Raw genomic sequence first — 115343 nt, 5'->3', positions numbered from 1 at the left:
GCAGCTTGAAACTGCTTCATCATTTCTTCAATAGCATTAGCTTGTCCTACACGCGTTGCATTGGCTAACTGTTGAAACCCCTCAGCAATTTCAATAGCTCCAACACCATAAACATCTTTTAAAACATCATCATGTGGTACAAGAACATATTGATAAAACTCACCTTCTAACACCTGATAGCGATTTCCTCTGAGCATAAGCCAAGATGATTTGGCATGAAATTCAATATCCGCTGTATTAGAACCGAAGTCTTTATTCTGAGTATTTATAGAGGAAACCATCGCAAAACACATGGATTTTTCTCGTAAATTTCGACTAAGTGCAAATAATTCACCGCATTTTCTTTCATCAAACACCACATCTTCTTGGGCTACATCAGAAGCAAGAACCGCATGCACGTACTCTAATAAGAATTGAATTTCATTTTTTTCTTTATTTTGAGTATTGGAGCTTAGTTCTGGCGAAGTGGTATTACTGCTCATCATCATAAGTTGGCCATAAATGTACCCAAGCAGTTCTTCTGGTGGGATCCCATTTATTAAAATACGTATTTTTGTAGCAACCTGCTCCATCTCCTTTAACAGGTTAGCAATTACTTTTTCTTGTTCGATATTCATCACTTTCAATCCTTTATAGGAAAAGTAGAAATTCAGCGCGATACAACGTTGATGAGGATTTGTAAAGATAAGCTCACAAATATCAGTTTAATGATCGACAAAAGCATTTGCTAAATACTAACAGTTAGTTATAACCAATATAATTCCGGCATTATCAATCTTAATATTAAAATATAAGAAATTAGTATTACTGGTTACTCTCTAATATCATTCTATTTATATTCAATAAAACGTGGAGGGTTATAACTAAGATATATTATAAAACCATTACCCACCAGATTTGCACAGAACTCGTTACCATTCAACCCATCGTATTTAATCACAGTTTATATAGACGTTATCAAGAAAATCTTGCCATAAAGACGCTAAAATCGAATACCAAGAGCTATAAATTAACATTACTCCTAAACCTGTAGTTGCATCTGACGTTTATTACGCCTAGTATTTCGCTCCTTTAAATAACTCTATTTTTAACAATAACACCTCTACAGGTTTGTCTACTCACAATAAAGAAGGATTCGTTATGCCAATAAATACAACCACAATTATTGATGGTGGCATGGGACGAGAATTAGCAAAGCGGACAAATAACCACATAATGAAAAAATCAGTGCAAAACACCTTAAATCGGGTCGGACTTACCATTTTAGTTGCAGCCTCATTAATGTCTGGAGCAGCACAAGCAGCAAGCAATAATGAGACTTTGAAAATTGAGGTTGATAAGCAAGCCAAATTATTAATGGAAGAGTATGATATCCCCGGTATATCCTTTGGCATTATTATCGATGGCGAGTCTTATCTCTATAATTATGGCCTAGCGGACAAACAAGCCCGCATACCTGTCTCAGACAACACGATTTTTGAATTAGGCTCTATCAGTAAGACATTTGCCATTACTCTAGCCAGTTATTCTGAACTTAATGGCACACTATCATTAGAAGATACCGCTGATAAATATATCCCTTATCTAAAAAACAGCGCTATTGGTGATACCAAACTGGTTAATCTAGCCACCTATTCGGCAGGTGGTCTACCGCTTCAAGTACCTGATGATGTCACCGATAATCAAGCATTGTTCCGCTATTATAAGTCTTGGCAGCCTGTATTCCCTGTCAACTCAAAACGTCTATACTCGAATGCCAGCATCGGGCTATTTGGCTACATATCTGCCCTAAGTATGGGCTCTGACTACACACAGCTAATGGAAGATGAAATCCTGCCAGCACTCAACATGCCGAATACCTTTGTCAATGTGCCTAGTGACAGAATGGATGATTATGCGTTTGGTTATAATGCTGCTGGCGATGCCATTAGAGTCAATCCCGGTATGTTAGACGCAGAAGCCTACGGGATCAAATCAACCAGTGCAGATATGACTCGATATATGGCTGCGAATATGGGATTAGTATCTCTTGATAAAGATATTCAGCAATCATTGGAGAATAATAGAAAGGGTTACTATCAGGTGAGCACCTTTACACAAGGATTAGCGTGGGAGATGTATCCATTCCCTGCTTCACTGGATACCTTGCTTGAAGGTAATTCAATGGAAGTAGTACTGAACGCCCAAACCATTACCGCAGACAACCGCCCTACACCCGTTTTAAACAACGTATGGGCCAATAAGACAGGTGCTACCAATGGGTTTGGTGGGTATATCGCTTATATCCCTTCCAAAAAATCAGGCATCGTCATTTTAGCGAATAAAAACTATCCTAATGCGGATAGAGTCAAAGCAGCCTATACGATTTTGGAAAGTGCAATGACTCACTGATTTTTTCATTCATTTAATATGAGCCACAAAATGATTGGATGAGATGAAAGCTCGCGTTATGAGTAGCTAGAGCTTGTCATTAATTAGCACATTTATATATTTAGTCATCAAGCTAAGGAAATCTTACTGTATAAAAAACTGAGTAATAGTAGATAATTAAGTCTCAAGTGTTTAACGACTCTCTAAGGGTATCTATGCATCACTCTATTCATGACGAGCCTCATCTTAGTAACCGCAATCATTGGTTAAGAGCAGCCGTATTAGGTGCGAATGATGGGTTGATTTCAACTGCCAGTTTACTGGTCGGCGTGGCAGCGGCAAATCCTAGTAGTCAGACAATGCTATTGACCGGACTGGCAGCATTGACAGCAGGTGCATTATCAATGGCGGCTGGCGAGTATATTTCGGTGTCTTCGCAAGCAGATACCGAAAAGGCTGATTTGACCAAAGAGCAGTATGAGCTGACACATAATGCTGATCGTGAGCTTTTTGAATTAACGAAAATTTATGAGACGCGCGGACTTGATCACACATTGGCTCATCAAGTCGCGGTGGCTTTAACGGAACATGATGCCCTTGAAGCCCATGCTCGTGACGAGATTGGTTTGACCGATCTTAGCCAAGCAAAGCCAATTCATGCATCCGTTGCTTCGGGATTATCGTTCATTGCTGGAGCGATATTACCCGTGATTGGTGTCATGGTATTACCAGCGCAGACATTGGTCTGGTCACTGGCATCCATTACCTTACTTGGTCTCATTCTGTTGGGTGTAATATCTGCCCGTTTAGGCGGCGCGCCCGTCATTCCTGCTATCGTTCGGATCATTTCGTGGGGAGCGATTGCAATGCTAGCCACATCGATGATTGGACGTTTATTCGGTGTGGTAGTGTAGAGGGGATTCCATTGAAAACAGTACCATCTTAATGGTAAGTGCATTAGATAGAGCGATGAACACCTGACTAATAATACAAAGCATATGGTAGGTAAAACCTAGTCATTGGTCTCACGATACACTGTATTTTGTGATTCTTGTCTAAATACCTCATAACTGATAGCAGTATCAGCTTGCGACTCATTAGAGGCAGCTTCTGATAATGGTGCCTCAGTTGCCTTTGCTCCATTAGGTGTAATGCCTTGACTCTCGCTAGTAGCCTCACCTTGTTTCGCAGCTGCTACTGGCGTCTCTATAGCGCTTGGTTCCACCTCAGGTTTACTATCATCTATGATTGTTTCTGATTCAATCTCTTCAGCCGGTATATTGTTTGTCGTTACTGCTGTCTCAACTGCCTCAATATTGCTATTGAGAGTTGAGTTTTCACTATCAGGCATAGTGGTATTTGTTGAAGTGGATAGAAAACCAGTGAAAATAAGCACTGCGACGATAACAGCAATTAATAATGAGCCAAAAACGATACCAATAATAAGCGGTTTTTTGCTACTTGCCAGCTTGTTCTGTGCTGTTGCTGCTGGCTCATTAACGACTTCCTGTATCTGCGCCTCTTGAGTGGCCCAGTCATCATTATAGGTAGTCGCTTTGGCGTCAGATTGCATCTCAGCTTCTGAATCCATGACTTTGTTATGGTCACTATTCAATTGAGTATGAGTATCATCAGATTCTATCTTTAATGATTCATCGATATTGAACGTTTCTTCTTCTACAAGTGAGTTTGAATTTGAGAAATCAAAAACAGTATCTGTGTCGGTCGCGGTTATATCTAATGCTTTCTCTCGTGTCTTTATATTGCCAGTAGCACGGCTGTCATCTTCAGTGCTTTGAACACGACTGATGAAGCGATCATAGATATCGTTGTTGGTACGGGTACGCGATTTTTTGTTGGCAATTTTCGCCAACCTCTCTTCAAAATCTGTCTCGATATCCGTTTTTTTGTCGCTCATAGAATAATACCAAACCAGTTTATTCTACTGGTATTAAATGACTGCTAGAATGAGTTGTGATATTTATCACCAAATTGTAACTATAGCGTAAGCAAACAATATAGTTGCTCACCATATTATCTTCAAGCACAATTTATTTGATATTAATAATATTTGTAAAATATATCCAGCATAATATCGTCAATATGCTAATGAATATAAAGACAATATATAAAAACAGGTTTAAGGGTATGGACTTAAAACAGCTTAATGCATTTATCGCTATCGCAGATTTGCGCAGCTTTAGTGCAGCCGCAACCAAAACAGGATTGTCACAACCAAGCCTGAGTCGTCTACTTAAACAGCTCGAAACAGATATGGGCGTAGAGTTGATCGATCGCTATCATCGGCCGCTAGATTTGACTGAAGCAGGCGCGTTCTTTTACGATAAAATCAGTACCATACTGACAGAGATTGATACGGTTACCAGTATGACTCAACGACTGTCTGCACCAAGTAGTATTTTAAACATTGGCTTTGTGCCTTCTGTGCTTTATGGCTTGCTTCCTGAAATAATCGCGATGCTCAAGCAATCCAGCCCCGACATCGAAGTCAATCTAAAAGACATCAGTTCATATCAGCAGATAGAAGCACTCAAATCTGGTGAAATCGATATCGGCTTTGGTCGCTTTGCTCACAAAGACCCTTGGATTCAACAGATATTACTACGGCATGAGCGTTACGTCGTCGCGCTACCAAAAGCACACGCCTTAGCGCATATCCGTGAACAGCGCTTGATAGATTTGGCAAACAACCGCTTGATCCTATACCATCAAACGCATTTACCAATAGCTACAACCGTATCGACATCAAACGCACAGAGCGTAAAGTTGACCGCTCATACAAAAAACAACCGTACAACCAACAAGCAGTCCACACTTAATACACCTATTACCGAGCCATTACTACATTTGTTTGCACAATACGGTATTTCACCATTTATGACCACAACAGTAAGTGACTTACAGGTAGCGCTGGGTTTGGTGGCTGCTGGCGAAGGTATTACCCTCGTACCTGCCAGCCTAAAAACGGTGCGCACCGAGCAAATTAGTTATCAAAGCTTGGTGCATGAGAATGTTACCTCCCCTATCTATCTACATACGCTCAAAGACTTCGTTCACCCTAGTATTCCTGACTTACTCAGTGCGATTTATCACGTTTATGAGCAGCGCGGTATTACTTATCGTCAGCAGAAATTTATGTGAGTATTGTCAACCTTGACTGTTAAGTGCTAATCTCGCTATCACGCCCAGTAAAAAACGGTCAATCGTTAACTATCTATTGGTATTGACCGTAAAAATAATCATTATTACGAGCCGTACAAGGTGTGATACAGTCACCGCTTATTTTTTTGTACACATTGCTGTAATGGTTGCTGGCAGTACATCACAGGACGTGATGGCTAGCTATTTAACTATTTCGAGGGACTCATGACCACACAACAACTCAACAATTCCGACATGGCCAGCACTGCCCAAGAAGGCTTTAGCTGGCGCATTTTTGGTCCTGGTATTTTAATGGCGACTGCTGCTATTGGTGGCTCGCATCTTATCTCCTCTACGCAGGCTGGTGCTATCTATGGCTGGCAGTTGGCTATCATGATTATCTTAGCTAATGTGTTTAAGTATCCTTTCTTTCGTTTCGGCACTGATTATGTCTACGATACGGGCGAAAGCTTGATCGCAGGTTATGCCAAACGCTCAAAAGCATATTTGTGGATTTACTTTATCTTGTCTATCCTATCTGCGGTGATTAGTACAGGAGCGGTGACTCTGCTTGCTGCGGTGATACTAGGCTTTATGCTACCCGCGTCTCTTGGTCTATCAACGATGGTGCTGTCATTGATCATAGTGGGAGTGTCTTGGTTCTTTCTACTTGCTGGACATTATAAACTACTGGATGGTGTGACTAAGTGGATTATGATTGCTTTGGTCTCCGCCACAGTATTGGCGGTACTGATTGCTGCTGGCAAGCCGACGGTGATGACGCCTGATTTTATTCCTACCTCTCCTTGGAATTTAGCAACGCTAGGCTTTATCGTGGCGCTCATGGGTTGGATGCCAGCGCCGCTTGAGTTTGCTGCCATTACCTCAATGTGGACATCTGCGAAGCGAAAAGCTGACAACACCACTCTCAAACAAGGTTTGCTTGATTTTAATGTGGGATTTTTGGTTTCTGCTATTTTAGCGTTGTTCTTTTTATCATTAGGTGTATTCGTTCAGTATGGTTCTGGTCAGGAAATTCAAACCGCAGGCGTCGCTTATATTGATCAGCTCATCAACATGTATACGGCGACCATCGGTGAATGGTCAAGGCTTCTGGTCGCCTTTATCGCCTTTATGTGTATGTTCGGCACGACGATTACCTGTGCTGACGGCTATGGCCGTGCAAATGCTGAGTGCTGGCGTCTACTGAAAGGTGAAAGCGAGATTAATAAAAAACAAGTCGCCTTTTGGACGACTTATGCCATCGGTGGTGGTCTAGTGATTATCACTTTCTTCACTGGACAGTTGGGTGCCATGCTGAAATTTGCCATGATATCAGCGTTTGTGTCTGCGCCTATCTTTGGTTGGTTAAATTATTCATTGGTCAAAAAGCATAAAAAACTATCAGCAGGTATGAATGTTTATTCAATTATAAGCTTACTGTTCCTAGGTGGCGTTGCCTTGTTATTCTTAGCCAATCTTGCTGGTCTCTTTGGTTAGACGCCTATCTATAGTACCTCTAATCATTTATAAAGCTCTTCTAGCCTCGCTATTAGGGTTTTTTTCTTGCGTGATATTTATAAAATCAGATAAGTATTTAACTTATCTTTGTAAGTAAATGTAAATATTAAAGGTCAGTCAATGAAGTCGTTTTACTAAAATGAATAGTAATGCATATGAACCATTGATTTATGGATACCATTATTTGTAATACAAATATTATTAATTTTATTTAATACATAATTTAAATTTTGTAATCAATAACAGTAAAAACTCCCTTCTCAGTGACTGATAATTGGGTATAATCGATAACAATAAAGAGATTATCATCCCTCCAAGTAAGGATTAAAACATGACTTTATCATCTGCTGGCGCGCGCTTCCGTAGTGCCTTAAAACAAAAAAACGATAACAACCAACCACTACAGATTGCTGGCGCTATTAATGCTTATACCGCGATGATGGCAACCCAAGTGGGTCACCAAGCGTTGTATCTATCTGGTGCCGGCGTGGCCAATGCGTCATTTGGTTTGCCTGATCTGGGTATGACCAGTCTTGATAACGTCCTAGAAGATGCCCGCCGTATTACCGATGCCGTTGATACACCGCTATTGGTTGATATCGATACTGGCTTCGGTGGTGCCTTTAACATTGCCCAGACCATCAGAAAAATGGAAAAGGCCGGCGTGGCAGCGGTACATATCGAAGATCAAGTGGCGCAAAAGCGCTGTGGTCATCGCCCTAACAAAGAAATCGTTAGTATCTCAGAGATGGTTGATCGTCTAAAAGCGGCACTAGATGCCAAAACCGATCCTGACTTTGTGGTGATGGCACGTACAGATGCCTTGTCTGTAGAAGGTTTAGATGCTGCTGTTGAACGTGCTGTTGCCTTCCAAGAAGCTGGCGCAGATATGATTTTTGCTGAAGCGCTAACCGATATCGAGATGTATCGTAAGTTTACCGATGTATTGGATATTCCTGTGCTAGCGAATATGACAGAGTTTGGTCAGACTGATTTGTACACCACTGATCAGCTGCATGGCGTTGGAGTTGATATGGTGCTGTATCCGCTATCAGCCTTCCGTGCGATGAACAAAGCTGCATTGAATGTCTATCAGCATTTACTGAACGACGGTACGCAAGACAAAGTTGTCGATACCATGCAGACTCGTATGGAATTGTATGATTTCTTGAATTATCATGAATTTGAGCAGACACTAGACAAACTGTTTGCTGGTAATAAGTAGTTAATAGTTAATAGTTACTTAGCAACGCCGAACGGATAAATCACCTTTGAGTGTTTTATCTTCTCGAAATTCATCTTCACTTACCTTTAGGTTATTTATGTCATTTTTCACCCCTAACTCTATCGTTAAATCTTCAATTTTTAGCTGCACGCTCGCTGCGTTGTTGCTTACGACGGGTTGTGATAAAACACCAGAAACCGCTGACGACACAACCAGTGATGCAAGCACTGCTGAAGTTGTTGCCACAGATAAGGCTGCTGCACCCGCTACTCAAAACGATTTAGTAATGACAACGATTACGCTAGATACTGTCAATAATTTATTGTTTGCACCGATTATCAATAGCGGTACGCTCAGTGCAGAGCAAGTCAGCTGCCTTGAGTCGCGCGATGAAGACTTAGGCAAAGCAGAAGTTGATAGCTTCTATCAGAGTCAGTTTACTGAGGCAGAGCTTCAAGAGCTGGATGACTTTTATACGTCAGATGTGGGAGAGAAGTTGATTGCTTTTGGCAATGAGCAATTGCGCGTCATGAATGGCGAAGAAATTGCAACGCCAATGGCTGAGCCGACCCCAGAAGAAATGACTGAAATCCAAACCTTCATGGAATCACCGCTTGGTGTTAAGTATATGAAGATTAATAATGCAGAAGGCGAAGGCAGCGCAATGGAAGTGCTTAACGTGCCTATTGAAGCTGAATTTAAGCGTTGTAATGTCGATTTAGGTGGCCCACAGCCTGAACAACCTGCGTAACGCTCAACTGGCGCTATAGTCAGTCATTAACCAATAAAAGTATTATCAGAAACACCGTTTTCACCCAAAAAAGCTACCCACAAAAGGAATTTAATCATGGCAGCACAGAAAGAACTTTCAGGCGCAGGTCTACGCGGTCAAGTCGCTGGCAAGACGGCACTATCTACCGTTGGAAAATCAGGCTCAGGTCTGACGTATCGCGGTTACGACGTGTCAGAACTGGCAGACAAATGCATTTTTGAAGAAGTGGCCTACTTGCTACTTTATGGCAACTTGCCAAACCAAACTGAGCTTGATGCTTACCAGACCAAGCTAAAAGGATTGCGCGGTCTACCACAAGCACTAAAAGACGTATTAGAGCGTATTCCAGCGACCGCACATCCAATGGATGTATTGCGTACTGGTTGCTCTATGCTTGGCAACCTTGAGACAGAAATGGACTTTGCAGAAGAAAACGATCAAACCGATCGCATGCTTGCTGTTTTCCCATCGATTATCAACTATTGGTATCGCTTTACGCATGACAACGTGCGTATCGAAACCGAAACGGATGATGAGACCATTGGTGGTCACTTCTTGCATCTGCTAAAAGGTGAGAAACCAAACGAGCTACATACAAAAGTGATGAACGTGTCTCTTATCTTGTACGCAGAGCATGAGTTTAACGCTTCAACCTTTACCGCTCGCGTTTGTGCTTCTACTTTATCTGACATTCATTCTTGTATTACAGGCGCGATTGGCTCATTACGTGGTCACTTGCATGGCGGTGCGAACGAAGCCGCGATGGATATGATTGAAGGCTTTAGCTCACCTGATGAAGCCGAGACAGAAATGATGGGCATGCTAGCACGCAAAGACAAAATCATGGGCTTTGGTCATGCGATCTATAGCGAGTCAGATCCACGCAATGTCGTGATCAAAGGTTGGGCTGAGAAACTGGCAGCGGATGTCGGTGATGAAGTGTTATATCCAGTATCAGTACGCTGTGAAGAAGTCATGTGGCGTGAGAAGAAACTGTTCTGTAATGCTGATTTCTTCCATGCATCGGCCTATCACTTTATGGGCATCCCTACCAAACTGTTCACACCAATCTTTGTTTGCTCTCGCTTAACAGGCTGGGCATCTCATGTGTTTGAGCAACGTGCTAACAACCGTATCATTCGCCCAAGTGCAGAGTACACTGGTGAAGAGTTACGTCCAGTACCAGATATGAGTGCGCGTTAATATCTCTTTTGGTTATCTGGCATGATATGTCATGACCGACAACCTGTTTAGCTGCTAAATATATTTTTATATTTGGCAGCTAAAACTTCTTTTTCCTAATGACCCCAATATCATTTTTTTAGCAAAGTCTTTTTATCACTAAAAATGAGAAACCCAACGATTTTGCTAAGAGAATATCTTTTATTAATTTTAATCTAAACCAGCCAACCGCCAAAGGTGACTTATGGACAATGCACTAGTACAACCAATGAATGAACCCTTTAAAAAGCCACTGCCTGACACCGATTTATATTATTTTGATACACGTGAGGCTGTCGAAAACATCGAAGCTGGCGCGTATGACAAGCTATCATTCTGCTCAAAGGTATTGTGTGAAAACTTGGTTCGCCGTTGCCCACCAGAAGAGTTAACCAATGCGCTAAAGCAACATATCGAAGGCAAACAAGACCTCGACTTTCCTTGGTACCCTGCCCGCGTGGTATGTCATGACATCTTGGGTCAGACCGCTTTTGTTGATTTGGCTGGTCTACGTGATGCCATCGCTGAACAAGGTGGTGACCCATCCAAAGTAAACCCAATCGTTCCGACTCAGCTCATCGTTGACCACTCACTGGCTGTTGAACACGCAGGCTTTGAAGTAGATGCATTTGAGAAAAACCGTGCTATCGAAGAGCGCCGTAATGATGACCGTTTTCACTTCATCAACTGGTGCCAGTACGCTTTTGATAATGTGAATGTCGTACCACCAGGTAACGGCATCATGCATCAGATTAACCTAGAGAAAATGTCACCTGTCGTACAAGTGGTAAAAAACAAAGCGGGTGAAGAAGTCGCTTTTGCCGATACCTTGGTTGGTACGGATAGCCACACGCCAATGGTTGATGCGTTGGGTGTTATCTCCATCGGTGTTGGCGGATTAGAAGCTGAAAGCGTCATGCTCGGCAATCCATCATATATGCGCCTACCTGATTACGTTGGCGTCAAACTAACGGGCAAACTGCAAAAAGGCATTACTGGTACGGATCTAGTACTGGCAATGACTGAGTTTTTGCGTGATGCTGGTGTCGTCTCTACCTATATCGAATTCTTCGGTGACGGCGCGCGCCAATTAACCGTAGGCGACCGTGCGTCTATCTCCAACATGACACCAGAATATGGTGCCACCGCAGCGATGTTCTATATCGATGAGCAAACCATCGACTATCTACGCCTAACTGGTCGTTCCGAGGCTCAGATTAAATTGGTCGAACAGTATGCCAAGCAAACAGGTCTTTGGGCTGACGGTATGGAAAAAGCCGAGTACGCCCGCGTGCTTGAGTTTGATCTATCAGCCGTGGTACGTAATATGGCAGGCCCTTCGCGTCCGCATGCACGTGTGTCCACCACTGATTTGGTTGCCAAAGGTATTGCGCATGGTGCTGATGAAAAGCTACCTGAACCAAAAGATGGCATGATGCCAGATGGTGCCGTGATTATCGCCGCAATTACCAGCTGTACCAATACCTCTAACCCACGAAATATGGTAGCAGCAGGCCTCGTCGCCCGTAACGCCAATGCCAAAGGCTTATTACGTAAACCTTGGGTGAAATCATCATTAGCACCCGGCTCAAAAACGGTAAAAATGTATTTAGAAGAAGCTGGGTTGATGCCTGAGCTACAAGAGATTGGCTTTGACGTGGTTGGTTTTGCTTGTACCACTTGTAATGGTATGAGTGGTGCACTGGACCCTGATATCGAAAAAGAAATCATTGATAATGATTTGTTCACCACAGCAGTGCTATCTGGTAACCGTAACTTTGACGGTCGTATCCATCCATATGCCAAGCAAGCATTCTTGGCATCGCCGCCACTGGTTATCGCTTACGCCATCGCTGGTAACATTCGCTTTGATATCGAAAAAGACTCATTGGGCAAAGATCAACAAGGCAATGATGTCTATCTAAAAGACATTTGGTTTGATGATGATGAGGTTGACGCCATTGTAGCCAAAGCAGTTAAGCCTGAGCAATTCAATGCTGTCTATATCCCTATGTTTGATGAAGCCAAAAAAGACACAGGCAAAGCGTTAAGCCCATTATATGACTGGCGTGAAATGACGACCTATATTCGCCGCCCACCGTACTGGGAAGGCAAAATGGCGAAAAAGAATACGCTAACAGGTTTGCGTCCGTTGGCAGTGTTGGGTGATAACATCACGACCGACCATATGTCGCCATCAAATGCGATCTTGGGTGCATCAGCTGCTGGCGAGTATTTAGATACCATGGGCTTGCCTGCCGAGGATTACAACTCATACGCCACCCATCGCGGTGACCATTTAACCGCACAACGTGCCACCTTTGCCAACCCTAAGCTATTGAATGAAATGGTGCGTGATGAAGATGGTGAGGTTATCCAAGGCTCACTGGCGCGTGTTGAGCCAGAAGGTCAAGTCATGCGTATGTGGGAAGCGATTGAGACCTACATGAACCGTGAGCAGCCGCTCATCATCATCGCAGGTGATGGTTATGGTCAAGGCTCAAGCCGTGATTGGGCAGCCAAAGGTGTTCGTCTCGCTGGTGTAGAAGTGGTCGTCGCTGAGGACTTTGAGCGTATTCATCGTCAAAACTTAGTGGGTATGGGTGCATTACCATTACAGTTCGAGCAAGGTGTCACCCGTGAGACCTTAAGCATTAACGGTACCGAAGTCTTTGATGTGACAGGCGATGTCTCTGCTGGCGGGTTGATGAATTTGGTGATTCATCGTACTGATGGTAGTACTACTGAGACGCCAATTATCTGCCGACTTGATACTGCTGATGAGGTCAAAATGTACAATGCAGGCGGTATGCTACAACGTTTTGCTAAAGAGTTTATCGAAGGTACGCTAGATATTGTCTAAGTATTATATGTTTTGAGTAATCAAAGAGCCGATGTTATATGGAGATATGGCATCGGTTTTTATTTGCTTTTGTACGCTATACACTGAGTTTTGTTACTTACTCCTAAGTATTAGATAGTAGCTAAATATTGAGTTTACTTAACTAATGGCGTAATATGTACTGTATATTGTACAAGTTATAAAGTACATCATGAAAGGAGTAAGCCATGAGAGTCGTTAGTTTTTCAGAAGCCAGAAAGCACCTAAAGTCCGTCCTAGATACGGTAAATGATGATGCCAACGCCACTATCGTGACCCGCCGTGACGCTGATGATGCAGTCGTAATGTCGCTTGATTATTACAATAGCCTGATGGAAACCGTTTATCTACTAAAATCTCCTGCCAATGCAGCACACTTAGCGGAATCTATTGCCCAATATAAAGCTGGCAAGACTGTTACACGTGAGCTAATTGACACGGCAGAAGGCAGTGATAAAAGTGACGGTAGCAGCGATGACAGTGAGTATACGGATAGCGACATTGAGAACGCTTGAACTCAAAGGCTTTAATCAATCTAAAGGGTCTAATAATGAGTGAGCAACTAGCATGGACAGATGCTGCGTGGAAAGACTATCTATACTGGCAAACACAAGACAAAAAAACACTCAAACGTATCAATAAGCTCATCACCGAATGTAAGCGTAATCCGTTTGAAGGTATTGGTAAACCTGAACCTCTAAAAGAAAACCTATCTGGATTTTGGTCAAGACGCATCGATGATGCCAATCGGTTGGTATATGCCGTCGATGATAATTATCTGACGATTATCTCTTGTCGCTATCATTATTAACGAGCGCTCTTAATCATACATGTTTACTTGCTGATGGCACCATACCTAATCTTATAACAATTAACAATATAAAAAGGACTTAATACAGTGGCCCAAACTAATTCTCAATCAAAACCCTCTTTCGCCCCGCAAATACCCGTTCCTGCCACCTATATGCGTGGTGGCACCTCAAAAGGCACATTCTTTAAACTGTCTGACTTACCTGAGCGTTGCCAAGTCGCTGGCGAGTCACGTGATAAGTTTCTGCTACGTGTCATAGGCAGCCCCGACCCTTACGGCAAACAAATTGACGGCTTGGGTAATGGTAGCTCTAGCACTTCAAAGACGGTTATTTTATCGGCCTCTGACAAATCAGATCACGATGTGAATTATTTGTTTGGGCAAGTCAATATTGCCAAACCTATGATTGATTGGGCAGGAAACTGTGGCAATTTAACTGCAGCGGTTGGTGCCTGTGCCATTAATATGGGACTGGTTGATGCTGATAAGATCAATAACAGCATCAATGACAATGCAGATAGCGGTATTTGTGAAGTACGCATTTGGCAAGAAAACATCGGTAAGACGATTATTGCGCATGTGCCTGTCTATTTAGATGAGAAAAATAAGGTACAAGTTCAAGAGACGGGCGACTTTGAATTAGACGGCGTAACTTTCCCTGCTGCTGAAGTCAAAATTGAATTTATCGACCCTGTGGATGCCACTAGCGATATGTTCCCTACTGGTAACTTGGTCGATGACTTCGATGTATCTGGTTGTGGCTTAACTACCGACAGCGTCAAAGCCACTTTTATCAGCGCTGGTATTCCGACTATTTTTATAAAGGCAGAAGACTTAGGCTTTAATGGCACTGAATTACAAGGTGACGTTAATAGCGACAGCGAGACACTTGCCAAACTTGAGATGATTCGCGCCAAAGGCGGTGTGGCGATGGGATTGTTTAAAGATGTGAGCGAGGCGCAGACCAGCCAGCATATTCCTAAAATCGCTTGGGTGGGTGCAGCACAGAGCTATACGGCCTCTAGTGGCAAATCGGTCGATGCTGGCGAGGTTGATTTGGTGGTACGTGCTATGAGTATGGGTCAATTGCATCATGCTATGATGGGGACAGCAGCAGTCGCTATTGCCGCCGCGGCAACCACACAAGGCACACTGGTTAACGAAGCAGCAGGTGGTCAGAAGTTTAATGAAGTGCGTTTTGGTCACCCATCAGGTACGTTGCTAGTCGGTGGGAAAACAGAACAAGTCAACGGTCGCTGGCAAGCAAAAAAAGTATCAATGAGTCGCTCAGCACGTCGTATTATGGTTGGTGGAGTCTTTGTACCAGCAGATGCTTTTTAAGCATCTACTATCTGCATAGTTGTTATTCACCATAGCTTTTTAAGACCGTTTACTTTAACCTAATAAAATGTCGACCACTCCTAAACTTAGCAAAACCCCATTGAACAACCAGCCGCCGCTCAAGAAAACTGAGCGGCGAGCTTTGTTGTGGGATATTCTCAAAAAGCTTGCTATATTTGCAGCGCCTTACAAAACATTAATTATACTAACGTTGGTGTTGACGGTACTCGGCTCGTTCACCGCGCAAGTGAATGCCTTTGTACTGCGTTATGCTGTCGATACATTGACTGAAATCGCAACGCTTACCGAGCCTTGGGAAGCAGGCCTGCGCATGCTTGGCATTATTAGTGCGGTGCTCTTAACCAAAGAGATACTCTCAATATTTATATCGTTTGGACAGCGATTTTTTGGCGAAAAGATTCGTATCAATCTATCACGTGATTTGTCTCAGCGCATCATCGAGCGCATCCTTACCTATCGCATGGCGTTTTATACCAGTAGCGAAAACGATAGTGGTAAATTGCAAACCCGTATTGACTATGGCGTAAACAGTCTCACAAGCTTGGTGCAAAACTTTTTTATCGATATGCTACCGCTGTTTGCCAGTGCTGCCGTATCGCTTATTATTATGTTTTCGACCAACTTTTGGATCGGTCTGGTCGGTCTGATTATCATACCGATTTACTTTTTCATCAGTCAAAAACAAGCACAACGTTTGCGTGGCTTTCGTCGACAGATGCGAGATTTCAGAGAGGCCAAAAGCGGTCTCGTTATCTCACTGATTAACTCTATCAGTGTGGTCAAGTCCTTTGTCCGTGAGTCGATTGAGGCTGACAAACATTTCACCATTCAAAAAGACATGACTGACAACCAACTGCGTATCCGTAGTATTGGTTTCATTTATGACGCGATAAAGACTTTCATTGAGCAGATCGGTGTAGTGGTCATTATTCTACTGACCTCCTACTTTGTCTTAAAAGGCGAGATGACCATCGGTATGATTTTGTTTCATGTCATGCTGTTTCAGAATGTCGCCGCTCCTATTCGTCAGCTGCACCGTATCTATGATCAGATTAATAATGCATTGACCTATGCCGAAGGGTTCTTCGATATACTAGAAGACGATGAGCAAGTCGAAAATATCGATGGTATCAAGAGCACTGATTTAAAAGGTCATATCGAACTCAAAAACGTTGATTTCACCTACCCCAATGGCACGCAGGCTTTAAAAGATGTGAGCTTTACCATCAGGCCCAATCGTATTACGGCTTTGGTCGGCCTCTCTGGCGCTGGCAAAAGCACAATTATTAGCTTGCTAGTGAAGTTTTATGAGCCGGACGCTGGAAAGATTTATTTGGATGGGCATGATTTAGCAGAGTGCAACACTCATGAGCTACGCCAAAACATTGGCCTGGTGCTACAAAGTAATCATATTTTTTCTGGCACTATTAGCGAAAATATTCGCTACGGCAATATGAATGCTAGTGAAGAAGACATCGTGATTGCGGCAAAAAAAGCCTCTATACATGATCAAGTTGTCGCTTTGGCCAAAGGCTATGAGAGCACGGCAAAATCGCTGTCCGGTGGTCAACAGCAGCGTATTGCACTGGCACGTATGTTTTTAAAAGATCCGCCCATTGTGTTTTTGGATGAACCTACCGCTAGCCTAGATGCGATAGCTAGTCAACAGGTCAAAAAGAGCTTAGATCTGATCAAAAAAGACCGAACCGTGATTATGGTCTCACATAATATTGCTCAAATCATCGATGCCGATGACTTAGTCGTGATAGAAAACGGCCAAGTGGTAGAAACGGGCACGCATGAAGCGCTATATGATAAAGGCGGCAAGTATTTTGAAATCTTTAGTGCGATGTCAGACAGCTTAAACTTGGACAAAATCAGTCAAACCCTAAATGGTTAGGAATGGTTAATACGTGCTTAAATCGTTATAATGCGCATTACTTGAAATGTTCCAATATTTAACCACCATTTAATATTGTACTTAACCTCAATGATCAATTCGTTAAAAGCTGCTTAATTATGACCTGTACCTTTTCTATTAAAACGTTCGATGAGTTAACCTCTGTTGATCTGTATCATATTTTAAAAGCCCGCTCACAAGTGTTTGTGGTCGAACAAAACTGTGCTTATCAAGATATGGATGAGCTGGATTTTGATTGTCTGCATTTGATTGCGCATCAGAACGAGGCATTGGTGGCGTATTGTCGCATTATCCCGCCTGAGTTTAATAAGTTACGGTCTAACTTATCATCATCTGATGCTACGACCAAAGTAAGCGATGCATCTATGTCCTCTATTGGCAGAGTGCTGGTGTTAGCCGCGCATCGAGGGGACGGTTTAGCACGAGATATGATGAATCATGCCATTGCGCATTGCCGTAAAAAATATGGTAAAAAGCGCCCTATTATCATCTCTGCACAAGCTTACTTAATTAGCTTCTACGAATCTCTAGGGTTTGTACCAGAGGGTGAGCATTATCTCGAAGACAATATCGAGCATGTAAAAATGGTTCTGCACGTTGTCAAAAAATTTAAAGTAAAAAAAGAAAGTACAGGTGCGTCCTCTACGACGAGTAAAGTACTAAGTTTTTTACTGTTGATTATGGCGGCTTTGTTTGTTTTAGGATTGTTGTATTTGATGACCTAAATCAATATTGATGCTCTTAACTCTCAACTCTTAATATATAGAGCATCAATACTGTGAAAACATTGTTAAGACTACCAAGGTATGGACTCTCCTGCCCAATCTACAAAGCTGCCTGATTGAGTAGCGGTCATATTACTCAATACTTCTAACAAGCACTCTGCACTATAAGCTGTCGAGAATAAATGTCCGTCAGCCACATTACTCTGAAAAGGGGCTGAGAGTTGCGTGTTGACCGTTCCTGGCTGCATGACAACCACGCATACATCCTTGAGTGATCTTCCCCACTCGATGCTCAGATTTTTCATCCCCATATTGAGTGCCGCTTTACTCATCCGATAGCTGTACCAACCACCCAGCTGATTGTCACTGATGCTACCCACGCGCGCTGATATCGTCGCAAAAATTGCGGGCGTGTCATTGCTACGTTTAGATTTTACTAGTAGCGGTTTGAAGTGCTTGGCAATCAGCAAGCTCGCTAAGGCATTCACTTGCATATTCTGTAAGAAAAAATCAGTCTCCATCTGACGTAGGGCTTTTTCCGGTTGCTGCGTGTCAGTATGCAATAATCCCGCACAATTAATGACCCAATCGATATGAGTGGTCTGTTGCTTAATGACTTCGGCTGCTTGTTGGATGCTGTGTTCATCGCAGATATCCATCGATATCCACTGTAAATTGGGTGCTTCAAAATCAGGTATGTTCTTATGGTGAGTGGCAAAGACAAGCGTGTCATGTGTCGTGCTGGTGGTTAACTGCTCTATCATAGCTTTACCAATGCCACCTGTACCACCGATTATTAGATAAGTTTTATTACTCATGATGATTCCTTTTTTAGATTATTTTTGACCGATTTTTTATTAGTTTATCGTTCTTTTTGTCATGTATCTGGTTCATTTTGGCGCACTTTTATAGTCTTTACCATGATGGAAATGTTTAAAGATTCGGCATTTATGAATATAATTTATCAATTATAAGACCGCTATGGCATCAGCCTCGCTAAAAATAAAATCGTTGATATAAAGGCTATCGTTAGGGTCTGTTGAACATTCAAATGTGGTGCTGGCAGTCACTATTTTTTAGACAATATGCAGTGAAATTTTTGATGCCTAGTCATTCTAGGTTAAACCATTTCGCCATATATTGGCAAAAAAGAGTACTGCCCTAAAAGGCTAATGCTAAAATCACCCCAAACGTTGTTGCAAACCTAGCTAAGGTCTCGACATTATTGTCGGCTTGCGCCTAGTTTGGTGCAATTTTAGCAATCAGCAGCCCTAACATTTGAATGTTCAACAGACCCTATATATACGCTACAATAATCAATTACGACCATTCTAAATCAACGCTTTTATACGGATGTTATCGCATTATGCTATCACCCCAAGATCAGTTGACTGAGTTGGTACGCACGCTTGAGACGCAGCAGCATGTGTTTGCCACTGACCCGCTACTCATCACAGAAAAACTGCAAGGCGAAGATGGCAAACCCATCCAAAAGCTGCATCGCCGAGCCTCACGTATCGACAGTAACGGTGCGTTGGCACAAGTTTTGGGTAAAATTGACGGCCGTATCAAAGGCATCATGATCGTGATGAGCGTGGTGTGGTGTGTTTCAGGATTTTTGGGGCTGTTTACGCTATTACAGGCCAATGTGGTTAACTTCTTTTACGTGTTGGTTTGTTTATTAGGGTTTCATACTATTATGCTATTGGGCTGGGTGGCCATGACGCTGGTTAATCAAGGCAAGCAATCGTCCAATTGGTTCGCCAGTTTTGTCAGTCCCAGCTACTTAATACGTGGTAAAGATGATGTGACTAAGGCAGCGATTAACTTGTACGAACGTCAATTGCAGCATAGCGGTATGCGCTGGTATCTCGGTCGATTTAGCCATCAATTGTGGCTAGCGACATTGACGGGCATGCTACTGGCGATTGTTTTTTTGTTGATTGTGCGCCAGTACAGCTTTAGCTGGGAGTCCACTTTACTATCTGATCAGGCGCTTATTATTTTGACTCAGGTATTAGGCTGGCTACCTAGCATGGTGGGATTTGGGGTGCCGGACAGCATGGCTATCGCACAGAGCAGATTGGTGACTGACGCCATGCCGCTATCTGTTGCACGGCAATGGGCGGGGTTATTGGTTGGTAGCTTACTGATGTACGGCATCGTACCGCGAGCGATTGCTTGGGCATTTTGTGCCTTGATGTTTCGCCGTAAAAAAATGCGTTTGGATATCAAACTGCCTTATTATCAAAAGATTTTGAATTTTTGGCAACGTCATGTGGTGGACGCCGATGATTTTAATGAAGCACCAGCACCTATCGCGCCAAAAGCAACGGTCAGTGTTGGCAAAAAATTGGTTGCTCTACTTGAGTACCCATCAGATCAGGAAAAGTGGTGGCAGTTGGGTTTAGACAACAGCCATCATGATTTTGAACAATCAAGCGAGATTGAGGATTTTGGTATCGTTGATGACCGTGATGATATGGCACGGTTGAAGACTTATTTAGACAGTCATCCTGTACAAGTTTTGCTTGGCATTCATAGCAACGCATTGCCTGACCGCGGTACGCTACGTAAGCTCGATCAAATCGCTGCTCACGCCAAAGACGGGCTTATCGTACAGCTGCTTGGTGATAATAGCGCTTCTACAAGATTGACTGATACGCGTACGGATGATGAGCCACTAGACAAACAAACCGTTCGCTATCAGCAGTGGCAAACGGCGCTCTCTGCACGAAAAATTGGCTTGGTTGACTCAAGCGCTCAATAAATTCTAATGATTAATATGGCACTACCCTCTAAACTTATTGTGACAAGGATGTTTTATAGTGGCTAGGAGCCCAATATGGCAGCAGATATCTCCTTAGATAATTCCCTTATGACCTTGGGTCAGTATGGTCAATTATTGGATGGTTACAGAGAGGCATTAAACCAAAGTATATTAACGGCTGCGCCAGAGTCGTGGCAGCCAATGCTGGCAAGTATTCTACCTGCGTATTGGCAGGAGTGGCTGCTACCGCTGGCTGGCGGCCCATTTTTCTTATTATTTTTAGCAGAATGGCTGTATCAGTCCAAGCGTGGCAATGCTAAAAGCTTTAGCTGGCGACGTGCGATGACCAATTTTAGCTTGGGCGGCTCTTATCTAGGGTTTGAATTGATTGTCCAAGCGCTTATCGTCATACCTATCTGCTTATGGTTATATCAATATCGCTTATTTACTATTGAGGTGACATGGCTCACCGCCATACCCATATTCGTCGCGGTTGAATTTAGCTACTACTGGTTCCATCGTGCGTCACACCGTATGAACTGGTTTTGGTCAGCGCATGTCGTGCACCATTCAGATGACCATATGAATCTGTCCACCGCCATGCGCCAAAGCCTGCTGTACTCGGTGACGGGCTGGTGGTTGTTCTTTGTGCCGCTGATGCTGCTTGGTGTACATCCAGTGTGGGTGTTTTTCTTTTACGCGCTTGATCTTATTTATCAATTCTTTATTCATACTGAAACCGTGGGCAAATTTCCCAAATGGGTTGAGTATGTCTTTGATACCCCATCCAATCACCGTGCCCATCATGGCACCAACGACGAATACATTGACCAAAACTATGGCGGCGTGCTTATTATCTTTGATCGCTGGTTTGGGACTTACGTAGAAGAAGATACCGTCAACAACCCTGTCAAATATGGTGCCATTGGTGAAACCAGCCATGACAATATCATCAGCCTGATATTTGGCGTCTTTTACCGTATGTGGCAGCGGTTTTTTCGTGCCAAAGGATTTAAGAAAAAATTGAAAGTATTGTTCAGACCACCCAGTGCGGCATAACGATTTTGCATATCCATCATTAATATAAGATTCTATTATGAACAATTATGATAATAATAAAAACAATGACAAACCAGCTGGTCTCTTTGCGGACAAGGCTTATGAAAAAACTCTTGATTCCCCCAATCAAGACACTCAACCTTTATCAACTGAGCCATCAACACCAGCACCAAGAATGACAAAGAAAACCATCGCCAGTGGCGAACCGCTCAAATTGGCGGTCGTCGGTCATACCAACACGGGTAAAACCTCTATTTTGCGCACCTTATTACGTGACGTTTATTTTGGTGAGGTCAAAAATGAGGCTGCGACCACACGGCATGTCGAGCAGGCGCAACTGACAGATAACCAAACTGGCGAAGTCTTAGTGGCACTATATGACACGCCTGGTCTAGAAGATGCCTCAGGATTGATGGACTGGTTGGAGGATAATACGGCCAGTCGGCGTGATGGTATTGAACGCTTGCAGCAATTTTTGGCGTCGGATATCGCTCAAGGTGTAGACCATTCAGACAACTATGACTATAGCCAAGAAGCCAAAGTGATTCGGCAACTACTGGCAAGTGATATGGCCATCTACGTCGTTGATGCGCGTGAGCCAGTGTTAGGTAAGTATAAGGATGAGCTGGCTATTTTGTCTTGGGCGGCGATACCAGTGATGCCAGTCTTTAACTTTACTGACAGTCAAGATGCCAATATCGACGAATGGCAGACGATGCTGGCAAGACGAAACTTGCATATATCCACGCGTTTTGATTCGGTTGCTTTTGAGTTCGAAGATGAAATGCGGCTGTGGAAAAATCTATCGACTATGCTCACCCACTCTGAAATGCTTGAGCAATTGATGCAACGTCGGACAGAAAACTGGGCACAACTGAGTGATGAAGCAAATATTATCATTGCTGACTTTCTGATCAATGTCGCTGCTTTCGTTCGTGAGATTAATGACAGCGACGATCCTATGCCAGTGTTGGCACAAATGCAGGAAGCTGTTCGCCAAAGCGAGCGTGCTATGCAGCATAATTTGCTTAATTTATATAAGTTTTATGACAATGCAGTTGCTGCAACGCCACTTGAATTACAAGCGTATCAGCAAGATCCATTTGACCCTGAACTGCTAAAAAGCTATGGCATACGCACAACTTCTGGAGCAGCAGCTGGTGCATTGCTAGGCTTAGGTGTTGACGCAGCGGCTTTAGGCACTACATTGGGATTGGGTGCAGCGATTGGTGGTATTGCAGGAGGGTTATTATCTAACACCAGTAGCATTGCTGATAGGATCACAGGGATAAAACGCTTATATATCGATCCTGCTACGTTGACACTACTGGCCACTCGCTCGATAGATTTACTCACGGCTCTACGTCATCGTGGTCATGCTGCAACAGATGCGACCCAGCTAATATATAAAGGCGCAAAAAATAACAGTGAATCAGACGAGAATGAAGACGATAACTCAGTGACACCATGGCCGACGCACAAACTACCAAGTGAGTTAAAAAAAGCACGTGGTAAGCCGCAATGGTCGTCACTTAGTAGTGGCAAATCCGAACAAGCTCAGTTGTTACGGGCAGATATGGCGTGGTCGCTTTCAGCTAAATTGCAGTCGTATAATCACGACTAGCCAAACTGAATTACACACACAGAAAATAAAGTAACTGCTAGCGTTATTCTCGAATATTTATAGTACTGGTCGCAATAAAGCACTGAGTGCATCAGTACCACGTACATCCGTTTGCTGCAGATAAATTGGATATAGTGGATACTTGGTAAAGCTTTGTTCTATACCTTGCATAATTTGCTGTTGTCTATCTGCACGCTGCTGCCAAAAATCATCAGACTGAGTAGGCGCTATCAGCTGATTGATAACTATCGCTGCTGGTGTGAGCTTACTTTCTTCCAACTGTTTGATCGCACGTCTGGTCTCAGCCAATGGCAATACGTCGGCAGTCATAACCAATACAATCGCTGTTTGGGTACGGTCATGCAGTAGTACTCCTGCCTGACGAAACAGCTGTTTGCGTTTTTCTAACACGGATACGGCTTGCTCCCAGCGATCTGATTTTTTTGCTGCAAATGGATTTGCCACATCGTTTTTATCATTTTTTTGATTATGACTGTCCAAGTGATTTGCCACCGAGCGCAATTTAGACTGTCGGCGTTGCTGTGCGAGTAGCCCATCCGTCCACGCACCCATCATCTCTGGTAATACCAGTAACCGTAGAGTATGCCCTGTTGGTGCCGTATCAAAAATAATGTGATCATAATCTGCATCTGCAGCGTTGACCAAATGCTGACACATAGACTCAAGCATCGCTGCTTCTTGTGCGCCTGGTGCCGATTTTGATAGCTGCAAATGCTCTCGAATCTTAGGCATCATATCTGGATTGGCATAGGCTCTAATCGTGCGTTCAACTTGTGAAAAATGCTCATCGACGATAGTGTCAGGATTTAACTCAATCGCATCTAGATAAGGTGATATCACTGTTTTCTCGTTATTGAGTCGAATATTTAATACATCGCCCAAACTGTGTGCTGGATCGGTTGAGACAATTAAGGTTTTTTGCTGCTGGCTTGCATAATAGCTGGCAAGTGCAGCGGCAGTCGTGGTCTTTCCCACACCGCCTTTTCCACCGATAAATATAATCGGTTGTGTCGCCAGCTGCTCTACCAATGCCTGTAAGGAATGTAATGCCATACTTATCTCTCTTTTTTAATCAATATAGCTACCATTAGCAGCAACCAACGTGGTCAAAGGGACATCTATCCATACCCATTCTAGTGTGCCACTCGTGGAAGTTTTCCAAAAATAAAGGCTGTAGCTCTAGCGTATAAAAGCTGGCAGGATTATCAATGCCTAGGCTCTCAGCGAACATGAGTAGCATAAAAAAATCTTCTTCATCACGTGCAGCACGTGCCATCGTCTGACGGTATGGCGCATGATAAAACTCATTTAGCCCAGCGGTAAACCGTTGCCACCATGGTTTAATGTCTGGCATGTCGTTCGATATGGTATCGCTTGGCTTGGCATTATCTGACATATTGGTATCGTCCATAACTTTTTCATCTCCTACGTCTTGTTATCTATCATGCCTATTTGATACAAAAAACGCCAGCAATGGCTGCTAGCGTTTTTTGTTTCTTTACAATATATGTACTGGCCTATTAATGAAATACTCGATGGCACTTAAATAATTGACACTTATTAGGTATCAGATATTAGGCATCATCTTCGATTTTGCCTTTACCTCTGTGTAGCGACCATTCTTTGCGCAACACCGATAGACTTTCAAACGTGACTAGAATAGTCGCTATCAAAATGATGATGTCCATAATGATAAGCAGCCAATTTCCGTCCGTGAAAAAAGTTTTAAGCTGAATCAATAGTGCTAATACAGTCATAACTAATAAAAACGACAACGGCGCTAAGGTAAACCAGACGGGCTTGCCTTTGCGTAACAAGATAACCGTTACGATCATTAAGGTCAAAGCAGCCATTAACTGATTGGTTGTACCAAACAGTGGCCAGATAACCATACCACCAGCACCATCAATACCACCAGCACCAAATGCTAATAATAGACAAGTTCCGACTGCTAATAACGTTGCAACGACACTTTTATTAAGTATGGGTAATTTGTAAATCTCACCAAACTCTTGGAAAATGTAACGCTGCAAGCGCACACCAGTATCCATCGTAGTACCTGCAAACAATGCAGCCATTACTGTAAGCATGGTCTGCGATAGCACCATATCAATGCCAACACCAGCATTCAAGATGGTTGCACCACCATCAATAAAGGCACCAATCGAACCGTCACCAAATTTTTGGTAAACCGCTTCCCAATCACCAAGCGTAGCAAAACCTGCTGTTGCGGCCAGAACGGCACCCAATGCGAGCATACCTTCACCCAGTGCACCAAAGTAACCAACGAAACGTACGTCTCCTTCTTTGTCAATCTGCTTAGAAGTCGTACCTGTTGCAACCAAACCATGGAACCCTGAAATAGCACCACAAGCAATCGTGACAAACAACAACGGCATCAGTGAAGGTGTGTCCATTGGTAATGATGTATTAATAGCTGGCGCGACAATATCAGGCGTCGCGATAAAAATCGCGGCGTATAATAAAATCAAACCGACGAATAGCTGTAAACCATTAATATAGTCACGTGGTTGTAATAGCATCCATACAGGCAATAGCGAAGCAACCGCTGCATAGGCAAACAAGATAATAATCCATACGGCATTATCAGGTAACCCGAAAATAGTCTCAGGCAATACAATAGGGAACATAGGACCAAGATAGATAAGTCCGTATAACGCCGTTACCCCGATAATTGATACCCAAACCAAATTCATATTGTAGCGATAAATACACTGACCAATGATAAAGGCAACGACTAGCGCGCCCCAAACTGGTAATACAGAAGACGGCGTTTTTATCATCATGTTAGCGATAGCAACGCCAAATACAGCATTGACCATCAGCAATAACAAGAAGATAACGATCATCATCAGACTGCGCACACGGGTACCCATAACGGTACCAGCAATAGAACCAATTGACTGGCCTCTATTACGCATACTTGCCCAAATAGCAGACATATCATGTACGCCCGCCATAAAGATTGTGCCGAACACAATCCAAATGATGGCAGGCAACCAACCCCATATCACGGCAATTGCAGGACCGATAATCGGTGCGGCCCCTGCGACTGATGTAAAATGATGTCCCCACAATACATATTTATTGGTGGGGACATAATCTATACCGTCTTTCATGGTATGAGCTGGCGTGGGACGACTATCGTCCAGTGCTAGAATTTTTGTGGCGATAAACTTTGAATAAAACACGTAACCGCAGAGCATGGCGGCGACGCCAAATAGTAGTACAATAGCACTATTCATCTTATCTCTCCCTAGACAAGTGGCATATAGCCTTATGAGTTCAAGCTTTTTAAATCAAAATATTTAAAATATGATAAATTAGTGTGCCGCGAGCAGCCCACTCCGTTGTAGCAGAATAATAGCGATATTTTAATATGATTACTAGCTAAAAAACCTAGACTGTACAATTATAAAAAGTCACTAAATGAGACGTATTGTGATAAATTTTGAGTAAATACTCGGTACAGGTTTGGACAAGTATCCTGTAAAAGTAGTACTTATTTAATGATAAAGAAAAAGATAACATTAGCCAATCATCAAAACAGCGAACAAAGGAAGTATCATGGCGCACTATTTTGGATTCGTACCCTCAGATAAGTTAAAAGTATTGGTGAAGGAAGCCGAACAAGTCGTTGCTTCAAATGAGACCGTAGACTACTACCCTTATCGCGATGCACTCACCCATCAAACGGCACGTGATTTGATCGACAATCTACTGGTTGGACTGGTTGAGATTACACCAAATCCTGAACGCAAAGCCTCTATGCAGAAGATAGTGATTACCGTTGAAAAAACAGCAGATACACTGCTCAATATTTTACTCGGTAAAGAAAACAATGAAGAAGTACTCCCTAGCTTTCACTTTTTGAGAGATCATGCGACTTTTATTGATAATGACGGGGTAACACGAGTAGGCTTCAAACTATCTGAGGCAGATGGTCAACTGATCGATAAAGGGTTTTCCGCTATTACGCCTGATCACGTAGATGTAAAAGCGTTTAAAACAGCACTCGAAACGATGAATGACCAAACATTAACGCATTTTATTAGTCGTTATGCCGAAACGTTGAAGCTGGGTATGATTAAACGAAAATCAGTGCCAGTTGCTAAAGCCGCCATTGATAAAGGTATGAGTATGGCGCTGAATAAGCTACTGCCAGACTTACCTGATAGTTCATTAAACCGTTTAGCCAACTACTACCGCCCTTTTATCGTAGAAAAATCAGAATAAGCCCAAGTATTAGATTAAATTTGCCCCAAAAGTCATATGCTATTGGGAAATTTCACTAAAATTTGCTAAAATAAGCGGCACTTTTTACCGAAGGCGCATCCGATGACCCAAATCAGTAACCAAGAAATCGAAAAAACACTACGCAACTCAGAGTGCCTTATCAGCAGTATCGAAGTTGCTGCTGCTTACGAACGTCTTGCTGCTCAACTTAACCTGCATTATGCTGGTCTAAACCCAATCGTCATGGTCGTTATGAATGGCGGACTTATCCCAGCGGGTCAATTATTGACTCACCTAACCTTTTACCATCGCATGCATTACATCCATGCGACACGTTATCGCGATAACGAAGGTACCAATGAGTTAGATTGGAAATACAAACCTGATGTTAGCATCGAGGGTGAGCACGTATTACTGATTGATGATATTTTTGACGAAGGTATTACCTTAAAAACAGTCGTCGAAGAATTAAGCAAAGAAAAGCCTTTATCACTTGAATCTTGCGTTTTGCTCAACAAAGAGCACGATCGTAAAGTTGAAGGGTTTGACGTTGATTTTGTTGGTATCAATGTCGCTGACCGTTACGTCTATGGCTGTGGTATGGATTTTCATGGTTACTTACGTCACTTACCAGGTATCTATGCTATCAAAGAAGAGAAAGTTTAACTCTTAGTCTTAATTGCTTAAAAACATTTAAGTCCTAAAAAAGCATCCAAATTGGATGCTTTTTTTATTGCTTAGATTTTATAACTCATATAGTCAAAGCACTCTAAAATGGGTACAAGGCAGCCGACTGCAGATTGTACAAGTAGTACATCTAAGGATGGGTAACGCCGTAGCGGTTTAGTCGTTCACCGACTATACAATATACAATGCCCGTATTTTTTCTATTGGTAGTACGCCTGTATCCGTAACCGTGAAGAAATAATCGAGTTGCCAAGTCTGAGTCTTTACAGCAGTATTACTGGTTGGCTTCTCCCAGCTAGGATAGACCCTTATGCCCATCTTACCTTTTGTAGAATGAGATTGAAGGATATTATGTCTCAGTAAGATATACTTCGGAAAAACAAACTGCCCAAATGTATGATTGTCTTTAAATGTCGTGATTACTAACAAGTCTGGTGACTGATCATATTGGAAAGGTTGATTAATGCCTTTGGCGTCCTTTTCCCAAAAAGTAACGAACTGCCCTACTTTATTCGGTGTTTGCTTAGCCACTCTACCTCTAGCTGTTTTAATAGCCGATCGAGATGATAAGGTAAATAATCCTGCTGCGTATTCAGAGTTTTGTGCCTCCTGTTTAATTGAGGATACAATGAATTGGTGAGGCTCATAAATGATTTTATTGATATGATCTAGCACACTATCAAAGGTATGCAACTTTAACCCCCTTTTTTATATCCTGTACTTTCATGTCCTGTAATACTTATCTATTAAAGCTTAGAAAACTGTAATGCCAAACCTGTATGGCGTTCAGTCGGTGTTTTGACAGCACGTTCGAAAGCCTGCTTGGTACTATAAATGGTCACTTGTGTCTTAGCACGGGTCACTGCTGTATAGATAAGCTCTTTACTCAGTAATCTTGCATGACTATTATCGAAAGTAATCGCTACATGATCAAACTCAGACCCTTGTGATTTATGAATGGTCATCGCATATGCGGTGGCAATCACCTCTTCATTTAGTAAATTGACCGCAATACCTTGTGCCTTATTTTCAAAGAACACTTCTAGTCGGCTTCTATCATTGCTGGTCTGCAAGCAAAAACCAATATCACCATTAAATAGCCCAAGCTCATAGTTATTTTGTAAAACCATAACAGGTCGACCATGGAACCATGTATTTTGACCCAATGGTAGTTTTAGTTCAGCAAGATGCCACTGGGTGAGATAGTTATTAATATAATGATCGCCCCACTCACCGTTATGGCCAGCACTTAAAACTCTAAATTTATTAAATGTTTCCATTAATGAAGAAATAGTACTTTTTACTGATTCTGGCATGGACTTTGCTATTGGATTTTCTAGTAGATTTTTAATCTTATTTGCATATGATTGGTAATTTTGGGATATTTTTGAAATAATTTCTTCTTTGCTTAGGCTATTTTTTATCTGATTATCTAATATAAATTCCGCTTGCAACGTGTTTACATACTGAAATTTCAGTGCGTCATCCTGTCTTAATAATTGCCAAATGGCTTGCGTATCTACCTCTACTTTATTAATTTGCGAGGCCAGCTTGCCGATACCTGAATCAGCGCTAAATCGCCGGCTTTCGGTTAGCTCTGCATGAATGGATTTCAGTAGTGGAATACGACATAGATCAGCCAGTACAGCTCCTGCATCTACCGCTGCTAACTGGTTCGCATCGCCTAATAGTATCAGCCTTGCACCTGGTTTTACCGCACTCACAAGATAATTGGCCAACTCAACCCCGAGCATCGACGCTTCATCAACGATGATAATATCTTCACCTAATGGATTATCCGCATTGTAACGAGGTCTACCTGTTCGGCCGATACCTAGCAGACGATGAATGGTTTTTGCCTCTTGCAACTGTAATTCTACATTCGCCGCGTCTAGAGCCGCCTGCAGAGACTCTTGCATTCGCTGGGCGGCTTTACCAGTCGGTGCTGCCAATGCCAAACTGGCACTGTCCGTACTGAATCGAATATGCTCAGCCCCATCCCCCCCACTCTCTGTCGCTTGCTGCAGCGCAATGACCAATTGAGCCACGGTGTAGGTTTTACCTGTCCCTGGGCCACCAGTAATAATACTAAACGCATTATTATTAGCGACATTGATTGCCTTCACTTGGTGCTCATGAAGGTTTTCAGGTATTGCTATCTGTAAAGGACTTACTTGCTGATTTAAGATATTGTTGATATTTTTTGCTAAATTAAACTCTGCTTGCCAAGCACGGTGTAACCAAAAGGTGAGCGATATTTTTGTCTCATTATCTGTTTCGACTTTTTGCATTTGGTATATGATAGGTTTATTTTTACTTAGGCTATTTTTATTATTACTATCAGTATTCGCATCAACATTAGCAAATAAAGCATGCTCATGAATTGACTGAACAAAAGCAACTGAGTCACTATTTTTCAAACGCTGATATAACGTAGCTATTGCATCAAACCGTTTGACTAGCATCTCTTTTTCATGATTGCTGAGTGCTAGCTGCGCCCATAGCTGAGCTCGCTGACCAAACAAAGTATTTAGCAATACAAATAGCGATGTCTCCGTTGTAGCGTCGTCGTTTGGTTGGGTGTCTATCTGAGTATCAATCAGCGCAAGGATAGGTGTTGCCAGTATCTCTAGTAGGTTCTGCTGCCATGCATATAGTGCGACCAACTCACCATTAATTTGCCCTTGTAGCGGCGTTTCGTGATCGGCTACCTCAATGGTCAATACGGTGTGACCCTCTTCCAAATGAGCTGCTAAAATAACGAATAGAGCAGTAAATAAGTCATTGTTTTCCGACTTATTGATTCTTTTACTCTCATCATTCGTCTTTGCATCTACCGCGTCATATGCTACATGTGTTTGCTGACGGCGCAGCAAAATATAATCACTGAGATTACTTGCCCAGCTCTCTTGTAAGCTAATGGCTGACTTGCTCTTGTTCTTATTATTACTCATCGTGTGCTGGTCTCTTTTTAATCTGATTAAATGTTATAACAATGTTTGCCCATTTGAGTGTTATATAAAGTTTATTAATCCGGCAGGCCAAATAGTGCGTCTAAACCTTTGATAAAGTCGATAGGAATATCCCAAGTGACCAATCCATAGCAGTTATGATTCTCTAAATTGTTACTGCTAGGCTTATTATTATCTTGAGACATAGTGTCAGCGATTTTAGCATTCGGATCATACACACCGCGTAAAAACACATACTCTACAGCGCCTAAGTATTTGTCTTCATTACCTACATAATCACTGATTCTCATGGCAAGGAACCGATGTAATGCCACTTGATAAATCGCTGCTTGTAGCCAATACCCTGCTTTGGACATTGCTTTCTTTAGTGTATTTTCATTATAATCGCTTAGGCTATTTCCTAAAAAATTACTCTTATAATCGACCACGTAATACTTGCCAGCATGCTCATACACTAGGTCAATCTCACCACGCAAATAACGATACAGATGCGCTTTGTTTTGTGGCACTAGAGTGACATGTTTATCTGTCTCATCAGGTAAATACTGTTGAAAAATCTTACTGATATCCTGTGCTTTAAAATTCTCTGACAGCCCCATGTTGAACTCTAACTCAGCAAATCGCTTACCTTTATTAAGAGATATCAAAGGTTGGTTGGAAGATAATAATGGCGCATGTAGCACTTCTTCGATCCAATTGATTAACGCCTCGTGCTTCGTTGTATCTATTGACTCAAGATCAAACCCATCATTATTTCTTTGTTTCTTACCTTGTGATCTGCGGCTCTGTTGTTCAGCACTACTATATATGAGCGGCAACTGATAGCTACTAATCGCTCTATCAATAACCTGAGACCACTGAGCTTTATTAGTAAAATCTATTTGTTCAAATATCTCATGCAAAAACGTACCGGCATTGGCACCTTTTACAAAGGTAAAACGGATATCATCTTCTGACTTGGGACTGAGTTCACCGTCTTGTTCGAGAGACTCGTCATTATTAAGTAAAGGGATATTCGAAACTGCCGACTCTGTCATATCAATGTCTATCGCATCATCAATACGCTCATCCACTATCGCCATTGCTTGTGTAGATTCATCTAGCTGACGCGCCAAAGCGGTAAAGCTAGTCTTGGCCCAACCATAAAAATAATTGGTTTTCATCACCTCTGCAAAGGGCGCGTATTCAATAGCCTCTGTCGTAGGCTTATGAGCATTTGACTTGGTGGCGGCCAGTTGAACATTGTCATTTATACCTGCTGAGTTAGCATCATTGCTTACGTAGTTATTGTCATAAAACTCATTAACCTTATGCCCTCTGAGCATGCCTACGATGCCTTTGAGCCTATCTGGTAGCTCAAATTTTGCTTCTGGCGATTCAAACCAATAGAACACTGGCTTTAGCTCAAACCCTGTCTTGTTACTCGGATCTCGTAGCACAACATAAAGCTGCTCACTGGCCCGAGTAAATGCCACATAGCCAAGCCGTCTTATCTCATCAAAACCTTCTTGTGTTTCGATATCAGTATAGTAACCCTCAACCGTGGCAGAGCCTTGCAACGGTGAGAAGCGGCGCTGATTACCCGTTGATTGATTATCAGTCGACTGCTGTACTTCTATCGACTGCCGCACTAGCGCTGAAGGCGCTTGTTGCGCATTATATAGATATAGCCCATAGTCTTCCTTATTCCCAGACTTCCTACTGGCGTCACCCATTCCCAATACATAGACAATAGGGAACTCAAGCCCTTTTGACTTATGAATGGTCATCAGTTGCACGCCAGATTCTGTCGGTAGCGGATATTGCTTAGCCCAATCACTATTAGGCGCTGCATCTATATGCTGCCTGAACCACGCCAGTAGCTCATGCTCACCCATACCTAGACCATACTGCGCCAAAATGTCCATTACATGACGCAAGTCCATGATATGGCGATCGCCTTCTGGATGAGCAGCTAGGGCCTGCCAAACGCCCTGCGGCTGCACAGGGCTTTTATCTAATAAATAATGTAGCGCCGATAATATGCCAAAGTGCTGCCAACGCTGTGCACCTTCTTTCAAATAGGTAATAAAGTCTTGATAGCTTTTTTTAGTATCAGTAGCTTCATTAGTTGAGAGATTTTTCAAATTAGAACTGTTTGAATGGGCGCTTGGCTTACTGCTACCCTCGGTATTGCCTGACTCATGATCCCTCATCATGGCTTTGATATTTTTGATACTCAGTCCATATAGGTGGCTGGTCAACACTCGATTAATCATGTCATGACGATACGGATATAGCATGGCACTCAGCAATGCTGCCACATCTTCTGCCATAATAGTCTCAAAGATACTGACATCACTGGTGGTCAAGGTCGGTACATTAAGTTTTACTAACTCATCTTCGACCCTTTTCAGATCTTTTTTGGCACGTGCTAGCACCCCAATATCACTCGGCTGAATCGGCTTACCTTTAAGTGTCTGACCACTATTAAGCAAAGTGGCTATATGGCGAGCTGTTATTTCATGTTCATCGTAATCAAACTCTTTGTCCTTGTCATAAGGCAGATGCAATAAGCTCACGGGCTGAGCAGAAAGCACCTCTGTCACCAGTACATCATCTAGACTATTTGACTCATTAAACCAAGACAGCTCATATTCCGGTTTTGCTGCTTTGATATATTGGTAATGAATCCCAGTACCCAACTGCGACAGCTGATTCTCAGCAGTTGTGGCATCAGCCATGCCAAACCAGCAGTTCAATGCGTTAATCACACCGGCATTTGAACGGCGATTGATATCAAGTGTCCAAAGCGTACTCTTGTCAAACTGGGCTTTCATATAATTATAGTTGGCCACATCGCCACCACGAAACCCATAAATAGCCTGCTTGGGATCGCCAACCAATAACAGAAACTCATGATTGGCTTTCTTAGTGGTTGACTGCTTGTCACTGTCCGACTGTTTACGCTTATTCTTTGGCAAATAAATGCTTTCAATCATAATGGCTTGCTCGCCATTGATATCTTGCGACTCATCAATCAACGCCACTGGGTAATGATGACGAATATAACGCGCCAGCTTATCCCCTTGGCGACCAGTTAATGCTTGGTTTAAGCGTACCATTTGCAGACTAAAAGTCGTCTCGCCACGCTCTTCTAAAATGACTGGCAGCCTATTACGCACAGCCAGCACAATATGACGGTTAAGATTGGCTAAGACCAACAATATATGCTGATTTAAACTGTCTAGCATGTCTAAGAGAGCCATTAACTTGCTAATGCTCTCTAGTTCAAAAAGCGTCTGATGCTCTTTTTCTTTATTCTTATTAAAGTTCTTGATTTTGCCATCTTCATCTGGATATCTGGCATCTTGCAATGATGTCAAAATCTTATTCTCGCTCTCATTTAAATAGCTATTAAATGTCAGCTGATACTCCGATATTTTTTGATGCACTTCAATAATGGCATCAAACTGTTTGGTTAAATTAGAACCACCACGAAACCCTTGAGACTTTCTATAGTCAGGATTTAAGTAAGGCTGGATATCTGCTAAATCTAACTGAGAAAACTCATTGATTAGCTTTTCGTATGCCTCAAAGTCAAAGCTTTTCTCATGCCTTATCTCATCAATCGGCGCAGAGATAAAATTAAGCGAGCGCGTCACATATTTTTTATGATCGCTAACTGCAGTCAGCTTACCTTGCTGATCCATTAGCGCGTAAAGTTTAGGCTGCTCATAATACAAACGGCTTTGAAACTGACGCAGCTCATCATGAATAATACTGTCAGTCACCTGTTCAATACTGCTGTCTTCAATAATCCCCATACCCTGCTGGTGACCAGTTTCGCTGCTGTACTCCGTCAACCATTTTTGCGCCAAGCTATCAAGCGTGCCTACAAATAGCTTATCCAATGTGGTGAGTACCAGTGCCGTACGCCTGATAGCTTCCGCCATTGGGTAACTGTACACGTGATCCAGCAAATAGCCGACTAGATGCAAGTTAATAGGATCTTGCATAATGCCATCTAAGCGCACATATTTGGCCTGATTAACCAACCAATCTTCGCGGTCTTTCTTTGCTTGTTTACGTTGCTCAGCCGCCGCTTGCTTATCAGTAGCAAGGTCTTGATTTAACTCGTTAATATCTGTTTCAATGTTTGCGTCTACGTCTGAATCATTGCCTGCTTGTGCGTCTTTATTACCCTCAGGCATGACTTGTAGTATATTGGGATAGAGACTCTCTTTGTTGCTAGTATCAGCACTTAGGCTATTGACCCATTGTAATAGCTGATAAAAATCTACCAAACGATCATGGATACGCTGACGCATTTCGGCAGCGGCAGCTCGAGTAAAAGTCGTGGCTATGATTTGCTCTGGCGCACGTCTCGCTTCAATCAGTAGGCGCAGCACAATACCTGTCAGCGTCCAAGTTTTGCCCGTGCCCGCTGAGGCTTCAATCAGGTGTTTACCCGTTAGATCAACATCAACTGCCGGTATGACATCATTTTTACGTTCAGGCACAGCAGATAAAGTCAGCCCATCTGAGTATTCATCAAATAAATTCGGTTGTGTAGACGAGTCAATGCTATTGGTTGGGTCGATAAAGTCTGTCATATGGGCGCATACTTTTAATTATTATTTATTAGAACAAGATAGCAAAAATTAGTTAGGGGCTGCTTTAGATAATGAGCTAACCATCTAAGTTAGTTAACGCATTAAACATCGGCTCATACAGTGGCTGAGCTAATGTAGTCAACGCTGCTGACAAAGCCTTAAACGCATCTTGGTCACGTAGTACGTACTGCCAAATGGCATGCTGCGAACAAGTATCGTATACCGTGTCTGAGTTGTAGTTGGGTCTTAACCAGTCGGAGAAGTCGGCACGTTTTGGCCAATAGCTATTGCCGTCACCTTCTTCAGGCTTTAGATACTTATCAAGGTAATTCAGTGCATATTCTGGTAATAACGTAATGGGCACTTGACCCGTTAACTTACCAAAAATAGCCCATTTTATCAGTTCAATTACAGCGTCTTCATAGACAATTGGGCTTAGTTTAAATGCGATTACATCTTTATAGTTACCAACTTGTGAGCTGGGCTTATTAAAGCGCCAAATACTCACGCCATCATTTAATGCCACTTGCTCGGCAGTGGTACGTCTGGCCACTTGCCAATACAAATGTGACAACCAAAACTTGAGCAAATGCCTAGGACTGGCAGAATTGGGCAATATGTTTAACCATTGCTTGGGTGATTGCTGAGCATAAGGCACGCCTGCCTGAATAACTGATATGGGTGCTAACATTGGTACTAAGCCCTTTATCTTAATGACTTTCGGCAACAGCTTAAGCAGTGTCTTTATACCCTCTATATCTGTCTGGCTGTTTGACTCGTTATCAGTGTTATTCAGTATATTTTTTAGCTCTATCTGAACCGGATGCTCGGCGGTTGGCGTCAATAGATGTAAGGCTGTAGCGCCATCTGCTCCACCCTCATTGAGAATACTGCTCTCATCAAAGCCATTAGCCATTAACTGCTCTTTGAACTCTAGACATTGCTGTTGTAGTTTCTTTTGTTGATTGGGTAATGTAGTTTGGCGAGCGACACCAGCGGGCATGATTTTTTGATACATCAGGATCGGAGTAGTGGTTTCAGCCGCTGCATTACTATCATCCTTCTTAGTCTCATCGGCGACCAATTGCTTAATCAAATGGTCTTTGATTTGATAGGTAGTTAAACTGTTTAGAAATAGCGGCTCTTGATGCGAAAGTGCTTCTTCACCTTGCACCACATGCACTTTTTGAGACCGTAAGAACGCTTTGGCAGGATGGCGCACTTGGTAAGCCAACACCCCTTCAATATCTATCTCTCCGATGTTAAATACACTATCAGATAAATCTTGGATGAGCGCTTCCATCATGCTACTGACATCGCCAGCATCAACAGCTGTATCTAGCGCCAATAGTTCGACCAATGCAGACAAGGTTTGATTGTCTACTTGACCTAGCTGACCCAAGCCTTGACCTAGCACCTGAGCGATTGACTCATACTGTGACTTTGTGGGTAGGCCGACCAACTCTTTATGCTCACTAGATACTCGCCCTTTCAAGGTATCAAACACCGCTTGCCAAAGCGGTGCAGGCGGAAACTGTTTTTTCTGAGCCAGCTTGGTTTTGCGCATGGCTGTATTTAATAAAATATCCAGCTCATCAATCATATCGACAGGGCTGGTATCCTGAGCATTGATATTAACGTTAGCATTAGCATTAGCATTTTCATCAATATCAGGAGACGCTTGCTCAAAAACATCAGTGCCTTCAATTTCTGTCTCAAACAGACTCTCATGGAAAGGCAGAGCAGGATGCTCAGTTACTAACCACTGCTTAATCAATTTTGGCAAATAGCGCTTGAGACTCTCGGTAGTGGGATCAATATTCTCAGGCAACGTTTCAAGCGAGTTCACCTGCCATTGCACCTCACCTTGTAGGAACTGTAATAGCTCACTCACTGGGTTGGCTGGCAAATGCTCATGAGTATCCGTCAAGCTTTGACCGTTGTAGAACATCCAACATGCACTGCGCGCACATAGTAGTGCATCTAAAAATGCGCCGTTGTCATCATCTTCACTAACTCTGTCACCGCGGCGGGCATTGGTCGCTTTCATCAAATCATAGCGGTTGTCACGATCACGCCCAGGAAACTCAGAGAGATCCATATTGAGCATCACCACCAGCTCAAAAGGCACGTTTCTTAGTGCACCAAATCGACCAAAGGTAATCACACCCGTCGGCTCCGCACTGACCTGCTGACTTTCAAGCTCGTTTTCGATACTGTCTAGCATAAAGCTCAGCTTGAGCGGCAACTGCTCCACACCTGCCAGCCTCTGCTCTACTTCTCTGTTGTCGATATCACCACTAGCGTACTGCCTATAGTGACGATTGGCTCGTAGACTTGATTTAAAACCATTCATCGCATTGTAGATGGCGCGCATGGTACGCGTTTGGTCCACATCGCCAAAGTAGCGATGGATAACTTGTGTCTCAATCTGATCGAGCCAATCTTCCGCTTTCATTTTTTGTGTATGGTCATCACGACGTGCGACCAAGCCCGTGTAAATACGACAAAGCGCTTCAACAATCAACGCATCATTTAGGCTCACTTGTGGTAACGGTAAGGTCATTTCTGGCAACGCAGTGCTTGGCCATTCATCCTCATCTAACGGATACAAGCAGTCGCTCAACTCAGCCTCTGGCATGACCAGACCTAAGGTCAATCTGTCTAGTGCTTGTGCAAAGCTAAATCGATAGTCGTAATCATTACTGTCCAAAGTTTGCTTAAGATGCAGCTCATCAAAACCGCGAATAAATCCCGCCTCTACCAACAAATCACAGCCACGGCTCATCTGCTCATGAGTCAGTCCAAAGCTTTCAAATAAAGGCGGTAACATGAGCCAGTCTAAGACTTCAGCCGCTTCAAAACGAGCGCTATGACTACCCAATAGTTTATAAAAACCAATAATGGCTTCCCATAACTGGCGTATATCTGCATCGACAACACCCGTCACTTTGGCAGGCAAGGTCAAACCATCCTGACCTTTACCGTTGACGAAGATAGAGCCAATCAGCGCATGATGACGTTCAACATCGGGTAGCAGCACAACAATGTCAGAGATATGGCGTTTCTTTTCACCCAGTTTGACAGGTTCGTTCAACCAACGGCCGATCATAATACGCAACACTTCAAGCTGGCGTTGCAAACTATGACACGAATGAATGCTTAGGCTATTATCTTGCGAAGAGATTGCCCAAAAACGGTCTATCTCAAAGCGCTTATTCTCTAACGCTTCATCTTCATACCAAGCCGTTGCTGGCTTAGCTTCATCAAAGCTCGGCTCTAGTTGCTTACTTACTGCTTGCGAGACTGTAGCAGCCGTTGCTTGCTGGGTCGATTGCTCATCCAGCATCAGCACATCGTTTTGCAAACGCTTTAACAAACTTGGACTATTCTGAGCGCTACTAGCATCGTCGATATACTCAGCAGCAACCCCATTATTAGAACCAATGCTCAGCGTCTCATCAAAATTATCTTGCCATTCAACCAGTGCATCGTCGTACTGCTCATTACCCGACAAGTTGGCAAGCATGGCAAAAGCATCGCGCGACTGCTTGCCCAAACGTGATAGCAAACTGTGGCCGTAATCACGCAAAAACACACTTTCAGGATTAATAATCTGCTGACGCTGCAACCATGATTTATCGACGATATCCGCCCAAAACAGCTTTGATGGATTGTAATGCAATAGCGTGATATTCATGTATTGCGACAGGCGCTGTAGGAAGTCTAGCTCGGTCTGTGGCAGTTGCTGGATAGTAAAGATACGCAGTATGGCTGGCAACTGGTCACGCTCATTTGCCTTGTTATTTTTTAAGGCCGACCAGAACGCACGCTCCAGTGCCACACGGTGTAGATGAACATCAGCAAATAAATGCGCCCATAAGAATCTTTGGGCAACTTCCAACTCAACATAATGCTCGACCAACCACTCAGGCGTGCCACGCGCATATTTATCAAAACGCAGTGACAGTGCATCTTTATCTGCTATCAACTCATCTACATTCAGTGGCTCGTTGTGCGACCATAGCGCCAACCAATCCTCACGGTGGGTCAAATAGCGGTTAAACACCCTCGCCAAATCGCTTGCCAACTGCCAAATACGGGCATCTTGTTGCGCTTTATCCTGTTGTAAGCTGTCTTGTTGAGCACTTGCCTGTGGGTCATCAATCAAAGATGCCAGTAATGGATAAACCGGATGTTTTTCATCTGTAACAATCGACTCTTGATAGTAAGTTAAGTACCCAAACAGTCGCCATTGCATCACCGTTGGTGACAACACCGCCACTTCCGGCACGTTTAGAGTTGTCGCTTCAGGGTTTTGCGCCAGTAAGTACGCATTATGGCGAGTCAATACATCTTGCATCAGCGTCCATTGATACTGACCCCAGAACTTAGTACGCACCAACGTACTAATACCAGCACGGCTGGCAATCGTCTTGTCCAACCAATCGCCCAATACCATTGACGGTACAATGACAATAAAAGGCTCAAATACAGGCTGATCCTTGGACTGGTATTGTATAAGCAGTTGATCTACAAGGTTTTCGGTGCGGTGCGATTGAATAATGGTAAACATAGACACTAATCTGATTGGAAGTATGGAAGCGCAAAACGAACGAATCTTGCTTGAAGGTCTTGAAGTATCTATCGTTTTAGCAAAAATTTAGATAAAATAAATTTGTTATAATAGGGTCTGTTGAACAACACTGGTGAATCTATATTTCATAGTCGTGGTCAACATTTGCTTCTGCTAACATTGCAGTTTCATATAGCGTAAAAATAACGACAACTATCAATGATTATTGAGTCATAGAAATGATGGAAATACGCTGATGATCAGTGTGCCATTGATAGCTATAGTTTACTAGTATATATGCTAGCAGTACAATTGTTCACGACATTTAGTGTCGTTTTCCGTCCAATTGTGCAGATCAAAAAAGACTATCGTCGTTTTTGTTAAAATAGCTGTTATAGTTTATATACCCTCAACCTTTTTTATCAGCGGGATAACGAAATATTATGCCCTTGCGTCCTATTGATGCCATTTTTGTTCACCCTAAGCGACGTTTGTACGTCGTTTACTATCGCGGTGAACTGTGGCAATTGCCACGTATGAAAATTGATGATAGATCATGGCAAAACAGACAACCTTATACTGATGACGGTAAATCGCTCTATCTCAGTATTCATCAAGCCATTAGCGACCCTATACTGGCACAAAAGCTTCGCACATTAAACTTGCCAGTCGCTGTACGCGGGAGCACGTTACCACGCTTTGAAGCATGGTGGGAAGCACATGGATTTAAGTGGCTGACAGAAAAACTTACCTCCGGCGAGTCGCCTTTGGCTGCGCACCAAACAGCACCCACGAGAACAATTGACAATCAATCTGCTTTGTCTTCAAACTCCCCTCCTGTCCCATCAAATACAGAGAACCAGCTAAGTAGTGACAATGATGAGCAAAAAACAACGCTACCTTTAGAAACAGATGTTTTTGCAGATATGCTTGCGGATTTAGCAGATGAGGTGTTGCACCAAAAGATCTAAAATATATTATAAATCCATCACAATTTTTTATGTAAACCCAACGTAAAATAATTAAAAAAAGAGCAGTCATACATGAAAGACTACAAACTGCTGCTAGCCGGGCTGATTTTACTACTACTCGTCATCTTCATTGCAATATTTGCTTGGTTGTATACCAGTAACCGTAAAAATACAGATCCTTTGCCAATCATGGCAAACAAAAATGAATCGACAGCTACCACTACTCAAGATGATGCAAAGTCACTGAATGATAGTGCTGTATATTTGCAAGCGGAAAAAAGTCTACAGATACCTCTAGACGATATCATTGCTAGATTCGAGTCTCGATATCCCCACATACAGGTATTGGCAAACTACGTCCCTGCAAGCGACATCCTAACTCTATTAGATAACGATACTAGCAAGCCATCAAAATTTATATTTGATGTCGATATGATTATCGCTAATGATAGATTATCGACAGAAAGACTCGCACCGTTACAAGCAGAGCTTAAAGCTGCTCAAGATAAAATCAAGCAAAGTAATGCCCTTACCGACAGTGCAGATGAGCCCAGTCAAGAAAATCTGTTTAGTGATGAATCAGAGGGAGATACTGATGGTAATATCAATATAGAAGCACGTACTCTGAATTCTTTTAGCTATGCGTTAAAAGGTGAGCAAACGCTTGAAGGGGTTATTTTGACAGATAACACGGCTGCTATTACGTTCCGCAACTTTTTACTCTCAAGCACAGGACAAGACATCTTAAAAGAATATGATTATTATAATATTGAAGGCTATAAAAACAGCGTCAATGATCTATTTAATCCAACATCACGTACACAACAAGTATCAGAAACTGGATCAACCAATGTCGCTGATGCCCTTAGCAATGGCGAGTAATAATAAATTATCTATATTTATATTTTGTTGATTGCTTTTATGACTGCTTTTTCCTACAATGTCACTCCATAATGCGCCTATAGCTCAACAGGATAGAGCAGTTGCCTCCTAAGCGATCGATCCGAGTTCGAGTCTTGGTGGGCGCACCAATAAATATTATCAGAAGTAATAAAAAAAACCTCATAGCCTATACGCTGTGGGGTTTTTTTATTACTTAATATGTCAAAATCATAACTTTATATAACTTACGATAACTTTTCACAACAGTATTTTGAGGGTATATCTAGCAGATATCTGAAAATACTTTTAAACGGAATATCAAACTGCTAATTTCAACGCTCACTCTTTAGGGGGTTAATGCTCCAAAAATCTTGGGGCAGTTCAGTATAAGACCTATAGCTTTCTCAGGCCTTTATTATTAGGTGAGATTATCAATATTGGAATTTTGAAATAATCATTGTTTACTAATTTCAGTCCTAAAAACTCAAGATAAAATCATCGAAATATAACCGCCAATCAAAGCTAAGACGGTCGTAAGCGCATAACTGACAGGATAAGGTATAGCAGCAACTGAACTTTTTGCCTCTTCCATAATGGCGTTTAGTCCAGGTGTACTATTTCTAGCGCCAGTGGCGGCACCATCAGCGATGATCGAGTTAAGTTTAAAGAATTTCACCCCTATCCAGAAGGCAACGAGCGGTGGTATTAACGCACCTGCTATTCCGATTACTGCTAGCCATAATAGAGTATCACCATGTAAGGCTGTAATAACTTTAGGCCCAACATTGGCGGCTAAAACTGCCACAAAAACGTTTAAACCAAAATCTTGCAAGAAGCTTCTGGCGCCTTCATGTATCGGACCACCAAACTCAGGGTTGCGACTGCGAAAATAACTAACGGCAATCCCAGCAAGAATACACCCTGCTGAAGTTCCTAGTGCAAATGGAATACCTGCAATTCGGACCGTTATAATACCGACTAAATATCCGATAACCATCGCAACGGCAAGATAAATTATTTCAGACTTCATGGTTGGTAATATTACTCGTCCTCCCAAGCGTTGCCCTGCCATATTTAAAGCCACATCTGGACCTGCCAATCTAATCACATCGCCGAAAGAAATCTGTGTTTTAGGACCTAGTGGAATTTCATTACCTGCTCTAAATAAAGCTTGAACAGTAACACCTCCTATTCCAAACTCGCTGAGGTCATGAATGTTTTGACCTGAAATATCATGAGAGCCGATGTGAATATCTGCAACTTCTATAGGAACATTGCGGGCCAATTGATCATCAGCTTCAGGTCCGATGAGCTCATTGTCTACAAAAATTAAATCATGAATATTGGCTCTAACCGTAACGATATCGTTCAGTTGAACGATAGGACCATCTGATAAATCTACAATCGCGCCACTTCTAACCAAACGTAGAATAGGCGCTTGCGGATACTCTTTGACTAACGCTGAGATACTTTTGCCAACAATGTTTTTGTGAGTCACATAAAAGGCTCGTAAATCATACGGTGAAAAACCCAGTGTTAATGCCTGAGGTGCTCCAGGTAAAGGATCTGTCGCACCGCCATTATAATTAGCTTCAGCGGCTTTAGCCTCTTCAGCAGAGTTGTAACCAAAAATCTTAGGTAAATAGCGAATGAGTAAAATAATACCAACAGTGGATAAGACATAGCTAACGGCATAGGCTGCAGCCATATTGGCACCAACTTCTTCCGCTGTTATTCCTGACGGTGGTATATAGGCACCACTCGATAAAGCGCCTTGCCCCACTCCTAGTATGGCCGTTATGGTATAGCTGCCAGAGATAAGTCCTGTTGCGTATCCAGGTGCTAAGCCTGCAAACTTTGCCCCAAAAAAGCAGATAATCCAGTTTAGTGACCAGACAATGACGCCGATACTAATGAATGCCAAACCACCTTTTTTTAATCCAGCAAAAAACTGAGGTCCAACTTTAAGCCCTAAAGCATACATAAAAAGAAGGAGCATAAAGGTTGAAAGAACCCCTGGTATGGCATAAGTAATATCATAAGCAGATTGTGCAATCATCGAAAGCACAACCCCTACCAGCAAAGTACCTGCTGTTGACCCTAAAGAGATATTCTTGATGCTACGATTACCAATATAAGTACCTAAAGCTAATGATAACAAGATAAATACTATGGGCTGATTATCCAGCAGTTGAAAAAATCCATGTAAGCCTGAAGCAGTAACAGGCTCTATCTTATCGAATATCTGACCGACTACAGTAGGATTACTCATAATGCTCTTCTATGTGTGATGAAAGGTACGAGTAGAGCTAGAATGTGAAACTGGATGCGCTTTATAGTATTCAACAGCGGCTTTAATATCACGTAATAACAACGCGGCCATATCTCGACTGATACCATGACGAATTAGAATACGTTGAATGACGGTGTCCTGACGATCGTTTGGTAGTGGATAAGAGGCTATTTGCCAACCATGCTGGCGAACTTTGTCAGATAAATCATAGAGATTGAAACCCCAGTCTCCTTCTTTTAGGGTATAACTAAGGGCAGGTAAACCACCTCGTCCATCATAAAACATCTCAAACGGACCTAACTTTGAGATTTCGTCTGCTAACCATTGAGCGGTATCTACACAGGCTTGTTGAACACCTCTATAACCTTCAAAGCCTAATCGTAAAAAATTATAGTATTGCGCGACAATTTGACCACCTGGTCGAGAAAAGTTAAGCGCAAAGGTTGCCATGTTTCCACCTAGATAATCTACATAGAATATCAAATCTTTTGGCAAGTCTTCTTCTGAGCGCCAAACTACCCAGCCGACACCTAGTGGTGCCAGACCGTATTTATGACCACTCGCATTGATAGACTTCACTCTATCGATACGAAAATCCCACTCAAGTTCAGGTTGAATGAAGGGCGCTATAAATCCACCCGAAGCGGCATCTACATGAATAGGTATGTCCCATCCTTTTTCGCTTTGAATATCATCTAGCTCTTTTGCCATCGCAGCGACGTCTTCATACACACAAGTGTAAGTCACACCTAAGGTAGGAATGACGCCAATGGTATTTTCATCAACATAGTCTTTTATTTTTTCGGGATTGGTACTAACCTCATTACCTTCAAGTGGAATTTGACGAAGCTCAACATCAAAATACCGCGCAAATTTATGCCAACAAATCTGTACTGGCCCAACGACTAAATTGGGCTTTGAGGCATCTAATCCTGCTGCTTCGCGTTTTTGACGCCAGCGCCATTTCATGGCTAATCCACCAAGCATACAGGCTTCTGATGAGCCCGTAGTTGAGCAACCAAGAGTCGTATGAGCTTGTGGACTATTCCATAGATCCGCTAAAATATGAACACAACGTGCTTCCATTTCAGCAGTCTGTGGATATTCATCCTTATCAATCATATTTTTATCGACACATAAGTCCATGATGTCATGAACCTCATCTTCCATCCATGTTGTACAAAATGTAGCCAGATTCTGCTTGGCATTGCCATCGAGAAGTAGCTCGTCTTTTATAAACTGAGCAATAACTTCTGGCTGGGTACTATTTTGAGGCAATTGAAATTTATTGAGTAGCGTATTACTCATTGGGTCTTCGTAAACGTCTTCGCTAATAGGATCTATCCGATTTCGGTTGTGTAAAGGCATAATCTAACGTTCCTTTATATGATTGAAAACTAATTGTATGTGTCGACCTATAAATATTAGATACCTTTGCAAGTTTAGAATATGTTGCCTTATTGTTAAGTTAAATTTATATGATAGTTATGTTATTGTTAAACAAAGTAATATTTATCTTAAATAAATATTTAAATTAACTAACTAAATTATGGGCTATATTTGTAGGCATTAACTTGGAAAATCATAGTTACGCAACCAGACGATAATAACTAAACTGCATTTTTAGTGATATCGCTGATGGCTTCGAATCTTGTTTGGTAGTCTTGGTGATAGTTCTACAGTTTTTTCAACATAGATCACTCATAAGCTATCTGAATTTACGATACCTCAGCAGTGACATTTTCTACCCACCCTCCCCCCAATGACTTATAAAGATTCAGCAGCATTTGTGCTCGAGCCAGCTGCGACTGAACCAAGTTTTCTTGTATTTGTTCTGAGTCCAGTTGCGCGGTCAGTGCCTCATCTAACGTTTGATAACCGTAGCGAAAGAGTTTTTCGGCATCGGTGGCACGTTTTACAGATTGCCGATAAGCCTTATTCAATAAGATTTGTTGCTGCTGCAGCGCCTGATGTGCTTGATAGGTATTATCTACCTCACCAAGCGCACGCAGTAGACTTCGATCATATTGCAGTAGCGCAGTTTGCAAGCGAGCATCGGCGCTTTCAATATTGGCTTCAATCCGGCCATTGGTAAAAATCGGCACATTTATACCCACACTAAGTATACTGCCCCAGCCCTTCAAATCTGGCACATCACTGTCAACATCAATACGCCCGCCTTGACCTAAAAAACGAATGGAGAATCGCGGTAGTAGATCGGCTTTGGCACTTGCTAGTTTGGCAGAATAGGCATTAACTTGAGCTCCATAAGCACGCAGATCTGGACGACGTTCTAGCAACCCTTGGGGTGTTTGGCCACTGGGTGCACTCGGCTGATGGCTAAGAATGTCTATATTGGTTGAAGGCAGAACAAAGCTTTGCGGTACTTGCCCAATGAGTACGGCAATGCTACGTACGTGTGTTGCGTACTCTGCGTTGATTGTGCTTTTTTTAGCACGCATAGCGTTGAGTTTACTTTGGATATTATTGACTTCATACATGGTGACTTGACCCGCTTGAAAACGCCCTTGCACATATCGCTCAAAACGAGTCAAGATGTCTATATTGCGGGCGGTGATGACTTCCCGCTGTTGGGCTGCACGGGCTTGAAAATAATGATCAGCAATCTGATCTGCCAGTAGCATTTGCGCGCCATAAACCTTTTCTTGCACACCCAATGCTGCATAACGAGCGGCATCAGCATCGCTTTGTTTTTTTCCAAATATATCCGGCTCCCACGCAGCAGCAAACCCCACATTAGCATGGCTACTGTCTAGGTCTTGGCGAGTCTCAAGAAGCGCAGTACTAGCACCTAATAGATTACTAAGGTTCTCATTTGCAGAAAGATGAGCAGAGCCGTCTATAATGCCCGCTGAAGCATTGACACCAACTTGTGGCCCAAGATCAGCATTGGCAAGGCGACTGATGGCCCTTGCTTCTGCAAAACGGCTTTCAGCGATGCGAATATCGGGGCTGTCTTGCAAGCCTTGCTCTATCAGGCTACTTAGTAATGGATCTTGCCATTGTTGCCACCAGCGGCTAATTTCCGGACTGCCCTTCGCCGCTTGATTTTCGTTAAATGTCATCGGAATAGAAACATCACTTTGGCGAACGACCTGTGTGCTTTGGCAGGCGCTTAAGAGTAAGGTCAATGCTCCCAAACTCACCCCTTTGCATAATGGAAACATGAGCTTCTTCTCCTTATATTTTCTATCATTATTTTAAATCTAATTATCTTAAATATAATTACAGTAGACCTATAGTTGATTCCGTTTAAAAGAGACACAAGACAACCGAGTGCAGAGGTATATGTCATACTTCAAGCGAGGTCAACGCTGTCACTCTTTTATAAAGGATTGACGATATGACAGGCTCTTTAGTGAGACTGCCTGTCTTATTGATTACCCCATCTTTTCAAGCATCGCCTTAAATCGTATCAAGGCACAAATAAGAAACACGACGCCGATACCTGTCATGACTAATAGCTCAGGCCAAACAATGTCCAAGCCAGCATTACGAAATAAAACGTTTTGTGTAAAACTAATAAACTGAGTCGTGGGCCAGTACTCACTTATCATTTGTGCCGCTTCAGGCATGTTGCTGCGCGGCGCTATAGAGCCAGATAAGAGTAGTGATACAACCAAGACGGGCAACATCAGCAAGGCGAACTGCGGCATACTTGGTGCCATGGTCGATAACATAATGCCTAGAGAAGATATAGAAAACAGATATACAACGACGCCACTGCCAAATAAAAGCAGGGAGCCGTTAATAGGAATATCAAGCAAATATTGAACCACAAAAATCATTGATAACATGGATGCACATAAAATCACCAAGCCATTGGCAAGTATTTTTGAAATCACTATTTCTGTTGCATTAACGGGCATGACTAATAGGTGCTCGATGGTACCGCGTTCGCGTTCCCGGATAACGGCAGCACCAGACAACCCTATTGCCAAGAGCGTAATCATATTGCAGACTTCCATAACCGGTGTATACCAGTAGCTGTCTCCGTTTGGGTTGAATATCATGTTCAGTACTGGCTTGACCAATAATGGTGGATCTGCTTGTTTTAAAAAATCGCGTACTTCCTGATTAAATATCTGGATAATGTAGGCCTGCCCAATACCTGCTTGAGTCATGGTGGTCGCATCGATTAACAGCTGAACTTGCGGTTTTCGTCCAGCCAGCACATCTCGTTCAAACCCAGGTGGAAACTCCAACACAAAAATAAGCTTGCTTTTGTCCATCAATTCATCGACATCTTCGCGTTTTACATCGACAGGAGCTAGAAAATAAGGTTCTTGCAGGGCATCCTGAATTTGTCTGGTTAGGGCTGTTCGGTCTAAATCTATAATACCTACGGGCGCATTACGTACATCTGTATTGATGCCTTCTGCCACAGTATAAATAGTGACAGAGAAAACAAATCCAATCATGAGGAATAGTATCTTGTCTGCAAACAGGCTTCGCAATTCTTTAATGCTCAACGTCCAGATGTTTTTTAAAGTCCGCATTTATACCTCCTGCTTTTTCAGGAAAATAGCGGCAAATATAATAAATGCCAAGGCAAAGGCTGTCAGAACCATATATTCAGTCAAAAAGCTGGACCAACCCAGCCCTTTGGTAAAGCCGCCAATACTGATACGCTGGTACCATGATGCAGGAAACCCGACCCCAATGGCATAAGCGAAGCTGTCCATACTTGATAGCGGGTACAACAATCCAGAGTAGTTAATGGTGGGTATCAGAGTAACAATAGCAGTGACAAACAGTGCAGCAACCTGTGTTCGAACCAAACTGGAAATTAAAAGTCCCAGTCCTGTAGACACATAGACCAACAACAATGCGCCAAAAGACATTGCCCAAAAAGAGCCTTTTATGGGTACTTGAAACCAAAATACAGCCATGAGCACAAGTATGAGATAATTGATAAGTCCCAAAGCGACATAAGGCAGCTGTTTTCCAAGAAGATATTGAGGCACGCTGGCTGGTGACGTATACAGATTCGATATCGAGCCAATTTCGCGCTCACGCACCACACCCAGTGTGGTCATCATTGCCGGAATCAACATGAGTATCATCATTAGCACGCTTGGAATGACCGCATTCACACTTTTGAAGTCTTGGTTATACATAAAGCGTGGAACGACTTCAGCAGCAGGCTCTAAATCAATAGGTAAGCCGGTGTCTTGAAAACGGTCTTTAATATACATTTCCATAATACCCCCGACATAGCCCTCAATATTGGCTGCATTGAATGGCACTGTCCCATCAATGTAAAAGCTTGCTTCTGGTTGTCTGTTAGCCGATAAGTCGTGCCCATAATCTACTGGAATATCAATAACCAATTGAGTCTCAGAGCTTCTCAATGCATATTCAGCTTCTTTTATTGAGTGTACAGGTGGCGTAGATTTAAAGTATTCTGATCCAGAAAAATATTCAACCAATTGTCGGCTTTGTGCCGATTGATCTTGGTCTAGTATGCTATAAGGCAAATCGTGCACATCAAAAGAGATACTCCAACCAGTCATGACCATCAAAATAATGGGCCCAACGATAGCAAAAAACAGCCTGATTTTATCGCGTAATAGCTCTTTAAATTCACGCGTGGCAAATGTCCACACAGTGGTAAACCAATACTTAAGCGTGTCGGTTTTGTCGGTTTGACTATCAGCTTCAGACGCTATGATCGCTGATTCTGCTGGTGTATTTTCAGTCGTGTCGTTTTGGCTGGTGGGTTCAGTGTCATTTTTTTCATCTTCGAGCAGATACTCTACAAAAGCTTCTTCGAGATCTTCCGCTTGTTTATTATGTGTCAGCTCTGTCGGTGTACCAACGACCAGCACGCGACCACGGTGCATAAAAGAGATGCGATCGCATCGACTGGCCTCGTTCATAAAATGAGTAGAGATAAATATCGTGATTTTATCTTCTCGTGAAAGCGTCAATAGCTGTCGCCAAAACATATCACGAGCACCAGGATCGACGCCTGAGGTTGGCTCATCCAAAATCAATACTTCGGGATGATGCAAACAAGCCGCTGCCAGCTGTAATCGTTGGCGGATACCCAGTGACAACGAGGCTGGCGCTGTATCCGCCACGGCACTGAGGTCAAATTTATCTAACGCATCCTTTACGGCCTGCTGTCCACGCTCTCCTTCTATTTGATAAAGGGTTGCATGCAGCTCTAAGTTTTGACGTACGCTCAATTCTTCATAAAGCGAGAAAGACTGCGACATATAGCCGACGCGCATTTTTGTCGCTATGTCATTTGCATCGATAGATTGACCCAGTAATTTGGCTGAACCCTCTGTTTTATCAATCAATCCAGTCAGCATTTTCATCGTGGTCGATTTGCCACAACCGTTAGACCCCAAAAAACCAAAAATCTCACCTTTCTCAATACAAAAGCTGACATTATCAACTGCTGTAAAGTCTCCAAAACGCTTGGTTAGGTTTTTTGCCTCAATAGCGGGCGGTGCATCAGGATCAGGGACAAATGGCGTGATAACCAACGCGCCTGCATTCGTTTGTTTCTCTGGTGGCAATAGCTTGATGTAGGCTTCTTCAAGTGACGTGACATTCAGCTCTGTCATGACGCTTTTCGTCCGCTGATTGGCTAAGAGCTTGCCATCATCCATCGCTAGCAGGTATTCAAAATTTTTGGCTTCATCAATATAGGCTGTCGACACGATGACCGTCATCTCTTGACGTTCAGCTTGTAGCGAGGCCACTAATGACCAGAATTGACGGCGTGATAAGGGGTCTACCCCTGTGGTTGGCTCATCCAGAATCAGTAAGTCAGGATTGTGCACCAATGCACAGCATAAGCTCAGTTTTTGCTTCATTCCGCCCGATAGCTTGCCAGCCGCACGATCAGGAAACGGTGCTAGCCCAGTTGCCTCAAGCAAACGGGCTATTCGTACATGGCGCTCATGCGCATTCAATCCAAACAGTCGCGCATGAAATTCCACATTCTCATATACCGACAGGGTTGGATAAAGATTATGCCCTAAGCCTTGTGGCATAAAGGCGATATGTTTTGACAGCGCCTCACGTGCAGATTTTTCTGCCATATCCTTACCGAATACTTGCACGGAGCCATTTTGAATGACCTTGACCCCTGCAATAAGAGACAACAACGTTGATTTTCCGACACCATCAGGACCAATTAGCCCAACGGTGCTCCCTTGTAAAATATTTAGGGAAATATTATCAAGAGCAACCGTCTTGCCATATGTATGCGACACAGTGTTAATTTCAACGGCGGTATGTTGGCTATCCATACGTTATCTCTCAGTTTGTATCGTTAATTTATTCATAAAGATAACTCTTCGGTTGTAAAACCCTCTGAATAATTTATGACCTCATTTTCTGCTGTCATACTCGAACGTGAGAAACTAGGATTGGCCTTTTTTGGGAAGGTTTATAGCAAGATTATTCGGCCATACTACGTCGGTATTGCTACGCACATAACCATTACCTGTCATGCCGCCTTTGAGTAGACCTTTGTATTCTTTAGCTATTTCAACAGGTAATTTGATACGCACTTTAAACATGAGCTTTTCGCGCTCGTTCTGTGTTTCCACTGACTTGGGTGTAAACTGTGCTTGTGATGCAATAAACGAGACTTTTGCGGGCCACACACTATCCAGACCATCTAGCACGACTCTCGCGTCATTACCAACTTGTAGTCCACTCATCTGCCCATTAGGTAAAAAAAGAGTCATAGACACATCTTCTGTGTCTAGCAGGCTGACCATTTTGCTGCCTGCTGCAATCACACTACCAACCTCGGCAATTCGGTATTCCACACGGCCCGCTTTAGGACTGCGTATCAACATATCGTCATTCATCGAAGCGGCAGATTTTTCTTGAGCTTTGGCCTGATTGACGCCAGCATTTGCTTCCGCTACTTGAGCATCGATTTGTTGAACAGCTGCCTGCGCTTCTGCGTACGCTGCTCTCGCCGCCTGCACGACCGCAACCGCGCCATTGTAGGCCGCTTGGCGTTTGGTCACCTCTGAATCTGACACCAAATCTTCGCGGCGCATCTTGCGGGCATTATCCAACTCCATTTTGGCTATTTTTTGCTGTTCAATCTGCGCATCGATTTGGGCGTTGGCACGTGCCATTGCCTGCTCTCCTTGCTTACGACCCGCCCGTGCCTGTGACACCATTTCATGTGCGCGCTGCTCGGTTGCCTGTGCCGCCACTAACTGACTTTCGCTTTGTGAAGAAGACAGCTTCACAAGCAGCTGATCGACTTCGACATCCTCTCCTTCCGCCACCAGCATTTGCTCGACTCTACCTGGATAAAGGCTAGCAATATCAAACCGCTCAAGCTCCAATCTACCATTTGAGCTGACTATTCCTAGCGGTAGGGCTTGTGCAAGCTGCTGCTGTTGCCAGTAATACCAACCGGCAGCAGCGGCCACGACAAGCAATAGAACCAAAACCCATGCTTTTTTCATAACGGTTCCTATATATTATTTATATGCGGAAATAAAACAAAAAATAACCAACCCATACGTCTTTTAACCGTATTAGGGCATGTCCTCAATTTAAAAATTTTAATGATTTTTAGTATAGGGCGTGTTGAGTGTAGGAAATCAGACTAAGCACACCTCGTGTCGATCACGATGACTGGCAATATTGGCGCTGTATGGGCACAAGACACTCTCTACGCCAAGGCGGGATGGTAAGTGATCTATATAAGATGTTCGGTACTCATGTTCGGCAATACAGTTAATTCATTGGGTATTGAGCCGATTAGGATACGACTTAGTAAGAAATACCAATAAATCCATAATTTTATTGTGGTTATGGTACTCGATACCACCTCAATAAACTATCAGAAACTGCATTTATTTTGAGCATCCTATGATTCATCCAATACAATCCTGCAAGTTTTTTGACCGACTCAGAATACTAGTTGTACAAAAACTACTGCCATAGCAAACATTTTCATCATGAGTTATCACAATTATTTAACTGGTATAGATACATAAATATTTTTAATGATGGACATTGAGCTAACAAAACCATAATAATCCATGCTAATATTGTGGGGTTTTCATATATTAAACAATGTTTTTAAGTATTCTTCAAGACCAAATCTATTTTGTTGCTTTCATATATTTCTCAATCAGAGAATAAAAGGTCTTCACCATGTCTGAAACAACGCATAATCCATCCGAGAAAAATCTAAACTTTACCGCACTCATTGCCCTTGTCGTAGGCTCTATGATAGGCGGTGGTATATTCTCATTACCGCAAAACATCGCTGAAACTGCAAGCCCTGGTGCGTCCTTGATTGGCTGGGTCATCACTGGCATCGGTATGCTGATGCTTGCCTTCGTGTTCCAAAATTTAGCACATCGCAAGCCTGAACTTGATAGTGGGGTTTATGCCTACGCGCAGGCAGGCTTTGGTAATTATATGGGCTTCAACTCTGCATGGGGCTACTGGCTCTCTGCTTGGTTGGGCAACGTCAGTTACTACGTGCTGATATTTAGTACGCTGGGTTATTTTTTTAATGTGTTTGGAGATGGCAATACCCTAACGGCATTGGTGGGTGCCTCTGTATTATTGTGGGCATACAACTTCATGATTACCAAAGGTATCCAGACGGCTACCTCAGTCAATACGTTAATTACGATCGCCAAAGTGATACCGTTGTTCACCTTTATTGTCATTATTTTTACGGTCTTTAATATGGATCTTTTTAATAGCGACTTTTGGGGCAGAGAGACGGATCTAGGGTCAGTCCCTGATCAAGTTAAAAACATGATGATGGTGACGGTATGGGTATTTATTGGTATTGAAGGGGCCAGTGTCTATTCTGCACGCGCCAAAAAACGCTCCGATATTGGTAAAGCCACCGTATTGGGGTTCATTTTTACGTTAGTGCTATTAATGCTGGTTAACTTTTTAGCGATGGGTGTTAGATCACTCCCTGAGCTTGCAGCGATGAAAAACCCGTCGATGGCTTATTTGCTAGAGTATGCCGTTGGCCCGTGGGGCGCGACCTTTATCTCAGTAGGTTTGGTCGTCTCGCTACTCGGTGGTTTATTGGCTTGGACGCTATTCTGTGCCGAAGTTTTGTTCGTTGCCGCCAAAGACGAAACCATGCCGAGGTTCTTTTATAAGACAAATGCCGTTGATGTACCGGTAAATGCACTATTGGTGTCTTCTGCAGCGACACAGTTATTCTTAGTCATCACCTACTTTAGTAAAAGCACCTATAACAATATTTTTTATCTGTCCACTTCCATGATTTTGATTCCCTATTTCTTTTCTGCTGCCTATGGATTTTTGGTGGCCTATCGCAAAGAAGGTTACAAAGCATCTGAGAGTGCCACAAAAGATATTATTATTGGGGTAACCGCGCTGTTTTATAGTATTTGGCTGTTGTATGCCGCTGGTATTCAGTACTTTTTACTATCCGCTTTGTTGTATCTTCCTGGTGTGGTTCTCTATATAAAAGCACGCAGAGAGCACAAGCATCAGCTGTTCAATACAGCCGAAAAAGTGGTGCTGGTAGTCATTACTGTCAGTGCCATCTATGCAGCCTATGGCCTCTACAGCGGTACGTTAAGCTTGTAGTGACCCTATTAAATAAAATGCCTTACCGTTGTAATCACCAGAAAATCCGTTCGTCGTAATTGTCACATCAGTTGCTTTTTTAGATTGTTCGTCCTCTAAACAGTGGTGAGATACTTGCACCCAAACCGCATAAGGATACAAAAATGTCTGACAAATCTTTAGGTGTTCATTCAGAAGTCGGTAAATTACACAAAGTTATGGTGTGTTCTCCAGGTCTTGCCCATCAAAGACTGACACCGCAAAACTGTGATGATTTATTGTTTGATGATGTCATGTGGGTGAGCAAGGCCAAAAGTGATCATTATGATATGGTCACAAAGATGCGAGATCGCGATATTGAGGTGGTTGAGATGCATCAGCTGCTGGCACAAACCCTTGATAATAGTGATGCCATGCAGTGGATTATGGATCATAAAATCACTGATAATCATGTCGGTACTTTATTGGCTGGCGAAGTGAGAGATTGGTTGACCAAACTTGAACACAAGAAACTGTCTTCATTTTTAATTGGCGGCGTCACCACTGAAGAGTTACCGGATGATATTGGGGCGTCACTCAAAAAATTATCCGCACTGTCAGGTACGACTGAGTTTGTATTGCCACCACTGCCAAACACTCAGTTTCCTCGCGATTCTTCGAATTGGATATACGGCGGTGTGACGCTCAACCCGATGTATTGGCCCGCTCGCCAGCAAGAAACGCTCCTTATTTCTGCTATTTATAAATTTCATCCAGACTTTAAAGGCGCTGATTTCAAAATTTGGATGGATGACACTGAAGAAGATCTCTGTGGCTGTAGTTTAGAAGGTGGTGATGTCATGCCTATCGGCAACAAAACCGTGCTGATTGGTATGGGTGAGCGAACGTCACAACAAGCGATTACCAGACTGGCCAAGACTTTATTCATCGATGGTTCGGTTGACCATGTCATCGTAGCGGCCCTACCTAAGCAACGTTCTGCGATGCATTTGGACACCGTATTTACGTTTTGCGATATTGATTTGGTCAACGTGTTTCCGGCAGTGACAGATCATATTACGACCTTTCATATTCGTCCTGACGAAAGCAAGCCACACGGTATAGATGTGCGCGAAGATGACAGACATTTTTTGAAAGTGGTAGAAGAAGCCGCAAGGGTTGACAAATTAAGAGTGGTCGAAACAGGCGGCAATAGCTACGAAGTTGAGCGTGAGCAATGGGATGATGGTAACAATGTTCTTTCCCTTGAGCCAGGGGTTGTTATCTCTTATGACCGCAACACTTATACCAACACTTTACTACGCAAACAAGGCATTGAAGTGATTACGATTCCAAGCTCCGAGCTGGGCCGTGGACGTGGTGGTGGTCACTGCATGACTTGCCCTATCATTCGCGATCCAACGGATTAGAGCATGTTGAATCCTACCTGCTCATAGCGGTGCCAAATACAGTAATAGTCCATCCAAAATAAACACATACTAAAAATTAAGGAACCATCATGAGTTTCAATCTTCACAACCGTGATCTACTGAGTCTTATGCATCATAGTGAACGCGAGCTTACGTATCTTTTGGATATGGCTCGTGACTTAAAAAGAGCAAAATACTCAGGTACAGAACAAAAACACCTTTTGGGCAAAAACATTGCTCTGATCTTTGAGAAAACCTCAACCCGCACTCGTTGTGCTTTTGAAGTAGCGGCATATGACCAAGGTGCCAATGTGACGTTTATTGGCCCAAACTCATCACAGATCGGCTACAAAGAGAGCATGAAAGACACCGCTCGTGTGTTGAGCCGTATGTATGATGCCATCGAGTATCGCGGGTTCGGTCAAGAGATTGTCAATGAGTTAGCAGAATATGCGGATATTCCTGTCTTTAATGGCCTAACGAATGAGTTTCATCCCACACAAATGCTAGCAGATGTAATGACCATGCGTGAGCATACTGACAAATCAATCCATCAGATTAAATATGCTTATTTTGGTGACGCACGTAATAACATGGGCCGCTCATTATATTTAATGGGCGCTAAGATGGGTATGGACGTACGCCTTTGTGCCCCTAAAGATTTGTGGCCTGAAGCAGACTTTCTAGCCACTTGTGCAGACTTTGCCAAAGAATCAGGTGCGCGTCTTACCATCACCGAAGATGTAAAAACGGCGGCAAAAGACGTTGATTTCGTTCATACCGACGTATGGGTATCGATGGGTGAGCCTATTGAGAGCTGGGCGGAGCGAATCGATGCGCTAATGGCTTATCAAGTCAATATGGATCTGATAAAAGCCACTGGCAATCCAAGAGTGAAGTTTATGCATTGTTTGCCCGCTTTTCATAACTCAGATACCGAGGTTGGTAAAAAAATCACTGAAAAATACCCACAGCTCGCAGACGGTATCGAAGTGACCGAAGAGGTATTTGAATCCCATTACAACATCGCATTTGAGCAAGCCGAAAACCGTATGCATACGATTAAAGCCGTTCTGGTTTCTGCGCTTGGTAATATCTAACATATACCGAATGTATGCCATTTGCAGCGTGGGCTACTGGGGCGTGCCCTCAATTCAATCGATAGTCATCTAAATAGGTTAAAAGTGGCTAAATCTTGCCAAACGGCGTCAAATAGCTGACTAATATCTCGATATTATCTGCGCTATTTTTCTTGTTTGACTGCCATTTATCTCATTTTTATCACTATTTTTGAAATGAAGACACGCCCTGATATGACGTTAACTGAAGATAATGCGCAGGGAAATATCATGAGATTACTAATTGCCTTAGGTGGTAATGCTTTATTAAAACGTGGAGAGCCGTTATCTGCTCACAACCAACGCCAAAATATCAAGACGGCTGTTGAACAAATCAGCAAGGTCACGGAGGGTAACGAGTTAGTTATTGCTCACGGTAATGGCCCGCAAGTCGGTTTGCTTGCGTTGCAAGGAGCGGCTTACACTGAAGTCGATACTTATCCATTAGACGTTTTGGGCGCAGAAACGGAAGGTATGATTGGCTACATCATCGAGCAAGAGCTTGGGAATGTCCTGCCGAGAGACTCATCCATTGCTACCCTACTCACTCAAGTAGAAGTCGACCGTAAAGACCCTGCTTTTAACAACCCAACCAAGCCTATTGGCCCTGTATACTCAAAAGAGCAAGCAGAAAAGCTAAGTGCGCAAAAAGGCTGGGTTGTTAAAGCCGATGGTCAATACTTTAGGCGAGTGGTTGCAAGCCCTAAGCCAAAAAAAATATTTGAGCTAAAACCCATACAGTGGCTCCTTGAAAAAGGCGCGATTGTGATCTGTGCAGGCGGAGGTGGTATCCCAACGGCATTTGATGAAGATGGCTGTTTGCAAGGGGTCGAGGCAGTAATCGATAAAGATTTGTGTGCCTCGTTACTTGCCCGTAGCCTTGAATGTGAGTTATTGGTGATTGCCACGGATGTGGCGTATGTTTATACAGACTTTGGAACTGACAAACAACGAAGCATCTTGCAGGCGCATCCAGATGCATTAAGTGAGCTTGCTCTTCCTGCGGGCTCTATGGGACCAAAAGTTGCAGCAGCTTGCGAGTTTGCGTGTGCAACTGGAAACACCGCCATCATCGGCTCACTGACCAATATTGGTCAGACACTTGAAGGAGGTGGCGGTACTCGTGTTTCAACGGAGTACGAAGGCCTCACGTATGCCACTGTATCTCCGAAAAACACAGCATAACTCCTCGATTTAATCTGTCGTTTTAAGATATAAAATATTTTTTGAGTCGTTCCTGAAATAATAGGCTTAGCAGTTTGCTCAGATTTGACGGTATCTGCTATTTTTTTCTTCTCAATATCAAGGTTTTTAATTTCGATATCTATTGCCGTGGCTAGGACTGGAGATCGTTTTCTAAATCTAAGCTAGGCCTTAACACTATAAATCTCTCACACCTTTCAACAAACTACCAACGGTTGAGGTACAAACCTATAACGGCCGATGCCATAATACCTTTGCTATTAATGTATGATTAAATCACTTTCATCAGGTTGGTTTATCTAACTTCAGTACGACAGTCTTCAGCACAGTCGCGTTATTTCAATAAAGCCATTGCATTAGGCTTTTTATTGAGCACGAAGAATGAACAGTGTGATGAGACCAAGATTTTTATAAATAAAAGTCCATACACAGTTTGTGATGCTTTTGATAGCCATGTTGCCGTTAATCGCTGAGACCATATACTTCCTGAAGAATTCCTTCACATTACTATTATAACGTTGGGGTCGGTTATTGGCTTGTCTTAGCTGACAAAAACTGTATCCCCTTTACGTAGAACGATTTCACGATCATTGATATTCATTTTTAGGAGAATGCTATGAGCACTCAAATAACAGAAAACCATACCTACATTGACGGGCATAAGATTGCATTTTTGGAACAGGGTTCAGGTAGTCCAATAATCCTGCTGCACGGGATTCCAACAAATAGCCTCATGTGGCGAAATATTATTCCACAACTTGCAAAAACACATCGGGTAATCGCTCCCGACCTTCTCAACTACGGGAAATCTGCAAAACCGAAAAGCGCAGATGTGTCCATTAATGCGCAAAGTAACATGATTGTAAAACTCATGGATGTTCTAGGTGCGCGGCAAGCAGATATTGTTGGGCATGATATTGGTGGAGGTGTTGCTCAGTTGATAGCTGTCAATTATCCAGAGAAAGTTCGAAAGCTTGTTTTGATAGATAGTATTTGTTTCGATTCGTGGCCTATCCCAGATTTTGAGCCGCTACAGGAACCTGGTGCTGAGTCGGAGATGAGTTTAGAGGAATTCTTGAGCATGATGCGGGGCTTCCTGCCAAAAGGTGTATATGATAAGAGCGTCATGACCGATGAGCTTATTGAAATATATCTTGAACCTTGGTCAACTGAAGATGGTAAGCATGCCTTTTTTCGCAATCTCAGACGGTTGAACAAAGAGTATACTCAGGCCATTACTGACGAACTTAGTAATCTTCCGCATCAGACATTCATCATGTGGGGTGATAAAGACCCTTTCCAGAAACCGGAATATGCACCAAAGCTGGCAGAAGCGATTCCAAACGCAGAGCTTGTTTGGATTAAAGATGTTGCTCATTGGTTGATTGATGAGAAGCCTGATGAAATTGGTGAGCATATCAACCAGTTTCTAAGCTAAAGTACGAGTTGCATGGTGACACATAAACTGACCCTTGCCGTCAAATCCATCCATCGTTCAAATTTATTATGCCATTATAGGGTCAGCATGGCATGGAAAAGTGGACTCTGACGCGTAGCGTACCATACTCGTTGCACTGGCTTTTTCACCGCCTATTCTGTCTAGCATTACTCACTCAACCCCAAATTGAGATGTTGTTTGTCAACTATATTAAATTGATAGCAGAGAGGCTTTTTGTAAAAAATCCGACTTGACTCGCGTTTATCTAACCTAAATAAAGCAAGAGCAATAACAGTATGTTATTACTCTATAAATTTTCGCTCATTAAGCGCTTTTTAATTGTGCGTGAGCCTCATTAAAAAACATTCTATTCCATTGCTATTAGTTGCGTCCTGCCATTACGCCACCATCAACATCCCACACAGCACCCGTTACCCAAGCCGCTTTGTCACTTAATAAAAATGCAATAGTGTTTGCCACATCTTGTGACGTACCTATACGGCCAATTGGGTGAAGGCTATTAAAGCCTTGCAGTGCATCGTTTACTTCTGCTTTCGGGATAAACCCTTCATAAATTGGCGTTTGTACAACTGCTGGCGATACCGCATTAACACGAATATTATGGGCCGCTAATTCCATTGCTAAATGCTGAGTTAGCGCATGTAAGCCCGCTTTTGCCATTGAATACGCTGAAGATGGTGTAGCGGCAATGGCTTGCTTGCCCCACATAGACCCTATATTTACAATGGCGCCAGAGCGTTTTGCTGAGATTAAATTAGCGGCTACCTTTTGAGTAATAAAAAATAATGCGCGGTTAATTTGCATGTACTTATCGTAATCAGTTGCTTCGTGCTCTAAAAATGGTTTAGGGGCAAAAACACCAGCAGCATTAACTAGTAAATCTACGTCTGCGTGATCTTGCGAAATAGTGTTAATTAAGTTTTGCACGCTTTCATCGCTCGTTAAATCGGCTGTTAAAACCTCTACAATACCTAAAGCTGATAGTTGCTCTTTTGCCGCTTGGGCTTTTTCTTTACGGTGGCCGACAATAACGGCTTGTCCGCCTTGCTCTAAGATCAAACGAGCCGTTTCAAATCCCATTCCGCTAGTGCCACCAATAACGAGTAATTTTTTACCTGAAAATTGCTTAGTCATCATTATTTCTCCAAGCGCCCATTCGCGCTGCATTAGTTGTATCAATAAAACAAAATATCAAATTGCCTTTCAAGCGATTGACGAGTTGTTTGGCTTAGGAGGTATTTTTCACTTATTTACTTTGTTTAACAAACGAGATAATCTGAGCCGTCAATAAAGAAAAAGTTTACCGTATGAAATCACCTATACATCTCAATGCATTAAAAGCTTTTGAAGCCAGCGCACGACATCAGAGTTTTTCAGCGGCTGCTAACGAGTTAAACGTAACCCCCGCAGCGGTTGGGCAACTAGTAAAGACATTAGAAGAGTGGCTCGACACGCCGCTGTTTCACAGAATGAGCTCTGGTAAAACACGGCTTATAACGACCGAAACTGCGCAAAGTGCCTTGCCATTGATACAGGAAGGATTTGATAAATTAGCCCAAGGGCTAGATATTTTAAAAGACAATGCCATAAGCGGTGTATTAACGGTTGCAGTAAGCCCTGCCTTTGCTGCTAAGTGGTTATTGCCTAGGCTTCATCACTTTCAAGCCATTTGTACGCAAACCAATGTGAATTTAAATACAAATCTAAAACCGGTTGATTTTGCTTCTCAGCGTATAGATATAGGCATACGCTTTGGCGTAGGTAATTGGCAAGGCTTGGGCGCAGAAAAACTAATGGATGAAGAAGTATACCCAGTATGCTCACCTGCACTTCTAGAAGATCCAACCCGCTTCACCACGACTGATAAACTATTGAACGAAACCCTGATACACGATCAATCAATGGATGCCCATACCAGTTTTCCGTCGTGGTCATCATGGTTAAAAAAAGCCGGTGTTACAGGCCCTTTGATCACTAAAAGCATTCAAATCAATAACTCTGCTGCCGTACTACAATCAGCAATTGACGGCCACGGCGTAGCATTAGCGCGCAGTGTAATGGCTAAAGATGACCTAGCCGCTGGGCGCTTAGTTAGGTTGTTTCCTGATATTTATTTTGAATCACCTTTGGCGTATTATGTTATTTACCGCCCCGAATGCGCGGCGCTGCCAAGAGTACAAGCATTTAAAAACTGGCTTTTCAAAGAGGTAGAAAATCAAGCTTTTAAAAGTGAGTAGTATTTTTATAAAAATACACACCAATAAAGAAGATATTTATCAGAGTAAAAGATGACCTCTGTGGTTAAACATGTTGACTCCCCGTAAGCTTTCACTCCAAGTTAGCGACTTTAATTAATAAGGTAGCATTTAATTTTGCATTTCTATAACAATTGACCACCACGAGGTTTTTTAAATGGAGTGAAGGTTTGTTCATGTAACTTTGCAATACTTTGATAGCCAATGCCTTGATAGCCAATGCCTGCTAATAGATTAGTGTCACCAGAAAGCCAATCAAGACAAGTGTGATTTAGCTTTCAGCATCAGACTGCATAACTAAAACCTCCCAAGTTTAACTATACGGATTTGACAGTAGGGGGCAGGTTTTAATTTTACTACTTGTCGCCCTTTGCAGTACGCTGCTCAATCGATAGTCGTACTCTTGCTCCGATAGTTTTGAAAGGATCGGGTGGCACCCAGCTTGGATTGGAGTTACTTAAAATAAAGTCCAAATCCTCGCTTTTATTACCCTTAATCATCTCTGCCATGTAATAACCAAGATAAGTACCTTTTGCTATACCCACACCATTCATTGCAGCTATTGCATAAACCCCTGGGTAAGACTCACTAAAAACAGGTTCATGATTCATAGTCATACACAACATTCCTCCCCAACTGTATTCAAAGGGAATAGCGTCCAAAGAAGGGAAACGTGCCATAAAAGAGCTGCGGTGATGTACTTTAGCTTCATCAATCATTTTTTGATTACTGAGCAAATCAGGTAAAACATCAAATGAATTACGAATCAGTATTCGGTTGTCAGATGTAAAACGAACCGTTGTACCAGCTGGGTGGGCAGAAGTAACTCCCCATGGAGAAACTTTCTTAAATTTATGAAGTGCATCCTCATTTAGTGGTTTGGTTAAGCTAGCGTAGGTAAAAACAGGTGCTAATTTATTTTTGCAGCCACCGAACTCTTCCGTGAATGAATTAGTTGCCAATATAATTGTATTAGCAGTCAATACACCATTATCAAAATAGAGTTTTTTTAGATTAAAATCGACTGATGTAACTTTTGATTTTTCAAAAATTTCCACATTGTTAGGTAAGTTTTTAGCAACAGAAACCACTAACGCAGCCGGATTAACTAAGACATTACCATTTGTATAAACAGCTTTTTTATAGTATCCAGTTCCGAGACGAGACGCTAAGTCGGCCCCTTCTACAATTTCGTAATCTGAATTAATCGAATCTAATGTTTTTGTGAAAGAATCCAAATTTTTAAAGTGTTTTTCTTCATGAGCAGCCATATATTTACCAACTTGATTCCAGTAAACATTGTCTCCTTGCTCTTGTCGAATTCTATCCAATCTTGATATAGCAAAACAATTCAGTTCCCGAATATGAGTATCGGCAAGTACACTCGACTCATTCGAATCTAAATTATGAGGAAGATCAATAATAAATCCAGCATTTCGTCCAGAAGTCCCCTGACCTACCATTAACGCATCTATAACTGCTATTTTAGAATCAGGCTCAAGTTCTGCTAAACGGCCGGCTGTTGATAACCCGGTAAAACCTGCTCCAACAACAATATAATCAAAGTACTGATTTTTAGTGACCTGCTTAACAGGATGAGTTCGTTGGACTGGCATGCTCTCGTACCACCCCAGTGAACCATCCACTGCAGGAAATCGTTTTAATGTTTTCATCTATTCACTCCAGAATAAGTATTTAGAGTGATATTAGAGAGTCTCTCTTTCTTTAACAAACGAATATTTAGAACACATCCATTCCATACTGGAATCGCAATAAAATATCTAGTAAACGGTAAAACAATAAAAATACTGTTTATATCGGCAAGCTAGCACAGAAGTAGGCTATGATAAATTGCTGGAAAAACCATCCAATGTTATTGCCTCCCCTTGAGATTCTGATACGTCTTCTAATAGCCAATCGCGAAATATCTTAGCTGCATCAGATAACTCTCTTGACTTCCTATAAACCAGAAAGTCAGCCATGTTTGGTGCATAAAATGCATCACTGACACGTTTCAATTCATGTCTATCCAGCATTTGTTCTGTCATGAACTCCCATCCAAGCCCAATACCCATGCCTTGCCTAGAGGCTTCTAAAGCAAGGGTTACCTGATTGAAAAGCTGCGCATTACTAGGAATCTTAAATTCGATTCCGAAACTGGCAAACCAATCAATCCAGGTGGGCCACTTCCAATCCGAAGGATCGAGGTGAATCAATTTTTGGTCCAGAATCTCCTCGGGAGTCAATAGTTTATCTATAGGGTATTCGTATTGGCATATCGGATAGATCCTTTCAAAAAATAGAAGATGACTATGAAAATCAGCTTTCCAATCATCAGTGCCATTTAGAATTCCCAGATCAAATTGGGCGCAGGTAGCTTCGGTGATGGCATTAGATGCATAAATATTGATAGCAATATCGGGATGCTTTAGATTAAAGCGAGTTATTCTAGGGAATAACCAGTAGTGAGACACTGCCTGAGTACAAGTGATAGTAACCGTATTGGTATCAGCATATCTTTTTATCCTATTAATGCTTTCATACATTTGATGCAGAACACTTTTCGTTTCATTGTAAAACTCCTCCCCAGCTTCAGTCAGGATCAACTGTCTTGGTTCCCTAGCAAATAATTCAAAGCCTAAACTCTCTTCTAAAAGTCCAATCTTTTTACTAACCGCGCTCTGCGTAACACAGAGCTCTTTAGCGGCTTTAGTAAAACTCCCCAACCTAGCTGAAGCTTCAAAAAAGACTAAAGAACTCATAAATGGAAGAGATTTCCTCATACAGCACTCCAGTACCTATGACTATTATTTTCTTTTTCGATCTTAACTCAATTTTAATAATTAGGAAACTAACGCCATTCCAATTTGGAATCAATTTGTGCCATTAATCCTCTGTACTGCCTATGTTTTTTAAGTTGTGAATAATAAATATGTTGTAACAACTCTAAAAAAACATTTTAAAAATTTTTAATATCTAATCAATTTATTAGTTTTTTAACCTATGCTGTCAAACCTGTAAAAATTCATTTGGTAGATTTTAGTTATGCAGCCTAATGCTGAAAACACAAAAAAGCCTTTCAAGCTTTATACTTCATAGCTTGAAAGGCTTTTTCGATCGCATATTTTTATCTAGGTAAGCGTTTTAATATTAGGATTTGCTTACCGTTTAGAGCCGCTCTCACTCTATGTTCAACATTGATTTCGCCACGGCTTCGGCCACTTTGATGCCATCGATCCCTGCTGATAGTATGCCACCTGCGTAACCAGCGCCTTCGCCTGCAGGGAATAATCCTTTGGTGTTAATGCTTTGAAATTCTTTATTGCGTTTAATGCTGATTGGTGACGATGTTCTGGTTTCTACACCAGTCAATAAACCATCATCAGATGAAAATCCTTTGATTTTTTTATTAAACGCTGGAATGGCTTCACGTATGGCATCCACGGCAAAGTCTGGCAGTGCTTTGCTTAAATCGGTTAAGGTAATGCCCGGTGTGTAAGACGGTTTTACATCGCCTAATGCTGAGTCTGGTTTACCTTTTAAGAAATCACCAATGGTTTGCGCTGGGGCACTGTAGTCTTTGCCGCCCAATTCAAACGCTAAGGTTTCTAGCTGTCTTTGTAAGTCGATACCAGCAAGGGGGTGGTTTGGGTAATCTCGCTCTGGGTCGATACCTACAACAATAGCACTGTTGGCGTTACGCTCGTTTCTTGAATATTGGCTCATGCCGTTAGTGACAACACGGCCTTCTTCTGATGCGGCGGCAACCACGGTTCCACCTGGACACATACAGAAGCTATAAACAGACCGACCATTTTTACAATGATGAACCAGTTTGTAATCCGCAGCGCCAAGTATCTCGTTTCCAGCATTGTCACCAAAGCGTGCTTGGTCTATGGTTGACTGTTTATGTTCAATCCTAAAACCAATAGAGAAAGGTTTTGCTTCAACATACACGCCTTTATCATGGATCATTTGGAAGGTATCACGGGCGCTATGACCAACAGCAAGTACAACATGGTTAGTTTTTAACGTTTCGCCAGTATTAAGTGTCACGCCAGTTACTTTTGAGTCAGTGATGTGTAAGTCGTCTACGCGAGTAGCAAAACGGACTTCCCCACCAAGCGCTATGATCTCGGCACGCATTTTTTCTACCATAGTGACTAACTTATAAGTACCTATGTGCGGTTTACTAACAAATAAAATCTCATCTGGTGCGCCGGCTTTTACAAATTCTGTCATGACTTTACGGCCATAATGATTGGGATCTTTCACTTGGCTATATAATTTACCGTCGGAAAAGGTACCCGCTCCGCCTTCACCGAATTGTACGTTTGATTCTGTGTTTAATTTACGCTGACGCCAAAAGCCAAAGGTGTCTTTGGTACGTTGTCTGACTTCATTACCACGTTCAATGATAATAGGTTTAAAACCCATTTGAGCAAGGGTAAGTGCTGCTAATAAACCACAAGGTCCAAAACCAATAACAACAGGACGCTCAGTTAAATCCTCTGGCGCTTCGCCTACATATTTATAACTAGTGTCTGGCGTTGCTTTAACATGGTTGTCTGACTCAAATTGAACCAGCAAATCATTGGTTAAATCTGGGTCAGTAAGTGTAATGTCTAGCGTATAAATTAATTGGATATTTCTTTTATTACGAGCATCATAACCACGTTTAAACATCACAAATGACGCCATTTGCTCAGCAGAAATTTTAAGTTTTGTCGTTATAGCAGTCGTTAGATCTTCAGGTGCATGATTTAATGGCAATTTAATTTCAGTTAAACGTATCATTGGTTACTCATAAACTCGTGTAGAAAACAGTCTCGCATTTTACTGGTACTGATACAAATAAGCGAATAAATATTTTACTTACGCAGGGTAAATTTTCGGATTTAAAGGCAGGGATCATAAAGATGTTGGTTGGTTAATTCGCACATAGCATCCCTGCTAAATCGTAGATGTAAAATAGGCCATTGCGGAGATTCACGTAACGGGCAAATTCTAGGTATTAAAAAACCGCCTTAGTGGCGGTCTTAAAGTTTGTTAATTCAGGCTGTATCAATGTTTGTAAGTAAAGTATGGTTCGCTGATTGGTCTGTTTCTCCTGCTTTCGACTGCTTAACCCTTTGCCATGGAATGAGCCTTTAGCCTGTGAAATATTTTCTTGTATAAACACATTATTAAGCGCTTCTTGTATTCTTTGGTGTTTGCCAGCCCAATACTGCCAAAGCACATCATCACACTCATTTTGATAGCGTATAATTTTATCTTCAACCTCATTCTTAGCTTTGTTTGGGCTAATAGTCATAAGCCAACCGGACAGTTTCCGTAATGGCAGGCAGATCATTTCACGTGATTTACCGTCTTCTGCGACTGTGGTCAAAATGGTGACAGTTGATTCAAACCGTGCTTTAACCTTTCTATTTTGATCTTTCCAGTCTAACCCCATGTTCTCCACAATAGGTTTAATTGGCACATACGGCTCACCGTTGTGGTTGATAACGACTAATTCATCATCATAAAAGCTAACATTAATTGGATAAGTCATAAATTTCTACTCTCATAGTTTCTACCTTGAAATAGGAAAGGCTGGTCACCAAGGTAGAAGACATGGCCAACCGCTAAGACGCAAAAAGCCCACGCTATTTCTAACGTGGGCTAAATAAATAAGGTGCTATCAACTTATGTCATCATCACATGCAAGTCAGATAATCATTGATAACTTATCGTATGTTGCAGTCGTCATCTGCTAACTGGTTCCCATTGACATGTGCTGATTGTGACTAAATCTATCAAGCATAAAAAAAGCCCTACAAATTAATGTAAGGCTTTGAATCTTGTTGAGTGTCTACGTACTAATCGACATTCTCACATAAATGTAGCAGTTGGTTTTTAAAAAGTCAACTATATAAAAGCATAATCAGTTAGACAAGACTTATATCTTTATTTTCTTAAGTCCTGAATCTCTTAAGAATAAATCGATAGCTGTATTATATATGGTGGCCGCCATCTCCTTGTCACTCATCCACGTATCATCAATTCAGTCTATTACTCCTAAAACAAGATATTTCAGTGGACAAATAATTGGTTTCTTATAAGATCTGACAGGCTTCATCAAAGTCTAATCTTGGCAGACGGCTATATAATTGATCGGGTTCGCCATACCCTATATTAATCAGTAGGTTTGAGGTCCATTTGCTACCTTCAAGAAAGGTTTTATCTACCAGTTCATTATTAAATCCAGACATAGGGCCCGTGTCTAAACCCAAGGCTCTACAAGCCAAAATTAGATAAGCCGCTTGCATAGAACTGTTTCTAAACGCCGTCTCTTGTATGAGTTCAGGGCTAGAATTAAACCATGATCTGGCATCCGTATGTGGAAATAATTTGGGAAGTTGCTCATAAAATTCATTATCATGAGCGACAATCACGGTGATAGGTGCTGTCATTGTTTTTTCGATATTACCTGATGACAGTGCTGGCTCTAAGCGCGCTTTAGCGTCATCAGATCTGAGAAATACAAACCGTGCAGGTGAACAGTTGGCCGAGGTAGGTGCCATTTTAACTAAGTGATAGATCTCTTCAAGTAGTGTATCTGGCACCTCTTTTTTTTGCCAAGCGTTAAAGGATCTGGCCTTACCAAACAGCTGAGCAAGACCTTCTGAGGATAACGATAGGGAATCAGTCATAGTACGTCCTAATTGATATTAAATTTTAGATAAGAATTTAAGGATTTTGCTGTTGGTTGAGCAGGTCTCAGTGATTGTACTGGCATGTCCACCCGTCACCATTAATTCAAACTGGGCATTTTGCATATTATTGGCCAAAGCCAAACCACGTTGCCATGGCACCAAAACATCGTCAAGATTGCTTAAAACTAGCGTTTTATTTTTAATATGCTTAGCGTTTATCAGAGGCTGATAAGACTGCAAAGCCTTTAATCTTGTTAAGACGTTCTGGACTGGCGGGAAACTGGCAATGGCTTTATCTTCTTTTTGTGTGAGTGCGTTTATGTTGTCTGATATCCATATAGGGGGATATAGAAATATTGCTTGGGCTCGGACAAATGCCTCGATCCCTGTATTCTCTATCAAACTCTGACGCGCGCTAAAGCACTTGATAGTGTGAGGGTCTAAGCTTTCCCAACCATTTAAGATAACCAATTTATCTAATAATTCTGGCGCTTTATGAGCAACCTCAATACCAATAAACCCACCAAGCGCGTGACCAACAAAATGACAGTTGGACAATCCTTCTTGTTTTAATATTTCAATCAGTTGCTCTGCCAAATCCTGCATAGAATAATCATCGGGTAAGAGCTCGCTATCAGGCAGAACCCCTTCTTGTTCATAGCAAATCACATTATAATGCTCTGTAAAACACTCAATTTGAGGCAACCAAAAACTAGCATGCCCGCCTAAGCCTGAACTAAATACGATCGTTTTTGAGGTGTCGTTCTTACAAGGATATTTTTTAATTAACATATGTACCTGCCCAATTTCAGTAAAATTTAACTTGCGGTAAAAGTCTCTAATGGTTCATAACATTTCAAAATTAAGTCAAATGCACTAAATCAATTCAACGGTACGCTCATCGCTGTCATAGTAATCATACGTTAGCGTTTCTTCAAAATTATTAGCTGTATTTTTAGTACCCTCTTGATGCTCAATATATTTAATCAGCTCATCGATAGTACCTATCTTTAAGTTGTGAGTATCGGCAAATTTAACTAAGTCGTTCCTACGAGCCATTTCACCATCTGCATTAATTATCTCTACAATGGCCGCCGCAGGCTCCAAACCAGCCAATCTGGCTAAGTCGCAACCAGCCTCAGTATGTCCTGCCCGCTCTAAAACACCGCCTTCTTTTGCCATTAGTGGGAAAATATGTCCTGGTGTCACTACGTCCTCAGAGGTAACGTCTTGAGACACAGCGGTTCTGATAGTCTGAGCTCTGTCTGCCGTTGATATTCCAGTACTTACCCCTTTTGCTGCATCAATAGAAACGGTGAAATTTGTACTATAAGGTGCTTTGTTGTCTTTACACATCAAAGGTAAGTTCAATTTTTTGCAACGTTCGGAAGTTAATGTTAAACAAACCAAACCTCTTGCATGTGTAATCATGAAGTTAATATCTTCAGGCTTGGCTAGAGAGGCGGCCATGACCAAGTCACCTTCATTTTCTCTATCCTCATCATCCATGAGTATGACCATTTTGCCTGCTTTAATATCTTCAATGATTTCCGGTATTGTATTGATATTCATAAAATCCACCATTTGCATTTATATTTGCTTTTGTATGTTGTTATGTAGAGCCTATTGTCAATTAATCACACGCTCTACATAACGTCCTACGTTTGATACGGCCGTATAGCTACTTCATAGAAATAGTAGTATTTACGCCTTCACTAGCATCTTCATCAAACCAACGTGATATCACGGTTTTCGTCTGTGTATAAAACTGCACCGCTTGCTTACCATAAGGACCTAAGTCACCGAGCTTACTGGCTCTAGATCCTGTAAACGAAAACATCGGTAGCGGTACTGGAATTGGTAAATTAATACCGACTTGTCCAACATCGATATCTTGTTGGAACTTATGTGCATGGGCGCCAGACTGGGTAAAAATTGCAGTGCCATTACCATTTGGATTGGTATTGATAATCTCAATGGCTTCCTCAAGCGTGTCCGCATACATAATGCATAAGACAGGACCAAAAATCTCTTCGGTATAGCAGCTCATATCAGCGGTTACATGATCTAAGATGGTTGGACCAACAAAGTTACCCTCTTCATAACCTGCTACCTGACAACCACGGCCATCTAGTTTTAGATGCGCCCCTTCATCGATACCCGCTTGGATTAAACGCTCGACACGGGCTTTGGCTTGCTTAGATATTAGCGGACCTAAGTCTTTGTCATCCTTGCCAGCAGACACTACTAGCTGTGCTGATTTTTCTACAATATCATCAACCCACTGTTTAGATTCGCCAACTAATACGACAACAGACAGTGCCATGCATCGCTGACCTGCTGCACCAAATGCCGCCCCTGCTAATTGATTCAGACTTTGTTCTTTATTGGCATCAGGCATGATAACGGCATGGTTTTTCGCACCCATCATACATTGCACACGTTTGCCATCCTGACCTGCACGGTCATAGACATGCTTACCCACTGCTGTTGAACCTACAAAAGATATCGCTTTTATGTCAGGGTGATCGCACAGTGCATCCACCGTATCTTTACCACCATGAACCACATTTAATACCCCTTTTGGTATACCGGCCTCAAGTGCTAGCTCGACCAATCGCATGGTAACGATTGGATTTTGTTCAGAAGGTTTTAGGATGAACGTGTTGCCTGTAGCGATGGCCATTGGAAACATCCACAGGGGTATCATGGCAGGAAAGTTAAAGGGGGTAATACCTGCACAGACACCTATTGGCTGCTGAACGGTATACATATCGACACTACTGGCGACATTTTCAATGTAGCCACCTTGTTGCAAGTTGCCGATACCTGATGCGTGTTCTACGACCTCAAGACCTCTAAACACATCACCTCTAGCGTCTGCCAGTGTTTTGCCTTGTTCTTCAGTCAGTAGCGCCGCCAGCTCATCCATATTTTCACGTATCAGTTGTTGATACTTTAAGAAAATACGGGCTCGTTTACTGATTGGTGTGACGCGCCAATTCTGAAAGGCCTCAGATGCCGTTTTGATAGCTTGCTCGATTTCCTCAGGTGTTGATTGTGGTACCTTGGCGATAACTTCTTGCGTGGCTGGATTGGTGATATCAATCCATTCTGTAGTAGTTGATTCGGTAAATTCGCCATTGATCAATTGTTGTACGCTGCGTGGTTCTGTATTCATGACACGATTCCTTAAGGTAATATCAAATAGGGTTTTAAATTTATGGGTTGAGTTTTAAGAGCGGCTCTGATGTAGCGATTTCTCTCTCAGTGGTCACGCTCACCTCTTTTTGTTTGTTTTTAAAATTAAACACGAGGTTCATAAGAATGGCTAAAAAAGTAGCGGTACCGATACCACCTAAATCAAAGCCCGCAATGTTTAGTGAATAGTTACCAGTACCTAAGATTACTGGGACGGCGGCGACCAACATATTGCCATTCTTACTGAAATCAATTTTTGCATTCATCCAAATACGCGCGCCAGCAATCGTGATTAAACCAAAGACAACGATTGAAGCACCTGTCAAAATGGCTACAGGAATGGTACTGATCAAGGTGCCAAATTTAGGGGATAAGCCCAATAGAATGGCGAAGACACCTGCTATGACAAAGACGACTGTAGAGTAAATTTTGGTCGCTGCCATGACGCCGATGTTTTCTGCATAAGTCGTCATACCAGTGCCGCCTACCGAAGCCGAAAGCGTGGTACAAAGGCCGTCAGCGAAGAATGCTCTACCCATATAAGGCGAGATGCTTTTGCCAGTCATGGCTTCTACTGCTTTGAAATGACCAAGGTTTTCAGCGATTAAGATGATAAAGACGGGTGCAATCACTAATATGGCACTGGTCTCAAAGACAGGAGAGTAAAGGGTTGGCATACCGAACCAAGCGGCATTCGCAATTGGAGAAAAATCAATAGGCTTGCCCATACCCATCACATTCGTTAATAGGAAATAAATAAAATACGCAGCGACCAGTCCTATTAATAATAACAAGCGTCTGACCATACCTTTGGTGAATACGGCGACTGAACAGATACACAACACGGTGACTAACGCCATCCAAGAATCAAAGCTACTGCCAATGACGCTTTGTATGGTGACAGGCGCTAGGTTCAACCCAATAATCATCACAATGGACCCAGTGACCACAGGTGGCATCAAGTTCTCGATCCACCCTGCACCTGTCTTCATCACCAGCAGACCCATCAGTGCGTATAAGACCCCGCAGACCAGTGTGCCTCCAAGCGCAATGCCAATATTTGGATTGATACCAGTACCGCTATAGCCTGTTACTGCTGCTACCGCCCCGATAAATGCAAAACTAGAGCCTAAATAGCTTGGTACGTGCCCGCCAGTAATGAGAAAGAAAAGTATCGTGCCTATACCAGTGATAAGCATCGTTAAGCTAGGATCGAATCCCATCAGTAATGGGGCTAAGATTGTCGCACCGAACATTGCGAATGAGTGCTGTGCGCCTAACACCACGCTCTTACCCATGGGTAGATACTCATTGATACCTACCGGCGTCGTTTCTAGGTTTCCAGTATATGGACGCCATTTAACAAACCATTTATCCATTTTCAATATCCTTAAAAAGTAGAGGGATGTTACTTAGTTCGTGCACTTACTTAATTGATGGTAGTCTCGATTGAAATAGATGAGACTGTCACAATCAGGCTTGTGTTTGATATCCAATACTTCACAAATAAGAATATCGTGAGTTCCCACCGAGCTAATGAGCTTAATCTTGCAATCAAAAGAAATACTGGCGTCTTCTAATACAGGCGATCCTGTCGACAGCGTAGACCAACTGCCTTGCTCAAACCTTTCTTCCAGAGATTTTTTACCCCCGAACACACCGCTTAGATCTTTGTGTTCAAGAGCAAGTGTGTTGACGCATAGCACCATGTTTTCTTTAAAAAAGTGGTAGACAGAAGCGCTTCTGTTTAAACACACCAATAGGGTTGGTGGTGAGTCAGTGACACTACACACAGCAGAGGCGGTAAATCCTGCCCGCCCTGCTGGACCCTCAGTGGTGATAATGTTGACGGCGGCAGCCAAATTACTCATCGCATCTCTAAAAGATTGCTGCATATCAGTTAAGTTTCCTGCCGTAGAGGTGAATGATTCTTTAGACTTATGTTTCATTAATGAGGATTGCGTTACTTGGCTTTCTTTAATTACTGTATTCATCTGTCATTTCCTTTTAAACAATATTCCGCCACATGTGTAGTTAACTAAAGCGCCCTACTACAGTCCAATGCTAGGGGGTTCAATGTCAGGTAACTTTAAATTCACTAACTGCAGTTATTTTTAAACAGGCTTTCTTATCCGATGTGCGCTATGGACGCTATTTCAACTAAAGCATCTGGTTTTACCAACCCGCATTGAATACAAAATCTCGCTGGCTTTTCATTGGGGAAAAATTCTGCATAGACTTGATTGACTGCGTCATAATCTGCCCAGTCTTTTACAAAGATTGAATTAAATGTCACATCATCCATATCGCCACCAGCGGTTTGAATCACGTTTTTGATCGTCGTTAACACATGGCGAGTTTGAGCAGCTGCATCGCCCACATGTACGACATCGTTGTTTTCATCGAAAGGCAAAGTACCGGAGACATAAACGATGTTGTCGGCCTTAGTCGCTGGTACATAAGGGGCTAATGGCTTGCTGGTACCTTCAGGTATAATCACTTGTTTAGACATATCTACATTCCTATTGCGGTTAGGTTAAGTATGAAGCGCTTGGTTTAGGTTGCTAAAAATTGGCTATTCAATACATTAGCTATTCGAAAAGCACTGCTGCATGCTGGCAACATCAGATACCCAACCAAAAAAGGTTTTTACGTTATATAGTGTGGCGTCGTGAGCCTCTACTGGTCCTGCCTGATAACAAGCGTCATCTAACAACACCCCAAAATACTCAAGGAAAAACCCATCTCGAAGCGTAGATTCAACACAAACATTGGTCGCGATACCAGTGAGCAATAGATTACGTATGCCCCGTGACCGTAATACGCTATCGAAATTGGTGTTAGCAAAGCCGCTATATCGAGGTTTGTCTATAACGATGTCTTGAGGCGCAGGGCTAAGCTCGTCGACTAACTCGTAATCCCAGCCACCTTTTGCTAATAACGTTCCTTCAATTTCAGGATTCTTACGCATGGTTTTTAAGGCGTTTGATTTGTGATAATTAGGCGACCCACTACCACCAGCTTCCACATATTTATTGTCCCAGCCATTTCTAAAATAGATGACTTGTATGCCAGCTTGGTGCGCAATATCCACGGCTTGCTTTATTTTATCGATGACGGGTTTGGTCGCTGTGACATCAAACCCGGCCAAATCTAGATACCCGCCTTGGCTAGCATAAGCGTTTTGCATATCTACTACGATCAATGCCGTCTGGGAGGGATCTAACTTGATAGGTTCAGGCAAAGACTCTAAAACAGGAGAGGATTCCTTGGTAAAGTCTGCACAAATTGTATTAACCGAATTCATATTCGCTCCTTTTATTAGGCTTCGCTGACAGCTTGGCTGGCAACTGGGGTATCAACGTTGATGCGGCTCTTCATAAGGGGCTGAATCTTACTGCCAAAATCTTCAACACCTTGCACGAAGTCATCAAAGGTCAATAGGACGCCATCCGTACCTTGTATTTCACCGACTTCATCTAACATACTGGCGACATTTTCAAAAGAGCCGACCAGCGTACCCATGTTGATATTGACTGGTGAAACGCTCGAGGCCATATGGCGAATATTGGTGTCCTTGCCTGATGTTTTGTCCTTACCGCCTTGTGACTGCAACCAATCAATGGCTTCAAAATCCGCGCCATCATTGTATGATTGCCATTTTGCTTGGGCTTTTTCATCGGTCTCATCTGCAATGACCATAAAGAGCACATAGGTCGGAACATTACGACCCGTCTTGTCCGTGTGTACCTTTAAGCGGTCATTGATACCAGCATAAGCGGTAGGTGTATTTAGACCCTTACCAAAGACAAAATTATAGTCAGCATGTTTTGCAGAAAACGCTAACCCTGTATCTGATTGACCCGCACAGATAATCTTCATATCAGCTTTTGGAATGGGCTTCACTTGACAGTCATCCATCTGGAAGAACTCACCCTTCAAATCAGATTGGCCTGTCGCCCACAGATCTCTTAAAATTTGGACATATTCAGATAGGTAGTCATAACGCTTACCAAAATAATCATCGCCTGGCCACATGCCCATTTGGCCATATTCTGCTTCTTGCCAGCCAGTCACGACATTTAATCCAAAACGTCCGTTTGAGATGCTATCAAGCGTCGATGCCATTCTTGCTACAATTGCAGGTGGCATGACTAACGTCGCTGATGTGGCATAGATTTTTATTTTGGATGTGACCGCAGCCAATCCCGCCATTAAGGTGAAGCTTTCAAGGTTATAATCCCAAAACTCCGTCTCCCCGCCAAAGCCGCGTAGCTTAATCATTGAAAGCGCAAAATCGAAGCCATAGTGCTCAGCACGTTGCACAATTTGCTTATTAAGCTCAAATGTTGGCTTGTACTGCGGCGCGTTTTTTGAAATTAACCAGCCGTTGTTGCCAATCGGACAAAAAATACCTATTTCCATGATTTCACCTATACGTTTGAGGAAGAAAAGAGCGATAAAAGAAATAAAGATTATTTCATGTTTTTTATAAAGCAAAACTTATGCCATAGAAACTTATCGTTATTTATCAAGTACTTAGTATTTTTATACCCACAATTTTTTAAACCATATGGTCTAAAAATATGCAGAACAATGGTGCGAGGTGTTATAAAATGGTGCACAAATATAGAAATGCTTAAAAAGCGCATTTTGTTGGCAATTTGGATGAGAATGGCTCTAAATGAGTGATAAAAAGAAGGCTGACTGAAACTAGGCTGGCTTTAGATTGCTGAGCTTGAATGACATTAGGCTGTTGAGACTGGATGACGCGATATCGCTACCATCAGCGAACTTATAAATCGATACGGTGTTAAACGCTATCGACATAGTTGGCATGTTTGCTTGGGTTAATTAGTGGCTTATGTACTTGGTTGCTCTGATCGTTTTTTAAATTGAATCAACTGTCATTTAACATTAGATTTATATGACTTTATAGTGAGGGACAACATAGTGAGAGAGTACGTGCTAAAGGAAGAGACCGTGACGAGTTCAAAAATATTAAAAAAGAAAGAACATATTATTAATGCTGCATTGATCGTATTTTCCCAAGAGGGATTAAATGGGGCGCGAATGGAAAAAATCGCTGAAGAGGCTGATATATCTAAATCAAATATATTTTACTACTTCGACAGTAAAGAGGTTCTATATGTTGCCGTTTTAGAAAGAGTGCTTAGTAAGTGGTTATCCCCTTTAAATGAGATGAATATCAACCAAGATCCAAGAAAGGCGCTTATAACCTACATTGAAGAAAAATATAAAGTTTCAAGAAAATCGCCTGCAGCGTCAAGACTATATGCATTAGAAATCATGCAAGGCGCCCCTCACCTGATGGCCGTATTAAAAGGACCTTTAAAATCCTTGGTTCGAGAAAAGGTGGCAGTGATTGACGAATGGATTGCAGATAACAAGATTAAGTCCGTTTCTGCCATCCATTTAATTTTTCATATTTGGGCAGTAACTCAGCACTATTCTGATTTTTCTACACAAACGGAAGCGGTTTGTAATCATAGTTTAAAAAATAAGAAATTCGCTAATAGTGCGTTAGACACTAGCATTCAACTTCTAGTAGATAGCTTGATTGTATAATTTGATATTAGTTTGTAACTACCACCTAAAAAAATCAAGCTCACAATAGAACTCTTTATAAGGTATGGATAAGGGGTTCTAAGGAATTAAGTGCTAATTTAAACGTTTTTAGGTGATGTTGCTAATATTGAGTTTTATAAATAGTCCATATTCATCCATTGCTTGCTACCAGTAAGGCGAATGCTTTATTTCTTCAGCGAGAAAATCAATAAACTTTCTTTGTAGTGGTGTCACCTGTTTTCGATTGGCATAAACCACATAAACACCCAAAGTTTTGGGTTTCCATTCAGGCAATAACTCAATGAGTTGTCCAGATGCAATCAAAGATTTGACTGCGCCAGATGGCTGTAAGCTGATCCCATGTCCACGCAATGTGGCAGAGAGCAAGACTTCAGAGATATTGGCGCTGATATTGCCAGAGATAGGAACAGACTCTGGACCATTTGGCCCATCAAACACCCATGCAGATCGTCCAAAATAAGCAAACGATAGGCAGTTATGATGAATAAGAGACTGTACATCCTTAGGCTTTCCACGCTTTTTTAGATATTTAGGTGCGGCGCACACAATGGATTGACACTCCCCAATACGTCTAGCCACGACATTTGGTTCCAAATCATTGGTAATACGAATCGCCAAGTCAATACGGGCATCAATTAAGTTGACAGAATCATCAGTGGTAAGAATATCAATCGCTGTTTGCGGCCAGTGAGATACGAAGCGACCAACCACATCCATCAAAAGGCTATCAATCAGCGAAAGGCTAGCAGTGATTCGCAACTGACCTTTTAGCTCCAAAGTATTTTGATTGCGTATCTGATCCAACGAGTCAGTCAATCCAAGCAACTGATAGGCCACCTCAAGGGTCTGCTCACCAGGGGCAGTCAGGCTCAGACTTCTAGTCGTGCGATGTAATAAGCGTATATCCATCCAGCTCTCAAGCTCTGTCAGATAGCGCGTTACCTTAGCTCTAGACATATCTAAATTGTCCGCAGCACGGCTCAAGCTACCTTGTTCGACGATAGTAACAAACACTTGCAAAGCGGTCAGCCTATCCATTCATCCATCCTTATTTGCGCGAAAACTGAAACAGTAAACACCGGATTATAGCGTATTTAAACGAAATACAATCGAATAGAATAGCCACTAACAACGAATACCGCCATTAACGCGGTCTATTTACTCAAACAAAAATACAGGTGGATTATGAAAAAATTAATAACAGCTTCTATGGCGGCCAGTTTTCTACTGCTTGCAAGCCAGGCAAACGCAGCCGATCTACAACTACAAGCATATAAACCTGATAAAAATGCTATTTTTCCAGTGACCTCTGTACTGGCAAGTGGCGAGAAAGATGCTATCTTGTTCGATGCACAGTTTAGTGTCAAAGACGGTGAAGCATTGGTTGATATGATTAAAAAAAGCAATAAAGACCTTAAAATGATCTATATCACGGCAGGCGATCCAGATTACTATTTCGGTCTTCAGCCTTTAGTCAAAGCCTTCCCTAATGTGAAGGTTATGTCTAGCCCTTCTATTGTTGAACACATTGAGGCGACTAAAGATGCAAAATTAGAGCATTGGGGTCCAATCCTTGGTAAACATGCACCTACCAAAATTACAGTACCTCAAACACTTAATCAATCTACACTGACCTTAGAAGGCCATAAAATTGAAATCAAAGCGTTCGGAACCCCTCAAGCATACATGTGGGTACCAGAGTCAAAAACTGTGTTCGGCGGTGTGTCGGTAACATCAGGCATGCATGTGTGGACTGCTGATACCCAAACTAAAGAAGCTCGTAGCGCTTGGATGCAATCATTAGAACAAATGAAGCAATTAAAGCCAAATGTTGTGATACCAGGTCACTATTCAGGCAACCTACTCAAAAAAGACTACGCTGTTGATTTTACCCTCAGCTATCTAAAAACTTTTGAACAAGCACTGGGCGAGGCAAAAAATCAAGACTCCAAGCAATCAGAGGAAGTTATTTCCATCATGAAATCGGCTTATCCAGCGTTGCCCGGAGGAAGTGATTTAGAGTTGAGTAGTCAAGTCAATACAGGTGAAATAGAGTGGTAAATATAGGAAAACTATTAAGTAAAAAATACTAACATCTGGCTATGTCTATTAGCCAGATGTTAGTGTCAAGGTGCTGCCGTATGAATGCTTTGTCAAGAAGCATACGCCAGTACTTTTAATGATAAAAGAGAGCAACTTATGACAATACAATATCGTCGTGCTACGCCTGAAGACTTTTCAGCCATTGTCGACCTTTTTGTCGTCAATATGAATTTGAGTGTATTTACTAGCGCCACAGATAAGCGGGTTCTAAAGCAACTGGCTACCCTATTTCTAGCTAAAGACTGTCATCATGCTACTTTTATACAAGTTGCAGAATATGGTGACATTATTTGCGGTGTGGTGATAGGGGTCACTAAACAAGATCCACATAAAGCTTTGTCATTCGATGAAAAGCCCATTATTGATCAGATAGAAAAAAAGCTGAGTCTGTCTGAGCAAGGACAACAAGTATTGAAAGAGTTACGGGAACCAGAAACAGCGGACACGAAATGGAAAAATAACAATTTTGATAGCGAGCTGCAGTTCTTCTGTGTGGACCCAAACTATCGTCGCCACCGTATTGGAGCGACATTGATTCAAGCATTTGAGACTTATCTCATCGCACAGGGCGCAGACACGTATGCATTACATACAGACACCTTATGTACTTATCAGTACTACGACAACAATGGCTATCAACGTGTTAATCAGTATCCCAACGACCTAAACCCGCAGATAATGCACTATACCTATGTCAAATCTTTATCTTAACGAGTTTGTAAAAAATACAAATGGTTTTGATTGCTGTCAAGATTACTTCAGTTCTTAGTTAATTGAAAAATGATATAAAGTCTGTCACCAATCCTGTCAAAGAAAACATCGGAATCAACAACGAGCTACCAGCTGAGCTATGCTGAAAAAACTGTAGAACCAAACTTGGTAAACTAACGACTCATTATTGATTACTTATCATTACCTAGTAGCAAGTAACACTACCACGTACTTCCATCTCCACATTGTCTTGATAGAAAACCACTAATATATAACTCACTACCCATACCTATACTTTCCTTTCTGTCACAATCTCATCGACAATATTTTGACATCAACAGTCATTAAAAATGTCATTATGATATCAAAACAGCTTTCAATCATCGTACAATAATCAGGTGTAAACCTATAAGCACTAACAGCAAGCTATTGAATAGCTTAACAAAATAATAAGTCAAGTGGTGTAAACTTATCTGATACTTGCATAGCGATATTTTTGGGTTCTCTTTAATGTTTTTATAAAAATGAAGGTTGAATAATGAGGTAAAACAATCTAATAATAGATCTATAAGTTCTAGACATTTATCTAGCGACTTATACCCACTACTTTTAGGAAATGAATACAATGACGTATAAAAATGTAACTGTCGCTGGAAGCGGCATCCTAGGCTATCAAATTGCTTTTCAAGCCGCATTTCATGGCTTTAATGTCAGTGTCTATGACATCAATGATGAGGTTTTAGAAAAAGCAAAGGCAAAATTTCAATTGATGTGCAAGGCTTTTCGAAAGGACTTAAGGGCAACTCAAGAGCAACTGGATAAGGCTTTTGACAATCTGAGCTACACCTCAGACTTAGCAGAAGCAGTTAAAGATGCTGACCTAATGATTGAGGCCATACCCGAAATTCCTGACATTAAAATCGAATTTTATGAAAAGCTTGCCAAACTAGCGCCAGAGAAAACCATCTTCGCCACCAATACTTCAACCTTACTCCCTAGCCAGTTTGCGGAATCAACGGGACGACCTGCACAGTTTTTAGCGCTCCATTTTGCCAATAAGATTTGGATGCATAATGTCGCTGAAATCATGGGACATCCTGGGACAGATCCTAAGGTATTTGATGAGGTTGTTGCTTTTGCTACTGCCATCGGTATGGTGGCAATGCCGCTGCACAAAGAACAACCTGGCTACATAATGAATAGTTTATTGGCGCCCTTTATAGATGCAGGTCTACAATTACTAGCCAAAGAGGTTGCAGACCCGCATACAATAGATAAGACATGGATGATAGTGACTGGTGCGCCTGTAGGACCATTTGGCATCTTGGATACTATCGGTATAAACACGGCCTACAACATCACTAAGCTAGCCGCTGAAACGACTCAAAATCCTGCAAGATTAAAGGCCGCTAAATACCTAAAAGAGCAGATGATTGATCAAAATAAAATGGGTGCGGCAACTGGCGAAGGATTTTATACTTATCCTAATCCTGCCTTTATGCAACCTGATTTTTTAAAATAATACATAGCGCTTTGTTTATTAGAATTTATTATAGTCAATTCTATATAAAAGAATGACAGCGTTATTTATAAAACTAAAAAGACCCTCAAGCGATTGAAGGTCTTTTTTAATGTGCGGAAGAGCAACCCTACTATCAGATTTGTATAACCAAGCTTTGGAATTCGTTAAAGGTTCGTTAGGAATCAGCTTGGTAAACACAAGTATTGCGGTAAATGCGCTATGCAAAGAACGGTTATTTCTCTCTTCTTAGCATATCAATCAGCTTACCTGCTAGTGGGAAGGAAACTAGCTGTGTCAGCGGAACAAGTATGATAGCTTCAATTAATACCACTACTGGTAGGCTTAAGCCTTGAGTCACAGGCTTCAATAACGTCAATACGATCAAGAGCGTTGGATAAAGTCCGACATACCCTACCAATATGCGTATCAGTCTGTCTTTGGAATTCTGATTCATGGCATGATACCGATTGATGATTAAGCCTCTGCTTATATAAAAGCATTAAGTTTATAAATAGAGATAAGGCCATTGATGGCCTTATCTCAGTCACTGTTTAAATGCTTCGCTATTATTAAGATAGTTGATTCAGTTTAAAAGAGAGTCAAGGCAACCGAGTGCAGATGTAACTGTGGTACTTCAAGCGAAGTTAACGCTGTCACTCTTTTATCGAGGATTAACGATAGTAAGGATAATCACTATAGCCAACATCAGTACCACCATACATAGTGGCAGGGTCTGCCTCATTCAATGGCCAGTTATTAGCAATACGCTCGGGTAAATCTGGATTAGCGATAAAAGGACGACCAAACGCGAATAAATCACCGTAGCCTTTTTCTAAAATGTTCACGGCTTTTTGTACCGTGTACTTGCCAGCATAAATAATACGTCCTGAAAATTCTTCCCTCACCGCTTGATAAAAAGTGTCTGGTAAATCAGGCGCATTATCCCAATCAGCTTCAGCAATCGACAAGTAAGCAATGCCAGCTTGCTCAAGGACTTTAATCGCCTCAATATACGTATGATGAGGGTCTGACTCTACCAAGCCTAAATACACGCGCGTCTCATCCGTACTCTCAAACAAAGGCGCAAAACGCACGCCCAAACGATCAGCGCCAACCACATCACTGACAGCGGCTACTATCTCTTTTAAGAAGCGCAAACGATTGGGCAACGACCCACCATATTGGTCATCACGTGTGTTGCTATGTTCAGAAATAAACTGATTGACCAAATACCCATTGGCACAATGCAGTTCTACCCCATCAAAACCCGCTTCCAATGCATTGCGCGCAGCGGCCGCATACATATTTACCAGCTCACCCACTTCATCGATACTGAGTGCACGCGGGGCGCTTGGATCGGCCAAAGCACCTTCGCCTGGACCTGTTTCAATAAATACTTTGACGTTATCAGCAGTAATATCAGACGGCCCTACAGGCTGAGCACCGTTAGGTTGCAAGCTGGTGTGCGACACACGGCCCACGTGCCAAAGCTGAGCAAAAATAATACCGCCTTTGTCATGCACTGCCTGCGTGACTTTTTTCCAACCTTCAACTTGGGCTGGTGAATGGATACCCGGTGTCCACGCATAACCTTGACCTCTTGGCTCAATTTGCGTGCCCTCAGTCACCATAAATCCAGCTGACGCGCGCTGTGCATAGTATTCTGCCATTAAGTCATTAGGAATATTGCCAGGTTGCGTGCTACGAGAGCGTGTCAATGGTGGCATCACGATACGGTTTTTGAGCGTGTAAGGCCCAAGTTCTACAGAAGAAAATAATGTATTTGTGTTGAGAATGGCTTGTGTCATAGAGGTCTCTTTTAAAGCAGCTGATGGCTTATTATTGAATGTATTTAGCCTGTTTTGATGCTTAATATAGTCAATCAATCTAATGATTGGGTAAGCAATGTTAGTCAGCATAGCGTTTTGAGGGTACAATTAGAAACAACCACTTATTGTTTAAGATACAACTATTAATGGTATGCATGATGAATGGTATGAATCGGCTCGATATTAAGCAGCTTAGAGTACTACAGGCGCTGCTTGATCTAAAAAACTTGTCACAAGTTGCACGCAAAATGGGACTGACCCAACAAGCCATCAGTGAGCAGCTGCGTAAGTTACGTGAGGTGTTTGATGATCGCTTGTTTATTCGTCAAGGGAATAGCATGGTGGCAACGCCAAAGGCGCTATCGATGCAGCAACCTCTTGACCATATCTTAAAAGAGTTGGAAGATTTGTTAGAGCCAGAGGTCTTTATGCCGCAAACCTACAAGGGCATCTTTACGATTAGTGCGACCGACTATGCGACGCAGGCATTGTTACCGCAATTGTTTAGTATAACGCGACGCGACGCGCCAGATCTGAAGCTGATCGTCCGTGACTTTGCCTCAGACAATATCAATCAGCTGATTGCAGCAGGCGAGCTTGATTTACTAATTACCTTCCCCGAGTTCATCCCAGATAACTTATCGTATGTGACTTTATTTGAAGAACAGCATTTATGCATCACAGGTTGTGAAAATGATTTTGTAACAGAGGTATTAACACTGGCGCAAGTGGCCGCACACGCGCAGCTGGTCGTATCACCCTCACGTGCTAATTTACGCGGCTCTCATGATCAATGGTTTGCAGAAAAAGGTCTAAAACGCAATATTGTGATGTCGGTGCCTAGCTTTTCGGCCGTACCAGATATTTTGCACACGACCGACATGATTGCGTTTTATCCTTCGCGGCTATTGCCGAACAGCAAAGTCAAAGAGCTTGAGGTCGAAGCATTACCGCCCACTTTTAAAGTCATCGCGGCATGGCATCCACGTACTAGCGACAGTGGTATACATCGTTGGTTAATCGAGCAGTTAAGAAACCTATAATAAGTGATGTTAGTTATGACCAATTTTGACCTGTGCTCTTTTAACTTTTGTTAATTTATACCTGTTGTGTGGTGTAGGAGCCAGAGAAATCTTATTCAACCATATTTTGCTAACTCTGACTGAGCGGCTACCTTTTCTACATTAGATGTAATAGCTAATGACAACAACCTTCTCTAAAACTAAAAAAGCCTTTCAAGCCGTACAAATCATAGCTTAAAAGACTTTTTCAGTCTGAGCGTTTTAAAACTTACGAGATAATAGTCATTTCATTTATAACAAACTCATCGATCATCCCGTCCGTCACTGTTACATAGTTTTGAAAATGCGGGCTTTCTACATGCTGCTGCAACTGCTCATCGTCTTCCCAAATCTCATAAACGATAAAGCCATTACTATTTGCATTGTCTTGATGTAGGTCATATTGGATACAACCTTGATCAGTTTGTGAGGCTGCAGTTAGCTTGAGAAGCTCTAATTTTACTTGCTCGACATGCTCAGGCTTAGCTTTAATAGTGGCAACGATGGTGAGTGGTTTATTAGCTTGTGTGTTCATAAGTTTTTCCTATTTTTAAGTATTATAATTATTTCAAATAAATCTAAGCAGCTTTAACGTATCCGCGCAAAACATTAAATCAGACTTGTAAATTTAAGCGATTATTTGACGCTTTATACAGGCTGGACTTCTAATAATTTTTTGCCATTTGCTTGACGATTTTCCAATGTATGTCGCGTAATATATAAATGCTCGGCTGTTAGAGTATCAAGAAAGTGAATGTTGATATGTTATATAATTTATAAGATAAATCACATAACGTTGTCTCAAGATTGAGAGTATCAATGATATAGGAGCATGCTCGAAACAACTCTAATTTTACTTATACTTTTCATACATGTTGCTGCAAAAATCAGTGTTTGGATACGATCCTAAAATTGGAAGTTCATTAAAAAGAGATATCAAAGTCGATAATTTCTTCAATAAATTTTGATTCAATGGCTGATAAGTTTCGGTGTTTGTGCCAAAAAATATATACAGGTATATCAGCAATCCCATCTTTCGGGGGCAAGCGTCTAAGTTTAGATGCTAGATGAGTAGCAGCAACAAACTTATCTGGCAAAGCACCTATGCCATATCCAGTATAAATCAGTCGAACTAGCTCATCTAAATTATTTGTGTAGGCACTAACGTGACCAGTAAAATCATGGGCTTCTTTAAATAAAGCTATTGGTGAAAGAACATCACCAATAGCTTCACTATTAAATGCAATAAAATTTTCTTCTAATATATTACTAATACTCAATTCTTTTACGGAGAACAAAGGATGGTGATATCCACAATATAGGTAATAACGTTGATTGAAGAGTATCTTTTGATTGAGAGTATCAGATGTATGCTTTGCTAAACAAATACCAATGGCAGGATTTTTTTGCTTTAAATCATTTAAAATATCCATACTTGATTTGACCGTCAAATCTAACGTAATATTCGGATACTTTTTTTTGAAATATACTAAAAAATTATTATATTTAGGATTATGAAGTCGACTAACGACTAATAGTTTAATATTACCTTCTAGAAGATGTAAATTACTACCTTTCATCGCTTCAATAGAAGTAATCTCTGTGAATATTGTTTGAGCAACTTGAAGACAATAGCGACCAATTGGTGTGAGTTCTAGCGGCTTGGTATTACGAATAACAAGCTGGTTTTCGAGTTGCTCTTCAAGCTTTTTGAGATTTTGGCTAACCGCAGACTGGGTTATATTTAGACGATCAGCTGCCGCACTAATACTCCCCTCTTCACATATAGCAATTAATACGTGAAGTAATGTCCAATTTAAATTATCTGCTAATTTCCGTTGTATCATGGTAATTTCAGCACTTATATTCTGAATATATTGATAATTAATCAATATGAAAGGTCTGCCAAAGGTATGAAAGGTCTGCCAAAGGTATGAAAGGTCTGCCAAAGGTATGAAAGGCTTAGTCTTCGCGATACGTATTCAGCCTCTGAGTTCTCAGCTCACCTTTCATTATTGTCCTCAGTCCATAATACAATATAGCTAAAGATCATGGGGCAGTATAAATACTTATTCATTGTATAACTTGTCATAACACCCCTTTATCATGACAAGCTACTTAATACTGAAATTGTTAGCTCATCAGGGCCTGTAATCATATGCAGCAACAAGACCTGATGGTAAATATAACTCATCGCGCCACTTCTGGTACTCAGCGGGCTTGGAAAAGTATGCATAGGTAGATAACGCTGTGCCCATAGACAATGATTGCCAGTCTCGAAACTGTATATAGCATCGGTAGGTAACTGCTCAGTTAACGTTTTGATAGCTTTGACATATACTGTCAACCCTGTAGACATTCACTTGGTAGATTTTAGTTGTACATATTTGACGACAGGGATCATCCTTAGGTACGCTTGGAATTACCGAACTTCTAAACTGATTTGTGATATACCGTAATGTGTTTCCAAGACCTTTTTTTAATAAAAAGAAGCCTAACACTTGATGTTAGGCTTCTTTTTGAAAATATTGAACAACTTTATCAGCTTGCCTTTATAAATTTAACAACTGGCAATGAACAATTATTTTGAAATAGTTATCCTATTAATAAAATTATTAAGGATTTAACTCAGCAGGATCAGTAATCACATGCATTACCACAGTTTTGCGATCTTTACTTACAACTCGCATAGCCTCTGCCACTTGTTCTTCGACTCGCTCATCACTATTTACTGTAATACCATGAGCACCAAAAGACTGCGCCATTAAAGCAAAGTCAGGGTTTTGAAGCTGTGTACCTGACACGCGATCCGGATAATGAGCCTCTTGATGCTGACGAATAGTACCAAATTGACCATTATCCATAACTATAATCAAAATAGGAGCCTTATAACGTACCGAAGTAGATAATTCTGCCTCGTTCATCATAAACTCACCATCACCAGTAACAACGACTGATAAACGCTCAGGGGACTCTAAGGCAGCAGCGATACCCGCTGGCACACTATATCCCATTGCCCCGTTCCTACTACTCAACTGACTTGGAAACACCTTCGTTGGTAGAAACTTCTGCGCCCACAAACAATGGTTGCCTGCACCGAAGCTATATATGGCATCTTCTGGAATAATTTTGACTAGCTCTTTCATAACCAAAGTCATACTGGCATACTTTTCATAACTATTAGAAGAAAGAGTGATTTCTGGGAAAGCGCTATCTTGACGCTGTTGTTTATGACAGTGGTTGAACCATGAAAGACGTGACTTAGCATCAAGTTCATCTAATTTATATTCAGTAATTGCCTTTATAAAACTAATAGGACTTGCGGCGATATGAGAAGTGGTGGCGCCGCTATGACCGCGTAAGCTGGTATCTAAATTGACAACATAATTGACTTGATCGAATGATTGACGCAAGGTGTAACCATCACTAGCCACATCGCCAAGCACAGTACCTATCGTCAACAACACATCCGCCGAATCTAGTAAGTCTGCACATCCATCTGCTCTGCCATATCCTAAGTAACCTGCGTGAGCGGGCGAATCAAATGGGATTCTGTCAGAGGCTCGCCAATCATGTATGATGGGAATATGATTATCTTCCGCAAACTTAGTTAATTTTTGGCATGTTTGAGCGTCCCAATTTTGACCACCAACAAACACTAAAGGTTTTTTAGCCATTGATAGTGCATCAATTATTGATTGCAGCTCTGATTGTGTAACTGCGCCTTGAGCGACAGGAATCACAGGGTGATTCTGATTTTCAAATGGCTGCTGAATAATATCTTCAGGCAATCCAACTACAACAGGTCCTGGTCGACCTTCTAAAGCCGCATGAAATGCTTTGGCAACGATTTCTGATGACCTAGAGACTTCATCAAGAATGAAGACTCGTTTACATTGACTACCGAACCACTGTATCGGATCAAACTCTTGGAATGACTCACGCTGCCTATCAGCAATCGGTATAAGGCCGACAAATAATATCAGCGGCACACCATCTTGCCAAGCCGTATGAATGCCAGTATAAGCTTGCGCAGCACCTGGACCACGGGTCACCATGGCAATACCAGGTTTACCCGTAAATTTACCATGTGCATCAGCCATATAAGTACACGCAGCTTCGTGACGACAAACAATAGTTTGAATATCAGAGTTATAAAGGCCATCAAGTACTGCTAAATAGCTCTCACCCGGTACTATAAACGCTCGATCTACTCCGTGTTGCTTAAGGCTATCTACAATGGCTTGACCGCCATGTTTTAAATCACTCATTTTTTATCCCTAAATTATTTTAGCCATAACGCCATTATGGAAATTACGAATTTTCTGATTATCCTATGAGATCCTTTATTGGGATAATCATAGGACAGTCACTTTGAATGCTAGTTATTGCTTTTGAGGATTAAACTCTACCTGAGCAAATAATTTGTCAGTTGTTAAATATTACTACTATCATCTCTAGTCATTAATGAGACAACAATTACTAAAAATATTGAAAGTGGTAAGCCAATAAATACTGGATGTATGCCAAAAGGATGACCAAGAACTTGCCAAACTACTGCAATCACTAGCCCAACCCACATTGCTACAGTACCACCCAAACGTGTCGCTTTCTTCCAAAACAACCCTGCAGTAATGGGTGCTAACAAGCTTGATACCAACATAGCGGAGCCCATTATCCACAGTACGATGAGGTCTGGAATAAAGATAGCTAACGTCAAGGCGATACCTGCTACGCCAAGAACCGAGTAACGACTGTACTTTAAAAGGCGTTGATCAAGATCTTCTGAATAGTTTAGTTTTGGTTTGACAATGTCATTAATAATTGATGACGCACCTGCCATGAAAAATGAATCCGCTGTAGAGATGACGGTAGCTAGAAGTGCAAGCACCATTACAACTATCATAGGGAAGCTAAACACATCGCCAATAATAGCAAAATAGGTTAAAGAAGCATTTTCTAGCGGTAGATTAAGACCAAAACGACCCATAATACCGATCAGGATAACAACAAATCCTGTTAAAAATGCGAGAACAATAGCGATCCAGAACCCTGTTTGTGCTGTTTTAGCACTATCAGCCGCCCAAAATCTCTGCCATAAATCCTGTCGCACAAATTGATAACCGCCTATGGTTAATATATAAACCATGACTTCAGATGCTGGAATATTGAAAAAACTTAAAAAATCGCTTTCGCCAGACAGTGCAACTTGTGTCTGCACCCCCTCAAGACCACCAGCTGCGATGAGAACAGTACAAAATAATATAAAGATACCTACGGTCTGTATAGTGCCATGAAATGCATCTTGCCAAATAACAGACTTCATCCCCCCAAAATAAGTCTTTAATGTGACTAATACGCCGCTGACTATAACACCTGTAGTAATACTGGTACCCAAAGTCAGATTAAGGATTGTCGCAATTGCAACAAACTGCATACCGGTAATAGCGCTATACGCTACCAATAGACTAACCACTGTTGGAATTCTTGCCCCTTCTCCAAATCTTAATACTGTGAAATCTGCGATAGTCACCATATTATATTTTTCACCTAATGCTCGAACACGCTTTAGATAAAATGCCAGTATAAAAATACCAGCTAGAAATATGCCAAAGTTTAGCCATTGTGGCCCCATACCACGTATGAAACCTTGCTGCATATAACCTAACAAGATTGCACCACCGACAGCAGTACCTGTAAAGGTTAAGATAAGTGGGAATAATTTGACTGATCTACCAGCGACGTTATAATCGTCGTAAGTTTTAATGCTTTTTTTATTAATGTAAAAGGAAATGCCAAATAAAAACATGAAGTAAATAATAACCAAAGACCCTAATATCAGTCTTTCTCCTGAATCGTACATAATGTCCATCCTCGGAATATTTAGATCGTAATAAAATAGCTTTCAACAAAAAAACTTAGTAATAACGGAGTATGATAAAACTCCTATAAGCCTGATAAAAAAGACTGAAAATTGTCATTAAGTTTTTCAATACAATAGCCTCCTTCAACTAAAACAATTAGTGGCTTATTTAATTCTTTTAGCTTTTGCGCTAAAACCTGAAAACCTTCGGTACTGACATGACATTTAGCCTGTGGATCGTCTTTATAAACATCAAAGCCTAATACATGCACGATAACATCTGGATTAAACAGCTCTACAGTAGCCAGCGATTTGTCTACATAGTCAAAAAAACCTGCTTCATCAGTGCCATGTGGCATAGGAAAGTTAAAGTTATATCCATACCCTTCACCTTGCCCTCTTTCATGCTCATGACCTGCCACAACCGGATAAAAATCAATAGGGCTACCATGAACTGACGTATAAAGCACATCTTTACGGTCATAAAATATCTCTTGAATGCCCTGCCCATGGTGCATATCAGTATCTATAATGGCGACCTTGTTATATTTCTTAAGCAAATACTGAGCGATAATAGCGGCGTTATTCAGATAGCAGAATCCGCCTGCAGCACTCTTGCGTGCATGATGCCCAACAGGTCTTGTAATACAGACCTGAATTTTATTTTGCTCTGTCTCTTGAGTTAATAAGTTTTGAGCTGCATTCAGTGCTGTCTGTGCTGACCAATAAATAGAGGTCCATGAATACTTGCCAATTGGTGCACTACCATCAGCTTGATATTTAGCCGCTTTGGCCAAAATACCAAGACCTTCATTGTTATTTGGCATATAGATAGTGGTTTGAACTTCTTCGCCCATGTCTTCCTCTACCGCCATCCATTCACTGTAGGCGTTCTTCAAAAAATCCACGTATCCCAAATCATGTACATCTAAAATCGGTTCGATCCCTATATCTTTAGCAGTAATTACAGTTAAACCTAATGCTTTTGGTGCTTTTAATAGCTCAATCAGTCGTTCAGGCTTTTCTTGCGGCTGACGCATCTTACCGCGCGAAAAATAGGTTTTAGGTTGATGAAGCATTTGGTTTTCATGGCTATAGATTTTCATTTTTACATCCCTTGTTATGTTTAACCTAGTTTCATTAGTCCATAAATCAACATACTAAGTTAATCAACTAAATAAACAATTGTTGTCTATTATAGCTGTCTCTAAAACAGCGTGTAACAACACATTAGTGCCTGCGACCGCCCATTCAGAGGAAATCTCTTCATTTTCATTATGTGATATGCCATCTACGCAAGGGCACATAATCATCGCAGAAGGTGCTACATCTGCTATCCAAAAGGCATCATGTCCAGCACCAGAGCAAATATCAATATTTGAGTAACCTAACTTACTGGTTGTATCACGAATTATGCTCACTAATTTAGAGTCAAAGGCTACAGGATCTTTGTGCCCTACTATATCTATTGAACAACCCACATCAAACTCTGATGATATTTGATGAACCTTAACCTTTATCTGATTACATAACTCATCGAATTTATCTTGCGAAGCTGCCCTGATATCTATAGTAAATACCACTTTACTCGGAAGGACATTGCGAGAGTTCGGAAAAACGTCAATCTTACCAACTGATACTGCGGTATTAGGTTGATTGTCCATGACCAAATCATGGGTAACATGAATTATTTTAGCCATTGCCAAAGAAGCGTTTGACCTCATTGTCATGGGTGTCGAGCCAGTATGTGCAGCCTTACCTGTCAATGTCACTTCAAGAGCAGCCAAACCTTGACCATGCGTCACCACCCCTATCAACTTATCTTCTGCCTCTAAGATAGGGCCTTGTTCAATATGATATTCATAATAAGCATGTATCTTCGGCTCCCCTACGGGCATATCACCCAGCCAACCTGTACGTGTTAACTCATCTTTTACACTAATGCCATCTGGATCTGTGCAATTATATGCGTATTCGAGATCATATTTACCGGCATAGACACCTGATGCAATCATGGACGGTGCAAAGCGTGAACCTTCTTCATTTGTCCAGTTTGCGACGACGATTGGATGTTTAGTTTTAATGTTGTGCTCATTAAGTGAACGCACAACTTCTAATCCAGCTAAAACGCCTAAAATACCATCATATCTACCGCCCGTAGGTTGCGTATCGAGATGAGAACCTATCATGATGGGTAGTGCATTTGGATCAGTACCCTCTCTAAAGGCAAACATAGAACCAAGTTCATCAATTTTTACGACCATATTTTCAGTTTCACACCAATTTTTGAAAAGGGTGCGACCTTCATTATCTTCATCTGTTAGTGCCTGTCTATTGCTGCCACCAGCAATACCTGGACCAACCTTCGCCATATCCATCAAAGATGCCCATAAGCGACTCTCGTTGGCAGTAATCTCAGTATTTTTAATCATTTTAGTCCGACCTTTAATTAGGTTCTAATTTCGCTAGATAGCTTAATGAACAATCAATCATTAACTACAGCTATTCACTTATTATTGATGATTTTTTCTGCAGTAAATCCAGAGATAAAAGCTTGTAAGTTTTCATTGAGCTTTTCTATGCAATATCCTCCTTCAACCAATACAATTACTGGCTTATCTAATGCTTTGAGTTTTTGTGCCAAAGTTTTAAAGCCTTGTGTGCTGACGGCGCATTTTGCTTGTGGGTCATCCTTATAAACATCAAAACCTAGGACATGCACGATCACATCTGGATTAAACAGCTTTACGGTTTCTATTGCTTTATCTACAAACTGGAAAAATTCTGATTCATCTACGCCATGTGGCATTGGAAAATTAACGTTATAGCCATAACCATCTCCCTCGCCCCTCTCGTGTTCATGACCGGCGACTACAGGATAAAAATTGATAGGGCTACCGTGTACAGAGGTATATAGCACATCGTTACGGTCATAGAATATTTCTTGGATACCTTGCCCATGATGCATATCAGTATCTATAATGGCGATTTTTTGAAACTTCTGACGTAAGTGCTGAGCAATAATTGCCGCATTATTTAGATAGCAAAAGCCACCTGCAGCATTTTTACGAGCGTGATGTCCTGCAGGTCTGGTAAGACATACTTGAATGTTATTCTGACCACCATCATCATTTAACAAGACGTCAGCAGCGTTGAGTGCCGTTTGTGCTGACCAATAGATAGACGTCCACGAATGTTCACCAATAGGTGCACTACCATCCGCTTGATACTTAGCCGCTTTTGCTAAAATACCTAAGCCATCATTACTATGTGGCATATAAATGGTTGTCTGAACTTCTTTTCCCATGTCTTCGTCTACAGCTATCCACTCACTGTAGGCGTTCTTCAAAAAATCCACGTATCCCAAATCATGCACAGCTAAAATCGGCGCGATGCCTATATCTTTAGCGGTCGTTACTTTCAAGTCTAAAGCTTCTGGCGCTTTTAAAAGCTCAGTCAAACGTTCAGGCTTTTCCTGAGGCTCACGCATTTTCCCTCGAGAAAAATAGCTCTGTGGATGATGAAGCATTTGATTTTCATGACTATAAATCTTCATTTTAAACACTCCTTTGTTTCTAAAATACTTAAAAAATTATATTAAAAATTCTAATACACTTATTAAAGTATATTTGGCTATATCTTATTGAAAATAGCTATATTTAATGATATTTACCGGTATTTCTATAATATATGTTGCTGAAAAGTTACAGTCAAACGTTATAAATTAATACAACCTATAAGCGTAGCTAATACCCATAAAGGCCGTATTTATAAATTCAATACGCTGGAAATAATTTAAATAGAAACTGCAATGAAAAATGCAACTAGGGATTAAATAAGAATGTATGAGAGGAAGTGACCATCTCTAAGCTATCGCACATAGGTATCATGGGGTGCTTTCAGTGACCTTAACCGTTCTGAAATGTACTTTTAGCCGCTATAAAGCTTGAGAGATTTTTTGATTTGGAAAAGGTAAAAAAAGCCACAACACAAGAATTTGTATTGTAGCTTTGTCTAAATGAAACCTTATTTTTATGGGTCTCATAAGCACTACCCAACCTACACGCGTGCTAGTACGCTGAATGAATACGATGGCCTTATAAAACAGGCATATATACCAAATGACTTTCAAAAGCAGAAGCTATCTCATCAGCTTTTACTATCACTAATCCCATGCGACATAATGACCCCTGACCTATTATAAGATTCACACAACACCCTTTTTTCGCTCGGCAAGTACATTATCTTAGGGTGTTTGAGAGAACAACCATACACCATAATTGACAACATCTGTTTATAACAGATATAGTCTTTACGGACCATCACTCTTCTAAAGAGACGCTGTCCTTACAGACTATGCTTTTTCTCAAGTATAGTGATTTTCTTTTTTGAGATAACACTCAATAATATCAATCAGTTAGACTTTTAATTCACTTCTTAAAGCATGCTATTTGGTATTTTGTGAGTTTTTACTGCTGCACATGGAGTTCGGCGGTAGAGTAATAAACATAACCAGGGAGAGGAATTTTATGACTGCTCAAAAATCAGACCATACGTTATCCGCAAGCCAACAAGTCACTAATTGGCTACAAGATTTCGATCAAACCCTACGTACCAAAAACATCGACAAAGCTGCTGAATTCTTTGAAAAAGAAGGATACTGGCGTGACTTAGTTTCTTTTACTTGGAATATCAAAACGCTAGAGGGACAAGATGAAATCAAAGACATGCTTTCGCATACATTAGAAACCACTGAGCCATACGACTGGCAACTTGATGGAGATGCGGTAGAAAACGATGGCATAATAGAAGCTTGGATCTCTTTTAAGACCAAAGTATCTAAAGGCTATGGACATTTACGACTGCGTAATGGCAAAGCTTGGACATTACTGACCACGATGACTGAGCTCACAGACTTCCCTGAAAAGCGCAAAAAACTACGCTCGAAAGGGGCTGAACACGGTGCAGATCCTAATCGTTTAACGTGGCAAGAAAAACGTGAGCTTGAAGAGAAAAACCTTGGTTATAGCGAGCAACCTTATTGCTTAGTTATTGGTGGCGGACAAGGTGGAATCGGTCTAGGAGCTCGCTTACGACAACTAGAAGTTCCTACCATTGTCATTGATAAACAGCCGAGACCTGGTGACACATGGCGCAACCGTTATAAATCATTATGTTTGCACGACCCTGTATGGTACGACCACATGCCGTATCTCCCTTTCCCTGACAACTGGCCTGTGTTTACGCCAAAAGACAAGGTGGGTGACTGGTTAGAGATGTACACTAAGATTATGGAATTAAACTATTGGGGATCAACTGAATGTGTCAGTGCGGCCTTTGATGAAGAGTTACAGCAATGGAATGTAGAGGTTGATAGAGCGGGTGAACGTTTATTATTACATCCTAAACAATTAGTTTTAGCGACAGGTATGTCAGGGTTACCAAACATTCCCGAAATTAAAGGGGCGAAGGACTTTGCTGGAGAGCAACATCATTCTAGCCAGCACCCAGGTGGTGAAGCATATCGAGACAAAAAGTGTATTGTCTTAGGTGCTAATAACTCGGCGCACGATATTTGTGCTGCCTTATGGGAAAATGGTGCAGACGTTACTATGATACAGCGCTCATCAACGCATATTATTAAATCTAATACGCTAATAGATGAGGTGTTAGGTAGTTTGTACTCAGAAGAAGCCGTTGAAAACGGAATAACTACCTATAAAGCAGATCTGACTTTTGGTTCCATTCCTTTCAAAATCATGCCGGAATTTCATGAGCCTGTATACCGTAAAGTAGCAGAGATAGACGCTGATTTTTATAAGAGGCTAACCGATGCAGGCTTTATGCTCGACTTTGGTGAAGATCACACTGGTCTATTTATGAAATACTTACGTCGAGGTTCTGGTTACTATATCGATGTAGGTGCCTCTGAGCTTGTCGCGGAAGGTAAAATAAAGCTCAAACCCAATGTAAGTATTGATCATATCAAACCCAAATCAGTTGTATTAACTGACGGTACAGAGCTAGAGGCTGATTTGATTGTATATGCCACTGGATTTGGTTCTATGAACGGCTGGGCTGCAAAAATAATCTCTCAAGAAGTAGCCGATAAAGTTGGTAAGTGTTGGGGAATGGGCTCAGATACTGCTAAAGATTCAGGCCCTTGGGAAGGCGAGTTGAGAAACATGTGGAAACCGACACAACAAGAAGCATTATGGTTCCATGGTGGAAACTTGCACCAGTCTCGACATTACTCTCAATACTTATCACTACAAATTAAAGCCCGAATGGAAGGTTTAGAGACACCGGTATATGGCCTGCAAGAAGTGCATCACTTAGAGTAAATCAAACGTTGCCAGAGTCAGTTCAACTCATAAAAAAAGTAAATACAATACCCATACTGGTTAGATTCAGTATGGGTATTTCTTCAGTCCAGCCATCTTTACGGTTGTCTTTGCACAGGCATATCACTTCTTTATTAATAATCTCGTATGTATTAGAACCGCCAAGACTGGTATAGTTAGCGATTATTTATGCAGCAAGCAATCTAATCAATTATCGCTGTTAGCAATTGATATTTTAGCTTGTTAATGGCTAGCAACTCTCTTAGTCATTGTTATCAATGTCAAAGCTTTTACGCCTTTACCACTCACATCTAGCACCAAACTATAAACGGACACTATGACCACATATATACTCGACACCGAAACCACAGGTCTTGTTGAACCTCACATGACTGAAGCCGCCTACTCTATTATTGATATAAATAATGGTAACGTAGAGGTCCTACAGGAACCCAGATCTAAGCGCTTTAATCCCCTAAAAGAAATCAGTTTAGGGTCTATGGCCGTATCCCATATATGTGAAGAAGATGTCATGAATGAGCCACCTCATACCGACTTTAGATTGCCCAACAGTGTTGAATATTTGATAGGTCATAATATTGATTATGATATGGGCGTTCTAAAAAATGCGGGCGTGACCCATACCCCTAAATTAATCTGTACCAATGCAATGTCCAATCACCTCCTTCCCACTCTTGAAAGTCATAAACTGGTATCACTGCTCTATCATTTCCATAGAAATGTAGCGCGCGCTCAAGCAAAGCATGCACACGCTGCTATTTATGACATTTACTTTACTCAACTGGTACTTGGCAGCCTAATTGACTTAGCAAATAGCCAAGGTCATGTCATCACTGATGTAGAGAGCCTATATACCTTTAGTCAAATGGCACGCATACCCACACATTTAAGTTTTGGTAAGTTTAAGGGTGAGGCTATCGCAGATTTAGTTACCCATTCGGATGGTGCGGGATATCTAAAATGGCTGCTCAAACAGGATACGGTCGATACGTATTTAGCTGAAGCTTGTAAGCAGGCATTAGCATCAGTATAAAGCCCTAGAAGTAGTTATCTAGCCTATCTAATATCAAAAGCTGAGCTATAGTTAATCCTTTATAAAAGAGTGACAACGTTAACCTAACTTGAAGTATCCCATATACTTCTACACTCGGTTGCCTTGTCTCTCTTTTAAACTGAATCAACGATATGAATCGTTACCTTACCTTAGATAATATGACTAACATTGTAGCTGAGCCCTTGCAAAGAGCATTCTCAGGTAGATTGGGTTGATATCGCTTTCGAGTTTGGTTTTAGTGATCAGCCGCATCTGATTCGTTATCTCAAGCATCAAATCGGCACAACACCTAAGAAATATGTGTCAAAAAGAGGTTTCACCATTGATATCTATGGTGGCGTCAGCTCGTCGTAGATAGCCTTGAATTTTCTGCCAATGACTTACTTATTGCTCACATTAACTATAACCACAGTGCATATTTGGCATGATGCGACGTATATTTTAGGCAATAAAAAACCCGCAGTCGCTAGCAGGTCTTTTTGATAGAAGTTACTTCTTTCTGTGTTATTTCTCTTATCTTAATGGGTACAGCGTACAACCATTCCATTCCAGCATCACAATAAAAACATTCATTCTCAAACTTTACGATATAAGCTGTAAAATCATTACCATTTAAATAAGTGATTGCCTGTCGGTCGTTCTCATCAGTGACAGCACACCATATTTTTTTGTAACCACGCTTCAGCATGGCTCGCGCTAAATTGCTCCCTATTAGTTCATTATCCACTATACATTTTTCATCTCCTAACCGTGAATTTATAAAGCCTCTACAGTTATAGCAAATAAATAATGCTTTTTATACTCTTTTTAAATACATACTTCTACTTGATACCTATCGTACTCGTCTATTTTCTGTCATTCAAACGGATGATTTTTTGAATGGAAGCCATTTGTCATAACGGACGTTATGGGAATAAGATAAAAGTTATTAATGTGAAAGGTCAGCTTAATCTTTAGATTAAGCTGGGATTGGCTCGCGGTTTTTATTGAAAAATATTCTTAGTAATTATTGTGGGTAATTATGAGTCCAACCCTCTGCTACAATTTCCTTAACCGCTTGATCATAATGCTCTGGTAATAAATTATTTCTGTAGTAAATACTGTCTATGAGCTCTTCTGTAGTTAACCCACCTTTTAAACTATTAATCATTCTCTGATACGGCTCGCGAACTTCAGGCCATGACAACTCATCGCCCAGTACTCTACCAACATAAGTCATCATATAACTTTGAAAGGAAAAAGGTTTCTCTATTTTGCCCTGTATAGCTAGACGGTATATAGGCTCGAAGGCTTCTAATACTGGTTTAATAACTTGTGTTTCCTTACTTACAGCTTTACTCACATCTTCGTCTGTCCATTGATCACGATATGTAGAGAAAGCCCCTATAATACCTTCTCTTGATTTCCAATTTATCAGCGCCGTTTTAAACTCAATAGCAGCTTGCTCTATTTCTGGTTTATTCATATTAAATGTTGTCATGTTATTTCACCTCTATGACTATATAGAAATAAGCATGGTTCCCTAGTGAGGACTTGAATCTCTGGCTGTAGGTTAATGGTATCAGTATCTTGAGTTATTTAGGTAGTCGCGGTGTACTTGGTAATGTACATCATGTGAGATTTTCGAAAAAAAATTATCTCTAAGATTTGTTATAACGAACCTAATTTCCACTTGAGCTATCCATAAAATTATGAAATTTTACTAATGAACTAGCTCTAAAAGAGAGGAGAAGAGAAATGAATTTAAATAATCGCGAAAAATTAGCACTACTGAATAATTTTGAAATCGACTTCGAGTATGGTGATGTTACGCTTTTGGATAATTTCGATTACTTTTTGATTTTTAATAAAGAAACATTCTCTAGAAATACAGACTTTGTAGCAAAGGTATATGATAAAGCAGGTAATTATGTATTAACTATCCCATTTCCCGAGGTTGAAATGCATTATCAAAAGCTTAAGCTTATATTTAGCTGGTGTTGGGAAGTTGAACGTGGAGTTAGGATAGTATTCAATGCAGATGATAGATACATGTGGGATTTCTGGTATGAATTTGATTTAATAAGTCGTAAATACACTAATTGTAATAGAGCTTATTAATGTTAAATCCTGTTCGGTGCGCTATACAGGAGTCGAACTACTCATGTTAGATATGGATTGCATGATTACGAAATCGATAGCATAGGTTATTATTAAGCAACTTATTACAAAGGTAGTAACTATGTCAGTCTTTTCCACAAGTTATATAACAAGTCCTGAAGAGGGTGATGAGTGTATATCTTTCGATTATAGTGAGTTCGCTGGTAGAGGGTTTATTAAGCTTCTGGAAGAAGCAATATTGGATCCATATCCAGAAATTTTTAATAAAATAATTGATAGTAAATGTGTTGAATTCTTTCCATATCACGAATTCTATCGATTGGATAGGAATGAAATTAAGCTGGTGATAAAGAAAATAGATGAGTACTTAATTAAAAATACAGCTGATAGCAAAGCAGAGGTCTATGCAAAAGACATCTGGGAAAAAGGTTTACGCACTGAATTGATTAAAAACTACCTTTCTAACTAAATTTATCTAAAAGCACCGCTACATCAAGTGAAATAAGGCTTTCACGAATTTCACCATTCCTTCTTCTCAGCAGCAGCAGCAGCAGCAGCAGCAGCAGCAGTGACTTTGAACAACATCAGCCATTTCAACAAGTGCCCTCTTACTATCTCAAAAAATTAAACTCTTGATAGCAATATTATAGAGTCGGATGTTCAAGTTCTCACTAAGGAACCGAAGCAGTGAAAGTACCTGACTGGTTCGATATAGGCATACCCTAGCGGAACTAGCTATTTCACTCTTCAAACCTATTAACAGACCACTCAAAACAGACCAATATAATGGAACCACTTAAAATAGACTACGGATACTCCCTCTAACCGCCCAATCAAGTATGCTCTGACAGCATTAAACAGCGGATCAATCTACTGCCTATATAAATCCACATAGTTATTTGGCAATATCGCTGGCATTAACAACTATTATCCATATTATTCGTTATGGCAGGAGTTGTCGGCAAGCGCATTTAATATGCCGCATGACTTCGCGGGCGCCCTACTGACGCATTTCTGCCGCAAAACATTTAGATGCTGCTTCAACTGCTTTAATTCCTCTATACGTACTTCCACTGCATGAATATGTTCATCCAATAAGGTATCGACATCGCCGCAGTCTCTGTCAGGTTCTTCCCAATACTGCAGTAAGGTGCGTACTTCATCCAACGTCATATCAAGTGTGCGACAGTGCAGGATAAACTGTAGACGTTCAATATGGTTTTCACGATATAAGCGATAATTCCCTTCACTACGGGAAGGTTCTGGTAATAGCTTTTCTTTTTCGTAATAGCGAATGGTTTCTACTGTCGCGCCTGTGCGCTTAGCGAGCTCTCCAATTTTTATTAGCATCGTTATTCCAAAGTTATCTCACAGTTCTCTTGAAGTTATTTCAAAGTCATCTCAAAATTGAAAACATTAAAGTAACTATAAGGTTTAACACTGAGAAAATCAAGTTTGTACAGTTACCTAAAAACGGCCTTGACTCTGAAGCCGCTAGAGGGTTCACAATAGTGTTATCAAAAGAATTCTTATAGTAGGACGAATTATTATGCAATATCGTATTGAAGGTATGGACTGTGCCAGTTGTGTCAGAAAGATTGAAACTGCATTAGCACGTATGCCCGGCGTCTCTGACATACAACTTAATTTTGCGACTGAAAAGTTAGAGCTAACGTTGGCCTCTGATTCAGAGACTCAGTTAAATGATGTCGAAAAAACCATCAAGCGCCTTGGTTTTGGTGTATCTGCCACTACTGATCAAGCAATCGCAGCAGATGGCACTGGTGACAATCCATTAGATACGCAGCAACAGCGTTGGTGGCAAACCCGAAAAGGCAAGCAAGTGGTTGGTCTCGGTATCCTGATGAGCGTCGCCTACGCGTTAGCACTAATTTTTCCTGATTATGGAATGTGGGCATTCGCTATTGCCGTCATTGTGGGCGTTTTTCCCTTTGCCCGAAAATCTGTGACCTTGGCAATGACAGGCACCCCATTTTCAATTGAAATGCTGATGTCTATCGCGGCAATTGGTGCACTTATCATTGGTGAAGCTGAAGAAGCTGCGGCCGTTGTCTTCTTGTTTTCAGTTGGCGAATTATTAGAGAGCGTGGCGGCTGATCGTGCCCGTGCTGGTATCAGAGCATTGGCGTCATTGGTTCCAAAGACTGCGATTTTGCTTGATGCACAAGGTGGACAGCGTGACGTTCCTGCAGTGTCATTGCAGGTCAATGATTTGGTCTTGGTACGACCTGGTGATAAGGTGTCTGCTGATGGTGTCATTGTTCAAGGTAACTCTAGTCTTGATGATTCACCCATCACTGGCGAATCCATACCCGTTGCTAAAGCCATGGGCGATGCAGTATTTGCAGGATCCATCAACATGGAAGGAGCGCTGCAAGTCCGCGTAGAAAAGACCGCGGCCGACAACACCATTGCGCGCATTATTACTCTGGTAGAGCAAGCACAAGCCTCTAAAGCCCCTACTGCCCGTTTCATTGAAAAATTCAGTCGTTACTACACCCCAGCGGTGATGGCGATTGCCGCACTGGTTATTATCATACCGCCGCTAGCGATGGGAGGAGAATGGGCGACTTGGTTATATCGTGGTTTTGCACTGTTGCTAATTGCCTGTCCTTGCGCACTTGTCCTATCTACTCCAGCCGCCATCGCGTCAGGGTTGGCTGTCGGTACACGTCGCGGCTTACTCATCAAAGGCGGTAGTGCTTTAGAAACTATTGGTCGCGTGAATGTCGTGGCTTTTGACAAGACGGGTACGTTAACTGAAGGCAAGCCTCGCGTCACCGACGTTATTGCCTTTGCACAGGGGCACATAGTACAAGAGCATATAGAATCTGAAAGTCAAAATGAGATGTTGGCGCTGTTTGCCAGTGTCGAGTCTGCCTCTAGTCATCCACTGGCAAAAGCGATCATTGATCATGCCAAAGCCGCTAATATCTCTATACCGATAGCTTCAAATGCCTATGATACTGCGGGCAAAGCGGTACATGCGACGGTAGTTGATCGGCCTCTAGCCATCGGATCACCTATCTACGCTGCCAATGAAACATCAATATCACTAGAACAAAATGCACAAATCGAAGCACTACAAAACGAGGGTAAGACGGTCTCCGTTCTGTTCGATGAGCAAAGCCATAAAGTGCTTGGGTTAGTCGCGCTACGAGACGAGTTACGAGAGGATGCTCAGGCAGGAGTGGCGCAGCTCAAAGCAATGGGTGTGCGCTCTGTGATGCTCACAGGTGACAACCGTCTGACCGCTCAGGCGCTTGCTAGTCATTTAGAAATAGAATGGGAAGCTGAGCTATTGCCCGAAGATAAGCTTCGCTTGTTGAATGAAATGAAAGGTAATAGCAAAGTAGCGATGATTGGTGATGGTATTAATGATGCGCCAGCACTAGCAACCGCAGATGTAGGCATCGCCATGGGCGGCGGTACAGATGTCGCCATCGAAACGGCCGATATCGCCCTATTAAAAAGTCGCGTCACGGACGTCGCTCATCTCATTGCCCTATCACGTGCCACCATGTCCAACATTCATCAAAATGTGATATTTGCGCTTGGTCTAAAGTCCATATTTCTAATCACTACTGTACTGGGTATTACTGGGCTATGGATCGCTGTATTGGCTGATACTGGCGCGACCGTATTGGTCACGTTAAATGCATTACGCTTACTGCGCTTTAAAGGGGCTAGATGATTGGTAACTTGCTCTAAAAACAACAAGGGTCTGTTGAATGCTCAAATGTGGTGCTGGCAGTGACTGTTTTTTAGACAATATGCAGTGAAATTTTTGATACCTAGTCATTTTAGGTAAAACAATTTCGCCATGTATTGGCAAAAAAGAGTACTGCCATCCAAGACACAGCACCGTATTTATCATGAACCAAGGTTAGTTCCCAGGCATAGAGATATAATTTGGTAATTGCTGTAGACGATTCATCCATACCTGAATATTGCGATAGCTGTCTATATCAATATCACCTTCGTGTGCCGTTGAAATGTATGGATAAACTGCGCAGTCAGCAATGGTGGGACGGCTGGCGGCTAGCCAATGGTGACTGCCAAGATGATTGTCTATTAAGGTTAAGATGCTATGTGAACGCTCTGAAGCTTGCTCCCAATCACTTTCCAAACCAAACTTCTTAATCAAACGTGCTACGTTGGGGCCATGTTGTATCTCATTAGAAGCAACAGATAACCACTGCATCACATCAGCTTGCAGATGTGCTTCACTCGGCCACCATGCTTCACCACCATACTTATTGGCTAGGTATACCAATATGGCTTGTGAGTCTCTTAATATGACGGATCCGTCTTCTAAAATTGGGATTTCTCCCCAAGGATTTAATTTAAGTATTGCTTCTGTTTTATGTTCGCCATTCATGAAGTCAACAGGCACAATCGTTAAAGGCGTATCGATAAACGAGGCAAATAGCCTTACTTTATAGCAGTTTCCTGATAGCACTAAATCATACAGTTTCATATTTTTTTTCCTCAGACAGTAGTTGATTAAATTCCAGTACATTGCCATCTGGATCACGGATGAATAATGTAATCCTTCTTGGACCTAATTGTTTAGGGCCTTCTGTGATTTCTATCCCTTCTTTCAGTAGCCAACTTTGCAAGGCAGCTATGTCTTGAATGATAAATGCTGGATGAGTCATTCCTGGACTTTTAATCGGTTCATCCAGTAGGACGTTTTTTTGATCTTTTGTTTTTGCGCCATTAAAAATAAGATTGATTCGTACACCAGCCGAAGTGACCATTTCATTCGCCTCACCTTCAGGTATGCGATAGGTTTCTGTGAATCCAAGACGCTCATAAAACGCAATCGCTTCTTGTCGATTACTGACTCTAATACCAACATGATCGTAGGCAATGGCAACCTGTGAATTTGCCTGAGATAAGGTGCTCATAAGATAGTTCTCCTATTGATTTCGACATATTCAGTATGACATTTTGTTATTTAAAAGATAATACTGTAAATTTGATAATCATATTTTCAATAAATGAGACAATTATGGATCGATTACAAGCAATGTCTATGCTGATCAAAGTCGTAGAACTTGGCAGCTTTTCCGCGGCAAGCAAAATCTTGAACGTACCGCTGCCAACCCTAAGTAGAAAGATATCTGAACTTGAAAATCAGTTGGGTATTCGTTTATTGCATAGAACCACCAGAAAGCTGTCTTTAACCGATTCTGGATACGACTATATAAAAGCTTGTAAGAGAATACTGGAGCAGGTTGAAGAGGCCGAAAGTAAAGCGAAAGGAGAGTATTCAGAACCAAGAGGTGATTTGGTTATAACTGCGCCCGTTATGTTTGGCAGGCTATACGTATTACCCATTGTTATTGAATTTTTGTCCTTATATTCAAATATAAATGTGCAGCTATTGTTATCGGATAGAAATATCAATCTATTCGAAGATGAGGTAGACATGGCGATTAGAATAGGCAAGTTGCCAGATAGTACAATGGTAGCGACTCAAGTGGGTCGTATGCGAACAGTGACTTGTGCAAGTCAATTATTTTTATCTAATCATTGCAAAATTGAATCCCCTTATGATTTAACGCAACTCTCCTGCATATCATTAAGTACAGTGATGACCACCCCTTATTGGAGCTACAACCTTCCTGATTCTGGACTCCCCGCTCATGTAGATATTTTACCAAGACTCACAGTCAATGATAGTGACTCTGCGGTTAATGCTGCTATAAAGGGGGTGGGCATCACTCAACAACTGCATTATCAAGTGAAAGAGGCGATAGATAAAGGTGATCTCAATATCATACTAGCTGAGTTTGAATCTGATGAAACCCCTATACATTTGCTGCACAAGACTCGAAAATATTTGCCACAAAAGATGAAAAGCTTTTTGGAATTTACATCTCCAAAACTAAAGGAGAGACTTCGCGAACTGTCTTGTTAGCGCATTATTACGTCTCAGTAAGTTTATCGATTTACACTAAGGCATGTTATTGATTAATTGATAGACCACTTAAAACGTAAAACATTCTGCGATAATGGCTATGTTGACTAAAAATCTATGCCAACACTCCCTCTACCCGCTCAATCAGATATTCTTTAACCGCATTAAACAGCGGATCTATCAATCGCCGTTCTGGACAAATCAAATATAGCGGATAGTTGGCCACTTGCCAGCCGTCCAGCGCCACTTCAACCAAGCGCCCTGCTTTTAAATCTGCAGCTATATCTAACTGTGATTTCAGGGCAATACCCTGACCTGCCACGGCCCAGCGCCGTACCACATCACCATCTTTACTTCGCCGATTGCCAGCCACTGCCACACGTTTGGTCTTGCCCTCTTTTTCAAAAGTCCACTCACTCAAATATTTCTCGTCATGTCCCAAACACAAGCAATTATGCTGAGTTAAGTCTTCAGGAATTTTCGGCGAGCCAATATCATTGTCAACCTTGTCCAAATAAGCCTTTGAGGCACATAGTATCGGACGATTGTTCAACACAATGGGTAATGCCACGAGCGATGAATCCTTGGGCGCACCATAACGCAACGCCAGATCAATCTGTTGCCCATATAGATCTACATAGCTGTCTGACATATGTAGCTGCACCGTCACCTTGGGATGGATTTGCATAAAATCATCCAACCATGGCAACACCAAATTTCGCCCCAAATCTGACGATGCAGACAACCGAATCGTGCCGGTCAGCTCGGCATCATTATCATGCAATCCTGCATAAGCATTATCTAAAATAGCCACGGCATCTCGGCAATGCTTTAAATATTGCTCACCTTTACTGGTTAAACGCAGTCTACGAGTTGAGCGAACAAACAATACCGTTTCAATTTCGGCTTCCAATCTTTTTACGGCTGCACTCACCACTGCTGGTGACAGATCTAAGTGGCGCGCACAGGCAGACAAGCTACCTAAACGAGCAGTTTCAATAAAAATACGTAAATCCTGCAAATTTTTCATTGTGTCGCCTTGGTTAGCTTAGCTGTAATTGAATTAGCGATAACAACGGGTTGCTGACACTAATGCATTTATCATTATATAAAAATTATTGAAACTGTTTCGCTAAACCTGCTGATTATCAAAATAATTAATTATAGTAATATGTGTACATCAGATCTACCCCTACATTTGGAGACTCATTATGCACACTATCGAACATACTGACACTGCACCCAACACTGCACTCAACACTGAGCAAAGCGATCACGTAAGCCCACTACAGCAAGCGCGCAACTTAAAACTGCCTTCAAAATCAGACATGCTAAGACGTGCACCTTCAGTAGAGAATTTTTGGCATCAAAATAGTCAGTTATTTGAGCAGGCATGGACAGAATGGGAAACCATTCAGACGGAATTGCCCGTACTTGATGACTCATTATTTGACCCAACACTACGTGACGCTGTGACACAAGCGTGGAAGACACCTGAGACAGAAATGGCGGTAAAAGATTTGTGGCAAGAGATTTTACCTGGTGTCTATCAAGGACAGTTTTTTGACCCAACACAGTTGTCTCAGCTTCGTCGTTATTTACAAGCCGTGGCAGATGCCAATATTCCAATACGTCCGCCTTATGGTATTGCGTTAAATCGCAATGGAGCGATGCTGGATGCACGATCGACAGGTTATATCGCCGCGCCCCATTTTCAGGCGTTTTATCATGAGCTCATGAATCGCTATATGCGACCTATCGCTCGCTTACTGTTTGCAGATGTTTATGGCTACGACACTCAAACCTTTGGGTTTTCGATTCAATATCAGCCCACAGGTGACACATCGCTGCAACTCCATACTGATGCATCGGCAGTGACGATAAATATCAACTTAAATTTGATAGATGAACCCTTTACAGGATCAGAAGTTGATTTTGTCGATCGCCATTTAGGTCAGAGTAAACAAGCCATCTTTGAGCCTGGCATGGCGATTATTCATCGAGGCAATGTGCCGCACGCAGCCCATCCTATTACCAGTGGCACACGCACAAACATGGTGCTGTGGCTATATGGCGATAACATGCAAGTGCCGCGTGGTGTCGGACTTCATAGTGATATTGATGCCAATCAGCGGTGGACAGTGCCACACAGTCAACCCGATCGTTTTGCACCATTCTAGAGTTCGTCTATCAGTCGATTGCTAGTTGATGAGTAGCAGCTGATTAATCTAATTGATCCGCTGTCTGTAGATAACACCTGACTCAGCAGATACTCAAACGCATATGACTTTCAAAAATATATTGAAAGTGTTTTCGCTTGTCGCTACTGGTCACAGGTAATCAGATTGATTATTATAAACCATGATCGAAAACATCGAATAAATAACACGGCTTTAAAAATAAATCGCTTTAAAAATAAATAGGAACAAAAAATGAAAAAGACTATTTTAATCACAGGCAGTACCGATGGTATTGGTAAATTAGCCGCTATCAAACTTGCACAATTGGGCCACAACATCTATCTGCATGGTAGAGATACCAATAAGCTTGCCGATGTGATTGCAGAAGTCAAAACCGCTGCGACCCAAGCCAATCAACAAATAGACGTTGATGGCTTCGTGGCTGATTTTTCGTCGTTAACCGATGTTCAGCATATGGCTGATGCAGTAACAAGCAAGTTTACAGCTGCCGGAATAGATTTAGATGTACTGATTAATAATGCGGGTGTGTTCAAAGTAGCAAACGCTCAGACTGAGACAGGGTTCGACGTGCGCTTTGTGGTGAATTACTTTGCCCCTTACCTATTAACCCAAGCGTTACTACCGTTAATGAGTGCATCAGCGGTCAAAGAATCTAACGACACAATTAGCGATGGCATGCCTGCCCGTATTATCAATTTAAGCTCGGCAGCGCAGCAAGTCGTATCACCACAAGCCATGACTGGGCACAAAAAACTGCCTGATCAAGATGCCTATGCGCAAAGCAAACTGGCATTGACCATGTGGAGTATGGCACTGGCTGAACAGGTAGAATCCGATGATATCAACGTGATTGCCGTCAACCCCGGCTCATTACTCAACACCCGCATGGCAAATGACGCTTACGGACAGCACTGGTCTCCAGCAGATAAAGGTGCTGACATCTTAGTGGCACTGGCCATTGCCGATGAATTTGTGTCTGAGACAGGGCGATATTTCGATAATGACATCAAAGACGGTGAATATGGTGATGAGAGAGGCGAATTTGGCACACCTCATAGCGATGCTCTGAATAAAACAGCCATTGCCAAGCTCATACAACACACCCAACAGATATTAACGCCCACACTATAATTTTTATTCCATACCCACAAACAAACATTTAGGACTACGACTATGAAAGCAATCGGATATCAAGACAACTTACCCATCAATAACGAGATGGCGTTACAAGACATTACTATAGACACACCAGTGGCATCAGGCCGTGACGTTTTGGTCGAAGTAAAAGCCATCTCAGTCAACCCTGTGGATTATAAAATCCGTGAATCAAGACCAGCACCAAAGGATGAGTTTGCCGTTATTGGCTGGGATGCTGCGGGTGTGGTCACTGCCGTTGGCGAAGATGTTAGCTTGTTTTCGGTAGGCGACCGCGTCTATTACGCTGGTGATTTGACCCGCTCAGGCAGCAATGCCGAGTACCAATTGGTTGATGAGCGTATTGTAGGACGTATGCCTGAGTCGCTGTCATTTTCTGAAGCCGCCGCCCTGCCCTTAACCACCATCACAGCGTGGGAGATGTTGTTTGATCGCTTGCAAGTGCCCGTTGCAACTAGCGAAGATGCTAATGAAAACTCAGCACAGCAAACAGAGAGTCGCCCAACTATTTTGGTGGTTGGTGCAGCCGGTGGTGTGGGTTCAATCATGACGCAATTGCTAAAAACCAGAACACAAGCCGTCATTATTGGTACGGCATCACGAGATGAGAGCGTCAAGTGGTTAAAAACGCTAGGCGCAGACTATGTGATTAATCATCATAATCCATTATCAGACGAGCTGAAAAAAACAGGCATTACTGAAGTGGATTATGTGGTGAGCCTTAACAACACCGAAGAGCATTATGCTGAAATCATCAAATGCCTAAAACCTCAAGGCAGATTGGGACTCATTGATGACCCTAAAACCCTAGATGCCAACGCATTGAAACTAAAAAGCTTGAGCCTGCATTGGGAATTTATGTTTGCCCGCTCAATGTTTAATACACCAGACATGATCGAGCAGCATCATTTGCTAAACCAAGTGGCTACCATGATTGAAGCTGGTCAATTAAAAACCACAGTGGCTCATGAGCTGGGTGCCATCACTGCTAGTAACTTACGCCGCGCTCATCAAATGCTAGAGAATAGAGAAGCTCACGGTAAAATCGTACTCGAAGGCTGGTCTGTTAAATATTGATACCATGCTGATGGAAGGCATATAGTCAGCGAACTACTAAACCGCTACGGTGTTACCCTCCCTAGAGGTACTATATGTACAATCTGCGGTCGGCTGCCTTGTAGCTGTTTTAGACTTCTTTGACTATAGTTTTAAAAGCAATTGATGACGAGTTTGACCTGCGTAGCAAAGGCTATTCTACGATGGCCATCATCTCATTTGACTACAGTCATGAGGATGACTTTAATCCAAAAACATCCAAGTCACGCTTGAGTGAAGAGGCCATTTTTATTAAAGCTTAAGATCTGTTAAATATTCAAACAATTACTGCCGCTCATGCATAAATGAAAAAGGGTTATTCTGCCAACATGTTGACAGAACAACCCTTTTTTATTGGCTTTAGCTAAAACATCATAGTTGTATCATCATTTAGCTTGTAAGGCTTAAAATAATACGATTTTCCGCTAACGCTTTTATTAACGCAAATCATCTACAACGGCCAATATTGCCACTAATGATGCTTCCCCTAATTTAGCAGAGCGCTCTGGAGACCAGCCCATCTCTTCGTCAGGCAGATTATCATTATCTTTAAATGGCATCTCTAATGTATTAGCAAGGCAATCAAAATGCTCAGCAACCCAATTGGTTGCAACGGTCATATTGGCAGTACTCGGTGCATCAATCTCATAGCCAACTTCAGACTGAAAGTCGGCACTGGCTAACTTTAATACGTCTGAAAATCTATCACGTAAATGTGCGAGACGGTCACTATAACTGGGTGTCCCTTGAGAGCCTGCAAGGAATACATACGGCAGTGCTTCATCACCATGCACATCATAAAAAAGATCAACGCCAGTTTCTTTCATTTTATTAATCACATGAAATACTTCAGGGCTTTTCTCTAAGCTTGGGCTTTCCCATTCACGGTTTAAATTGGTTCCTACCGCGTTAGTACGCAGGTGTCCGCGCACGCTACCGTCGGGATTCATATTAGGAACGATGTAGAAGTTTGCTTTGTCTAATAACTGTTTGCCTGTCGCATTATCACTGTCTAACAAGCTGTACAATAAACCCTCGACCAACCATTCAGCCATCGTTTCACCAGGGTGCTGACGAGCGGTAATCCATATATTACGCTTATTCACATCACTATTACTGTCACCACCACCAATTTTAACTAGCGTCAGGTCGCGCTTATCAAGCGTTTCGCCTAAGTGCTCTAACGTTACCAATGGGTGCGTTTGCACTGCTGCCAATAAATCTTGATGACGCTCATAGCTGTAGGGCGCAAAATAAGCAATTTGCATGTTTTCGCATTCTAGCTCTGCCACGATGGTTAATTTGCCCTCTTTATAAGAGGTTGGCAGACGAAACCAATGCTGACGATCGTACGAAGCAACCGCTTGGTAATTCTCCCACCCTTCCAGATAAGATGCCTCACCGGCATTCATAATATTGAGAACGTACTGCTCGCCTATCTGACCTGACAGACGAAAGTTAAACCACTGAAAAAACTCTTCGCCAACGTCTGGACGAATCGCTAATTGAATGTCGTTTTTATCGTCTAAATTGATAATATCAATATTACCTGCGTCGAAATTAGCCGTGATATGCATAGTCTTTCCTTAATAAATTATTATAGTTGTGCCTTAAAAAGCATGTAGTCAATCCTCTATAAATTGGATACGGTGTCAGGCTCGCTTAGTCTACTAATTGTATAGTCAAATCCATATAAATTCGCTACATCGTCATCCTCGCTAAGCATACTAATGTATAACTTGCACTCGGTTTCCTTGTATCAAAATTATTTGAATTCAACTATAGTACTTTCACTCAGCTCCCTTGTATCCAAATTATATTGAACCGACTATATAAAGATGTAATAGCGTGCGCCAGCCTGTTTCGCTCTAGCAACGCCATCAAATAGTTTACTTCCAATCGCTTGGTTCTACCAGTTAGATAACGTATTCCTCGCTATTTCTAACCCAAATACTAAACAACCATTTTCAGACTGACCTTATCACCCAATGACTGCATGACTGATTCTAATTCGATTCAACGCTGTCACTCTATCTCTTTTTGGTCATGACAAATTCTTTTTCAAGTCACAAATTTACCAAACCTACTACGCTTTCAACATCGATCAAAACCTACAAAATGACAATATTGTCATTTTGTAGTCATGCTCCTGTCAGAAACTTTTATTTATACTTTAGACAGATTCAATAACTTCAACTATCAATACTATTATCAAACCAAAAAAGGATTACTTATGTGGTTATCTAAATCAATCGTAGCAACCGCTATTGCCTTAGTCGTTTCAACCTCTGCTATGGCACATGATCCAAAAATGCATGCTGAAAAAGACCAAATGAATTGTGAAAAGATGGAAAAGCATATGCAAATGATGGAAAAAATGGATCATAGCAAGATGGATATGAACGATCCATCAATGAAAGCGATGATGGCCAATATGGAAAAAATTAAAGCGATGTATAAAAAACACTGTGTTACCAATAACAGCGCTTCTTAAGAAATAACTTTGTTCAACACTCATCATTACTTAGTCGATTTTATTCATTAGATAGTGGTGAGTGACAAAATAGTTTTTTTGGATGAACGTATGAAATTTTTATTGGGCATATTATTCGCTATTATAGCCATCGTAATTGGTATTTTTGTTGTTATCACAAGTGGTATCGTCAACGTTGGTGCTGATCAGAAACACAGTCCAATCGTCTACAACTTGTTAGAAACCGCTCGCAATCGCTCAATTCAATGGGCAAGTAAAGATATCCTGGTTCCAGATTTAGAAAAGGTAGAAATGATAAGCTCAGGTGGCGCAGACTATAAAGATATGTGTGCAGGCTGTCATTTATCACCCGGTACCACAAGTACAGACTTGAGTAACAACCTCTACCCAAAACCGCCAAACTTTACCAATGCAGATATCGTTGATCGCTATCAAAGTGAGGCTGGTGCAAGACAAGGATTTTGGGCCATCAAACACGGTATTATGGCATCAGGTATGCCAGCTTGGGGCGCCTCTCATGATGATGACAGAATGTGGGCGATGGTGGCTTTTATCAGAGAATTACCCAAACTGAATACGGATCAATATACGATGTTGACCACTAGATTCGATGACGAGATATTAGATATGTCACTCACTGACGCGACTATGGCACACTGAGCAACATAAAGTGATGCAGCTTAACAAAGATGGCTCAACAGCCATTTATGCAACCATTGACTCACCGCAGCAGCAAATCTAGTTTGATTAAAGCATTACATAGCTCATTCTGTTCTATTAATGAGCCAACAGTTATATGAACTCAACTCCCATTTCACGGATTAAGTTAGGTAAATTATTATGAACAAGAATATGTTCAATCGCAGGCGTTTTTTGACAGGGTCTTCTACTTTGTTAGGGGCATCCATACTATCTACGCTGCCGTCTATTGCCAATAGTGCGCTCGGTAAAGGGCAACAGAATGTAGCCGTCAACAGTGATAAAGCTGACCATATCGTACCCATCCTAACCGGTACAGAGTTTGACTTATACGTCAGTAAACAGTCCGCTATTGTGAACGGTAAAAAGAGCATGGCGACACTCATTAATGACTCGCTGCCAGCACCGACGCTAAAGATGCGTGAAGGCGATACAGTAATCATCCGTGTTCATAATCAGATGGATGAATCAACCTCTATTCATTGGCATGGTTTGCTCGTCCCATTTGAGATGGATGGTGTGCCAGGTATCAGCTTTGATGGTATTCCTGCGAACAGCACCTTTACCTATACATTCAAACTCAAACAATCAGGCACCTATTGGTATCACTCACACAGTGGGTTCCAAGAACAAACCGGTATGCTGGGTGCCATTGTTATTGAGCCAAAAGGCCGTGAGCGTCATCCAGTCGCTGAAGACCACGTTATTGTGCTTAGTGACTGGACACACCGCGATCCGCATAATCTCTTGAAGCTGCTCAAACAGCGTGCTGACTTTGATAACTACCACTTGCCGGATTTCAAAAAGCTATTATCTGATATCGCAGCAACAGATATAGAAGCCGCTCACGACAAGCGAAAAATGTGGAATCAAATGCGCATGATGCCGACAGATTTCACCGATCTATCTGGTGAAAA

88 protein-coding genes, 1 tRNA gene and 2 pseudogenes (1 of these 91 running past the window's edge) are annotated in these 115343 nt (G+C 41.8%); 45 read left to right on the top strand and 46 right to left on the bottom strand.

What is annotated here, in order from left to right; all coding sequences use genetic code 11:
- Positions 1-617, bottom strand: the start of a protein-coding gene (locus DFP82_RS09160) for a YecA family protein (RefSeq protein ID WP_110923430.1). 1705 nt of this gene lie to the left of the window's left edge; the window shows 617 of its 2322 coding nt (coding positions 1-617); its start codon is at positions 615-617; the stop codon falls past the left edge of the window.
- A 598-nt stretch (positions 618-1215) separates the two neighbouring features.
- On the opposite strand from DFP82_RS09160, the gene ampC reads away from it, so the two are divergent.
- Together ampC and DFP82_RS09150 are read left to right on the top strand one after the other, a co-directional pair.
- On the top strand, positions 1216-2391 hold the full coding sequence (gene ampC, locus DFP82_RS09155) for a class C beta-lactamase (protein WP_110923533.1): 1176 nt from the start codon (positions 1216-1218) through the stop codon (positions 2389-2391).
- 194 nt (positions 2392-2585) lie between these two features.
- Complete coding sequence (locus DFP82_RS09150) at positions 2586-3284, top strand: VIT1/CCC1 transporter family protein (protein WP_110923429.1); 699 nt, start codon at positions 2586-2588, stop codon at positions 3282-3284.
- 98 nt (positions 3285-3382) lie between these two features.
- Here the strand turns inward: DFP82_RS09150 and DFP82_RS09145 are convergent, their stop codons facing one another.
- Positions 3383-4288, bottom strand: a complete 906-nt coding sequence (locus DFP82_RS09145; protein WP_110923428.1) for a hypothetical protein — start codon at positions 4286-4288, stop codon at positions 3383-3385.
- 230 nt (positions 4289-4518) lie between these two features.
- Here DFP82_RS09145 and DFP82_RS09140 point away from each other — a divergent pair, with 230 nt between their 5' ends.
- From DFP82_RS09140 to DFP82_RS09090, 11 genes and pseudogenes are all read left to right on the top strand, one after another.
- The gene (locus DFP82_RS09140) at positions 4519-5532 is read left to right on the top strand and encodes a LysR family transcriptional regulator (RefSeq protein WP_110923427.1); all 1014 of its coding nucleotides are present in this window, start codon (positions 4519-4521) and stop codon (positions 5530-5532) included.
- Positions 5533-5757: 225 nt separating this feature from the next.
- Positions 5758-7032, top strand: a complete 1275-nt coding sequence (locus DFP82_RS09135) for an NRAMP family divalent metal transporter (protein ID WP_110923426.1) — start codon at positions 5758-5760, stop codon at positions 7030-7032.
- 352 nt (positions 7033-7384) lie between these two features.
- The gene (prpB, locus tag DFP82_RS09130; RefSeq protein ID WP_110923425.1) at positions 7385-8278 is read left to right on the top strand and encodes a methylisocitrate lyase; all 894 of its coding nucleotides are present in this window, start codon (positions 7385-7387) and stop codon (positions 8276-8278) included.
- Between the two features lie 97 nt (positions 8279-8375).
- Positions 8376-9029, top strand: a complete 654-nt coding sequence (locus tag DFP82_RS09125; RefSeq protein WP_110923424.1) for a DUF2059 domain-containing protein — start codon at positions 8376-8378, stop codon at positions 9027-9029.
- Between the two features lie 96 nt (positions 9030-9125).
- Positions 9126-10253: a bifunctional 2-methylcitrate synthase/citrate synthase gene (gene prpC, locus DFP82_RS09120; protein WP_110923423.1), complete on the top strand. Its 1128-nt coding sequence runs from the start codon at positions 9126-9128 to the stop codon at positions 10251-10253.
- 247 nt (positions 10254-10500) lie between these two features.
- Positions 10501-13134, top strand: a complete 2634-nt coding sequence (gene acnD, locus DFP82_RS09115; RefSeq protein ID WP_181416292.1) for a Fe/S-dependent 2-methylisocitrate dehydratase AcnD — start codon at positions 10501-10503, stop codon at positions 13132-13134.
- Positions 13135-13340: 206 nt separating this feature from the next.
- Positions 13341-13598 (top strand): annotated as a pseudogene (locus DFP82_RS09110) (type II toxin-antitoxin system Phd/YefM family antitoxin); the annotation flags it as partial.
- Positions 13599-13702: 104 nt separating this feature from the next.
- Positions 13703-13963, top strand: coding sequence for a Txe/YoeB family addiction module toxin (locus DFP82_RS09105; RefSeq protein ID WP_037025847.1), 261 nt, complete (start codon positions 13703-13705; stop codon positions 13961-13963).
- 87 nt (positions 13964-14050) lie between these two features.
- Positions 14051-15304, top strand: a complete 1254-nt coding sequence (prpF, locus tag DFP82_RS09100; protein WP_110923420.1) for a 2-methylaconitate cis-trans isomerase PrpF — start codon at positions 14051-14053, stop codon at positions 15302-15304.
- Positions 15305-15371: 67 nt separating this feature from the next.
- On the top strand, positions 15372-17225 hold the full coding sequence (locus tag DFP82_RS09095; RefSeq protein ID WP_110923419.1) for an ABC transporter ATP-binding protein: 1854 nt from the start codon (positions 15372-15374) through the stop codon (positions 17223-17225).
- A gap of 119 nt (positions 17226-17344) precedes the next feature.
- Complete coding sequence (locus tag DFP82_RS09090; protein WP_110923418.1) at positions 17345-17971, top strand: GNAT family N-acetyltransferase; 627 nt, start codon at positions 17345-17347, stop codon at positions 17969-17971.
- Positions 17972-18042: 71 nt separating this feature from the next.
- Here the strand turns inward: DFP82_RS09090 and DFP82_RS09085 are convergent, their stop codons facing one another.
- Positions 18043-18789, bottom strand: a complete 747-nt coding sequence (locus DFP82_RS09085) for an SDR family oxidoreductase (protein ID WP_110923417.1) — start codon at positions 18787-18789, stop codon at positions 18043-18045.
- A 548-nt stretch (positions 18790-19337) separates the two neighbouring features.
- On the opposite strand from DFP82_RS09085, the gene DFP82_RS09080 reads away from it, so the two are divergent.
- The 3 genes from DFP82_RS09080 (at position 19338) to DFP82_RS09070 (ending at position 23424) form a co-directional block, all read left to right on the top strand.
- The gene (locus DFP82_RS09080) at positions 19338-20741 is read left to right on the top strand and encodes a DUF2868 domain-containing protein (RefSeq protein ID WP_110923416.1); all 1404 of its coding nucleotides are present in this window, start codon (positions 19338-19340) and stop codon (positions 20739-20741) included.
- Positions 20742-20816: 75 nt separating this feature from the next.
- Entirely contained in the window at positions 20817-21800 is a 984-nt protein-coding gene (locus DFP82_RS09075; RefSeq protein ID WP_110923415.1) for a sterol desaturase family protein, read from the top strand.
- A 175-nt stretch (positions 21801-21975) separates the two neighbouring features.
- Entirely contained in the window at positions 21976-23424 is a 1449-nt protein-coding gene (locus DFP82_RS09070; RefSeq protein ID WP_425450603.1) for a DUF3482 domain-containing protein, read from the top strand.
- 57 nt (positions 23425-23481) lie between these two features.
- On the opposite strand, the gene DFP82_RS09065 is transcribed toward DFP82_RS09070, so the two are convergent.
- The 3 genes from DFP82_RS09065 to DFP82_RS09055 all read right to left on the bottom strand — a co-directional run bounded on the left by DFP82_RS09065 (position 23482) and on the right by DFP82_RS09055 (position 26711).
- The gene (locus tag DFP82_RS09065; RefSeq protein ID WP_110923413.1) at positions 23482-24498 is read right to left on the bottom strand and encodes an ArsA family ATPase; all 1017 of its coding nucleotides are present in this window, start codon (positions 24496-24498) and stop codon (positions 23482-23484) included.
- 34 nt (positions 24499-24532) lie between these two features.
- Positions 24533-24799, bottom strand: coding sequence for a cory-CC-star protein (locus tag DFP82_RS09060; protein WP_110923532.1), 267 nt, complete (start codon positions 24797-24799; stop codon positions 24533-24535).
- A 220-nt stretch (positions 24800-25019) separates the two neighbouring features.
- On the bottom strand, positions 25020-26711 hold the full coding sequence (locus tag DFP82_RS09055) for a carbon starvation CstA family protein (protein ID WP_110923412.1): 1692 nt from the start codon (positions 26709-26711) through the stop codon (positions 25020-25022).
- 322 nt (positions 26712-27033) lie between these two features.
- Between DFP82_RS09055 and DFP82_RS09050 the strand changes: the two genes are divergently transcribed.
- Both DFP82_RS09050 and DFP82_RS09045 read left to right on the top strand, forming a co-directional pair.
- Positions 27034-27702, top strand: coding sequence for a hypothetical protein (locus tag DFP82_RS09050; RefSeq protein ID WP_110923411.1), 669 nt, complete (start codon positions 27034-27036; stop codon positions 27700-27702).
- Positions 27703-27804: 102 nt separating this feature from the next.
- Entirely contained in the window at positions 27805-28368 is a 564-nt protein-coding gene (locus DFP82_RS09045; RefSeq protein ID WP_110923410.1) for a hypoxanthine-guanine phosphoribosyltransferase, read from the top strand.
- Between the two features lie 192 nt (positions 28369-28560).
- Here the strand turns inward: DFP82_RS09045 and DFP82_RS09040 are convergent, their stop codons facing one another.
- From DFP82_RS09040 to DFP82_RS09025, 4 genes are all read right to left on the bottom strand, one after another.
- Positions 28561-29082, bottom strand: a complete 522-nt coding sequence (locus DFP82_RS09040; protein ID WP_110923409.1) for a MepB family protein — start codon at positions 29080-29082, stop codon at positions 28561-28563.
- Between the two features lie 53 nt (positions 29083-29135).
- Positions 29136-31343 carry an exodeoxyribonuclease V subunit alpha gene (gene recD / locus DFP82_RS09035; protein ID WP_110923408.1) on the bottom strand — a complete coding sequence of 736 codons (2208 nt, stop codon included), beginning with the start codon at positions 31341-31343 and terminating at the stop codon, positions 29136-29138.
- 74 nt (positions 31344-31417) lie between these two features.
- Positions 31418-35956: a UvrD-helicase domain-containing protein gene (locus DFP82_RS09030; RefSeq protein ID WP_110923407.1), complete on the bottom strand. Its 4539-nt coding sequence runs from the start codon at positions 35954-35956 to the stop codon at positions 31418-31420.
- Positions 35957-36032: 76 nt separating this feature from the next.
- The gene (locus tag DFP82_RS09025; RefSeq protein WP_110923406.1) at positions 36033-40532 is read right to left on the bottom strand and encodes an exodeoxyribonuclease V subunit gamma; all 4500 of its coding nucleotides are present in this window, start codon (positions 40530-40532) and stop codon (positions 36033-36035) included.
- Between the two features lie 443 nt (positions 40533-40975).
- On the opposite strand from DFP82_RS09025, the gene DFP82_RS09020 reads away from it, so the two are divergent.
- The 3 genes from DFP82_RS09020 to DFP82_RS09010 all read left to right on the top strand — a co-directional run bounded on the left by DFP82_RS09020 (position 40976) and on the right by DFP82_RS09010 (position 42534).
- Positions 40976-41503, top strand: a complete 528-nt coding sequence (locus tag DFP82_RS09020) for a hypothetical protein (protein WP_110923405.1) — start codon at positions 40976-40978, stop codon at positions 41501-41503.
- Between the two features lie 72 nt (positions 41504-41575).
- Complete coding sequence (locus DFP82_RS09015; RefSeq protein WP_110923404.1) at positions 41576-42385, top strand: hypothetical protein; 810 nt, start codon at positions 41576-41578, stop codon at positions 42383-42385.
- A gap of 73 nt (positions 42386-42458) precedes the next feature.
- Positions 42459-42534 (top strand) — tRNA-Arg (locus tag DFP82_RS09010).
- A gap of 335 nt (positions 42535-42869) precedes the next feature.
- Here the strand turns inward: DFP82_RS09010 and DFP82_RS09005 are convergent.
- From DFP82_RS09005 to DFP82_RS08980, 6 genes are all read right to left on the bottom strand, one after another.
- Positions 42870-44657, bottom strand: a complete 1788-nt coding sequence (locus DFP82_RS09005; RefSeq protein ID WP_110923403.1) for an aspartate:alanine exchanger family transporter — start codon at positions 44655-44657, stop codon at positions 42870-42872.
- A 9-nt stretch (positions 44658-44666) separates the two neighbouring features.
- Positions 44667-46046, bottom strand: coding sequence for a glutamate decarboxylase (gene gad, locus DFP82_RS09000; RefSeq protein WP_110923402.1), 1380 nt, complete (start codon positions 46044-46046; stop codon positions 44667-44669).
- 350 nt (positions 46047-46396) lie between these two features.
- On the bottom strand, positions 46397-47866 hold the full coding sequence (locus DFP82_RS08995) for an efflux transporter outer membrane subunit (RefSeq protein ID WP_110923401.1): 1470 nt from the start codon (positions 47864-47866) through the stop codon (positions 46397-46399).
- Between the two features lie 213 nt (positions 47867-48079).
- Positions 48080-49198 carry an ABC transporter permease gene (locus DFP82_RS08990; RefSeq protein ID WP_110923400.1) on the bottom strand — a complete coding sequence of 373 codons (1119 nt, stop codon included), beginning with the start codon at positions 49196-49198 and terminating at the stop codon, positions 48080-48082.
- Positions 49199-51970: a ribosome-associated ATPase/putative transporter RbbA gene (gene rbbA / locus DFP82_RS08985; RefSeq protein ID WP_110923399.1), complete on the bottom strand. Its 2772-nt coding sequence runs from the start codon at positions 51968-51970 to the stop codon at positions 49199-49201.
- A gap of 114 nt (positions 51971-52084) precedes the next feature.
- Complete coding sequence (locus tag DFP82_RS08980; RefSeq protein WP_110923398.1) at positions 52085-53158, bottom strand: HlyD family secretion protein; 1074 nt, start codon at positions 53156-53158, stop codon at positions 52085-52087.
- Positions 53159-53855: 697 nt separating this feature from the next.
- Between DFP82_RS08980 and arcD the strand changes: the two genes are divergently transcribed.
- The 5 genes from arcD (at position 53856) to DFP82_RS08955 (ending at position 60439) form a co-directional block, all read left to right on the top strand.
- Positions 53856-55292 (top strand): arginine-ornithine antiporter, encoded by a 1437-nt coding sequence (arcD, locus tag DFP82_RS08975; RefSeq protein WP_110923397.1) that lies wholly within the window; start codon positions 53856-53858, stop codon positions 55290-55292.
- A 143-nt stretch (positions 55293-55435) separates the two neighbouring features.
- Positions 55436-56680 carry an arginine deiminase gene (arcA, locus tag DFP82_RS08970; protein ID WP_110923396.1) on the top strand — a complete coding sequence of 415 codons (1245 nt, stop codon included), beginning with the start codon at positions 55436-55438 and terminating at the stop codon, positions 56678-56680.
- An 89-nt stretch (positions 56681-56769) separates the two neighbouring features.
- Complete coding sequence (locus DFP82_RS08965) at positions 56770-57780, top strand: ornithine carbamoyltransferase (RefSeq protein ID WP_110923395.1); 1011 nt, start codon at positions 56770-56772, stop codon at positions 57778-57780.
- Positions 57781-58029: 249 nt separating this feature from the next.
- Entirely contained in the window at positions 58030-58983 is a 954-nt protein-coding gene (gene arcC, locus DFP82_RS08960; RefSeq protein WP_110923531.1) for a carbamate kinase, read from the top strand.
- A 634-nt stretch (positions 58984-59617) separates the two neighbouring features.
- Positions 59618-60439, top strand: a complete 822-nt coding sequence (locus tag DFP82_RS08955; protein WP_110923394.1) for an alpha/beta fold hydrolase — start codon at positions 59618-59620, stop codon at positions 60437-60439.
- Between the two features lie 381 nt (positions 60440-60820).
- Here the strand turns inward: DFP82_RS08955 and DFP82_RS08945 are convergent, their stop codons facing one another.
- Positions 60821-61597 carry an SDR family NAD(P)-dependent oxidoreductase gene (locus DFP82_RS08945; RefSeq protein WP_245905692.1) on the bottom strand — a complete coding sequence of 259 codons (777 nt, stop codon included), beginning with the start codon at positions 61595-61597 and terminating at the stop codon, positions 60821-60823.
- A 170-nt stretch (positions 61598-61767) separates the two neighbouring features.
- Between DFP82_RS08945 and gcvA the strand changes: the two genes are divergently transcribed.
- A complete protein-coding gene (gene gcvA / locus DFP82_RS08940) occupies positions 61768-62697 on the top strand; it encodes a transcriptional regulator GcvA (RefSeq protein ID WP_110923393.1) in 930 nt (309 codons plus the stop codon).
- A 374-nt stretch (positions 62698-63071) separates the two neighbouring features.
- Here the strand turns inward: gcvA and DFP82_RS08935 are convergent, their stop codons facing one another.
- The 13 genes and pseudogenes from DFP82_RS08935 to rutA form a co-directional block, all read right to left on the bottom strand.
- Complete coding sequence (locus DFP82_RS08935) at positions 63072-64388, bottom strand: NAD(P)/FAD-dependent oxidoreductase (RefSeq protein WP_110923392.1); 1317 nt, start codon at positions 64386-64388, stop codon at positions 63072-63074.
- A gap of 168 nt (positions 64389-64556) precedes the next feature.
- Positions 64557-65477: a LysR family transcriptional regulator gene (locus tag DFP82_RS08930; protein WP_181416285.1), complete on the bottom strand. Its 921-nt coding sequence runs from the start codon at positions 65475-65477 to the stop codon at positions 64557-64559.
- Between the two features lie 418 nt (positions 65478-65895).
- Positions 65896-67512: an NAD(P)/FAD-dependent oxidoreductase gene (locus DFP82_RS08925; RefSeq protein ID WP_110923390.1), complete on the bottom strand. Its 1617-nt coding sequence runs from the start codon at positions 67510-67512 to the stop codon at positions 65896-65898.
- Between the two features lie 217 nt (positions 67513-67729).
- Positions 67730-68269 carry a phage antirepressor N-terminal domain-containing protein gene (locus DFP82_RS08920; RefSeq protein ID WP_220034733.1) on the bottom strand — a complete coding sequence of 180 codons (540 nt, stop codon included), beginning with the start codon at positions 68267-68269 and terminating at the stop codon, positions 67730-67732.
- 544 nt (positions 68270-68813) lie between these two features.
- On the bottom strand, positions 68814-69410 hold the full coding sequence (locus DFP82_RS08915) for a malonic semialdehyde reductase (protein ID WP_110923389.1): 597 nt from the start codon (positions 69408-69410) through the stop codon (positions 68814-68816).
- Positions 69411-69428: 18 nt separating this feature from the next.
- Positions 69429-70205: a pyrimidine utilization protein D gene (gene rutD, locus DFP82_RS08910; RefSeq protein ID WP_110923388.1), complete on the bottom strand. Its 777-nt coding sequence runs from the start codon at positions 70203-70205 to the stop codon at positions 69429-69431.
- Between the two features lie 185 nt (positions 70206-70390).
- Positions 70391-70985, bottom strand: a pseudogene (ribB, locus tag DFP82_RS08905) (3,4-dihydroxy-2-butanone-4-phosphate synthase); the annotation flags it as partial.
- Positions 70986-71094: 109 nt separating this feature from the next.
- Positions 71095-72594 carry a CoA-acylating methylmalonate-semialdehyde dehydrogenase gene (locus DFP82_RS08900; RefSeq protein WP_110923387.1) on the bottom strand — a complete coding sequence of 500 codons (1500 nt, stop codon included), beginning with the start codon at positions 72592-72594 and terminating at the stop codon, positions 71095-71097.
- A gap of 40 nt (positions 72595-72634) precedes the next feature.
- A complete protein-coding gene (locus DFP82_RS08895; protein ID WP_110923386.1) occupies positions 72635-73993 on the bottom strand; it encodes a solute carrier family 23 protein in 1359 nt (452 codons plus the stop codon).
- A gap of 33 nt (positions 73994-74026) precedes the next feature.
- Positions 74027-74563 (bottom strand): NADH-dependent FMN reductase RutF, encoded by a 537-nt coding sequence (gene rutF, locus DFP82_RS08890; RefSeq protein WP_227680962.1) that lies wholly within the window; start codon positions 74561-74563, stop codon positions 74027-74029.
- 179 nt (positions 74564-74742) lie between these two features.
- A complete protein-coding gene (gene rutC, locus DFP82_RS08885) occupies positions 74743-75126 on the bottom strand; it encodes a pyrimidine utilization protein C (protein WP_110923384.1) in 384 nt (127 codons plus the stop codon).
- A gap of 75 nt (positions 75127-75201) precedes the next feature.
- Complete coding sequence (gene rutB / locus DFP82_RS08880; RefSeq protein ID WP_110923383.1) at positions 75202-75921, bottom strand: pyrimidine utilization protein B; 720 nt, start codon at positions 75919-75921, stop codon at positions 75202-75204.
- A 14-nt stretch (positions 75922-75935) separates the two neighbouring features.
- Complete coding sequence (rutA, locus tag DFP82_RS08875; RefSeq protein ID WP_110923382.1) at positions 75936-77039, bottom strand: pyrimidine utilization protein A; 1104 nt, start codon at positions 77037-77039, stop codon at positions 75936-75938.
- Positions 77040-77597: 558 nt separating this feature from the next.
- On the opposite strand from rutA, the gene DFP82_RS08865 reads away from it, so the two are divergent.
- Entirely contained in the window at positions 77598-78203 is a 606-nt protein-coding gene (locus tag DFP82_RS08865; RefSeq protein WP_245905691.1) for a TetR family transcriptional regulator C-terminal domain-containing protein, read from the top strand.
- Positions 78204-78368: 165 nt separating this feature from the next.
- Here DFP82_RS08865 and DFP82_RS08860 read toward each other — a convergent pair whose 3' ends face one another.
- Positions 78369-79262, bottom strand: coding sequence for a LysR family transcriptional regulator (locus tag DFP82_RS08860; protein ID WP_110923380.1), 894 nt, complete (start codon positions 79260-79262; stop codon positions 78369-78371).
- A gap of 147 nt (positions 79263-79409) precedes the next feature.
- On the opposite strand from DFP82_RS08860, the gene DFP82_RS08855 reads away from it, so the two are divergent.
- From DFP82_RS08855 to DFP82_RS08845, 3 genes are all read left to right on the top strand, one after another.
- On the top strand, positions 79410-80285 hold the full coding sequence (locus DFP82_RS08855) for an MBL fold metallo-hydrolase (RefSeq protein ID WP_110923379.1): 876 nt from the start codon (positions 79410-79412) through the stop codon (positions 80283-80285).
- A gap of 138 nt (positions 80286-80423) precedes the next feature.
- Positions 80424-81038 carry a GNAT family N-acetyltransferase gene (locus DFP82_RS08850; RefSeq protein WP_181416284.1) on the top strand — a complete coding sequence of 205 codons (615 nt, stop codon included), beginning with the start codon at positions 80424-80426 and terminating at the stop codon, positions 81036-81038.
- A gap of 625 nt (positions 81039-81663) precedes the next feature.
- The gene (locus DFP82_RS08845; RefSeq protein ID WP_110923377.1) at positions 81664-82560 is read left to right on the top strand and encodes a 3-hydroxyacyl-CoA dehydrogenase; all 897 of its coding nucleotides are present in this window, start codon (positions 81664-81666) and stop codon (positions 82558-82560) included.
- A gap of 232 nt (positions 82561-82792) precedes the next feature.
- Here DFP82_RS08845 and DFP82_RS08840 read toward each other — a convergent pair whose 3' ends face one another.
- Both DFP82_RS08840 and DFP82_RS08835 read right to left on the bottom strand, forming a co-directional pair.
- Positions 82793-83014, bottom strand: coding sequence for a putative antibiotic biosynthesis monooxygenase (locus DFP82_RS08840; protein WP_110923376.1), 222 nt, complete (start codon positions 83012-83014; stop codon positions 82793-82795).
- Between the two features lie 217 nt (positions 83015-83231).
- A complete protein-coding gene (locus DFP82_RS08835; RefSeq protein WP_110923526.1) occupies positions 83232-84368 on the bottom strand; it encodes an alkene reductase in 1137 nt (378 codons plus the stop codon).
- Between the two features lie 188 nt (positions 84369-84556).
- Here DFP82_RS08835 and DFP82_RS08830 point away from each other — a divergent pair, with 188 nt between their 5' ends.
- Positions 84557-85432 (top strand): LysR family transcriptional regulator, encoded by an 876-nt coding sequence (locus DFP82_RS08830; RefSeq protein WP_245905690.1) that lies wholly within the window; start codon positions 84557-84559, stop codon positions 85430-85432.
- A 247-nt stretch (positions 85433-85679) separates the two neighbouring features.
- On the opposite strand, the gene DFP82_RS08825 is transcribed toward DFP82_RS08830, so the two are convergent.
- The 7 genes from DFP82_RS08825 to DFP82_RS08790 all read right to left on the bottom strand — a co-directional run bounded on the left by DFP82_RS08825 (position 85680) and on the right by DFP82_RS08790 (position 94869).
- Positions 85680-85985 carry a putative quinol monooxygenase gene (locus DFP82_RS08825; protein ID WP_110923374.1) on the bottom strand — a complete coding sequence of 102 codons (306 nt, stop codon included), beginning with the start codon at positions 85983-85985 and terminating at the stop codon, positions 85680-85682.
- Positions 85986-86373: 388 nt separating this feature from the next.
- The gene (locus DFP82_RS08820) at positions 86374-87399 is read right to left on the bottom strand and encodes a LysR family transcriptional regulator (RefSeq protein WP_146221332.1); all 1026 of its coding nucleotides are present in this window, start codon (positions 87397-87399) and stop codon (positions 86374-86376) included.
- 666 nt (positions 87400-88065) lie between these two features.
- Entirely contained in the window at positions 88066-89721 is a 1656-nt protein-coding gene (locus tag DFP82_RS08810) for a thiamine pyrophosphate-dependent enzyme (protein ID WP_110923371.1), read from the bottom strand.
- Positions 89722-89885: 164 nt separating this feature from the next.
- Positions 89886-91313, bottom strand: a complete 1428-nt coding sequence (locus tag DFP82_RS08805; protein WP_110923370.1) for a sodium:solute symporter family protein — start codon at positions 91311-91313, stop codon at positions 89886-89888.
- 83 nt (positions 91314-91396) lie between these two features.
- Positions 91397-92419, bottom strand: coding sequence for a histone deacetylase family protein (locus DFP82_RS08800; RefSeq protein ID WP_110923369.1), 1023 nt, complete (start codon positions 92417-92419; stop codon positions 91397-91399).
- Positions 92420-92482: 63 nt separating this feature from the next.
- Positions 92483-93745, bottom strand: a complete 1263-nt coding sequence (locus DFP82_RS08795) for a Zn-dependent hydrolase (RefSeq protein WP_110923368.1) — start codon at positions 93743-93745, stop codon at positions 92483-92485.
- A gap of 74 nt (positions 93746-93819) precedes the next feature.
- Positions 93820-94869, bottom strand: a complete 1050-nt coding sequence (locus DFP82_RS08790) for a histone deacetylase family protein (RefSeq protein WP_110923367.1) — start codon at positions 94867-94869, stop codon at positions 93820-93822.
- Between the two features lie 973 nt (positions 94870-95842).
- Between DFP82_RS08790 and DFP82_RS08785 the strand changes: the two genes are divergently transcribed.
- The 3 genes from DFP82_RS08785 to DFP82_RS14945 all read left to right on the top strand — a co-directional run bounded on the left by DFP82_RS08785 (position 95843) and on the right by DFP82_RS14945 (position 99086).
- The gene (locus DFP82_RS08785; RefSeq protein WP_110923366.1) at positions 95843-97657 is read left to right on the top strand and encodes an NAD(P)/FAD-dependent oxidoreductase; all 1815 of its coding nucleotides are present in this window, start codon (positions 95843-95845) and stop codon (positions 97655-97657) included.
- A 337-nt stretch (positions 97658-97994) separates the two neighbouring features.
- Positions 97995-98711 carry a 3'-5' exonuclease gene (locus tag DFP82_RS08780; RefSeq protein WP_110923365.1) on the top strand — a complete coding sequence of 239 codons (717 nt, stop codon included), beginning with the start codon at positions 97995-97997 and terminating at the stop codon, positions 98709-98711.
- A gap of 195 nt (positions 98712-98906) precedes the next feature.
- Positions 98907-99086 carry a helix-turn-helix domain-containing protein gene (locus tag DFP82_RS14945; protein ID WP_220034735.1) on the top strand — a complete coding sequence of 60 codons (180 nt, stop codon included), beginning with the start codon at positions 98907-98909 and terminating at the stop codon, positions 99084-99086.
- Between the two features lie 652 nt (positions 99087-99738).
- Here the strand turns inward: DFP82_RS14945 and DFP82_RS08765 are convergent.
- Entirely contained in the window at positions 99739-100212 is a 474-nt protein-coding gene (locus DFP82_RS08765; RefSeq protein ID WP_110923363.1) for a hypothetical protein, read from the bottom strand.
- Positions 100213-100469: 257 nt separating this feature from the next.
- Between DFP82_RS08765 and DFP82_RS08760 the strand changes: the two genes are divergently transcribed.
- Both DFP82_RS08760 and DFP82_RS08755 read left to right on the top strand, forming a co-directional pair.
- Entirely contained in the window at positions 100470-100832 is a 363-nt protein-coding gene (locus DFP82_RS08760) for a hypothetical protein (RefSeq protein ID WP_110923362.1), read from the top strand.
- 121 nt (positions 100833-100953) lie between these two features.
- Positions 100954-101301 (top strand): hypothetical protein, encoded by a 348-nt coding sequence (locus DFP82_RS08755; protein WP_110923361.1) that lies wholly within the window; start codon positions 100954-100956, stop codon positions 101299-101301.
- A 467-nt stretch (positions 101302-101768) separates the two neighbouring features.
- On the opposite strand, the gene cadR is transcribed toward DFP82_RS08755, so the two are convergent.
- Entirely contained in the window at positions 101769-102182 is a 414-nt protein-coding gene (gene cadR, locus DFP82_RS08750) for a Cd(II)/Pb(II)-responsive transcriptional regulator (protein WP_110923360.1), read from the bottom strand.
- Positions 102183-102381: 199 nt separating this feature from the next.
- Here cadR and DFP82_RS08745 point away from each other — a divergent pair, with 199 nt between their 5' ends.
- Complete coding sequence (locus DFP82_RS08745; RefSeq protein ID WP_110923359.1) at positions 102382-104547, top strand: heavy metal translocating P-type ATPase; 2166 nt, start codon at positions 102382-102384, stop codon at positions 104545-104547.
- Positions 104548-104739: 192 nt separating this feature from the next.
- Here the strand turns inward: DFP82_RS08745 and DFP82_RS08740 are convergent, their stop codons facing one another.
- Both DFP82_RS08740 and DFP82_RS08735 read right to left on the bottom strand, forming a co-directional pair.
- On the bottom strand, positions 104740-105333 hold the full coding sequence (locus DFP82_RS08740) for a glutathione S-transferase family protein (RefSeq protein ID WP_110923358.1): 594 nt from the start codon (positions 105331-105333) through the stop codon (positions 104740-104742).
- Positions 105320-105766: a VOC family protein gene (locus tag DFP82_RS08735; RefSeq protein ID WP_110923357.1), complete on the bottom strand. Its 447-nt coding sequence runs from the start codon at positions 105764-105766 to the stop codon at positions 105320-105322. The genes DFP82_RS08740 and DFP82_RS08735 overlap by 14 nt, the downstream gene beginning before the upstream one ends.
- Before the next feature lie 104 nt (positions 105767-105870).
- Here DFP82_RS08735 and DFP82_RS08730 point away from each other — a divergent pair, with 104 nt between their 5' ends.
- Entirely contained in the window at positions 105871-106782 is a 912-nt protein-coding gene (locus tag DFP82_RS08730; RefSeq protein WP_110923356.1) for a LysR family transcriptional regulator, read from the top strand.
- 115 nt (positions 106783-106897) lie between these two features.
- Here the strand turns inward: DFP82_RS08730 and DFP82_RS08725 are convergent, their stop codons facing one another.
- Positions 106898-107812 (bottom strand): LysR family transcriptional regulator, encoded by a 915-nt coding sequence (locus DFP82_RS08725; protein ID WP_110923355.1) that lies wholly within the window; start codon positions 107810-107812, stop codon positions 106898-106900.
- Between the two features lie 181 nt (positions 107813-107993).
- Here DFP82_RS08725 and DFP82_RS08720 point away from each other — a divergent pair, with 181 nt between their 5' ends.
- The 3 genes from DFP82_RS08720 (at position 107994) to DFP82_RS08710 (ending at position 111215) form a co-directional block, all read left to right on the top strand.
- Positions 107994-108962 carry a 2OG-Fe(II) oxygenase family protein gene (locus DFP82_RS08720; protein ID WP_220034732.1) on the top strand — a complete coding sequence of 323 codons (969 nt, stop codon included), beginning with the start codon at positions 107994-107996 and terminating at the stop codon, positions 108960-108962.
- A gap of 252 nt (positions 108963-109214) precedes the next feature.
- The gene (locus tag DFP82_RS08715) at positions 109215-110114 is read left to right on the top strand and encodes an SDR family NAD(P)-dependent oxidoreductase (protein ID WP_110923354.1); all 900 of its coding nucleotides are present in this window, start codon (positions 109215-109217) and stop codon (positions 110112-110114) included.
- A gap of 42 nt (positions 110115-110156) precedes the next feature.
- Entirely contained in the window at positions 110157-111215 is a 1059-nt protein-coding gene (locus tag DFP82_RS08710) for a zinc-binding alcohol dehydrogenase family protein (RefSeq protein ID WP_110923353.1), read from the top strand.
- A 455-nt stretch (positions 111216-111670) separates the two neighbouring features.
- Here the strand turns inward: DFP82_RS08710 and DFP82_RS08705 are convergent, their stop codons facing one another.
- The gene (locus DFP82_RS08705; RefSeq protein ID WP_110923352.1) at positions 111671-112810 is read right to left on the bottom strand and encodes a M14 family metallopeptidase; all 1140 of its coding nucleotides are present in this window, start codon (positions 112808-112810) and stop codon (positions 111671-111673) included.
- 656 nt (positions 112811-113466) lie between these two features.
- Here DFP82_RS08705 and DFP82_RS08700 point away from each other — a divergent pair.
- The 3 genes from DFP82_RS08700 to DFP82_RS08685 all read left to right on the top strand — a co-directional run.
- Positions 113467-113727 (top strand): hypothetical protein, encoded by a 261-nt coding sequence (locus tag DFP82_RS08700; protein WP_110923351.1) that lies wholly within the window; start codon positions 113467-113469, stop codon positions 113725-113727.
- A gap of 90 nt (positions 113728-113817) precedes the next feature.
- The gene (locus DFP82_RS08695) at positions 113818-114387 is read left to right on the top strand and encodes a c-type cytochrome (protein WP_110923350.1); all 570 of its coding nucleotides are present in this window, start codon (positions 113818-113820) and stop codon (positions 114385-114387) included.
- Between the two features lie 180 nt (positions 114388-114567).
- On the top strand, positions 114568-115343 hold a 776-nt coding region (locus DFP82_RS08685), incomplete at its 3' end, for a multicopper oxidase domain-containing protein (protein ID WP_181416283.1).

Source organism: Psychrobacter fozii (assembly GCF_003217155.1).
Classification (GTDB): Bacteria; Pseudomonadota; Gammaproteobacteria; order Pseudomonadales; family Moraxellaceae; genus Psychrobacter; species Psychrobacter fozii.
This window is presented reverse-complemented; position numbering and strand designations above follow the sequence as displayed.

Excerpts from the sequence above, each read along its gene's own strand:
- DFP82_RS09085 (WP_110923417.1), bottom strand. The coding sequence starts at position 18,789 with ATGAGTAATAAAACTTATCTAATAATCGGTGGTACAGGTGGCATTGGT.
- DFP82_RS08840 (WP_110923376.1), bottom strand. The coding sequence starts at position 83,014 with ATGAATCAGAATTCCAAAGACAGACTGATACGCATATTGGTAGGGTAT.
- DFP82_RS09095 (WP_110923419.1), top strand. The coding sequence starts at position 15,372 with ATGTCGACCACTCCTAAACTTAGCAAAACCCCATTGAACAACCAGCCG.
- arcC (WP_110923531.1), top strand. The coding sequence starts at position 58,030 with ATGAGATTACTAATTGCCTTAGGTGGTAATGCTTTATTAAAACGTGGA.
- DFP82_RS09090 (WP_110923418.1), top strand. The coding sequence starts at position 17,345 with ATGACCTGTACCTTTTCTATTAAAACGTTCGATGAGTTAACCTCTGTT.
- DFP82_RS09045 (WP_110923410.1), top strand. The coding sequence starts at position 27,805 with ATGACCCAAATCAGTAACCAAGAAATCGAAAAAACACTACGCAACTCA.
- DFP82_RS08830 (WP_245905690.1), top strand. The coding sequence starts at position 84,557 with ATGAATCGGCTCGATATTAAGCAGCTTAGAGTACTACAGGCGCTGCTT.
- DFP82_RS09050 (WP_110923411.1), top strand. The coding sequence starts at position 27,034 with ATGGCGCACTATTTTGGATTCGTACCCTCAGATAAGTTAAAAGTATTG.
- DFP82_RS08855 (WP_110923379.1), top strand. The coding sequence starts at position 79,410 with ATGAAAAAATTAATAACAGCTTCTATGGCGGCCAGTTTTCTACTGCTT.
- DFP82_RS09005 (WP_110923403.1), bottom strand. The coding sequence starts at position 44,657 with ATGAGTAATCCTACTGTAGTCGGTCAGATATTCGATAAGATAGAGCCT.
- DFP82_RS08695 (WP_110923350.1), top strand. The coding sequence starts at position 113,818 with ATGAAATTTTTATTGGGCATATTATTCGCTATTATAGCCATCGTAATT.
- recD (WP_110923408.1), bottom strand. The coding sequence starts at position 31,343 with ATGAGTAATAATAAGAACAAGAGCAAGTCAGCCATTAGCTTACAAGAG.
- DFP82_RS08835 (WP_110923526.1), bottom strand. The coding sequence starts at position 84,368 with ATGACACAAGCCATTCTCAACACAAATACATTATTTTCTTCTGTAGAA.
- DFP82_RS09145 (WP_110923428.1), bottom strand. The coding sequence starts at position 4,288 with ATGAGCGACAAAAAAACGGATATCGAGACAGATTTTGAAGAGAGGTTG.
- ampC (WP_110923533.1), top strand. The coding sequence starts at position 1,216 with ATGAAAAAATCAGTGCAAAACACCTTAAATCGGGTCGGACTTACCATT.
- DFP82_RS08745 (WP_110923359.1), top strand. The coding sequence starts at position 102,382 with ATGCAATATCGTATTGAAGGTATGGACTGTGCCAGTTGTGTCAGAAAG.
- DFP82_RS08790 (WP_110923367.1), bottom strand. The coding sequence starts at position 94,869 with ATGAAGATTTATAGTCATGAAAATCAAATGCTTCATCATCCACAGAGC.
- gcvA (WP_110923393.1), top strand. The coding sequence starts at position 61,768 with ATGAAATCACCTATACATCTCAATGCATTAAAAGCTTTTGAAGCCAGC.
- DFP82_RS09105 (WP_037025847.1), top strand. The coding sequence starts at position 13,703 with ATGAGTGAGCAACTAGCATGGACAGATGCTGCGTGGAAAGACTATCTA.
- DFP82_RS08995 (WP_110923401.1), bottom strand. The coding sequence starts at position 47,866 with ATGTTTCCATTATGCAAAGGGGTGAGTTTGGGAGCATTGACCTTACTC.
- rutD (WP_110923388.1), bottom strand. The coding sequence starts at position 70,205 with ATGTTAATTAAAAAATATCCTTGTAAGAACGACACCTCAAAAACGATC.
- DFP82_RS08705 (WP_110923352.1), bottom strand. The coding sequence starts at position 112,810 with ATGCATATCACGGCTAATTTCGACGCAGGTAATATTGATATTATCAAT.
- gad (WP_110923402.1), bottom strand. The coding sequence starts at position 46,046 with ATGCCTTTACACAACCGAAATCGGATAGATCCTATTAGCGAAGACGTT.
- DFP82_RS08720 (WP_220034732.1), top strand. The coding sequence starts at position 107,994 with ATGCACACTATCGAACATACTGACACTGCACCCAACACTGCACTCAAC.
- DFP82_RS09015 (WP_110923404.1), top strand. The coding sequence starts at position 41,576 with ATGAAAGACTACAAACTGCTGCTAGCCGGGCTGATTTTACTACTACTC.
- DFP82_RS08945 (WP_245905692.1), bottom strand. The coding sequence starts at position 61,597 with ATGATGACTAAGCAATTTTCAGGTAAAAAATTACTCGTTATTGGTGGC.
- prpB (WP_110923425.1), top strand. The coding sequence starts at position 7,385 with ATGACTTTATCATCTGCTGGCGCGCGCTTCCGTAGTGCCTTAAAACAA.
- DFP82_RS09140 (WP_110923427.1), top strand. The coding sequence starts at position 4,519 with ATGGACTTAAAACAGCTTAATGCATTTATCGCTATCGCAGATTTGCGC.
- DFP82_RS08735 (WP_110923357.1), bottom strand. The coding sequence starts at position 105,766 with ATGAGCACCTTATCTCAGGCAAATTCACAGGTTGCCATTGCCTACGAT.
- DFP82_RS09055 (WP_110923412.1), bottom strand. The coding sequence starts at position 26,711 with ATGAATAGTGCTATTGTACTACTATTTGGCGTCGCCGCCATGCTCTGC.
- DFP82_RS08780 (WP_110923365.1), top strand. The coding sequence starts at position 97,995 with ATGACCACATATATACTCGACACCGAAACCACAGGTCTTGTTGAACCT.
- DFP82_RS08755 (WP_110923361.1), top strand. The coding sequence starts at position 100,954 with ATGTCAGTCTTTTCCACAAGTTATATAACAAGTCCTGAAGAGGGTGAT.
- cadR (WP_110923360.1), bottom strand. The coding sequence starts at position 102,182 with ATGCTAATAAAAATTGGAGAGCTCGCTAAGCGCACAGGCGCGACAGTA.
- DFP82_RS08915 (WP_110923389.1), bottom strand. The coding sequence starts at position 69,410 with ATGACTGATTCCCTATCGTTATCCTCAGAAGGTCTTGCTCAGCTGTTT.
- DFP82_RS08740 (WP_110923358.1), bottom strand. The coding sequence starts at position 105,333 with ATGAAACTGTATGATTTAGTGCTATCAGGAAACTGCTATAAAGTAAGG.
- DFP82_RS09030 (WP_110923407.1), bottom strand. The coding sequence starts at position 35,956 with ATGACAGACTTTATCGACCCAACCAATAGCATTGACTCGTCTACACAA.
- DFP82_RS09060 (WP_110923532.1), bottom strand. The coding sequence starts at position 24,799 with ATGCCAGACATTAAACCATGGTGGCAACGGTTTACCGCTGGGCTAAAT.
- DFP82_RS08850 (WP_181416284.1), top strand. The coding sequence starts at position 80,424 with ATGACAATACAATATCGTCGTGCTACGCCTGAAGACTTTTCAGCCATT.
- DFP82_RS09020 (WP_110923405.1), top strand. The coding sequence starts at position 40,976 with ATGCCCTTGCGTCCTATTGATGCCATTTTTGTTCACCCTAAGCGACGT.
- DFP82_RS08920 (WP_220034733.1), bottom strand. The coding sequence starts at position 68,269 with ATGACTTATCCAATTAATGTTAGCTTTTATGATGATGAATTAGTCGTT.
- DFP82_RS08810 (WP_110923371.1), bottom strand. The coding sequence starts at position 89,721 with ATGAGTGATTTAAAACATGGCGGTCAAGCCATTGTAGATAGCCTTAAG.
- prpC (WP_110923423.1), top strand. The coding sequence starts at position 9,126 with ATGGCAGCACAGAAAGAACTTTCAGGCGCAGGTCTACGCGGTCAAGTC.
- DFP82_RS08925 (WP_110923390.1), bottom strand. The coding sequence starts at position 67,512 with ATGATACGTTTAACTGAAATTAAATTGCCATTAAATCATGCACCTGAA.
- DFP82_RS08895 (WP_110923386.1), bottom strand. The coding sequence starts at position 73,993 with ATGGATAAATGGTTTGTTAAATGGCGTCCATATACTGGAAACCTAGAA.
- rutA (WP_110923382.1), bottom strand. The coding sequence starts at position 77,039 with ATGGAAATAGGTATTTTTTGTCCGATTGGCAACAACGGCTGGTTAATT.
- DFP82_RS08965 (WP_110923395.1), top strand. The coding sequence starts at position 56,770 with ATGAGTTTCAATCTTCACAACCGTGATCTACTGAGTCTTATGCATCAT.
- DFP82_RS09065 (WP_110923413.1), bottom strand. The coding sequence starts at position 24,498 with ATGGCATTACATTCCTTACAGGCATTGGTAGAGCAGCTGGCGACACAA.
- DFP82_RS08715 (WP_110923354.1), top strand. The coding sequence starts at position 109,215 with ATGAAAAAGACTATTTTAATCACAGGCAGTACCGATGGTATTGGTAAA.
- rbbA (WP_110923399.1), bottom strand. The coding sequence starts at position 51,970 with ATGGATAGCCAACATACCGCCGTTGAAATTAACACTGTGTCGCATACA.
- DFP82_RS08930 (WP_181416285.1), bottom strand. The coding sequence starts at position 65,477 with ATGAGTTCTTTAGTCTTTTTTGAAGCTTCAGCTAGGTTGGGGAGTTTT.
- DFP82_RS08710 (WP_110923353.1), top strand. The coding sequence starts at position 110,157 with ATGAAAGCAATCGGATATCAAGACAACTTACCCATCAATAACGAGATG.
- DFP82_RS08900 (WP_110923387.1), bottom strand. The coding sequence starts at position 72,594 with ATGAATACAGAACCACGCAGCGTACAACAATTGATCAATGGCGAATTT.
- DFP82_RS08730 (WP_110923356.1), top strand. The coding sequence starts at position 105,871 with ATGGATCGATTACAAGCAATGTCTATGCTGATCAAAGTCGTAGAACTT.
- acnD (WP_181416292.1), top strand. The coding sequence starts at position 10,501 with ATGAATGAACCCTTTAAAAAGCCACTGCCTGACACCGATTTATATTAT.
- DFP82_RS09070 (WP_425450603.1), top strand. The coding sequence starts at position 21,976 with ATGACAAAGAAAACCATCGCCAGTGGCGAACCGCTCAAATTGGCGGTC.
- rutF (WP_227680962.1), bottom strand. The coding sequence starts at position 74,563 with ATGAAACATAAGTCTAAAGAATCATTCACCTCTACGGCAGGAAACTTA.
- rutB (WP_110923383.1), bottom strand. The coding sequence starts at position 75,921 with ATGAATTCGGTTAATACAATTTGTGCAGACTTTACCAAGGAATCCTCT.
- DFP82_RS08765 (WP_110923363.1), bottom strand. The coding sequence starts at position 100,212 with ATGACAACATTTAATATGAATAAACCAGAAATAGAGCAAGCTGCTATT.
- DFP82_RS09135 (WP_110923426.1), top strand. The coding sequence starts at position 5,758 with ATGACCACACAACAACTCAACAATTCCGACATGGCCAGCACTGCCCAA.
- DFP82_RS08935 (WP_110923392.1), bottom strand. The coding sequence starts at position 64,388 with ATGAAAACATTAAAACGATTTCCTGCAGTGGATGGTTCACTGGGGTGG.
- DFP82_RS08825 (WP_110923374.1), bottom strand. The coding sequence starts at position 85,985 with ATGAACACACAAGCTAATAAACCACTCACCATCGTTGCCACTATTAAA.
- DFP82_RS08845 (WP_110923377.1), top strand. The coding sequence starts at position 81,664 with ATGACGTATAAAAATGTAACTGTCGCTGGAAGCGGCATCCTAGGCTAT.
- DFP82_RS09150 (WP_110923429.1), top strand. The coding sequence starts at position 2,586 with ATGCATCACTCTATTCATGACGAGCCTCATCTTAGTAACCGCAATCAT.
- DFP82_RS08860 (WP_110923380.1), bottom strand. The coding sequence starts at position 79,262 with ATGGATAGGCTGACCGCTTTGCAAGTGTTTGTTACTATCGTCGAACAA.
- rutC (WP_110923384.1), bottom strand. The coding sequence starts at position 75,126 with ATGTCTAAACAAGTGATTATACCTGAAGGTACCAGCAAGCCATTAGCC.
- DFP82_RS08725 (WP_110923355.1), bottom strand. The coding sequence starts at position 107,812 with ATGAAAAATTTGCAGGATTTACGTATTTTTATTGAAACTGCTCGTTTA.
- DFP82_RS08955 (WP_110923394.1), top strand. The coding sequence starts at position 59,618 with ATGAGCACTCAAATAACAGAAAACCATACCTACATTGACGGGCATAAG.
- DFP82_RS08785 (WP_110923366.1), top strand. The coding sequence starts at position 95,843 with ATGACTGCTCAAAAATCAGACCATACGTTATCCGCAAGCCAACAAGTC.
- DFP82_RS09075 (WP_110923415.1), top strand. The coding sequence starts at position 20,817 with ATGGCAGCAGATATCTCCTTAGATAATTCCCTTATGACCTTGGGTCAG.
- DFP82_RS08990 (WP_110923400.1), bottom strand. The coding sequence starts at position 49,198 with ATGCGGACTTTAAAAAACATCTGGACGTTGAGCATTAAAGAATTGCGA.
- DFP82_RS08760 (WP_110923362.1), top strand. The coding sequence starts at position 100,470 with ATGAATTTAAATAATCGCGAAAAATTAGCACTACTGAATAATTTTGAA.
- DFP82_RS09025 (WP_110923406.1), bottom strand. The coding sequence starts at position 40,532 with ATGTTTACCATTATTCAATCGCACCGCACCGAAAACCTTGTAGATCAA.
- arcD (WP_110923397.1), top strand. The coding sequence starts at position 53,856 with ATGTCTGAAACAACGCATAATCCATCCGAGAAAAATCTAAACTTTACC.
- DFP82_RS08795 (WP_110923368.1), bottom strand. The coding sequence starts at position 93,745 with ATGATTAAAAATACTGAGATTACTGCCAACGAGAGTCGCTTATGGGCA.
- DFP82_RS08980 (WP_110923398.1), bottom strand. The coding sequence starts at position 53,158 with ATGAAAAAAGCATGGGTTTTGGTTCTATTGCTTGTCGTGGCCGCTGCT.
- arcA (WP_110923396.1), top strand. The coding sequence starts at position 55,436 with ATGTCTGACAAATCTTTAGGTGTTCATTCAGAAGTCGGTAAATTACAC.
- DFP82_RS08700 (WP_110923351.1), top strand. The coding sequence starts at position 113,467 with ATGTGGTTATCTAAATCAATCGTAGCAACCGCTATTGCCTTAGTCGTT.
- DFP82_RS08800 (WP_110923369.1), bottom strand. The coding sequence starts at position 92,419 with ATGAAAATCTATAGCCATGAAAACCAAATGCTTCATCAACCTAAAACC.
- DFP82_RS08805 (WP_110923370.1), bottom strand. The coding sequence starts at position 91,313 with ATGTACGATTCAGGAGAAAGACTGATATTAGGGTCTTTGGTTATTATT.
- DFP82_RS09080 (WP_110923416.1), top strand. The coding sequence starts at position 19,338 with ATGCTATCACCCCAAGATCAGTTGACTGAGTTGGTACGCACGCTTGAG.
- DFP82_RS09125 (WP_110923424.1), top strand. The coding sequence starts at position 8,376 with ATGTCATTTTTCACCCCTAACTCTATCGTTAAATCTTCAATTTTTAGC.